This is a genomic window from Caulobacter sp. Root343 (genome assembly GCF_001425745.1).
Lineage (GTDB): Bacteria > Pseudomonadota > Alphaproteobacteria > Caulobacterales > Caulobacteraceae > Caulobacter.
Map to the genome: position 1 here is coordinate 412,176 of NZ_LMDF01000006.1, position 115,343 is coordinate 527,518.

A 115,343-nucleotide genomic window follows, 5' to 3' on the forward strand; every position below is an offset into this window, starting at 1 on the left:
GTGGCGGTGGACGCCCGCAGCCGCGCCTTGAACCAGGCCTTCTGCTCCGCGCCGAGGATCGTCTGCGGCGGCGCGTCCTTCTGCGGGTTGGCGACGCTGGCGCCATTATAGGTCAACTCCGCGGGCGGATGGCCGCCGTTGAAGGCCCGCCCGCCGTCGAGCACCTGCGCCGCCTCCTCCTGGAACATGCCGATGAACTCGGTCGGGGTCAGCTTGTCGAGCTCGGGATGGTCGAACGGGTCCTGGCTTCGGTAACTGTGCTGGTCGGTGATGATCATCTCAAGATGTCGGCCGTAGCGGAACGCGCGGTAGCCGATCAGGCTGTTGATCGCCGCGAGATTGTTCGGCTCGTCGCCGAGGCCGTCCGTGTCCCACCGCTCGATCTTGACGTCCTTCACGACCGGGGGATCGAAGGTTTCCAGGGACGCGCCCCCGGCCTTGCGGCAGCGTGACGGCAGGTATTCCCACCACGCCTGATTGGCGGCGACCTTCAGGGTCTGGCCCGGTCGCCCGCCGTCGCCCGGCTTCAGGATGCTCTGCCATCCCTGCCAGGAGAACTCGTGATTGTCCCAAATGGCCACGAACGGCCAGCGCGCGCGGGCGTCCTTGAGGTCCGGATCGGCCAGATAGCCGCGATAGACAGCGCGATAGCCGTCGAGCGTCAGCGGGTAGTGGAACTTGCCGGTCTTTCCGCCCTCGGGAAGGCGGGTGACCTCATATACCGTGCGATCATAGCGGGTGGCGATTTCCTCGGGATATTCCACCACCTCGTAGATGAAGTCGCCGAGGTGCAGGACAAAGCCGAGTTGGTCCTCCGGCTTGGCGCGCTCGTCCTCGAAGATCATCCGGCGGTACGCGTTGAGCTTGCCCTCGTTGATGCTCTGGCAGCTGACGAAGGCGAAGGCTACCGGATGCTGGTCGTCATCGCGTGGGGCGGTAAGGGTCCGCCCGACGCGGCTGCCGTTCCCCTCGGAGTCGGCGAAACGATACCAATAGACACGCGACGGCTGGAGCCCTCCGACCAGGACCCGCGCCGTCCAGTCCGCCGCCGCCGAGACAGGCGCCTGGGCGCGCGCCACCACGCGGTGAAAGGCCTGGTCCTCGGCGACCTCCACCGACAGCATATGCCGCGCGCCCGCCGCGAAGGGCCTCCGGGTCCACAGGATCACGCTGTGCGAGTCCGGATCACCTGAAGCGACTCCCTCGGGATAGAGGTCCTCGCGTTCGCGCCACGCGAGACGCGAGGCGTGCGCCCGACCGCCCCACGCGAGGACCGCGCCCATCGCCGCCGCCGTTCGCAAGAATTCCCGGCGATCGTTCCTCATAGGCGGCCTCTCTCGCTGATGCGGTCCCGTTCGGGCTTACTCTTCACCCTTTCGGCGCGGGCCGGAATGCCGCGTACGTGACGAGATGTGTGGATCAACTACGCATGCGGCTTGATGCGTCCCTCTGATTGCGAATAGATACTTTTGTCGCAAAGGTTGGCGACGGGGGGCGTCGAGTTGCGTTGGTCGCGGCTTAGGCAGGCTACAAGGCGAGTTCGTGGACCGAACGCCGATCCGATCGCGGAAGGCGTCGAGGACGGCTACGCGGCGATCGACGCTCTTGTGGCGTTGATGATCCTGACATCGACGCTAATCTGCGCTTTGACGGCCGCCCACCAAGCCGCCGAGGTCGCGCGCTTTGCGCTGGAAACCCGGCAGGCCACCGTACTCGGGCGATATCTCATCGAGACCGCGCCTGTTCAGCCCGGGGTCCGCGGCGGGCGGACGGAGAGCTTCTCCTGGAAACAAAGCGTCTCCGAACCCGTGATGGCGGTCGGCGCCAGCGCGATCTGCGTCCAGCGCGCCAACATCGTTGCGGACAAGAGCCACAGAACGTTCGCCTTCGAGTCGAACGTCGTCTGTAGCCGCGCGGCCGCCACATGAGCCAGGACGGCTATACCGCCGCGGAAGCGTTGGCTGCTCTCGCGATCCTGGGCCTGGCCATCGGCGGGCTGACCAGCGGCCTCATGTTGATCGGGCGCCATCAAGGCCAGGCGCAAGCCGCGCTGAACGACGTCGAGCGACGCCGAGCAATGGAAAGTCAGCTGACGTTGGCGCTGTCGACAGGCGGGATCTTCCGCTCCGATGACGCCAACGGCTTGCGCGGAGACTCGCGAACGATGGATTTCCCATGCGCTGGCGGGCGCTGCGCCGCGCGCTTGGAGGGGGCGTCGCTTGTTCTGGAGGACGCCGGCGGCGAGCGAACGACGCGCCTGCCAACAACGGCGGATCTGCGCTTCGAATATCTGACCGCCAGCAACGCATCGGCGATCTGGCCACCCACGCCCCGGCCACCGCCGGCGCCGGCCTGGGAGCCGCTTCGCGCTGTTGTCGTGCGCAAATCCTCCTCATCCAGTGATGAGCCCGTCGCGCTGGCGCGCCTTTGGCTACAGCAGAAGCCGGCGTGCGAATACGACCTCATCAGCCAAGATTGCCGAGGGGCGCCATGAACCTCTCCCTAGGGCTCAGGCTGGTCGATGAGCCGTCTGACGACGCCGGGCCCGCTCCGGCGCAGGACGGGCCGAAGGTCTTTGTCCGCAAATTGGTCGCACCGCCCGGCTGGCCGTGGGAACAAGGTCGTCTGGCCGATCTCGATGCGCGCCTGGGCTCGCCCCTGCCGGCCGGGGACGTCAGCTATCAGCTCAAGCGGCTGGAGCCGTGGCGGCCGGGCGGCCCTGCTCGATTTGCGGCATTCTATGTTCTGGCCGCTGAGGTGACAGGCAGGTTGGAGACCCATGCCCAGGTCGACGGACGCACCATCGTGGTGGTGTTCGAGTCGACCGACGAGACTGCCCGGCGCGCCAGGCAACTGGGCATGGTGGGCCTCTCGGCCGCGCTGACCATCTTCGTCCTGGTCGCGGCCCTGGGCGGGGCGCTTGCCCGACGCGCCCAGCTGGAAGGTCAATTGGCCTCGACCGAGCAAAAGGCCGCGGTAAAACTCAGGGGCGTTTCGGCCAAGGCGCGCCTGAGAGTCCAGGAACAGTCCCTGCGCGCTTGGCCCGATCGCGGCGCGCCGCTCGGCGAAGTGCTGGCCGACATCGCCGCGACCAGCGGGGCGGTCGATGGTCAAGCGCGGATCGAAGCTTTCCACTGGGAGCGCGGGCTGGTTGGCGTCGAGGCGCGTGGGGAGCGACCGCCGCTCATTGTTTTCGCCGATCAGCAACTCAAGCGCTCCGCGCGGCCGATCCGGCGCAATGTCTGGCTATGGGCGATCGAAAACCAGCCGCTTAGAACCGCTGCGCCCGAACCGATCGCGGCCGTGCCTTTGGGCCAGGACGGTTCGCGATGACCGAGCGATTGGGTCCGCTTTGGATGGCGCTCGCGGCGATCGTGGCCGCTGTTTTCGCCTTGGGCGCATCCACTGCGCTGCACGCCATCGCCACGCCCCAGGACTATCAGTCTCGGAGCCAAGCGCTCGAAAATCAGACGCGTCGGATCGAAGCCTTGGCCAAGTCGCCGGGAAATGACGCGGCCTTTCCGAAGGGCGCGGTGTGCGACAGCATCGAAGGCCAGGCTCCCATTCAACTCCGTGACGCGCTGGAGCAGGCGGCAAGCGCTCAGTCCTTGCGCCGTGTGCAGATCAGCCTGGGCGAGGCGACCGAGGCCGGCGGCAAGTTGGCGCCCATTCCGCTGCGGCTCGAGGCCGAGGGCAGTTATGACGGCGTGCTCAACTGGATGGATCAAGCTCGTCGCCTGACCCCGACCATTTTTGTGGACACCACCGATCTGAGCGCGGCTGGGCCGGACACGCATCTGACGATGGTCGGGAGGGTGTTTTGCTGGACGCGCGGATGAGCCTAGCCGGAGCCGCCGCGGCGACCGGTCTGTTGCTGGGTGGCGGATTCTGGGCCGTGACGGGCGGCGCTCAGGGCAAGGCGCTGGGCGACGTCGAAGCGCGGCTTGATGCTGTCTCCACCAAGACCCGGCGCCCGCTGGAGCGGCCCAGCGACGCCTTGGCCAAGGCCTTGGCGCTTCCGCTGCTGGGACATTCGGAGGTCGGCGAACAGGCCGATCTTCCGCTGCGGTTGACGGGAATTGTCCGCACTCCGGCGCGTGCGGCGGCGCTGCTCGCGATCGGCGGGGCGCCGGCCCAGTGGATCAGTGTCGGCGAAGAACAACAGGGCGTCCTCGTCCAGACGGTGTCCACCGCCAGCGTCGTCGTTTCGACCGCCAACGGTGAGCGCGAAATCTTCCTGGGGCCGGCGTCGGAATCGCCGAACGCGTCCGAAACGCCGCCGCCGGGCATGCGCGGCCCGCCGCCGCCGGCGAGCGCGCCGAGCATGAAGTGATGATGCGTATTTCTGTTGCTAGTCTTGGCGTACTCGCCGCCTTCGCCCTGTCGGCAAACGCGTTTGCCGCGCCGCCGGGTCCGCCCGCGGCGAGCGCTGCCCAGGCCAAGGCGCCGGCGGCTGAACGCGAGGCGGCCTATACCTTCGCGTTTCAGGACGCCGATGTGCAGCAGGCCGCCCAGGAGGTGTTCGGCGCGATTGGCGTGCCCTACGTCATCGACCCGTCGGTTACGGGGAAGATTTCGTTTCGCATCGAGCAAAGGCTGACCAGGGTTCAACTGCTTCAGGCGTTCGAAGCGGCGTTGGCGGCCAACGACATCGCGCTCGTCCGTGACGGTGACAGCGTCGTGGTCACCGCCAAGACCAAGGCCCGCGCCTCGGCCGCCTTACGTCCCGTCGGCGAGGGCGCCCGGCGTCTGGGCTATGAGATCGTCGCGGTTCCGCTCTCCTACGCGTCCGCGACCGAGGTGGCCAAGGCGCTGGAGGCGATCTCCGGCCCCGGTTCCGTGGTCTATGCCGACGAGCGCCTTGGCCTGCTGGTGTTGGGTGGCGGCGGCCAGGAACTTCAGGCCGCGCTGGAGGCGATCAAGATCTTCGACCAAAGCGGTCTGCAGGGCTCGCGGATCCGCTGGTTCGACCTTTCCAGCGCCGCCGCCACGACCGTGGCGGACGAGCTGGAGACGATGATCAGCGCGGCCAAGCTCTCCGGGATCACGGTTTTGCCGCTCAAGCGTCTGAACGGCATCCTCGTGCTGGGGCAGACGAGCAAGGCCCTGGACGAAGTGTCGCCGTGGATCTCGCGGCTCGACACGCCAGTGCGCGACGCCGTGGCCGGGTTCTGGGTCTATCATCCCAAAAATACGTCAGCCGAAGCGCTCAGCCGCACACTGGCCGGCCTAGTCGGCGGTCAAGTCTCGGCTGGCGATACCGAAGCTTCGTCGCGAAGCGTCCCGTCTACGGCGGTGGACATTAAAACCGCGGGTGTCACCCCGGCCTCTTCCAGCGGGCCGGCGCCACGCGCGACAGGCGGCGAAGAGAACGTGCGTGTCGCGGTCGACAAGGACACCAACACCCTGATCATCTCGGCTCCGATCTGGCGATGGTTGCCCATCCAGCGGATGTTGGCCGAGCTTGATCGACCGCAGGCTCAGATTCTGATCGAGGCGTCGGTCCTCGAAGTCACCTTGGGAGACAACTTCCGTTTCGGGGTGGACTGGACGGTATTTGGCAACGACCACCACATTCAAGCTAGCAGCATCGGCAATCGGGCCGGCGCGATCACGCCGAGCTATCCAGGCTTTTCACTCACCTTTCTGGACACCGACGTTCAGGCGGCGATCTCGGCGCTGGGATCGCGGACCAGCGTGGAAGTGGTGTCGGCGCCCAAGATCATCACGCTGGATAACCGCACGGCGCGCCTGCAAGTCGGCGATCAGGTGCCGATCGTCACCCAAACCTCGCAAAATACGTCCACGCCCAACGCGCCCGTGATCAACAATGTCGATTACCGCAACAGCGGCGTCATCCTCAATGTGACGCCGCGCGTCGCCGGCGAGAACCGCATTGTTCTGGATATCTCCCAGGAGGTCAGTTCGGTTGTCCAGACCGACACTTCCGGCATCGACTCGCCGACGATCCAGCAGCGCAAGTTCGAGAGCACGCTCACCTTGCGTGACGGCGGCGTCGTGGCTTTGGGGGGGCTCATTAGCCGTACGCGAAATAGCGGCAATACCGGCATTCCGGGACTGAAGGACGTTCCGGGCCTGGGCCGTCTCTTCAGCACCAACAATCACGAGGGCGCGCGAACCGAGCTGATCGTGTTGCTGCGCGCCAGGGTGATGGTCGAACCCGATCAGAGTGATGGGGTCATGCGGTCGCTGTTCGATGACATGCGTGAACTGAAGGCGAGGGGACTGCTCGATGGGCGGCTCTGAGCAGGACGGCTACGCCACGCCGGCTGCGGCCGTGATCTCGATGGCGGTCGCGGCAATGGCGATCGCCTTCATCTCCGTGACCAGCATGCAGGCCCGGCTCGTCCGCGCCGACTGGGCCAGGAGCCAAATCGAGTACCGTTTGGACGGCGCCCAGAACATGGCGACGCTCAGTATCGCCACCAGTTTGCGCGCGCCGCCTTATCGCTGGAAACAATCCGCCCTCACTCACGATTTCATCATCACCGCCGAGCCTGAAGCTCCAAAGCTTGGCCTTGATGCGGCCGACGGGCTTGATGATGCGCTTCTCGCAAGACTGGGCATAAGCGATCCGGCTTCGGTGCGCGCCGCCCTTGCCGCGATGAAGGCGCGCGCAGGGCTGGCCTGGCCGGCCGACGCGGCCTCGGCCACGATCTGGCGCGCCTGCGCCGGCGCGCTGCTTTCGACCTATGGCAGGTCTGTCTCGACGCCAGGCCTGGCCTATGTCGAGCCCGAGGCCGGCAACAACGAGAGCAAGTGGCGCGCCGGAGAGATCTGGCGCGTAAGCATCACCGACACCGACGGATGGCGCGACGAGCGGATAATCCGCTTCACCGGCAACGGCTTGAGCCCCGCGGTCGTCATCGGACGCCGATTCACACGAGGACGGAAGGACCCCCTAGCATGCGACACGCTGATCGCCGGCGCATAGAAGACTCCGAAGAAGGCTCGGAAGGCTACACCCTCACCGAAATGCTGGTGGTGATCAGCATCATTGCGGTGATCGCCGCCTTCCTGACTCCGGCCTTGTTTCAGAGCCTGCAGCGAACGCGCGCCAAGGCCGCCAAGCTGCAGCTCGATACGGTAGCCTCCGCCGTCGAGCTGTTCCGGGCGGACACCGGGCGCTATCCGACCGGCGAAGAGAAGCTGACGGTCCTCGTGAGCAGCGGCTCGCTGATCGAAGGCTGGACGGGTCCCTATCTGAAGGACGCCAAGACCCTCAAGGACCCGTGGGGCCGCGACATTCTCTATACGCTGAACACGGATGGGCAGAGCTTCGCCGTCTCGACGCTGGGCGCCGACAACAAGGAAGGCGGCACGGGCGTCAATCTCGATCTTCAGGCGCCGGCCAACACCACCACCACCACGGTCTCCAACGGGTCCTGATGTTCCTGGCCCTTCCCGTGCTGGGCGGCGCATTGGGATGTGTCGTCGCCAGCTACGTGACGACGATGGCTTTGCGCCAAACCGACGCCGCGGCGCCTGCGGGACCGCGATCGGCTTGCGACGGCTGCCGGCGGCCGCTGCGGTTTAGTGAGATGGCGCCGATTGTATCCTACGTCGCCCTCGCTGGATGTTGTCGAACCTGCGCCGCGCCGATCTCGTTGTTTCATCCCTTGGGTGAGCTGGCGGGGCTGGTGCTCGGCGCGGCGGTCATGACGGCCGCGCCCGATTGGCGGGCCTTGATGCTCGCGCCCATGGCCGCCTGCCTTTTGGCGTCGGCGGTGATCGACGCGCGAACACGTATTCTGCCGACCAAGCTGACGGCGGTCGTGGCGCTGCTGGGCGCGGGCCTTGCGTTCGCGCATGGGCCGATCGCGCTGGTGGAAGGCCTGGTCAGCGCGGGCTTGATTGCGGGACTGATGATCTTGATCCGCAAGGCTTCTCGACGCTGGCGCGGGCATATCGGCGTGGGGCTCGGAGACGTCAGGTTGCTTTGCGCCTTCGCGCTCTGGCTCGGCGTGGCGGCCTGGTGGATGATCTTCGCGGCCTACGCGTTGGCTGTGATCGTCGTCGCTCTCCGCGGGCGCGGCGATGGTCGCATCGCCATGGGGCCGATGATCGCTGCGTCGGGCATGACCATAGGCCTTTTGATGGAGAGCGGCCTTTGGCCACGACTGTTGTAGCCGCGCAAAACTTCGAGCCGCAACAGCGGCGACGCGCCACCCTCCTTGAACGCTTGCGCCAGGATCGCAAGGTCGACGCCGGCGCCGTGGCGCGAGCCGAGCTTGTGGCCGCCAGGACCGGCCAGCCGGTCGAGCAAGTGCTTAATCAGTTAGGCTCATTGGCCGACGACGATCTCGTGGCGCTCTACGCGGCTGTCGCTAATTGTCCCATCTGGGACCCCGATCAAACCCCGGTCGCGCCGGATCTTTCCGAACTGGGCGTCACCGCCGAATACTTGCGCCGCGCCAAGCTTCTCCCGTTGCGCACGACCGGTCGGGCCCTGCTCTTCGCCGCCGGGGATCCGCTCGATGACGAAGCGCTGTCGGGTCTCGTCTTCGCTACGGGCAAGACTATCGCCATTCAAGTCGCGCGGCCGACCGATCTGCGGCGCGGATTTGATCTGGCCTTCGGCGCTTCCGAGGCAGCCCCGGTCATCGCCGACGAAAGGCGGCTGGACCGTGAGGTCGATCTCATTTCCGACAACGCCATCGAAGGCGGTGGGGCAAGGCTCGTCCAAGCCGCCTTTGAGGCCGCGATCGCCGTGGGCGCGTCCGACATCCACTTCGAGCCGCGCCGGCACGATCTGCAGATCCGGCTGCGTGTCGACGGACGCCTGCTTGATCACCAGATCGTCTCCGCCGATTTCGCCGCCCCGGCGGTGTCGCGCGTCAAGGTCCTCGCCAACCTCAATCTTGGCGAACGCCGCCTGCCACAGGATGGTCGCACGACCTTCGTCATCCAGGGCAAGCGGGTCGATGTCCGTGTCGCCACCTCGCCAACGGTGTTTGGCGAAAGCGCCGTGCTGCGGATTCTCGACCGGACGACGGTGCCCCTCGACCTCGACGCGATGGGGCTGTCGCCCCACCTGACCGCATGCCTGCGCCAGGCGGCCCGTTCGCCGCATGGGATCTTCCTGGTGACCGGCCCGACCGGCAGCGGCAAGACCACGACCCTCTACGGCCTGCTCCAGACCTTCGCGCGCTCGGACAAGAAAGTGCTCAGCGTCGAAGATCCGGTGGAATATCACTTCGAACATGTGACCCAGACCCAGGTCGCGCCCGGGCTTGGCTTGACCTTCGCCGCGGCGCTGCGGTCCTTTCTGCGCCAGGATCCGGACGTGATCCTGGTGGGTGAAATTCGCGATCCGGAGACGGCCGCCGTGGCGATCCAGGCGGCGATGACCGGCCACTTCGTCTTGGCCTCGGTTCACGCCAACAGCGCCTTGGCCGTACTGCCGCGCCTGCAGGACATGGGCGTGGAGCCCTATCAGTTGGCGGCGGGCTTTCGCGGCGTCGTGGCTCAGCGGCTCGTCCGCAAACTCTGTCCGCATTGCCGGGTGGAGGCGCGGACCGAGGAGAGCGTGCGCCTGGCGTGCGTCGACGCGAACCTTGTCGTGCCCGCACGCGTCTTCGCGCCCGCCGGTTGCGACCATTGCCAGGGTGTGGGCTTTCGCGGACGCGCGCCGATTGGAGAAGGGTTCTTGGCCAGCGAGCCCCTGCTGCGGGCGATCGCCGAGCGCCGCGGCGTGGCCGAGATCGAGGCCCTGGCGCGACAGGATGGACTGGGGGCGATGCTCGCCGACGGCCTGGAAAAGGTTGCGGCCGGGGTGACCACCTTCGACGAGGTGGTGGCGGCCGTGCATGGCTGACGGCGATCAGATCTTCCGTTACGCAGCGGTCTCCGGCACCGGCAAGCGCGTACGGGGCTCGGTTTCGGCGAGAGACGAGGCCCAAGCCTTCGAGCGCTTGCGACTCGAGGGCTTGTCGCCCCTCAGTCTGCGACGCGACAAGCGTGATCCGCGCAAATATCGCGGCGCGCCGCTGTCAGAACGTGAGACGGCTGAGCTCGTCAGCAATCTCGCCGACCTGTTGAAAGCCGGCGCCGACATGCGCACGGCTCTGTCGATCCTGGGCGCGCGGTCTACTCGGCCAGCCGTGCAGCATCTTTGCCGCAATCTGGCCGGGGATATCGGCGGGGGCGAGGCGCTCGACGTGGCCTTCGGTCGCCACATCGGTAAACGCGCTCCGCTCGTTTCGGCCATGGTCGCGGCGGGAGAGACGTCCGGCGACCTCGCCGGCGGCCTCGCACGCGCCGGCGAGATGATCTTCTCGCGTCTGAAACTCCAGGAAAAGCTCGGTTCGATCCTGGCCTATCCAGCCTTCGTGCTCGTAAGCACCGTGGTGGCTGTCTTCGTGCTTCTACTCTTCGTCATTCCCGTCCTCGCGCCTCTGACCTCCGACACCGGCGTGGAACCGCCCGCGTCGCTGGCGGCGATGATCGCCGTCAGCGACGCGTTGCGCGCCAACCTCCCCGTCCTGGGCGTTCTGGCGTTCGTGGCGCTTGTGGGCCTTGGCCTGATGCAGAGATTGGGTCTGCTGCCACGGGTGATCGACCGGATTCTGCTCGAGGGGCCAGTCCGCCGCACCACTAGCCGTCTCGTCTTTGGCGCCTTCGCCCTTGCGATCGGCGGCATGCTCAGTGCGGGCGCGCCGATGAGCGAGACCTTGCGCTTGGCCATCCGCGCGGTGGGCTCGCCCCTGGCTCGCCGCCGACTCGAACCGGTGTTGCAGGAGGTGCGTCAGGGCGAGGCGCTATCGACCGCCCTGGAGCGGGTTAGAGGATTTCCAGACGCCATCACCCGTTTGGCCGCTGTAGGTGAAACGACGGGATCGCTAGGGCCGATGCTGAGCCGCGCCGGCCGCCTGGAAGAAGAAGAGGCGATCCGAGGCATCGAGCGCATGGGGCAGCTGCTAGGCCCGGCCTTGATCGTCGGACTTGGGGGCTTTATCGGCCTTCTGATGGCCGGCCTGCTGTCCGGCGTCAGCCAGATGGGCGCGGCCGCGCTGCAATAGGCGCGGCTAGTCTATCTGGATTTCGTAGGATCTGGGCGCGCCGGGCGAAGCGGCGGTTTCGAAGGGGCCGCACCGCTCTAAAGCCGCGGCGACGGCGGTCGCACGATCTGGCGTCAAGCCTGAAACGAGGCGCGGCTGGCCCACAAGGCGTCCCTTGGAATCGATGAGCAGCAGCAGGCGCGCGCCGGAAAATCGCTTCGCGCAGCGTATGGCTTGGACTTTCAGGTTGGTGGCCTTGGCTGGATCGTCACCTCGGAACGACACCGAGGCTCGCGCATAGGGATCGTCACTGGAGGCCAGGAGATCCGCGCCCGCCTGCTTGGCGCCGGTGTTGGGCGCGTCGCCGGCGTTTTCGCCAAGCATCTGGGAAAGCGAACCGCTCGGCGGAGACGATGTGGACGCGGGCGGCGGGGCGGCTTGCGTCGTCGCGCTCGTCGACAATCGCCGTTCGAGACTGGCCAGCGACGGCGTCGTCGCCGTGCGGTGGTCAGAGCGTGGACTTGGCGGCCCTGGCGTCAGAGTGACGGCGACCGCGCCACCGAACGTTCCGCTAGCCGGGACGTAGGCGGGCAGGGGGCGAAGCAGGCAGGCCATCAATATGGCCGTGTGGAGAAGCGTGGCGCCGAGGAGCGGAGCGATCCTGCCAGACCCGCGCGGGACGCGGGTCTGGGTAGCGGCGCGCGCTTCGGTGATCACGGCTGGGAGTAGACGGGAATGACGACGGGGGCCGTGGCCGTGCCGCCGTGACCATCGGAGATGGTGTAGTAGACGACCACCACCAAGTGCGAGCCATAGGCGTTGCTCAGGTAGGGCGCGGTGTAGGTGAGGGTGTTGCCGCTGACGCTGAGCGTTCCCAGGCTGAACGGATAGCCGGTGGTGCCGTCATAGTCGACGCCGTTGATCTTGGCGTAGGCGAAGCTCAGCGACCCCACCCAGATAACGTTGAGCGAATGGCCGTCCGCGTCGGTGTCATTGAGCGTGGGCTGGATGGTTACGCTCGTCGATTGGAACAGCGTGGGGGTGTAGATGTCGTCTTCATTGGCGACAGGCGGCGTATTGGGCGGCGGAGGCGCGGTGACGGTGATCGAGGCCAGGGCCATCGTGCCATAGCCGGCGGCGTTGCCGCCGTCATAGTAGAACGAGTCAGGACCGCTGTAGCCGGCGGTGGGCGTATAGTAGATCGTATTGTTGCTGACGGTGGCCGTGCCGTGGCCCACCGAGGATTGCACGCGTACGGTCGTGGGCGTAGCGCCGCTGAAGCTGATGGGGACGACGTTGCTGCTGGAGTTGGCCGCGACGGTCGTGCTGACGGCGTTGGCGTTAGGGACCGCGGCCGGCGCCGTGACCGTGATGTTGCCGGTGGCGACGTTGCTGGTCCCGTAGGTGTTCGTGGCGGTGAAGGTGAATGAGTCCGACCCCGAATAGTTGGTGAAGGGCGTGTAGTACATCTGCGAGCCGACCGCCTGAACGCTGCCGTGCGACGAACCCGTCACGTAGGCGACGCTGTTGTAGGTCCCCGAGATGTTGAGCGGGATGACGTTGCTGGCGGAGTTGTAGGCGACGGTGGCGTAGCTGGTCGAGGCCACGGGCGGGCTGCCGGTCGGGGGCGGGGTGGTTCCGCCCGACCCAAAGACCATGAAGTCGCCGACGCCGACATAGTCGTTGAGCTTGCGCACACGCACGTAGCGGGCCGAGACACCGCCCATGTTGACCGTGGAGTAGGCGCCTTCGACCGCGCCGGAGATCGTGGTCGAGGTTGTCCAGCTGGCGTTGTCGGTCGAGTACTGGACCGTTGCGCCGCTGAGATAGCTGGCTCCCCAGGAGCCGGCGGCGGCGGCGTTGGCCGGCGCGACCTTGATGCTGGTGACGGTCTTGACCGCGCCAAGGTCGGCCTTGATCCAGGCGTCCGCTTCGGAGTTGGTGCCGTGGATCGTGTTGTTGGCCAGGAACTGGCCGTCACGCATGCCGTTGGCCGTGGTCAGGCCGGTATAGCCGAAGCTGGAATAGCTGGAGGAGGCGGTAAACGCCGTCGGGATGATTTCGCTGTCTCCGCCCCCGGGGTTTGAGACGGCCGAGACCGTGACCTTGATGTTGGCCGAGGCCGAGGCGTGGCCGTCGGAGACGGTGTAGTAGATGTAGTAGTCGCCGGCGGCCACGCCGGAGCCGGCCGAGTAGTTGATGCTCTTGCCGTCCGAAGCGAGCGTGGCCGTGCCCTGGGGCACGGTTGGCGTGCCGATCGACAAGGTCAGAGTGTCGCCATCGACATCCGTCAGGCTCGACAGGATCGGGATGTTGACCTGGCTGCCGCCCGCCGTCGCCGAGGCGGTCAGGTTGCTCGCCGTCGGCGGGTGGTTGGCGCCGGACGCCACCAGCTTGTAGCGCGAGCGATTGCCGGCCTTGTCGTAGTTGTATTCGGTCGTGGTTCCGGTGCGGTCCGACCCTACAAGTCTGCCGTGCACGTCGTAGGTGTAGATCGTCTGCACCTGCGCCTGGGCTGAAGCCGACATCGCGACCAAAATTGCGACAGCACTTGCCGCGTGACCGAAGCGCGCCATGCGAAGGTATCCCCCGACCCGAAAAATTGAGGACAGCCTCACATTGTTTTTTTATAAATGCAATGTTGACGAGCAGGTATAAGCTCAGCCAAGCTTCCGCCGATTAGCTGTATCTCGGGGTGGGGTCAATCTATGGTGTCGCGCGTTGATCGTTTCGCGTCTTCGGGCGGCGCAGTGGCCCGCATTCGCGCCCTGCTGCTGGGATCCTTGGCCATGCTCGCCGTGCTGGCGGGGCCGGCCCCCAGCCGAGCCGACGAGATCCCGCCGCCGAAGATCATCGCCACCGATGACAACGGCGTCGATCTGGTCAGCGGCGTTGTTTCGATCACCGAGCTGGCCAACAGCATCGGCCCCAAGGGGCCCGGATCCATCGAGGCGACCAACGTCCTGCGGGGCGGCGCGCCGCTGATCTCCTCGCTGTGGTCGTACGTGAAGATCACCGATGACGGGGTCCAGCGTCACTCGACCCTGGTGCTCAACGGCCAATCGCAGGCGTTCTCCGGGACCGCCGGGCTGGGCGATACGGCGCCAGAAGGCGACTCCGTCGGCAATTTCGTGGGGGTCGCCAATAGCGCCACGGGCATCGTCTACGTCGGGCCCGACGGCACGAAGGCGGTCTTCAACTACGTCGTCTACGATCCGAACCACGGCAATGGGGCGGTCGGCTATCTGAGATCGATCACCTATCCGTCGGGCGAGACGCTGACCTATTCGCGCACCGGCAGCGGCAGCGCTCTGATGCTCAAGGTCGAGAGCAGCCTGGGCTACGCGCTGATCACTCCGATTGATTTCCGCTCTCCGTTCGTCGCCAACCTCACCCAGGGCAACTGCACGGACACCGCCTGCGGCGGCCCGACCTTCGGCAGCGAGGCCAGCCAGGGGCACGCCGTCCAGCAGGTGAACTCAGGGTCCACGACGACCTTCACCAGCGCCTCGGGCGATGATGTGCGCGTCTACAACATCATCGGCGGCGCCGGCATCGAGGGGCAGTCGACCAGTGTCGTCGGCTCGGTCAGCAGGGGCGGGCAAACCTGGACCTATGCGTATAACTACGCTCAGGACAACCCGTCGAACCAGGCTCCCGACGGGATCCTGACCGTGACGATGACCGCACCCGACGGCTATCAGCGGGTGGTGCGTTCGCGGATCGGCAACGGCCATATCCTCAGCGACCAGCAAGGCAAGCTCGGCGCGGATCAGGGGCGTACGACCTACTACTCCTACGGTTCCGGCTCGGTCCCCGGGGCGGCGGGCTCCACCGGCGCCACGGCGGGGTACGGCAGGCTTCACATCGTGACCATGCCCGAGGGCGACTACTTCGAATACACCTATGACGGCTATGCCAACATCATCAGCCGCAAGCACTATCCGAAGGGCTATCCCAGCTCCGCCGAACCGGTGACGGAGGTCAAGGCCAGCTACAGCTGCCGCACGACGACGGCCGCGCCGATCGCCACGATCTGCAACCAGCCGGACTGGATCCAAGACGAAAACAGCAAGCAGACCGACTTCACCTACGACCTTGCCCATGGCGGCGCGGTCGCGACGGTGACCCGGCCGGCCGGGCCGAATGGCGTGCGGCCGCAGACGCGCTATACGTATCAGTCGGTTTCGGCCACCTACATCAAGGACGGCGCCGTGGTCTTCGGCGCGCCGGCCTGGCGCGTCTACACGACCTCCGCCTGCCGCACCCAGTCGAGCTGCGTGGGCACGGCCGACGAGATGGTCACCCAGTACGGCTACGAGTCCGGCACGGGCTACTATCACAACGCCCGCCTGACCTCGGTGACGACGCGAGCCGGCGACAACAGCGTCTCGGCGACGACGACCTACGCCTACAACGCCCGCGGCGACGTGATCGAGACCGATGGTCCGCTGCCGGGCAATGTCGATCTGGTCCAGACGCGCTACAACGACTCGCGCTGGGTGGTGGGGACGGTGGGCCCCGACCCGGACGGCGGCGGACCCTTGCAGTATCGCGCGGCCAAGTCGCTCTACCGCGCCGACGGCCAGGTGCAGACCGCCTATACCGGCGTGGTGGCCGACCGCTCGGACGTGACGTTCGCCAACAGCTTCCAGGTGAAGACGTCGGTCACCAGCGAGTTCGACGGCTACGGACGTGTCGTGGCTCGGGTGTCGGCCACTGGCGGCGGCTCGACGATCGCCCTGACCCAGACCAGCTACGACGCCCTGGGCCGGGTCGATTGCGTGGCCCAGCGCATGAACGCCAGCCAGTTCTCGAGCCGTCCGGCCGCCTGCAGCCCGGGCGTGACGGGCAGCGAGGGTTACGACCGGATCAGCAAGACGCTTTATGACCGCTACGGGCAGGTGAAGTCCCAGCAGTCGGGCGTGGGCGTCGACCTGATCGAACAGCGCCGGGCGGACTACACGCTCAACGGCAAGCTGGCCTCGGAGACCGACGGCGAGAACAACCTCACCACCTATGTCTATGACGGCCTCGACCGGCTGAAGTTCGTCTACTATCCCAGCACGACCAAAGGGGCCAACGCGGTCAACGGCGGCGACTACGAGTTGTTCGGCTATGATCCGGCTGGCAATGTCACCTCGTGGCGCCTGCGGGATGGCCGCTCGATCACCGGCGTCTACGATAACCTCAGTCGCCTGCGGACCAGGACCGTCGACGCCGCCGATGTGGCCGGGGCGACTTACACCTATGGCTATGACAACGCCGACCGTCCCAACTCGATCAGTGATGGAACGCGCACCCTGACGCAGGACTACGACGCGCTGGGGCGAATGAAGTCCGAAAGCGGCGGCGTCGGTACGGTGAGCTACGAATACGACGCGGCTGGCCGGCGCACGAAGCTGACCTGGCCCGATACCAGCTTCTTCGTCACCTACGAGTACGACAACGCCGGCCAGCTGACCTTCATCCGCCGGGCCGGCAGCACCGCCGCGGCCGACAAGATCGCTGGCTTCGCCTATGACGACCTGGGCCGGCGCGTGGGGATCTCACGGGGCGCCACGACGGCCTCGACGACCTATAGCTACGACCCGACGAATCTAATGCTGAGCAGCATCGCCCAGGCGCCGACCAGCGCCGGTGACAGCGTCAACTATGACTTCACCTACAATGCCGCCAGACAGGTCAAGAGCCGCACGATCAGCAACACCGCCTACGTCTGGAACGGCGGCTATGCGGTCGATCGTCCCTACAACACCGATGGCCTCAACCGGGTGGTCAATGCGGGCGCCTCAGGGACCAGCGGCTATACGACCTATGGCTATGATGGACGCGGCAACCTCCTGTGCGTGGCCACGGCCGCGCCGGCCTGCACCAGCACACCCACGACGCAATACAAGTACGACGCCGAGAACCGTCTACGCGGCACGACCGCCGGCGCGAGCCTGGTCTATGACCCGCTGGGCCGGCTCTATTCGTCGACCACAGTTGGCGGCACGGTCACGCGCTATCTCTACGACGGCGTCAACCTGATCGGTGAATACGACGCTTCCTCGTCGACCCCGCTACGCCGCTATGTGTTCGGCGTCGGGATGGACGAGCCGCTGGCCCGCTATGTCGGAACCGGGACCACGCCTGAATGGCTGCTGGCCGACCACCAGGGCTCGATCATCGCCACGCTGAACAGCGCCGGCGCGGTGACCAGCAAGAACACCTACGACGAGTACGGCGTCCCGGGCCTCAGCAACGCCGGCCTCTTCCAGTACACCGGGCAGGTCTATCTCTCGGACCTGTCGCTCTATCACTACAAGGCTCGCGCCTATTCCCCGACCCTGGGTCGCTTCCTACAGACCGACCCCGTAGGCTACTCGGCAGGCATGAACTGGTACGCCTACGTGGGCAACGATCCGCTGAACCGGAACGATCCGACCGGACTAGTGCCGGTTGATCCTGTCGTGATCCAGGGGCGGAGCAACGAAGAATGGGCTCGGATAATGGCCCAACAGGAAGCCATGGCGATGGCTAATCTAGTGCGGGATGTTACCGGCAATGCCGTAGATGCTATTGTCGTGACTGCCAAGAAGACTGCCAAGAAGATAGCGCCGGCTAGTACTTGTCCGGTCGGACCGTTGGCGGATTTCGCGCGAAATGCCAGGGAGTTCGGATCGAGCATGCAATCAGCGGGAGATTGGACGGCAGTCGCGGGAATGGGCGTCGCTGGCCTCGGTGCTGTAACTCTCCAGCCCGAAATTGTCGCGGCCGGCGGTGTCGGCGTGATTGTTGGCAAGGGGGTTTCCGTTGCTGGACTGGGCGTGCAATTGCTCGCCGGCGCTTATCTTTACCAAGCTGGAGATCCCGAACCTCTAACCTCGACTGCCGTGGGGCAGGCGGTAGGCGGATTTCTGCCTCCCGCACTACCGGGGGCGGATCCTGCAGGCGATATTGGCGATGCTGCTGCTCGCCGGATCTACGGCAATCTACCCTCGTGCAAATAGGAGCGCAGATATGGAAAAGCAGACAGCGCGATGGGGGGTTGCATGGGGCATTCTGGCCATTGCGATCATCGCTGTCGTCTCTTTTGGGTCACGTTTTCCGTTTGGCCAATTAGCGTCTGCGATGGTCTTTTTTGTGGCTGCTGCAACGCTAATTCTAGTGCGGCCGATAATAAAACGTTCGCCGCTTAACCGGCGTATCGTCGTCGATCGCAGCAGAAACACGTTCGTACAAAAAATTCTTCTCCCTGTTGGGGTGCTATCTATCTGCGCTGCGTTTATTTGGATTTTGGTTCTCGCTCGTAATGTACCAAACTCGGATGCTGGGGTTGTAATTTTATTTGTCCCAAGCATTACACTTCTTGTAGTGGGTGTCGCGGCCATCGCCTTCCGTGTCTACATTTGGTTTTTTGGTAGCTAGGCTCCTTGCAGCGTGGCGCGCCTGACCAGCGGGCCTTGCGACTCTCCTAGCGCCTTCTCAGCCGCCCTCTTCCTGCGCTGATCAAGATGTATGAAGCCTCATGGCCAGGCCTTTGAAATCTATCCGCGCGCCTTCGTGCGCCGCCAAAACCGCCTCAAGGGCAAGATCGGCTCCGGAGGAAGCCCGTCCGCGTGTGTGGCCGCAAAGCCAAGTGCGTAAGGCGGCCCTATCCAGCCGCCGGCGCCAGCCTGGTCTACGATCCGCGGGGCCGGCTCTATTCGTCGACGACGGTCGGCGGCACGGTCACGCGCTATCTCTACGACGGCGCCAACCTGATCGGTGAATATGACGCCTCCTCGTCGACCCCGCTGCGCCGCTACGTATTTGGTGTCGGGATGGACGAGCCTCTGGCCCGCTATGTCGGAACCGGGACCACGCCTGAATGGCTGCTGGCCGACCATCGGGGCTCGATCATCGCCACGCTGAACAGCGCCGGCGCGGTGACGGCCAAGAACACCTACGAGCACAGCGTCCCCGGCCTCATACATCAATAGTTACAGGCCATTACGGGTGGAAGGCCTCGTTCGCCAACCCGCCGGCGACGCTATTGACTGTTCGGGTTCCCGATGAAAAGTTACCGGTAACTCAGACAATTGAGCGCGCCGCGTCAACGGTTCGCCGGGCGGCGGGAGTTTCGTGGGCCTGCGTCCGCGGCCGGCGTCCCTCGATCCGAGACCGCAAGGGAGCCCGCCCCCAATGACCCTCGCCCTGTTGGCGACTGCTTTGTTGGCCGTGTCTTCGGCCGCCCCGTCCCCTTCGGCGCCAGCCCCCGCGCCACAAGCGACCTGGACGGCGGACAACGGCGACGGGACCTACTCCAACCCGCTGTTCTATGACGAGTTCTCGGATCCGGACGTGATCCGGGTCGGCGACGACTTCTACATGGCTGGCACGACCATGCACGCCATGCCGGGCCTGCCGCTCCTGCGCTCGCGCGACCTCGTCAACTGGACTCTGGTGTCCTACGCCGTCGATAAGCTGGACCTCGGACCCGCCTACCGGCTGGAGGGCGGCAAGGCGATCTACGGCCAGGGCATCTGGGCGCCGTCGCTGCGCCACCACGCCGGCAAGTTCTACATCTTCAGCAACGTCAACGGCGCGACCACCCAGCTGTTCACGGCCAGCGATCCGAAGGGCCCGTGGACGCGCACGCCGATGAAGCGCAGCCTGCACGACCTGTCGGTGCTGTTCGACGACGACGGCAAGGCCTACGTGGTGTGGGGCTATCAGGAGATCCACTTCGCCCAGCTGGACGCCAGCCTGACCGACATCGTGCCGGGCACGGAACGGGTGCTGATCCCCAAGGGCGCTGGCATGGGCGAGGGCGCTCACTTCGTGAAGTTCGGCCAGACCTATTTCATCTTCAGCGCCGAGTGGGATGGCATGCGCATGGCCGCCGCCCGCGCGACCTCGCTGGCGGGCCCGTGGGAGGTCAATCCGGCCATCAGCGTCGGCGAGGATTTCGGCCTGGCCAAGGGCCATCGCACCAACGACCGCAAGCCGCCGTTCAGGATCTCGCCGCCCGACCCGTCGGCGCGCAACTGGGGTTCGCTGCATCAGGGGACCATCGTCCAGACCCCCGCCGGCGAGTGGTGGGGCGTATCGATGTACGACGCCAATTCGATCGGCCGCCTGACTGCCCTGTCGCCGGTGACCTGGAAGGACGGCTGGCCCTATTTCGGCCTGGCCGGCAACCTGGCGCGCACGCCCCGGACCTGGATCAAGCCGAAGACCGACAGGCCCTCGTCGCCGCACGCGCCGTATATACGCAATGACGACTTCGCGGGGCCGAAGCTTGGCGCCGTCTGGCAGTGGAACCACGTCCCGGCCGACGACAAGTGGTCTCTGAAAGCACGCCCGGGCTTCCTGCGCCTGACCAGCCAGCCGGCCACGGACTTCCTGTCCGCGCGCAACAGCCTGACCCAGCGCGCGGTTGGCCCCCACGCCACGGCGACGGCGGCGCTCGACGTGTCGGGCCTGAAGGCCGGCGACGTCGCGGGCCTGGCCCTGCTGAACCGGCCCTATGGCTGGATCGGTGTCGAGCGCACGGCCGAGGGCCAGCGCATCGTCCGCTTCGACGAGCAGGGGGCGATCCGAACCACCGCGCCGCTCGGCAAGGACGTCCGGCGCGTCTGGTTCCGCGTCGGAAGCGACTTCCTGACCGAGCGGCACACACTGTCGTGGTCGACCGACGGCGTCCGCTTCACGCCGCTGGGCGAGGACTTCGTCTCGGTTTTCCAGCTGATCACCTTCCAGGGCGTGCGCTACGCCCTGTTCGCGTTCAACACCGAGGGCCATGAGGGCGGTGTCGCCGACTTCGACGGCTTCACCCTGGACCAGCCCGATCCGCGCGGCGCCAAGCCGATCCCGACCGACGGCGCCGTGTCGCTGCGGCCGGTCGGTCGCGCTGACGGCGCCGATCCGCTGGCGGCGCCGGTGCGCCTGGTCGCCCGAGGTCCGGGGCGTGTCAGCCTGGAGCGCAACGGCCAGGCCCTGACCGTGGGCGACGACGGCCGGGCCGCGTGGGCCGGGCGCGCGGCGGACGAGGCCCAGACCTTCCAGTGGATCGAGAGCTTGGCCGGCGACATCACCCTGATGTCGCTGAAGACCCACCGCTACCTGCGACTGGATCCCGCCGCGAACGCCTTGGTCGCCGACAGTCCCGGCCCAACCGCCGACCGCGAAGACGGCGTCAGCTTCATCTGGCGTCGCGCTCCATGATCCGCTTCCGAGAGTTCCGCATGAGCCGCCTCGTCTGCCTCGGCCTGGCCCTTCTGGTCATGTCCGCGCCCGCCCTGGCGTCGGCCGCGGACACCGGTCCTCGCGAACGGATCCTGATCGACAAGGGCTGGCGGTTCACGCTAGGCGACCCCGCCGACGCGCCGCCGGGCCTGCGCTACGATCTGCGGCCCGAGGTCAAGCAGTCGGCCGACGGCAAGGCCGCCGACGCCCGCCCGGATGAGGCGGAAAAGCTCGAGGCGGGCAAGCGCCCGGTGCTGAAGCCCTGGATCCTGCCGACCGGCGACGCCTTCCTCAAGGATCCCGCCAAGCGTCACGTCCGCCCCGCCGGCGACCCTGGCGGCGAGGTCTCCTACGTCCGCGCCGGGTTCGATGACCGGTCTTGGCAGGCGGTGACCCTGCCGCACGACTGGGCGATCAAGGGGCCGTTCCTGGCGGAGGGGCCCTATGGCGGCGTGGGCCGGCTGCCCAGCTGGGGCGTGGGCTGGTACCGCAAGGCGCTGGACATCCCGGCCGGCGACGCGGGCAAGTCGATCTTCCTCGATATCGACGGCGCGATGTCCTACGCGGCGGTCTGGCTGAACGGCCGGCTCGTGGGCGGCTGGCCCTATGGCTACAATTCCTGGCGCCTGAACCTGACGCCCTATGTCGTGCCCGGTGGCGTCAACCAACTGGCCATTCGCCTTGACAATCCGCCGGAGTCGTCGCGCTGGTATCCAGGCGCGGGTCTCTATCGCGACGTCTGGCTGACCAAGACGTCGCCCGTCCACGTCGGGCACTGGGGCGTGTTCGTCCGCACGCCGGAGGTCTCGGCCCAGGCGGCCAAGGTCGAGATCGACGTCGCCGTCGACAACGCCGCCAAGACAGCCGCCGAGGTCGAGGTCCGCACCGAGCTCTACGCCTTGGACGCGGACGGACGCCGGACCGGTCCGGCCGTGGCCCGGTTGGCGCCGGTCAAGGGTACGGTTCCGGCGGGGGGCAGCGCCACGCTTCCGGCCTCGGTCCGGATCGACAATCCGCGCCTGTGGGGCCCGCCGCCCCGGCAGCAACCGAACCGCTACCTCGCCGTCACCACTGTCGCGAAGGCCGGACGCGTGGTCGATCGCTATGAGACGCCGTTCGGCATTCGCGAGATCCGCACGGCGGGCGACGGCCTCTATGTCAACGGCCAGAGGGTGGCGATCCAGGGCGTCAACAACCACCACGACCTCGGCGCCCTAGGCGCGGCCTTCAACACCCGGGCCGCCGAGCGCCAGCTGGAGATGCTGCGCGAGATGGGCGTCAACGCCCTGCGGATGAGTCACAACCCGCCCGCGCCCGAACTCTTGGACCTGGCTGACCGCATGGGCTTCCTCGTCATCGATGAGGTCTTCGACATGTGGTTCAGCAAGAAGACGCCGCTCGACAACCATCTGATATTCCCCGACTGGCATGAGCAGGATCTGCGGTCGATGATCCGCCGCGACCGCAACCATCCGTCGGTGATGATCTGGAGCGTCGGCAACGAGGTCGGCGAGCAGTACACGGGCGCCGACGGGGCCAAGGTCGCCCGTGAGCTGGTCGCGATCGCCAAGGACGAGGACCCGACCCGGCCCACGACCACCGCCATGAACTTCGCCAAGGCTGATATGCCCCTGCCGGCCGAGGTGGACGTGATCGGGCTGAACTACCAGGCCGCCGGCATCCGCGCCCTGCCGTCCCAGGCGCCGATGTTCCACGCCCGCTTCCCCGACAAGATGATCGTCAGCACCGAGAGCGCTGCGGCGCTCAGCACCCGGGGCGACTTCCAGTTTCCGGTGGTGGGCAGCAACAGCGCCCCGGTGCGGCCCGGGATCGGCGGCGATCCCAAGACCCGCCAGGTCAGCGCCTATGAGCTCTATACCGCGGACTTTGGGTCCTCGGCCGACCGGACCTTCGCGGCCCACGACCAGAACCCATACATCGCCGGCGAGTTCGTCTGGAGCGGCTGGGACTATCTGGGCGAGCCGACGCCCTACTACGAATCCCGCAGCGCCTATTTCGGGATCATCGACCTGGCCGGGTTCAAGAAGGACCGCTTCTACCTCTACCAGGCTCGCTGGCGGCCCGACCTGCCGATGGCCCACATCCTGCCGCACTGGACCTGGCCAGAACGGGTGGGCGAGGTGACCCCGGTCCACGTGTTCTCGTCGGGCGACGAGGCCGAGCTGTTCATCAACGGCCAATCGCAGGGGCGCAAGAAGCGGGGCCCCTACGAGTACCGGTTCCGCTGGGACTACACGACCTACCAGCCCGGTGAGCTGAAGGTGGTGGCCTACAAGGACGGCAAGGTCTGGGCGACCGAGGTGGTCAAGACCGCCGGCGCGGCCGCCGCCCTGGAGGCCGCTCCGGACCGCGCGACGATCAAGGCCGACGGCCGCGACCTGTCGTTCGTCTCGGTGCGGATCGTCGACAAGGACGGCGTCACCGCGCCGCGCGCAGACTCGCGCGTGACCTTCAAGATCGAAGGCCCCGGCGAGATCGTCGCCACCGACAACGGCGACCCGACCGACCTTGAGGCCTTCCCATCTCCGGCCCGCAAGGCCTTCAACGGGCAGGTAATGGCGATTGTGCGGGCCAAGCCGGGCCAGGCCGGCCCGATCGTGGTCACGGCCGACGCGCCCGGCCTGACGCCCAGCCGCGTCGAGGTCCGCACCGCGCGCTGAAGGGCGCTCCTCACCCGGCGGGGCGCAGGACTAGGGTTGCGATCGAGCGCGGCGGCGCGGTGAGGCCGGGGAGGGGCTCGGCGCGTCGGCGGGCGTCGGTGACGATCATCCGTCCCGTCCAGCCGCTGGGCGGCGTCAGCTGGCGCGGCGACAGACCGCCGTTGACGTGGACGAGGACGAGTTCCTTGCCGTCAGGCGACAATGCCCCGACGGTGTCCAGGTCGTCGACCGGGACCAGTCGATAGCCCGGCCGGATGAAGCGGCTGAACTGGGCCATGGCCCAGTACTTGGCCGTCACGTGGATCGCGTGCGGTCCCTCGGGCGCGAACTGGTAGTCGGCCTTGACCAGCCCCCAGTTCGAGCCTTTCGCGCCGTGGCGGGTGCTGAGGTTCTCGACCGCCTGCCAGAACACCCAGGCGCTCGGCTCCAGACGCTTGAGATCCAGGACCACGTGCTCGGCGAAGGCCAACGGCGTGGCCATGCCCTCGAAGTCCTCCGGATCCTTGTCCAGCGGCGTGTCGTTCTCGGACATCCACAGGCGGATGTTGGCGGCGCGGGCCGCGTCGCGGACGCCGGTCTGGTTGACGGTCCCGTAGCTGTGGACGTTGAGCTGGCCGATCGCGGCGCGGGCCTTCGGCGGATAGGCGGCCCAGTCTTCCAGGAACAGGTGCGAGTTGGTCTCGTCCGGCGCGCTGACCGCCGTCTTCAGGCCGCGCGCCTTCAGGGCCGCGTCCGTGGCCAGGATCATCGCCGCCTGGCGCGCGGGGGACCAGTGGGCGCCCTCCTGGGTGTTGGCCGCGTGCCAGTAGTCGGTGTTCGGCTCATTGACCGGCGACAGCGTGCGGAAGGTGATGCCGTGGCGGCGCTGCAGTTCGTCGACGGCGCGGGCCAGATAGGCCGCGAACACCGCTTCCTGGCCGGGTCGGAGGTTATCGTCAGTGGCCTTCTCGGCGCCCGACACCTTGCCGCTGACCGTCATGAACCAGGGCGGCGAGTTGGAGAAAGCCTCGAAGATCGGCTGGCGGACGCGAGCCTTGATGGCGTCCAGCCACCAGCGCTGGTTGGCGTCGGCCGACCAGTCCCACATCGCCTCCTGATCCGGACGCCACCAGTCGGTCCCGGTCGTTCCCTCGGGCTGACGCCAGAAGCCGGGGACCGCCGCTCCGGGGCGCAGGTAGGGCTTGGTGTCCGCCCGATCGCCGCCGCCGATATTGTAGCGGGCGATCGTCCAGCCCAGGCCGCCGGGTCCATAGAACAGGTCTGCGAGGTGGTTTCGCTCGGCGTCCGGCCAGCCGCCGGTGACATTGGCGAACCAGGCCAGGGCCGTGCCCCAGCCCTCGAAGACGGTCGTCGCGCGGGAAAGGTCGGGACGCAGCCGGATCGTCACCGGCGGTTCGCCGCGCCGCGCGGCGACGGGACCGGCGAGCGCCCATCCGGCCGCGGCCGTCAGCAGCGCGCGACGGGACAGGCGGTTCGAGCGGGAGGTGTTCGTCATCGTCATCCTGCCTTTGGTAGCGCTAACAATTGTCTGACAAACCAACGTCATCCGGGAAATGTTCAGTCGCGTTTCCGGACGTCAAGTGCCGGCGATCTCACCTTGGGTTGTTCTCTTGGGGCGAGAAAAACTCCCACATCACCAATGGTTTAGCGAATTTTCCCACATGGTGAAGCTTTTTGCCCCTTCGAGGCGCCTTCCAGCCAAGCTTGCTAATCCTGCGGTTCATCTCCCGCTGTCCCCCGAAATCATACTTGTATGACAAATGACAGCATAATATGTCAGACAAGAAATCGCGTTCTAGAACGAAGCGCGATGGAAAAAACAAAGCGAGGAGGAGGCCCAATGAGGTCGGTGCAAACGGGATTGATGCGGGGCGTTTCGGCGGTGGCGCTGGGACTGGCCATGGTCGGCGGGACGGCTGCCCAAACGACTGCCCAGACGGGGGGCGCGCCGGCGGCTCAGGACGACACCGCGGTGGCCGAGGTGGTCGTCACCGGCGTTCGTGAAAGCCTGCGCTCGGCCCAGGCGATCAAGCGCAACGCCGACCAGATCGTCGACTCGGTCCAGGCGCAGGACATCGGCAAGCTGCCGGACGCCAACACCACCGAGGCGCTGCAGCGCATCACCGGGGTCCAGATCCAGCGCCGCTATGGCGAAGGCGCGACCGATTTCGATCACCGCACTCAGCCCGCCGTCACCGTGCGCGGCCTGACCCAGGTGCAGAACTTCCTGGACGGCCGCGCCGTCTATTCCGCCTCGGGCGGTCGGGCGTTCGACCTGGAAGGCGTGCCGCCGGAGCTGCTGTCGGGCATCGACGTCTACAAGAACGCCCCGGCCAACATCATCGAGGGCGGCGTCGGCGGGGCGGTGAACCTGCGCACCCGCAAGCCGTTCGACGCGGCCGGCCGGGTGCTCAGCGCCACGGCGCGCGGCAACTACTACGACCGGGTCGACAAGAAGGGCGGCTCGATCTCGGGTCTCTACAGCGACCGCTGGGACACCTCGGTCGGCGAGATGGGCTTCCTGGTCAACGCCGTGCTCAGCAAGAGCCGCTATCGCCAGGACGGCCTGTTGGCCGGTCCGTTCGACACCGTTCCGGCCGGCTCGATCGCCAACGCCCCGGCCAACGCCCAGGTGCCGTATGGCTTCGAGATCTATGACGACACCGGCGACCGCAAGCGCCTGGGCATCGCCACGGCCTTCCAATGGAAGCCCAGCGACGACCTGCTGCTGACCGCCCAGTACCAGCGCACCAAGTACTGGTTCAACCGGACCGGCGCCTACTACTACGACTTCAACAACCGCTCGAACGTTCGCAACGCCGCCGGCGTGGTGACCAGCTATGGCACCGACCCGCTGCCGGGCGCCGCCTTCACCTTCAACGACGAAGGCTACGCCACCAAGGGCGCGCTGCAGAACCAGACCTTCGAGACCGGTCGCTACGACCAGCAGCTGTGGAGCCAGAGCCAGAACTTCACCCTGAACGCCGCCTGGCGGGTCAGCGACAAGCTGAAGGCCAATTTCGACGCCCAGTATCTGAAATCGTACTACAACGCCGACCGCAACGGCCACGTCCTGTCGCTGTACACCCAGGCCGGCCAGACGGGCCTGACCACGCCGCACAAGACGATCGTCGACTTCGACCTCACCGGCAAATATCCGCGCTTCGAGGTTCGCGACCCGAGCCTGCTGAACAATCCGGCCAACTACACCACGCCGTACATCGCCGACTCGCTGCAGCGCAACGACGCCGAGACCTTGGCCCTGACCGCTGACTTCGAATACGACTTCGAGGGCGGCTTCTTCGACAAGCTGCGCGGCGGCGCGCGCTATTCCGACAACAGCATCGACCTGCGCGGCACCTGGCACGGGGTCTGCGTGACCTCGCTGGGCGCCGACCCGAACTGCTCGGCCCCGGCCGGCACACCGCTGGTGCCGCTGTCGGCCCATCCGCAGCTGGCGATGAAGGGGCCATCCAAGGACTGGTTCGACGGCAACACCGTCAAGGCCGGCCTGCTGTACCCAGCCTTCCCGGCCGGCGACGGCGTGTGGGCCCAAACCAAGGCGCTCTACGCCCTGCTGGGCGCGACGACCAAGGACAACTTCACGCCGGGTGACCTCAACAGCCAGACCGAGAAGACCTATACGGGCTGGGCGGTGGCCGACTACGACACCGAAATCGGCGGCGTGGCCATCGACGGCGGCATCGGCGTGCGGGTGATCAAGACCGAGGCCACCTCGACGGGCACCCAGTTCAACTCGAACGGCACCACCACCGCGATCGACGTCGACAACAGCTACACGCGGGTCCTGCCCAGCTTCAACCTGCGCGCCAAGCTGACCGACACCCTGCAGGCGCGCCTGGCCTATTCGAAGGGCCTGGCGCGACCGAACTTCGACCAGCTGTCGACCAACCTGACGCTGAACAATCCCAACCAGGTGAACCCGGTGACCGGCCACCCCAGCGCCAGCTCGGGCAACCCGACCCTGCATCCGATCGAGTCGGACAATTACGACCTGACGGCCGAGTGGTACTTCTCCAGCACCGGCTCGCTGACCGCCGGCGCCTTCTACAAGAAGGTCGACGGCTTCCTGGCCGGCGGTACGATCACGGGCACGTACAACGGCGTGGTCTACGACGTCGGCACGGTGGTCAATTCGGGCAAGGGCACGGTCAAGGGCATCGAGCTGGGCTACCAGCAGTTCTTCGACTTCCTGCCGGGCCTGTTCAGCGGCCTGGGCCTGCAAGCCAACTACACCTATGTCGACAGCAGCGTCAGCAACCCGTTCGCGACGGCCGGCTCGAACATCCCGACCCAGGTGCCGCTCGAGAAGCTGTCGAAGAACAGCTACAACATCGTCGGCCTCTACGAGAAGGGCCCGGTCAGCGCCCGCGTCGCCTACAACTGGCGTTCGGCCTATCTGGACCAGACCACGGGCAGCGGCGCCAACGGCATCCCACAATACGCCAAGCCCTACGCCTCGCTGGACGCCTCGATCAGCTACGACGTCAACGACCACGTCGCCGTGTCGTTCGACGCCGTCAACATCAACAACCGCATGAACGTTCTCTACATCGGCACGCCCGCCGCGCCGCTGCAGTACCAACTGAACGATCGACGCTTCGGTCTCGCCGTGCGCGTGACCTACTAGTCCCTCCCCTGAGGCTAGCCGGCGTGGCGCTTGTCGCCACGCCGGCGCTTTTTGTCAGGCGCGCCCGCAAGGCTCATTCATGACCGAGGCTTCCACCCCTTCGATCGCGCCCTCCGACCGGGACGGCGCGATTTCGCGTATCGTGATCGTCGGCGGCGGGGCGGCCGGATGGATGGCGGCCGCGGCGCTCTCCCGCGTGCTGGGGCCGCGCGGTCCGTCGATCACGCTCGTCGAGTCCGAGGAAATCGGCATCGTCGGCGTCGGCGAGGCGACCATCCCGCCGATCCGCACCTTCAACGCCCTGATCGGGCTGGACGAGGCCGCCTTCGTCCGCGAGACGCAAGGCACCTTCAAGCTGGGCATCGAGTTCGTCGACTGGACCCGGCTGGGCGACCGCTATTTCCATCCGTTCGGCGTCTACGGCCACGACTTCGGCGTCGCGCCGTTCGAGGCCGTCTGGCGGCGCCTGCGACGTGGGGGCGAGGCGCAAGGCCTGGACGCCTATTCGGTCTGCGCCCGCGCGGCCGCCGGGGGCCGTTTCGCTCCGTTGCCCCAGGCCAGCGGCGGACCGCCGCCGATGGGCTACGCCTTCCATTTCGACGCGACCCTCTACGCGCGGATGCTGCGAACCCACGCCGAGGCCGCCGGCGTCGTTCGTCGCGAGGGCAAGGTCGTCGACATCGCCCTGCGCGGCGCCGACGGCTTCGTCGAGGCCGTCACCCTGGCCGACGGCGAGCGGATCGCCGGCGACCTGTTCATCGACTGCTCGGGCTTTCGTTCGCTGCTGCTTGGCCAAACCCTGGGGACGCCGTTCGAGGACTGGTCGCGCTGGCTGCCCAACGACCGCGCCCTGGCTGTGCCCTCGGCCAATGTCGGCCCGTCCACGCCGTTCACCCGCTCGACGGCCCGCGAGGCCGGCTGGCAATGGCGCATTCCGCTGCAGCACCGCACCGGCAACGGCTACGTCTTCTCCAGCCAGCATGTGTCGGTCGACGAGGCGACGGCGACCCTGCTGTCGGGCCTCGACGGCGAGCCGTTGGCCGAGCCGCGGCTGCTGACCTTCCAAGCCGGTCGGCGCGAGGCCTGCTGGGCCAAGAACGTCGTGGCCCTGGGCCTGGCCTCCGGTTTCCTGGAGCCGCTGGAATCGACCAGCATCCACCTGATCCAGGCGGGCATAGCGCGCCTTCTGGAAATGCTGCCGACCCGCGCTTTCGAGCCGGCCGACGCGCGGCGCTACAACCGCCTGATGGCGGCCGATTTCGACGATGTCCGCGACTTCCTGGTGCTGCATTTCCACCTCACCCAGCGCGACGACACGCCGTACTGGCGCGAGCTGCGGGCGATGACGCCGCCCGATAGCCTTGTCGAGCGGCTGGCCATCTACCGCGCCACCGGCCGGATCTTCCGCGAAACCGACGCACTGTTCACCAAGACCAGTTGGCTGGCGGTGCTGGAAGGGCAGGGCGCGCAAGCGCTGGGCGACGATCCGCTGGCGCTGGCGGTTCCCCAAGACGCGGCGGCCGCGCGCCTGGCCAAGATCGCCGAGCTGGCGGGCCAGGCGGTCGACCGCATGCCGACGCACGGCGACTTCATCGCCGCGCACTGTCTGGCGCGGACGCCGGCCCCGGTCTAGAGATCAATTGTCTGATAAATGAAACCGGGTTCGCCGGTCGGGAGGGTGCGTATGAAGAAGCTTCTGTTGGCCAGTGTCGCCTGGTTGGGTCTGGCCACGGTCGCGGCCGCCGAGGGGCCCCAGGTCCAGCCGGTTCAGGTGGACGCCTCGCGTCCGGACTGGGAGAACCCGGCGGTGTATGCGCGGGGCAAGCTGGCGGCCAGCGCGACGCACTTCCCGTTCGAGAGCCGCGCGGCGGCCCTGGCCGGCGACCCGACCCAGTCGAGCCGCTACCAGACCCTGGACGGCCCATGGTCGTTCAGCTTCTCGCCCTCGTCGGACGCGGTTCCCGACGGCTTCGAGAAGCCCGACTATGACGTCAGCGGCTGGAAGACCATCAAGGTCCCGGCGATGTGGCAGACCGAAGGCTACGACCAGCCGCGCTACAACAACATCACCTATCCGTTTCCGGCCAACCGCCCGCTGATTCCGCACGCCACCAATCCGGTCGGCTCGTACCGCAAGAGCTTCGAGATCCCGGCGAGCTGGTCGGGCCAGGACGTCATCCTGCACATCGGCGCGGCCGGTTCGGCCTATCGGGTGTGGGTCAACGGCATGGAGGCCGGCTATTCCGAAGACTCCAAGCTGCCCAGCGAGTTCGACGTCACCAAGCTCTTGAAAGCCGGCCAGAAGAACGTGGTGGCTATCCAGATCCNTGGAGGCCGGCTATTCCGAAGACTCCAAGCTGCCCAGCGAGTTCGACGTCACCAAGCTCTTGAAAGCCGGCCAGAAGAACGTGGTGGCTATCCAGATCCATCGCTGGTCAGACGGCTCCTACCTGGAGGACCAGGACTTCTGGCGGGTCTCGGGCATCGAGCGCTCAGTCTATCTGAAGGCCGCGCCCAAGGCTCGGCTGACGGATCTCTTCGTCCACGCCGGCCTCGACAAGGCCTATCGCGACGGGGTGCTGTCGACCGACGTGGCCCTGACGGCGCGCACTCAGCCAGTGACCGTCCGCATGACCCTGCTCGACGGCGACAAGGCGGTGCTGACGAAGGAGGCCNGTGCTGTCGACCGACGTGGCCCTGACGGCGCGCACTCAGCCAGTGACCGTCCGCATGACCCTGCTCGACGGCGACAAGGCGGTGCTGACGAAGGAGGCCAAGGTCGCCGCCGGGGCCGCCAGGACCGAGACCCTGTCGGCGTCCGTTCCCGGCGTGCGCCAGTGGACCGCCGAGACCCCCAACCTCTACGCCCTGCTGGTCGAGGTGCTCGACGCGAAGGGCGGCGTGATCCAGGCCACGCCGCAGCGGATCGGCTTCCGCACCGTCGAGATCAAGGACGGCCGCGTGGCGGTCAACGGCAAGCCCATCGTCATCCGCGGCGTCAATCGCCACGAGCACGACCCGGAGACCTTCCACGTCATCTCCGAAGCCTCGATGCGCCGCGACATCGAGCTGATGAAGCGCNATCGTCATCCGCGGCGTCAATCGCCACGAGCACGACCCGGAGACCTTCCACGTCATCTCCGAAGCCTCGATGCGCCGCGACATCGAGCTGATGAAGCGCAACAACATCAACGCCGTGCGCACCTCGCACTATCCCAACGCCGAGCTCTGGTACGCCCTGGCCGACGAGTACGGCCTCTATGTCATGGACGAGGCCGACATCGAGAGCCANCGCCGTGCGCACCTCGCACTATCCCAACGCCGAGCTCTGGTACGCCCTGGCCGACGAGTACGGCCTCTATGTCATGGACGAGGCCGACATCGAGAGCCATGCGTACATGGACTACGCGAACAAGCATCCGGAGCTGCGGCCCAAGTTGCAGATCGGCTTCGATCCGGCCTGGGAGGGCGCTCACGTCAGCCGCGTCCTGAACATGGTCGAGCGCGACAAGAACCACCCGTCGGTGATCTTCTGGTCACTGGGCAACGAGGCCGGGATCGGACCCAATTTCGAGAAGGCGGCCGGCGAGGCCCGCAAGCGCGATCCGTCGCGCCTGATCTCGTATCTCGGCTGGGGCACCCTGGACTGGGAGCATGCCCCGAACAGCTATGTCGACGTCTACGCGCCGATGTACGACGACGTCGAGAAGATGGTCGACTGGGCGCTGGATCCGACCCGCACCCAGCCGATGATCCAGTGCGAATATTCCCACATGCAGGGTAACTCCGGCGGGAACTTCAAGGAGTACTGGGACACCATCTACAAGTACGACAAGCTGCAGGGCGGCTTCATCTGGGACTGGGTCGACCAGTCGATGTACCGCTACGCCAAGGATGGTCGCCGCTACTGGGGCGACGGCGGCGAGTACGGTCCCAACCCCGGCGGCGACGTCGAGTTCGGCGACGGCCTGAACCAGCCCGACCGCACCCCCAACCCGCACATCTACGAGGTCCAGAAGGTCCTCTCGCCGATCCAGTTCGAGGGCTTCGATCCGGCGACCGGCGCGGTGACGGTGCGCAACCGCCACGACTTCCGCGACCTGTCCGGCTTCGCGTTCGAGTGGGTGCTGCAGGAGAACGGCGTCACCGTCGCGTCGGGCGACCTGCTGGCGCTGGCGACCAAGGCGCGGGCCACGGAGACCGTCACGCTGCCGCTGCCCAAGATCGAGCGCAAGCCGGGGGCGGAGTACTTCGTCACCGTTCGCGCCAAGGCCAAGGCGGGCGCCGTGCCCCTGACGCCAGAGGGCTATGTGGTCGGCTGGGAGCAGTTCGCCCTCGGCCAGCCGGCGGCTCCCGTCTTCCAGGCGGCCAAGGGTGCGGTCGAGCTGAAGGACGCCGCCGACGCGGTCATCCTGTCGGCGGGCGGAACCAGCCTGACCGTGGATCGCAAGACCGGCCTGGTCTCCGGCTACGGCAAGGCCGGCGCGGCCCTGCTGACCGGTGGCCAGCCCAACTTCTTCCGGGCCGAGATCGACAACGACACCCTGACCGGCACCGTCTCGCAGCAGACGCCGTGGAGGGCGATGACCAAGGAACGGCAGGTCCGCGCGATCACCAGCCGCCGCCTGCCGGGCGGCGGGGCCGAGGTCGTCGTCGACCATGAGCTGGGGGCGGGCGCGGCGCGCTTCGTCACCACCTACACGATGAACGGCGACGGGACCGTCGACGTGGCCGGCCTGCTGACGCCGCTGAAGAGCGACCTGCCGCCGCCGGTGCGGGTGGGGATGTGGTTCTCGATGCCAACCAGCCTCAAGACGGTCGAGTGGTACGGCCGAGGCCCGCACGAGAGCTATGTCGATCGCAAGACCAGCGCCCCGATCGGCCTGTGGCGCGGGGCGATCGCCGAGCAGAACCACGACTACATGCGGCCCCAGGACACCGGCAACAAGGTCGACGTGCGCTGGATGGAGGTCTCGGGCGAGGGCAAGGGCCTGCGGGTCCGGGGCGCGAGCCCGCTGATGATGAACGTCCTGGCCTTCCCCTACATGGACCTCTACCGCCGTCCGGAAGGGACCTGGAAGAGCACCGACATCACGCCGCACGGCGAGGTCTCGCTGCTGGTCGACGGCGCCCAATGGGGTGTCGGCGGCGACACGGCCTGGAACCATGTCGGCCAGCCGCACATGCAATACCGCACCAAGCTGGAGCCGACCCGCGTGGCCTTCCGGCTCGAGCCCTTCGACGGTGAAGGCACGACGCCCGACAAGGCCGCGCCGGCCCAGGCGACCATGCCGCAATAGATCGCGAAGGAGGAGACGGCCGTTCGATGGACGACCGTCTCCCGCAGCTCATCGTTGGTGTGACTAAGAGGTATTAAATTGGTCGCATCGATCGTCGAGCGTGGCGATCGTGCTGTTGCCTTTTCAGGCGAAATGAAACCAAAATTCCATCCGCTGGAAAATTCCCGCTTGTGAAGCCCTGCGGCCGCGTTGTCTAAGGATATGGGGCGACACGGCTCCGGGGTTTGTGAGGGGCGTTGGCCTGGTAGGAGCGCCTTCAATAGTCTTCCGCCGTCCAGGGTGACGCGAAGAGGTATTGAAATGGTCTCTACCGGGGCGCTGGTGTGCATGACCGCTTTTGTAAATCGACGTCAGGCGCTGACCGCCGGGCTGGCCGCCGCGCTGGCGGGGCCCGCCTTGGCCGCGAACCCGGCCGGGTCGACCACCGCCGCCAAGGCCAGCCTCACGCGTCTGTTCGGCAAGCGCTTGGCGGGCGTGTCCCTGCGCCTGGCGCCAAGCGACGGGCGCGCCTGGTATTCGGTCAGCGGTCAGGGCGGAAAGCTCTCGATCACCGGCGACAGCCCCGTGGCCCTGGTGCGCGGCGCCTACGCCTATCTGCGCCAGGCCGGCTTGGCCCATGTCAGCTGGGAGGGGGATCGGATCACCCAGGGCGGCGCCTTGCCCGCCGCGACCGGTGGCCGGGTCGAGAGCCCGTTCAAACACCGCGCCTATCTGAACACCTGCACCTACGGATACACGACGCCGTGGTGGGGCTGGGGGCGGTGGAGCCGCGAGATCGACTGGATGGCGGCGCACGGCGTCGACATGCCCCTGGCCATGGAAGGCCAGGAATATGTCTGGCGGGCGCTGTGGCGTGAGTTCGGCCTGACCGAGGTCGAACTGGCCGACTACTTCTCGGGCCCCGCCTTCACGCCCTGGCAGCGCATGGGCAATATCGAAGGCTACCGCGCCCCGCTGCCGACGGCCTGGATCGACAAGAAGAAGGATCTGCAGGTCAAGATCCTGGGCCGTATGCGGTCGCTGGGCATGAGCCCCATCCTGCCGGCCTTCGGCGGCTACGTGCCCAAGGCCTTCGCCCAGAAGCATCCGGAAGCCCGCATCTATCGGATGCGGCCATGGGAGGGCTTCCACGAGACCTACTGGCTGGACCCCGCCGACCCGCTGTTCGCCAGGATCGCCGGCCGGTTCCTGGCGCTGTACGCCCAGACCTACGGGGCGGGGACCTACTACCTGGCCGACTCGTTCAACGAGATGCTGCCGCCGATCAACGCCGATGGCGCGGACGCCCGCGACGCGGCCTATGGCGACGGGGCGGCCAACACCGCCGCGACCAAGACCAAGGTCGAGATCGATCCGGCCCTCAAGGCCAAGCGCCTGGCCGCCTACGGCAAGGCGCTCTACGACTCGATCCGCCAGGGCCAGCCGGACGCCGTCTGGGTGATGCAGGGCTGGCTTTTCGGCGCCGACAGCCACTTCTGGGATCCGCCGGCCATCTCGGCCTATCTGAGCCTGGTTCCCGACGACCGGCTGATGGTCCTGGACATCGGCAACGACCGCTATCCCAACGTCTGGAAGAACGCCAAGGCCTTCGGCGGCAAGCCGTGGATCTATGGCTACGTGCACAACTACGGGGCCAGCAACCCGGTCTACGGCGACCTCGACTACTACCGTCGGGATCTCATGGCGATCGCGGCCAATCCCGACACCGGCAAGTTGGCCGGCTTCGGCATGTTTCCCGAGGGGCTGCACAACAATTCGATCGTCTACGAGGCCGCCTTCGACCAGGCCTGGGGCGCGGGCCAGGAGTCGCTGCCGGCCTGGCTGTCGACCTACGCCCGCTCGCGCTATGGCCGGACCACGCCCGCGCTGGACGCGGCCTTGGGCCAGCTGGTCCAGGCCGCCTATTCGACCCGCTACTGGTCGCCGCGCTGGTGGAAGAGCAAGGCCGGCGCCTATCTGTTCTTCAAGCGCCCGACCGCGACGATCGGCGAGTTTCCGCCCCATCCCGGCGACCGCGTCCAGCTGGACGCCGCCGTCCGCGCCCTGGCGGTCCAGGCCGGCGCCTTCGCCGACCAGCCGCTGTTCGTGCTGGACCTGGTCGACGCCACCCGGCACCTGGCCAGCCTCGAGATCGACGGCCAACTGCAGGCCGCCGTCGCCGCCTATCGCCAGGGGGACGTGGCCGCCGGCGACCGGGCGCGCGGCGAGGTCGAGGCCCTGGCGCGCGCTATCGACGCCCTGCTGGGCGTCCAGCCCGAGACCCTGGCCACCTGGATCGACGATGCTCGCGCCTATGGCGACACCCCGGCGGACGCGGCGGCCTATGTCGCCAACGCCAAGGCCCAGGTCACGATCTGGGGCGGGGAGGGCAACCTCAACGACTACGCCTCCAAGGCCTGGCAAGGTCTCTATCGCGACTTCTACCTGCCGCGCTGGTCGCGGTTCCTCGACGCCCTGAAGGCGGCGGGGGCCGGACCGTTCGACGAGGCGGCCGTCACCCGTGACGGCGTCGCCTGGGAGCGCGCCTGGGTCGCCGCCGATGTCACCTATCGCCGCGAGCGGCCGGCCGATCCGGTCGGCGGCGTGAAGGCCCTGATCGCTCGCCTGGACCAGGCCCGAGGGAAAACCGCATGACCAAGCCCGCCACGCGTTTCCTGTCCCTGGACGTCTTCCGGGGTCTGACGGTCTGCCTGATGATCGTCGTCAACACCAATGGTCCCGGCGCGAAGGCCTATACACAGCTGGTCCATGCCCCGTGGTTCGGGTTCACGGCGGCGGACGCGGTGTTCCCGTCGTTCCTGTTCGCCGTCGGCTGCTCGATGGCCTTCGCCTTCTCGCGGCCGATCCCGACGGGCGAGTTCATGGCCAAGGTGCTGCGGCGCACGGCCCTGATCTTCCTGCTGGGCTTCCTGATGTACTGGTTCCCGTTCGTCCACAAGGTCGACGGGCACTGGGCGCTGAGCCCGTTTTCCAACACGCGGGTGATGGGCGTGCTGCAGCGCATCGCCCTCTGCTACATGCTGGCCGCGTTCGCCGTGCGCTGGCTGTCGCCGCGTCTGATCGTCGTGCTGTCGGTCGCGCTGCTGCTGGGCTACTGGGCGATCCTGATGGCCTTCGGCGATCCGGGCGATCCGCTGTCCAAGCTGGGCAACGCCGGCACTCATCTGGACCTGTGGCTGATCGGCCAGAACCACCTCTATCGCAAGGACGGCGGGTTCGACCCCGAAGGCTTGCTGGGAACCCTGCCGGCGACGGTCAACGTGCTGGCCGGCTACCTGGCCGCGCGCTTCCTGAAGGAAGCGCCCGCCGCCCGCCGCGCCACCCTGCGCATGGCCCTGGCCGGTGTCGTCCTGATCGTGGCCGCGCTGGCCTGGAGCCTGGCCTTCCCGATTGCCAAGAAGCTGTGGACCAGCAGTTTCGTCCTGCTGACCGTGGGCCTGGACCTGATGGTGCTGGCCGCCCTGACCGCGCTGCTGGAAGGCAAGGCGCCCAATCCGGCGACGCGCTTCTTCCAGGTGTTCGGCCTCAATCCGCTGGTGATCTACCTGTTCTCCGAGCTGTTCGTGACGGTGCTGGGCATGATCGAGGTCGAGCCTGGCGTCGGGCTCTACGCGTGGGTCGGGGTCCACGTGTTCCAGGCGCTCACGCCGGGCGCGTTGGGCTCGCTGCTGTGCGCGATCGCCTACATGCTGGTGTGCTGGCTGCTCGGCTATGTCATGGATCGCCGCGGGATCGTCGTGAAGCTGTAGGAGCCCTATGCGCCTGTCCGTTCGTATCGCCGCCGTCGCGGTCGCCCTGCTGTCGGCGACGTCGGCTTGGGGCGACCAGCTCGAGAAGGTCATCATCCTCAGCCGCCACGGCGTGCGGGCCGCGATGTCGACGCCGGAGCGGCTGGAGGAGGCCTCGGCCCGCCCGTGGCCGCGCTTCGACGTCCCGCCCGGCCACCTGACCGCGCGCGGCGGCCAGCTGGTCGAGCTGATGGGCGGCTATTATCGCCAGCTCTACGCCGCCGAGGGGCTGTTGAAGCCCGGCGACTGTGGCGCGGTCTACTACTGGGCCAACGTCACCCAGCGCACCATCGCCACCGCCGGCGCCTATGCTCGGGCCCTGTCACCCGGCTGCGCGGTCCCCGTCAACACGGTGGGCGAGGGGCGGTTCGATCCGATGTTCGAGCCGGTCAAGGCCGGCGTCGCCACGCCCGACCCGGCTCTAGCGCGCGCCGCGGTGGCCGGCCGGGTCGGCGGCGACCTCTCCGCCTGGAGCGCCAGCCATCGACAAGAGGCCGAACAGCTCGACGCCTTCCTGATGCAATGCACCCAGGGGCCTTGCCCGCCGATCCCCGGCAAGCGCCGGATCCTGGACGCCAAGCCCGGCTTCGTCGACGGCGAGGAGCTGGCCAGCCTGTCCGGTCCGGAGGCCTTCGCGTCGGGCGTCACCGAGAGCCTGCTGATGGCCTGGGCCGACGGGCGCGACTTCGCCGGTCTCGGCTGGAAAGGCGTCGACGAGCCGACGCTGACCCGCACCTTCTTCCTGCACCAGGCCGAGTTCGATCTGCGCCTGCGCACGCCCTACATCGCCAAGGCCCTGTCCAGTCAGATCGCGGGGCGCCTGCTGGCCACTCTAAAGCCGAGCGTCTCGCCGGCGATGATCGGTCCCGGCGACGCGCGAGTGGTGGTGATCGCCGGCCATGACGGAACCCTGGCGTTGCTGGGCGGCCTGCTGCGCCTGGAATGGACGCTGCCGAGCTACCAGCCCAATCAGATCCAGCCCGGCGCGGCCTTGGTATTCGAGCGCTGGCGGCGCGCCGATGGCGTTCGGGTGATCCGGGCTCGCTTCACCGGCCAAAGCCTGGGTCAGCTGCGCGCCGCCACGCCGCTGAGCTTGGCCGCTCCGCCGTCGAGCGCGCCGGTGTTCATCCCTGGCTGCAGCACCGCGACACCGGCCTTCGACTGTCCGCTCGACAAGTTCGACGCTGTCGTGGGCCAGGCGATACGCTTCTAGGACCGCGCCGCGCCCGGCGCGGCCGTGGAAGCGCGCGGAACCAGGGTCAGCCCGGCGTTGACGTGGCGGCGCTCGTCCTCGCCGTCCTGGCGGATGAGGGCGGCGGCCATGGACACGGCGGTCGCCGCCATCTCGGCGATCGGCTGACGGATGGTGGTCAGTTCGGGCCAGACGGTCGAGGCCACCGGCGTGTCGTCGAAGCCGCCGATGCTGAGTTCGCTGGGCACGTCCAGGCCCAGACCATGGGCCACGGCGCTGACGGCGGCGGCCATGTCGTCATTGGCCGCGAAGATCGCCGACGGACGTTTGCCCGTCGCCAGCAGTTGGCGGGCGGCGTCCAGGCCCGAGCGATAGGTGAAGTCGCCGTCGGCGACACGGGCGTCGGGGACGGCCAGGCCGGCGGCGGCCATGGTCTCGCGGAAACCTTCCTCGCGCCGACGGGCGGTGGAGTGCTTCGGATCGCCCCGAATGAAGGCGATGTCGACGTGGCCAAGGTCGATCAGGTGCCGGGTCATCATCCGCGCGCCGGCATAGTCGTCGACGAAGACCGCCGCCTTCTCGGGACGCGGCGTGGCGGTGGCGAAGCTGACCGAGGGCACGCGCTCGCGTTCCAGATAGGCGAACACCTCCGGGTCATCGCACAGCGGCGGCGGCAGGACGATGGCGCGGACGCCGGCCTCGACCAGCTTGCGCACGGCGGCCAGCGGCGTCGGATGGGCCGGCGTCGGCTCGATCAGCAGCTGGTTGCCGCTGGCGCTGGCCTCCTTGAACGCGCCCATCAGGAAGTTGCTGAGGTTGGACGAGTTCGGGTTCGAATAGAGCAGGCCGATCTGGGCGATGCCGGTGCGGGTGGCGCGGGCCTGGGTGTTGGGGCGGTAGCCGAGTGTCTGGATCGCCGCGTTGACCCGCTCGCGGACCGGGGCGCTGACGTGCGGATAGTCGTTGACCACCCGCGAGGCCGTCATGGACGAGACCCCCGCGTGGCGCGCCACGTCGTGGATGGTGGGCGTCTGCCGCCGCTGTCCGCTCAAGACTCGCCCTCATACGCTGGCGCGACTCTCTGTCGGAGTCCGCGCTCACGGACACTCTACCGAAGTCCCGGGGGCGATGTCCAAGCGCACGCGCTACGACCTTGGTCCCGTATCGGCGACGGCTTGCCAAGGGCGGCGTCCTCAGGTTTGATATCGTTATCATAAGCGGTGACGCAAAAAGAGTTGGGGTGGAGCGTGTCGGGAGAAGAACGGTCGGAAGACGTGGGCGGACCGGCGCGACGCGCGGTTCTGGCGGGCGCGGGCGCGGCGCTGCTCGCGGGGCCCGCCTGGGCGGCCAAGGGCCAGGGGCTCGAGGTCGTTTCGCCGGACGGCCGGGTTCGGCTGCGATTGAGCGTCGGCGCGAGCGAGCTCACCTGGACTGTGACGCGCGCGGGACGGGCGGTGCTGGCCCCCAGCCCGCTAGGCCTAGTCCTGGCGGACGGCCGGCGGCTGGGATCCGGCGCGCGCCTGACCGGCGTGACGCACCGGCGGGAGCAAGGCGCCTGGACGCCGCCCTACGGGATCCGCGCCCGCTATGACCAGGCCTGTTCCGAGTTGACCGCCGAATTCGAGCAACCCGACACGGGCATCCGCTTCGCGGTGGTCGCTCGCGCCTACGACCACGGCTGCGCGGTGCGCTACGTCCTGCGTGGCGCGCCCGGCGGCGCCGTGAAGCTGGCGGGGGAGGCGACCGGGTTCGTCCTGCCGCCGGAGACCGTCCTCTACGCCAGCCGTGACGAGGGCGAGTACCAGCGCACCGCGCCGGCCGGCCTGGCGCCGGTGGTCCATCCGGCTCTGACCGCCAGCGCCGACAAAGGTCCGTTCGCGGATCTGCCGGTGACGGCGATGATCCCGGGCGCGGCGGTGCTGATCGCCGAGTCCGACCGCCTGGACTATCCGCGCGCCATGCTGAAGGCCGACGGCGCTAAGCTGGACGTCCACCTGATGCGTTTCCCGGGACGCGCCGACGGCTGGTCCGGGCCAGGCGATACGCCGGCGGAGGAGAGCTTCGACTTCGCGATCGGCCAGGCCAGCCCGTGGCGCGTGCTGCTGGTCGCCGAGACCGAGGCGGGCCTGATCGAGCACGCCGACCTGATCACGACCTTGGCCTCGCCGAACCGGCTGGGCGACGTGCGCTGGATCAAGCCGGGCCGGGCGGTGCGGGTTCGCAAGTCATACTCGATGGCCGGAACGATGGAGGTCATCGCCTTCGCCGCCGCGCACAAGCTGGACTACATCGAGTTCGACGCCCACTGGTACGGCGACGGCACGGACCCCAGCGACGCCACCCGCGCTATACCGGCCCTGGACATGCCCGCCATCGTCGCGGCGGCGCGCGCGAAGGACCTGGGCGTCATCCTCTATGTCGACCGCGTGCCGGCTATGCGCCAGCGCGACGCGATCCTTTCGACCTACAAGGCCTGGGGCGTGGCGGGGATCAAGTTCGGCTTCGTCTGGGAGGGCCGCCAGTCGGACAACCGGTTCATTGTCGACCTGATCCGCGCGTGCGGCGAGCACGGCCTGCTGGTGAACCTGCACGACAACCTGCGCCCGGCGGGGCTGGAGCGGACCTATCCGAACTATGTCGCCCTGGAGGGCGTGCGCGGAAACGAGCAGTTCCCGACCGCCCGCCACAACGTCACCCTGCCGTTCACCCGGGCCGTGGCGGGGCCGATCGACTACACGATCTGCTACGCCCACGAGCGCAACCAGACGACCAACGCCCACCAGCTGGCGATGGCCGCCGTCTACTACAATCCGCTGACCTTCCTCTACTGGTACGACACGCCGGCCAAGTACGCCGGCAAGCCGTGGCCGGAGCTGGCCTGGTTCGACGAGTGTCCCACCGTCTGGGACGAGACCCGCGCCCTGGCCGGACGCATCGGCGAGTACGTGGTGGTGGCGCGTCGGCATGGCGACCGCTGGTTCCTCGGGGCCATGACCAACGAGACGCCGCGCGTGCTGAAGCTCCCGCTGAGCTTCCTGGGCAAGGGCGTCCGCCGAGCGCGGGTGTTCGCCGATGGCCCGGCCGGCGCCAAGGCCAACCAGACGCCGGTGGTGCTGTCCGAGATCCGGGTCGGCCCAGGCGACGTCCTCATCCTTGACCTCAAGCCGAGCGGCGGCCAAGCGGTCTTGTTCGAAGCCTCGGAGGTCAAGGCGTGAGCAAGCGGTCGATCCTTCTCGCCCTGGCCCTGCTGGCCGCCTCGCCGACGTTCGCGGCGGAGCAGAAGGCGTGGCTGCCGGATCAAGGCGACGGGACCTATCGCAACCCCGTGTTGGCGGGGGACTATTCCGATCCGGACGTGATGCGGGTCGGCCAATTCTACTACCTGACCGCCTCGTCGTTCACGAACACGCCGGGCCTGCCGATTCTGCGCTCGACCGATCTGGTGAACTGGACGCTGATCGGCCACGCCCTCACCGACATCCCGCCCGTGGCCCATCACATGACCCCGCGCCGCGGCGGCGGGGTCTGGGCGCCCGCCATCCGCCATCACGGCGGCAAGTTCATGATCTACTATCCGGATCCGGACTTCGGGGTGTTTCTGGTCACCGCCAAGGATCCGGCCGGGCCGTGGAGCAAGCCGGTGCTGGTCGACGACGCCAAGGGCATGATCGATCCCGCGCCGTTCTGGGATGACGACGGCCAAGGCTGGCTGGTCCACGGCTGGGCGCGCAGCCGCGCGGGCATCGCCAACGTCATCAGCCTGCGAAGGCTGAACGCGGCGGGCGACAAGGCCGTGGGCGAGCGGATCAAGATCATCGATGGCGAAACCCAGCTCAAGGTCATGACCTCGCGCGGGCCGTTCCCGTGGATGACCACCGAGGGCCCCAAGCTCTACAAGCGCGACGGCTGGTACTATGTGTTCGCGCCCAGTGGCAGCGTGAAGGGCGGCTGGCAGGGCGTGTTCCGCTCGCGCAAGCTGACCGGGCCCTATGAGGGCCGCGACGTGCTGGATCAGGGCAAGACCGAGGTCAACGGCCCGCACCAGGGCGCCTGGGTGACCACGCCCACGGGTGAGGATTGGTTCCTGCACTTCCAGGACTTCGACTCCTACGGCCGCCGGGTCTGGCTGCAGCCGATGGCCTGGAAGGACGGCTGGCCGGTGATCGGGACCGACCCCGATGGCGACGGCATCGGCGAACCGGTGCTCACGTATCGCAAACCCAAGAGCGCCGTGGCCTCGGCGATCGCCGCCCCGCCGGACAGTGACCGCTTCGACGGCAAGCTGTCGCCGGCCTGGCAGTGGAACGCCAATGCGCAGGCCGACTGGGCGGACCTGAAGGCCGCGCCCGGCAAGCTGCGCCTGAAGTCGATCTCGGGTTCGGAGAACCTCTGGGAAGTCGGGGCGCTTCTGACCCAGAAGCTGCCGGCCGAGCGATTCACCGTTACCACCAAGCTGACCTTCGCGCCGCGCGCGGTGGGGGAGCGGACGGGCCTTGTGATGTTCGGCTCGGACTATGCCTGGCTCGGCCTGCGCAACGGCAAGGACGGGCTGTCCCTGGTCCGTGTGGACCGCGCGGGCGCCGACGCCTTCAAGCCTGAGCAGGTCACGAAGGTGCTGGAAACCGCGCCCGCCACCGTGTGGTTGCGGCTGTCGGCAGAGCCGGTGACCGTGGCCGATCCGCCGCCGGGCTTCTCGCCTTATTGGCCGTCGATGCTGCGCTCGACCCACGCCAAGGTGACGTTCAGCTACAGTCTCGACGGCGTGACCTATAGGCCCGCGGGCGAGCCGTTCGTCAGCAAGCCTGGCCGCTGGGTCGGCGCCCAGATGGGCCTGTTCGCCCAGGCGCCCAGCGGCACGCCGTCCAATACCTCGACCCGTATCGGCTGGTCGGACGTCGAAGAGTTTCTCGTCGGTCCTTGATCGCGGACACCGACGCGTTTGATCGCGCGCCGGCGCCTGCTAAGGACTGTGTTTGTTATCGTCACCAATCGCGAGGCCGCTTGACCGAAACGCGTGAGAGCAAGGCCCGGAAACGTCGAGAGCCCGCCAAGGCCGACGACCCCTCGCGGCCCATCACCATCCACGACGTGGCGCGCCACGCCGGGGTCGGCTCGATGACGGTGTCGCGGGTGATCCGGGGCGCGGCCAATGTCAGTCCGGCCATGCGCGAGCGGGTCGAGGCCTCGGTGCGCGCTCTGAACTACCAGGTCAATGTCGCGGCGCGGGCGACGCGTTCCCGGACCACGGCGGCGCGGATCGGCATCCTCTACAGCAACCCCAGCGCCTCGTATCTCAGCGAGATCATGGTCGGCGGGCTGGAGCAGAGCTCCAAGCTGGCCAGCCACCTGCTGCTGGAGCGCTGCGAGGGTCTGGCTGGCCAGCAGGCGGCCGTGAAGCGGCTGCTGGCGGCGGGCGTGGACGGGGTGATCCTGCCGCCGCCGCTGTGCGACTCCCGGCCGACCATCAACCGTTTGCGCGCCGCCGGGGTGACTGTCCTGGCCCTGGCGACGGCGCGGCCGATGCCGGACGTTTCCTGCGTACGGATCGACGACTTCCAGGGAGCCTTGGCCATGACGCGGCGGCTGGTGGCCTTGGGTCATCGCGACATCGCGTTCATCAAGGGCGATCCGCTGCACACCCCCACCGAGGTGCGCTTCGAAGGCTTCGCGGCGGGCATGGCCGAGGCAGGGATCACGGTCCGGCAGGAATGGATCGCCGAGGGCCTGTTCACCTATCGCTCGGGCCTGGCGGCGGCCGAGCAGTTGCTGGACGGACCGATGCGACCCACCGCGATCTTCGCCAGCAACGACGACATGGCCGCCGCGGCCCTGGCCGTCGCCCATGGCCGCCAGATTGCCGTACCCCAGGACCTGACCGTCTGCGGCTTCGACGACACCGCGGTGGCGACCACGGTCTGGCCCGAGCTGACCACCATCCACCAGCCCATCGCCGCCATGGGGCGGACGGCCGTGGCGCTGATCGCCGACCAGATCCGCGCCGAAAAAGCCGGCGGCGACCCCGCGCCCGACCATCATCTGATGAAGTTCACCCTGATCGAGCGCGGCTCGTCGGGACCGGCGCCGGGCGTCTAGGCGGTCACTGCCGCCAGCGCCCGGACCTCGTCCAGCGACCACAGCCGCGCGGCGCCCCGCACGCCCGAGGCGTCGCCCCAGACGGCGGGCGCGATCCTGGCGCGCCATGGGTCGGCGAAAACGCGTGGCGCGATCAGGGCCGGCAGGCGGGCGTAGATTTCCGAGACGTTCGACAGCCCGCCGCCCAGCACGATCACGTCGGGATCGACGATGTTACACAGCACGGCGACGGCCCGGCCCAGGCGATCCAGATAGCGGTCGAAGGCGGCGGTCGCCTCGGCTTCGCCGGCGCGAAAGCGGCCGATGATCGCCTCGCCCGGCAGGTCCAGCCCGGTGGCGCGGCGGAAGTCGTGGCGCAGGCCGGTGCCGGAGATCCACATCTCCAGGCACCCGCGCTGGCCGCACCAGCATTGGGGTCCGTCCTGCTCCTCGTCCGTTGGCCAGGGCAGCGGCATGTGGCCCCATTCGCCGGCGATGCCGTTGGGACCCTCGATCAGCTTGCCGTCGATGGTCAGGCCGCCGCCGCAGCCGGTGCCCAGGATGATGGCGAAGGCGAGCTTGGCGCCGGCCGCCGCGCCGTCTACGGCCTCGGACAGCGCCAGGCAATTGGCGTCGTTGGCTAGCCGCACAGGACGGCCCAGGGCCTCGGACAGATCCTCGCGGAAGCGGCGGCCGTTCAGATACAGCGAGTTGGCGTTGCGCATCACGCCGGACGCCGGCGAGATCGAGCCGGGCGCGCCGACGCCCAGCGTCCCGCGCTGGCCAACCTGCTGCTCAAGCTTGGCCACCAGATCGCGCACCACCGTCAGCGCCGCGTCGTAGCCGCCGGGGTTCGGAACGCGTGCTCGGGCCAGCACCTGGCCGGCCGCGTCCAGGGCGGCGGCCTCGACCTTGGTGCCGCCGAAATCCACGCCGATCTGGATCACCAATAGGGCTCCCAGACGCGCGTCAGGCGCACCAGCGCCTCGAGGAAGAAGTAGTCGCCCCAGATGCAGGCCTCGTCGACGCCGACGCCGTTTGGCATGTGGTAGACGGCATGGGCCAGGACGCCGGTCCCGGCCGGCCCTAAGGGCAACAGGTAGCGCTCGCCCAGCACGTCGACCATGGCCAGGGCGGCGGCCGCATAGGTCTCGCGGTCGGGATCATCCAGCGGCAGGGCGCGGGTCAGCTCCAGCAGGCCGCAGGCGGCAATGGCGGCGGCCGAGCTGTCGCGCGGCTGCGTGTCGTCGGTGAAGACGAGGTCCCAGCAGCAGATCAGGTCTTCCGGCAGGCGATTGAGGAAGTAGTTGGCCAGCCGCGCGGCGACTTCGATCAGCGCCGGGTCGGCGTGGTGGCGGTGAACCAGCGGGAAGCCCGACACACCCCAGGCCTGGCCGCGGGCCCAGCACGAGCTGTCGCTGAAACCCTGGTGGGTGGTCCCGCGCAGGGGCGCGCCGGAGCGCGGGTCCATGAAGAAGGTATGGAAGGTCGAGGCGTCGGGTCGGACGATGTAACGCGCCGCCTGGGCGATGTGGCGGTTGGCGGCCTGAGCGAAGGCGGGCTCGCCGGTCTCTTCCCCGGCCCAGTAGAGCAGGGGGAGGTTCAGGTTGCAGTCGATGATCATCCGGCCAGCCTGGCTGGGGTCGGAGAGGTCGCCCCAGGCCTGGATCACGCCGGCCACGGGCAGATAGCGGTCCAGCAGCTTCCGCGCGGCGGCCAGGGCCGCGTCACGCGCGACGGTGTCGCCCGTCAGCTTCCAGGCGGGGACGCAGGACAGCGAATAGAGAAATCCCAGGTCGTGGTGGTCGACGGCGATCGCGTTGTCGATCCGGTCGCGGAAGCTCAGCACCTGGCGCTCGGCCGCCTCGCGATAGCGGTGCTCGCCGGTGGCTTCCCAAGCCAGCCACAGCATTCCGGTCCAGAAGCCGTTGGTCCATTCGGTGTTGTCGATCGCCGGGTACACGCCGCCCTGGCTGGAGGGGGCGGGGAAGGCGTCGGTGAAAACCTCGAGATTCCGATCGATCCGCTGCAGCACCGCGGCCAGGATCGCGTCGAGACGGGCGCGGTCGGGCCGCGGGCGGCGGAGGATCTCGCCGGCCCGCGCGATGGGGGCGCGCTGGGCGGACTCGCGGGCGGCGGGCGGCCAGGGGGTGGAATGGATCATGTTCAATTGACCTTGGCGAGGTCCGGACCGAGGTCGGCCCGGGCCAGCGGCGGCAGCGGCTCGGCCTCGGCGACGGTCCGGGGCGTGGGGGACAGGCTGAACAGCGAGGCCAGCCAGAAGGCGGCTGCGCCCAGGGCGATCAGCAGGTAGGTGTGGGGGAAGCCGATCAGGTCGTAGCTCTTGCCGACGATCGGCGACAGGATGGCCAGGCCCAGCGAGTGGCCGAAGCTGACGCCCACCAGATAGAGGGTCGAGGCCAGGCGGGTCTCGAAGTGGAAGGCGATGTAGCGGAAGATCGACACCGCCAGGATCGGCAGCTCGATCGCGTGCAGCATCTTCATGGCCGAGATGGCCCACGGACCGGCGACCAACCCCGAGCCGGCGATGCGGACGATCATGATCGACGCCGCCAGCAGCAGGCCTCGCTTGGCGCCGATGCGATTGACGATGAACGGCGCCACAAACAGCATCCCGGCCTCGACGAAGATCTGCGCCGAGTTCAGGTAACCGAACATCGCCGCGCCCTGCTTCGGGTCCGCGAACTGGGAGGCGTAGTAGGCCGGGAACTGCTGGTCGTAGACCTGGTAGAGATTGGTCACGCCCAGGATCAGCACCATGAAACCCCAGAACTTGGGCAGCTTCAGGATGGCCAGCGCGTCCAGCGGCTTCAAGCTGTCGGAGCGCTGACGTTCGTCGTCGGTGGTCTCGACCTTGGTCAAGGCCAGCAGCGGCAGCAGCAGCAGGCCCGCGACCGAGGCCAGGGCGAAGTTGATCATCGGGTCGATGTTGAACAGCCGGCCCGAGAAGAACGCCGCGAAGGCGAAGCCCAGCGAACCCCAAAGGCGCGCGCGGCTGTACTCGAAGCCGTATTTGCGGCCCACGCGGTCGACATAGGACTCGATCGCGTAGCTGCCGGCGATGAAGGTCACGCCCAGATAGGCCCCACCGATCGCCGCGCCCAGCAGCAGGTTGGTCTTCAGCAGCGGCCCGTAGACGAAGGCGAAGAAGGCGCCGGAGAGCAGGACGAGGATACCCACGGTCCAGAGGATGGTCTTGCGCAGCCCCGCCTTGTCCGAGACGAAGCCGTAGATCGGCTGCGAGGCCATGGCGAAGACGAAGTTGGCGGCGAACACCACACCGGTCTGGGCGCCGGTCAGGCCGAGGGTGCGCTTGAGCCACAGGGCCAGCAGCGAGATGCTCATGGCCTGGGCGAAGAAGTACAGGAACAGGAAGGCGCTGAGCAGCGCGTAGTTCTTCTTCTTCAAGTTCATGGCCGGCGCCTCCCTTGTCCGGAGGGGGCCCGCTGCTTCGGCGGACTGACCGGACCTTTCGGTCATAGAACATGCTGATAACGATACCAACTAATTTTCGTCAGCGATCCGCGGTTTTCCGAATGGCTTGCGCAAAGTAACTGATATCGATATCAATTGCACGTCCTTCGGGACCTCCCTCTGCATGGCGGCCTTCGGGCCGATGGGGCGTCGGCGGGTCCGACGCCCCTCCTTTTCGACCGCGGGCGCAGCGTGTCGGGATGGTCCTTCGAGGGCGAGGCGATACAAGAACAAGCTGGACAGCGCCGTCCGAAGGGAGACCGTCCATGATCCGATCCGCCGTCCTGTTGGGCGCTTCCTTGGCGGCCTTGGCGTTGCTGGCGCCCGTGTCCCACGCCTGGTCGCAGGAAACCTCGGAGGCGGGGCTCTACACCTACGCCGCGCCGCCGCCGAAGCTGCTCTACGCTCTGCACAATGACGACTTCACCGTGCGCGTGCGCCGGCCCGGCGGGCCGTGGCGGGACCTCTACGAATATACCGCCAAGATCGACCAGGACGGCCCCAGCGACGTCTCGATGGTGCAGTTCGATTTCGCGGGCGGAACGGTCGAGATCGGGATCGAGAAGAACAACGGCGACTTCCGGCGCGTCGAGGTGCGGCCCGTCGCCAACGCCATCAAGCCCAGGATCGAGAACGGCCGCGTGGTCTTCACGATCGACAAGCCTCAGAACCTGTCCGTCGAGTTCGACGGCGACCGGCTGCACAACCTGCATATCTTCGCTGGCGCGCCGATCCCTCGGCCAGCGCCGGGGCCGGACGTCGTGGTGTTCGAGCCGGGCATCCACGCGCCGCCCGAGGGCGGGGCTTTCTTTCCGGTCAAGTCGGGCCAGACGATCTATGTCGCCGGCGGCGCGCTGCTGCAGGGCACGTTCAGGCCGGAAAAGGTCGAGAACGTCCGGATCATCGGCCACGGCATCGTCGTCCGCCCGGCCGACCAGTTGACGGTCCAGGATTCGCGCAACGTGACGGTCGAGGGCCTGACCTTCCTGACGCCGGCGCACGGCACGATCGCCTGCTCGTCGTCGCGCCAGGTGGCGTTCAAGGACATCAAGACGATCAGCAACGGCCAATGGTCCGACGGCATCAACGTGTTCGCCTGCCAGGACTTCGAGGTCGAACGCGCCTTCGTGCGAACCTCGGACGACAGCATCGCGATCTACGCCACGCGCAAGGACGGCATAGGCGACACCCGCCACGTGCGCGTGAGCCATTCGGTGTTCTGGCCCGACGTCGCCCACGCGATCTTCATCGGCCTGCATGGCGACAGCAAGACGCCCAATACCTTGGACGACATCGCCTTCGACGACATCGACGTGCTGGACCTGGACGAGGACGATCCAGAATATCAAGGCGTGATGGCGATCAGCGCGGGCGACACCAACACGGTGCGGAACGTCGCCTTCAGCCACGTGCGCGTCGAGCACATCCAGGAAGGCAAGCTGTTCAACCTGCGCACCGTCTACAACGGCAAGTACAACACCAGCCCGGGGCTTCTGGTCGAGGGGATCCATTTCCGCGACATCACCTATTCGGGCGCCGGTTGGGCCAGCCCCTCGACGATCGCCGGCCTCGCCCCCGACCGCCCGGTGCGCGACATCACGTTCGAGAACGTGATGATCGCCGGCCGCAAGCTGACCGCCAAGGACCATGATGTGATCGAGATCGGTCCGAACGTGGAGGGTGTCCGGTTCAAGTAGGCCAACCTCGGGACGAGCCAGTTCTCACAAACGTGTGATATCGATATCATATGTGGCCATTTGTCCGACTAATGGCCTTGCCAAGTCTCCATTGATAACGATATCAATAATTACGGCCATAGAGCCGAAGACATCAGAACGGCCCCGGCGCACGATGCGTCCAAGGCCGTCAGGGAGTGAAACCGGGCGCGTCGCGCCCCATGAGTTCGGACAAACATCCGCCGACAGGCGAAACGCATTCGGGGAACTCGACGCCGGCCACAGAGTCCAGCGCGGGTCCACGGGAGGGGACACCATGAAGACGCAACACCAACACCGCCGCCTCTTGCTGACGGCATCGGCCGTGGCCCTGCTGGCCGCCGGCGCCGCTCGCGCTCAGACGACTCCGGCCAGCGACACCGCCGTCCAGGAGGTGGTCGTCACCGGCATCCGCCAGAGCCTGCAATCGGCCGTGCAGATGAAGAAGAACACCATGGAGGTGGTCGACTCCATCCGCGCCGAGGACATCGGCAAGCTGCCTGATCCGAACGTCGCCGAGACGCTGACGCGGATCCCGGGCGTGCAGGGCTACCGCTACGGCGGCGAAGGCGCTTCGCCGGTCGGCGTCGGCTCGGGCCTCACCATTCGCGGCCTTTCGGGCCAGACCGCCTCGCAGGTCGATGGCCGTTCCTACTTCACCGCCGGCGGCAGCGAGTTCAACATCGAAGGCGCCATCCCGGGCATGGTCGCGGGTCTGGACGTCTACAAGAACCCCTCGGCCGAGCACATCGAGGGCGGCATCGGCGGCCTGATCGACATCCGCACCCGCAAGCCGCTGGACATGCCCGACTTCTCGGGCAGCGCGGCGATCTCGGGCCGCTACAACGACATGGTCAAGCAGTGGCAGCCCGAATACTTCGCCCTGCTCTCGCACCGCTGGAATGTGGGCGACGGCGAGATGGGTCTGCTGCTGGCCGCCAACTACCAGAAGAGCTGGAACCGCTCGGACAACGCGCCTGGTCCCGGCGGCGCCAACCTGCGCCGCGTGGTCCGCGCCGACAGCGCCGAATACATTGGCAACGCCGCCTACAACCAGGCCTATGCCGGCCGTAGTGACGTGGCGTTCCTGGCCGACGTGGCCGATCCGCTGGCCCTGACCGCCGCCCAGCGCTCGGGCCTGGTCAACATGGCCGGCGTGCAGATCAACGTGAACGAAGAGGACATCCAGCGCACCCGCAAGGGCGTGTCGGGGGCCTTCCAGTGGAAGCCGCGTCCGGGCCTCGAGTTCTATGTCGACGGCAACTACAACTCCTACCTCTATCACCAGGGCTACCGGTTCCTGAACGGCGCCGACAGCCGCTACGTCCAGGGCCTGCAGACCACGGCCTTCAACACCAGCGAGGGCCTGACCCAGCGCAATCGCAACGGGGGCGAGGACGTCTCGCTGGCCGGCCAGCGCTTCGGCAGCGGCACGTTCCTGGGATCCACCTTCTCCTCGACCGGCGGCGACGAGCACCGCCTCTACGAGACCTACATCCTGGCCGGCGGCGCCAAGTGGTCGCCGACCGACGACCTGGATCTGCGGGCCGACCTCTCGTACGTGAAGGCCGACCAGGAGCAGGACAACCGCTCGGTCGCCATGCAGCCGCGCGCCGGTTTGACCTGGAACACGACCCGGACCGTCGGCCTGCCGCAGCAGGTGGCGATCAGCGGCCCCGGCTTGGACAATCCCGCAAACTGGGTGCTCCAGAACTACGCCAACGGCACCGAGAACATCTATGACGACGTCGGCTACGCCGCCCAGTTCGACGGCAAGCTGCGGGTCCACGACAGCTTCATCGAGGCCGTGAAGTTCGGCGCGCGCTACTACCGGAAGAAGTCACGCTTCTACAACTATTCCTATAGCGGCAAGAACCTGACGACGGACGGCCTGGCGCTGACCGCCAACCAGTCGAACGGCATCCTGGCCAGCAGCGTCCAGGACCTGGTCGCCGGCTCGCACACCAACTGGTTCGACGGCGAGGGCGGTTATTCCGGCGGCTACCTCACCTTCAACCCGGACTCGCTGCTGGGCGACAATGTCCGCAACCGCTTTCCGCTGGCCGGCATCCCGGCGGAGGACTCGATCCCCGAAGTGCTGCTGTCGCGCCGTAAGGCCGTCGAGCAGACCTACGCCGGCTATGGCGTTGTCGACTTCGCGTTCCTGAACGACCGCATCCGCGGCAACGCCGGCGTCCGCGTCGTGCGCACCGAGCTGAACGCCCAGGCGATGATCACCGACACCACCAGCGCCACGCCGGTGATCGTGCCCAACAGCAAGAGCAACAGCTACACCGACGTCCTGCCGACCCTGAACGTCACCGGTTATCTTCAGGACGATCTGCTGCTGCGTTTCGGCTTCGGCAAGGGCCTGACCCGTCCTAGCGTCGGCGACATCAACCCGACGGTCTCGGTCAACATCACCAACGGCACCGGCTCGCAGGGCAACCCCAACCTGGCCCCGCTGCGCGCCAAGAGCTACGACCTGTCGCTGGAGAAGTACTTCAGCAAGTCGGCCTATGCGTCGGTGGCCGCATTCTACAAGGACATCAACGGCTTCGCCCTTGGCGTCGAGAGCTGTCAGACGGTGGCCACGGCGCCGGCCTATACCGGGGCGACGCCGAACAATTGCGCGACAGGCCAATACCGGATCACTCAGTCGGTCAACGCCGATCCCGGCTACGCCAAGGGCGTCGAGGTCGCGGGCCAGACCTTCTTCGACTACGACTTCGTGCCGGGCTTCCTGCACAATTTCGGCGTCCAGGGGTCCTACACCTGGGTGAAGACCGAGCTGCCGCTGTTGCTGGCGGGCGCGAAGGTCAATGTTCGCCAGCCGTTCCAGTCGGACAAGAACTGGAGCCTGGCCGGCCTCTACGAGAACAAGCTGATCTCGGCTCGCCTCGTCTACACCTACCGCTCCGACTACGTGCTGTTCGGGATCTCGGCCAATCCGATCGATGGCCGTTACCTGAAGGGCTACGGCCTGCTGGACGCCTCGGTGAACGTCAATCTGCGCAAGGACCTGTCGCTGTCGTTCACGGCGTCGAACCTGACCAACAAGGCCCCGACCCGCTACGTCGGCGAGCCGGGCAACGGCTACGACACCGACATCCTGCGCCAGTCCTTCATGAATGGCCGGATCTACGGCGTCAGCCTTCGGTACAAGTTCGGCGGCTGATCAATCCTCGCGATCCCCCGCTCCCCCTGGGCGCTGTCTTCGGACAGCGCCCATTTTTTGTGTTGCCGCGCGCTGTCTTCGGACAGCGCTCTTTTTTATGATCGGCGCAGGAAGCGGCCGGACCGCTCGGCCGTCGGACCATTCTCGGTCCAGGCCAGGACGCCGTTGACGAACACATGGGCGATCCCCGCCGCCGGCTGGGTCGGAGCCTCGTAGGTGGCGCGGTCCAGGATGGTGTCGGCGTCGAAGACGGTGACGTCGGCCTTCATGCCCACGGCGACCCGGCCGCGATCCTTGAGGCCAAAGGTCTCGGCGGCCAGGCCGGTCATCTTGCGCACGGCGGCCTCCAGGGTCAGCAGCCGCAGGTCGCGAGCATAGTGGCCCAGCACGCGCGGGAAGGCCCCCCACAGGCGCGGGTGGGGCAGGGTGTCGTGCGGCAGGCCATCCGAGCCGACCATGCAGCAGGCGTGGCCAAGGATGGCCCGCATATCGCTCTCGGCCATCTGGAAGTAGCTAGCCCCGCCCGGCTGCAGGCGCTCGGCCGCCTCCGCCTGGGTGACGCCCCAGTCGTCGGCGATCGACTTCAGAGTGCGGCCGCCCAGCTCGGGATGCGGCTCGGACCAGTTGATCAGAATCTCGACCTCGCCGTCGGCCAGGTCGGGGCGGATGATCGTCGAGCCGGCCGTGTAGGGATAGCAGTCCAGATGGACCGGCTGGCGCTGGCGGGCCTGATCGATCAGGCCCAGCGTCTCGGCCGCGCGGCCCCAATTGCGAAGCCCGGCGCACTTGTGGTGCGACAGGATCAGCGACGCCGGGCCGCTGTCGGCGCTGGCCTCCATTCGCCCTTGGGCCACCGCGAAGGCCTCTTGCAGCGCCTCGATGATGCCTTCGCGCTCGTCGCGGATGTGGGCGGTATAGACACCGCCGGCCGCCGCCACGGTCGCGGCCAGGCCGCGCAGCTCCTCGACATCGGCGGCCCAGGCGGGGGCGTAGAAGACGCCGGAGCTGAGGCCCAGCGCCCCTTCGTCCAGCGCGTCCTGGAGCAGGGCGTCCATGCGCGCGCGCTCGGTGGCGGTGGCGGGGCGGTCCAGGTTTTCCAGGCACAGCACGCGCAGGGCCGAGTGACCGACCAGGGCCGCGACATTGACGCGGGGAACGGCCGTCTCGACCGCCCGCCGGTAGTCGGCGAAGGTGTCGTAGGCGAAGTCCTCGCGCGCGCCCAGCAGGTTGAACGGCTCGGCGACGGCGTCGTCGAAGCGCAGCAGCGGCGCGGAGATCCCGCAATTACCGGCCACCACCGTGGTCACGCCCTGGCTGATCTTCGGGACCATGTCGGGCTGGGTGATGCAGATCAGGTCGTCGTGGGTGTGCACGTCGATGAAGCCGGGCGCCACGATCAGGCCGGTGACGTCGACGACGCGGGCGCCGGGGGCGTCCAGTGCCTGGCCCACCGCGACGATGGTGTCGCCGGCGATCGCCACGTCGGCCGCGAAGGCCGGGCCGCCGCCGCCGTCGATGATCCGGCCCCCCTTCAGGACGAGGTCGGCGGAGAGGATGTCTTTGGCCATGATACGCGTCAGAAGAATGTCTTGAGGCCGCCCAGGACGGCGTAGTCGTCGTCGACCTCGAGCAGCAGCGACCACTTGTCGAAGGTCGTGCAGGGATGGGAGATCTCGAAGCCCAGCAGGTCGCCGACCTTCAGATCGGTACCGGCGGAAAGCGACAGGAAGCCGTGCTGGTCGGCCAGTTTCTCGATGGTGGCCTCGGGCGCCGCCTGGGGCGTCGTGTGCAAGCCCTCGCGGAACCAGCGGCGGACCATGGGCAGATGGATGTCGAACGACACGTCGCGCTTGCCCATCATGACGATAGCCAAGTCGGGCTGCGGGCGCGAGATCACCCGGGTCCAGACCTCGAGCGCCGGCTTCAGGCGCGGCGGTTCGCCAATGACGCTCCGACCGTCCATGCGGGCCAGCAGTTCGCGATAGAAGCCGCTGTCGTGGGTGACATAGCAGCCGCTGCGCAGCACCGGGACCACACCGGGCGCGCGGCCGGACAAGGCGTGGGCGACGAGGTCGTAGTAGGCCGAGCCGCCGGCGGTCAGGATCACCTGGTCTGGATCGGCGAACAGCGCCTCGGCGCGCAGCGCTTCGTAGAAGCCGAGCACGCCGCCGAGATAGGCGTCGACCTCGGTGGCGTCGCGGACGGCGTGATCGCTGAAGATCAGGCCCTCATAGCCCTCGACGCCGTGAAGATCGACGCGCGGCAGGTCGCGGACCCGCCGGGCCAGGGCCAGGCCTTCGTCGATCGAGCGCACGCCGCAGCGGCCGTCGGCCATGCCAAGCTCGATCAGCAGGCGGGCGGGCGGGGCGTCAGACAAGCGGCTGAAGACATCCGAGATCGCCTCGGCGCCGGCGGCGCTGTCGATCAGGACGTAGCAGGGGCGGTCGGGCGCGGCGGCGGTCAGGCGCGCCAGGACCTCGATCTCGGCCCGGCCGACCAACTGGTTGGCCAGGATCAGGCGCGGCGCGCCCATGTCGTGGCACAGCTTCAGCTGGGTCATCGTCGCGACCGTCAGCCCCCAGGCGCCGGCGTCCAGCTGGCGGACCAGCAGTTGCGGGCACATCGTGGTCTTGGCGTGCGGGGCTAGCTTAGCGCCGGCCCGGTCGACATAGGCCTGCATGACCGCCAGGTTGTTCTCCAGCGCCGAGCGCTTGAGCACCGCCGCCGGCATCGGCAGGTCGCCGGTCAGCAAGTTCAGGCCGGCCTTGGCCAGGTCGCCCACCGTCCGGATCGAGCCATCCAGCGGGATCGCCTTGGTCCCCGGCGCCAGCGTCAGGTCGTCTATGTCGCCGAGGCGCACGCTGTTCTCCGGCCTAGGCTTGCGGCTTCAGGGCGATGACCTCGATCTCGACCTTGGCGTCGATCATCAGCGGCGACTGCACACAGGCGCGGGCCGGCATGGCGTCGCCGAAATAGCTGGCGTAGACGCGATTGAAGGCGTGGAAGTCGCGGGCGTCGTCCAGCCAGACATTGGCCTTCACGACGTCCCTCAGGGTGCAGCCGGCCTTTTCCAGGATGGCGATCAGGTTCTGGATGGTCTTGTGGGTCTGCGGAACGACGCCGCCCTCGACCACGAAACCGTTCTCGTCCATCGCCACCTGGCCCGACACGTACACGAAGCCGTTGGCGATCGTGGCCTGGCAAAAGGGCAGGGACTGGCCACCCGTTCCGGTGGCCGCGGCCCCGATGCGTTCAATCGACAAGATGACCTCCTGGAGCGCTATTGAAGCCGAAAAGGCCATCGCTGATGTAGTGGTGTCAACGAAAATGTAGTGAAACATTCATTTTGGCTATCATTCCGGCCGTCAAACGCGATTGCGGGCCGACATCGTTGTCACTATCTGTTGCGGCGCGACGGGAAACGGGCCGAAGATAAGCCTTGCTGCGTCGGGATCAGGACGCTTGCGAGAGGGGACCACGGGATGAGCCAGCCTGGCGCGCAGATCGACGGCGGCGACATCCTTCCACGCCTGAAGGGCATGATGGAGTCGATGACTCGATCGGACCTGAAGATCGCCAAGCTGATCCTGAAATCGCCCAACGAATTCGTCCGCTCCAGCGTCCGCTCGGTGGCCGCCGACCTCGGCCTCAGCGAGCCGACCGTGCTGCGCTTTTGCCGGACCGTCGGCTGCGAGGGTTTCAAGGACCTGAAGTTCCGGCTGATCCAGGAACTGGCCCTGGCCCAGGCCATGACCGACCAACGCGAACGCGCCGCGCGACCGGTTCATGCGCCGGTCCGTGAGGTTCAGGCGATGCGCAGCCTGGCGGAAGGCGACGGCGAGGTTGGCGACCGCGTGTTCGACACCATCATCGAGGCCCTGAACCGCACCCGCGACACCCTGGTCGAGGACGATCTGCAGGCCGCCGCCGCCGCCATCGCCCGGGCCGGCCGCGTGGTGATCTACGGCATCGGCGGCAGCTCGGCGGCCTTGGCCACCGAGATCCACAACCGCCTGTTCCGCCTGGACGTGCCGGCCATGGTCTTCACCGACGGCTACGCCCAGCGCATGTCGGCGGCGATCCTGTCCGAGGGCGACGTGGCGATCTTCCTCTCCTCGACGGGCCGGCCGCGCGAACTGCAGGAGAGCCTGGAGCTGGCCAAGTACTACAAGGCCTCGTGCATCGCGATCACCGACGCCGAGTCGCCGCTGGGCCGCGATGCTGACATCTGCCTGCACGTGGGCCTGGCCGCCTCGGGGATCGAGGAGTTCCAGCCCAATCCGATGCGCTTCGCGCAGCTGTTCGTCATCGACCGCCTGGCCTACGCCGTGGCCGTGACGATGGGCGAGCGCGCCCACCTGATGCTGCGCCGGGCGCGCGGCAGCGTGGCGTGGCTGCACGGCATCGCGCCGCGGCAGCCGATCGGGGATTGAGGAAAACATCCTCAACCCGTGTCATCCCGGCCGAAGCGTAGCGAAGAGCCGGGACCGCCACAGGCTCGGAGTTTCCGGCGGTCCCGGATCGGCGCGCTGCGCGCTTGTCCGGGATGACAGTGGAGTTGAGCTCTACCGTCCTGGCTCCAACGTCACCGCGTCCAGCGCCCACAGCGTCTCCTGCTTCGGCCGATTGAACGTCAGGCACACTTCCTTGACGCCCTCGGTCGGCGGAATCCGCGCCGTCACCTCCGACAGTCCCGCCTTGCCCGCGGCCGCCGCGTCGATCGGGATCACGGCCAGGGTCTGGCCCTCGCACAGCGCCCCATTCGTCTCGCGCTTGCGGACCACCAGCTCGCCATAGGGGCTGGTCTTGGGGGTGTCGAAGCTCACGATCCGCCGCCCACCAGCCAGTTGGAAGTTGAACGGGGCCTGGCCGATCCGCGCCGTCAGGGTCGCGCCCTTGACCAGGTCGGCGCCTTCCCAGATCCAGCAGGGCCGGTAGATGCCGATCATGAACACCGGCCGCTGTCCCTCGCGCGGGAAATCGGCCTCGAGCCGCAGCGGCACGGTCTCGCCACAGAACTTCAGCTGGCTGCTGACCCGGGTGTTCAGGGCTCGCGTCGAGACGTCGATATCCCGTGCGCCGCCTAGCGGCTGGCCGTTCAGGAAGCTGCGGGCTTTCAGTTTCGTCCCGTCCGCCAAGGCCAACGGCGCGGCGTACAGCGGCGAGGCGGTGGTCGGGATCGCGCCGCCGGTGGCGTAGCGGATCTCGCCCACGCCCAGCGAGGAGGCGAGGGTGACGCCGATCTTGCCGTCCTGCCTGGACAGCGTCGCCTCGGGCTCGAACGGCACGTCGTCATGCGCGATGTCCAACGCCTTCAGCTGGTCGAGGATCACCGGCAGGCCGTTGCTGTAGCGGGGCCAGTCGCGACGCTCCGGCGCCGTCCAGCCCAGCTCGGCCACGGCCGTCAGGCGCGGAAAGGCCATGGCCTCGACCCGCCGCGCGGTGCGCTGGTGCTCGGTGAAGCTGTTGGCCTGCACGCCGATCACGTGGCGGGCTTGCTCCTCGGAGAGCCTCTCGGTGCGGGCGTCGAACGTGTAGAGGCTCTTCAGCGTCGAGAGCTCGCTGCGGCCCGGCGGTTCGTTCGCCGACAGGCTCTGGCGGCTGTCCATGTAGAACTGAGGATGCGCCGTCAGGATGGTGTCGTGGCCCAGGCGGGCCGCCTCGGCCGCGCGATCGACGCCGCGCCAGGCCATGACGATCGAGCTTTGGTCGGCGCCGCCCTCGAGGATCTCGTCCCAGCCGATGATGCGGCGACCCTTCTTGGCCAGATGGGCGGCGATGCGGTTGATGAACCAGCTCTGCAGCTTGTCCTCGTTCTCGATCCCCAGCGCCTTCATCTGGGCCTGGATCTTGGGGCTGGCCTGCCACTGGTTCTTGATCGCCTCGTCGCCGCCGATGTGCAGGTAGGGGCCGGGGAACAGGGTCACGACCTCGTCCAGCACCGTCTCCAGGAAGGCGAAGGTCGTGTCGTCGATGTTGTAGAGGTTGGCGAACACGCCCCAGTCCGACATGCCCGAGGTCGGGACCTCGCCGGTGACGCCCAACTCGGGATAGGCGGTGATCGCCGCCGTGGCGTGGCCGGGCAGCTCGATCTCGGGCACGACCATGATGTTGCGGGCGGCGGCGTAGGCGACGATCTCGCGGGCCTGCGCCTGGGTGTAGAAGCCACCGTAGGGCTCGTACTTGGCGGGCGCGGGGCGATAGGCGTCGGCGCCCTTGGGCTGGCGCCAGGCGCCGACCTCGGTGAGTTTCGGATAGGCCTTGATCTCCAGCCGCCAGCCCTGGTCGTCGTTCAGGTGCCAGTGCAGCACGTTCAGCTTGTAGGCGGCCATGGCGTCGATCAGGCGTTTGACCTCATCGACGCTCTGGAAGTGGCGGGCGCTGTCCAGCATGAAGCCGCGCCAGGCGTAGCGCGGCGCGTCCTTGATGGTCATGGCGGGCAGGGCGGGGCCGTTGGTCGCCAGCTGCCAGACGGTCACGGCCCCGTAGAACAACCCCTTGCGGTCGCCGGCGGCGATCTCGACGCCGGTCGGCGCGATCTTCAGGCCATAGGCCTCGCCCGCGCTGTCTGAACGCTTCAGGACGATTGCGCCCGCCGGTATCGGGCCGCCGTCGATGACCTCCAGTCGGGGTTTGCCCGCGCGGACCAGCATGTCGCGCAGCTGCAGCGCCACCGCCTTGGCTTCGGCGTCGCCGGCGGGGACGTGGATACGGGTCTTGGCGGTCAGCCGGAAGTCGCCGGCCCGGGGCGCGATCTCCGCCGGCCAGGGCACGAGCGCCGGACTCGTGGCCGCGGGGGCCGGGGAGGTGAGGTTGGCCGCGGCCGCCAAGGCTAGAAACAGGGCGCGCGAGGGGCTTGAAGCCATCATGTCGGAGGTCCTCCCGGCGGTTTCGCGATCATGTTTGATAGTGTGACTACATCGCACCGTTCGTCAGGTCGAGAGGGTGTCGGACATTTACAGTTGATCCCGGCGTAGCTGCTACCTGAAGGAAATTGCTGGGAAATATTGGAGATGAATAGCGCGACCCGTCGGCGCCGGTAGCCGGCGGATAAGGGAGGGCGCCTGTCAATCGCCGTCGGCGCCGCTTTTCTAGGCGTCGTGTTTTCTTATTGAAAAATATGGAAAATTACTCTGACTGTGGTGTGTGGCTGAGCAGGGCTTTTATGAACGCTACATAAATGAATGTTTTATGATTGACGTTCTCTGAGCGCCATGCCTATCCTCGTTATGTTCCGCCCAGGGCGTCAGAAGCAGATGATCAAGGCGTAGTTTAAGTACGTCGAGATACTGCCTCGATCATCTTGAGTGGAATTAAGAAACAGCGCGCCAGCGCTGCAAATAAAAAAGAAACCAATGCATGCGGTCGGCGCTCCCAGCCGGGGGCCAGGGGATAGTCTTCTCAGCACGGGGGCAGGAATTTTGTTCAAGATAAATCGCCGTATCTATGCCGGCTCGGCCTCGGCTCTGGCGCTGTTGTCCTGGGGGGTGATGGCCAACGCACAGCAGGTCGCCACGCCGGCGGCCGACGACGGGACGACCATCACCGAGGTGGTCGTCACCGGTTCGCGGATCAATTCCCGCGGCTTCACCCAGCCGACGCCGACCACGACGGTCACGGCCGAGGACCTGGAGAAGGCCTCGCAGCCCAACATCTTCCAGGCCATCACCCAGATGCCGGCCCTGCAGGGCAGCACGGGCAAGACGGTGGCGGCCAACGGCACCAGCTCGGGCGCCCAGGGTCTCAGCGCGTTCAGCCTGCGGGGCCTCGGCGCCATCCGCACCCTGACTCTGCTGGACGGCCAGCGCGTCACCCCGGCCAACATCACCGGCGTCACCGACGTCAGCCAGTTCCCGCAACTGCTGATCAAGCGCGTCGACGTGGTGACCGGCGGCGCCTCGGCCTCGTACGGTTCCGACGCGGTCGGCGGCGTGATCAACTTCGTGACCGACAAGACCTTCGAGGGCTTCAAGGCGCGTCTGGAAGGCGGCGAGAGCAAGTACCACGACAACGACACGGTCGTGGCCCAATTCGCCGGCGGCAAGTCGTTCTTCGACGGTCGCCTGCGCGTGATCGGCAGCGTCGAATATAACCGCGAGGCCGGCGTCCTGGCCGGCGACTTCGGCCTGAACCAGGCCGGCGGCCGCGACTGGTTCAACTCGCCCGCCATCCAGGTGCGCCCGCTGGGTTCGACCACGGACGGCCTGCCGCAGTACCGCGTCATCCAGGGCGCCCAGCAGCTCCAGTACGCCAAGTACGGCCTGATCACGAACGGGCCGCTGCAGGGCATCGCCTTCGGAGCCAACGGCGCGCCGCGTCAGTTCCAGTACGGCTCGAACGGCGTCGCCACCGGCACGGGCGCGGTGACCAACTGCTTCAGCCCGTTCTGCGTGGGCGGCGACCTGTCGGGCATCATCGGCGCCTCGCCGACCCTGGCCGCGCGCCTCAAGCGCAAGGTCGCCTACGGCCGGGTCAGCCTCAAGGCCACCGAGAACGACGAGGTCTACTTCACGGCCAACCTCGCCGACGCCTATTCGCTGAACCAGCCCAACACCGGTGAAGAGAAGACCGGCCTGACCATCCAATGCGAGAACCCGTTCGTTCCCGCCGCGATCAAGGCCTCGTGCGCCACCGCCGGCATCACCAGCTTCGCCTTCGGCACCAGCAACGGCGGATTCGGCCCGATCGCCGTCAACATCAAGCGCGAACAGGCCCGCTTCGTCCTGGGCGCGACTGGCAATCACCAGCTGTTCGGCACGGACTGGACGTACGACGCCTACTACGCGTTCGGCACGAACCGCATCAAGCTGGACGTCGACAACATCTCGGTGACCTCGCGCTACAACGCGGCGATAGACGCCATCGCCGGCCCGAACGGCATCGCGATCTGCCGCGATCCGGTCGCTCGCGCCAATGGCTGCGTGCCGCTGAACGTCATCGGTCAGGTCACCCTGGACCCGGCCGCCCTGGCCTATGTCCTGCCGGCCAACGGTCCGTTCCAGCGTTCCAAGCAGATCGAGTCCGTCGCCAGCTTCAACGTCAGCGGCGAGCCCTTTTCGACCTGGGCCGGCCCGGTGGCCATCGCCACCGGCGTCGAGTGGCGTGAAGAGGACTACCGCACGATCACCGACCCGTACGGCGACGGCCTGACGGCCACCGCCCAGTACAACGCCGACTATCCGGCCGACCCGCTGGTCCGCACGACCGGCAACAACTGGTACGCCGGCAACTACCACAGCGGCCACGGCTACTATCACGTGGTCGAAGGCTATCTCGAAGCCAACGTGCCGATCCTGAAGTCGGACGCGCTGGGCGAGGCCAACATCAACGGCGCGGTTCGCCAGACCAAGTACAGCACCTCGGGCAATGTCACGGCCTGGAAGCTGGGCGGCGCCTGGAAGACCCCGATCGAGGGCCTGCGCTTCCGCGCCGTGACCTCGCGCGACATCCGCGCCCCGAACCTCTCGGAGCTGTTCGCGCCGCCGGTCGTGACCAACGCCACCGTCCTCTACAAGGGCGTGGCGACCAACGTCCTGCTGCAGACGATCGGCAACGCCAACCTGCGTCCGGAAACGGCCCGCAACACCGAGGTCGGCGTCGTGCTGGCCGAGCCGAAGTTCCTGCCGGGCTTCAGCCTGTCGGTCGACTATTTCGACATCAAGGTGAAGGGCGCCATCAGCACCCTGGCCGCCCAGGACCTGGTCGACCTCTGCGTCGCCGGCAACCAGGAAATCTGCTCGGCCATGCTGCTGACCAGCACCACGCCAAACACCAACTTCGTCCGCGTCCAGGCCTTCAACGTCGCGTCGCTGCGCAACAAGGGCTTCGACATCGAGGCGGTGTATCGCAAGAACCTCGAGGACTGGGGCCTGCCGGGACAGGTGCAACTGCGGGCCCTGGCCACGCACACCATCAGCTTCCTGACAAACTCGGGCGTCCTGGGCACCATCCCGGTGCAGAGCGCGGGCGTGAACGTCGGCAATACGCCCGACTGGAAGGCCACGTTCACCCAGACCTGGACCAAGGACAAGCTCAGCCTCTCGGTCTACGAGCGCTGGATCAGCGACGGCGTCTACAGCAACGAGTTCATCGAGTGCCGGACCGGCTGCCCGGTCTCGACGGTGGCTCACCACACCATCGACAACAACCAGATGAAGGGCGCGACCTATGTCGACGTCGGCGGCTCGTACGAGGTCACCGCCAACGCGACCGCCTACTTCAAGATCGACAACCTGTTCGACAAGGATCCGGTCGCCTCGCCGACGACCAATGTCAGCCCTGGCGTGAACCCGTTCCTCTACGACGTCATCGGCCGGATGTACCGCGCCGGCGTGCGTCTGCGGTTCTAGGATCTAACCTCTCCTGGGCGCGCCCTTCCCCCGGCGCGCCCCGCCGTCCGCGAAGCCACCTCCCCGGTGAAGCGGTCGGCAGAGCCCCTCCGACGGTCTCCCCGCCGCGAGGGGGCCGGTTCCCCGGTGTCGTACGTCGAACGCCACGACGCCGGGGAATCGCTCTCTAGTTTCTCCGGTCGCGGAGCTTCCCGCGCGTTCAAGGGTGGCCTTCCCGATGGTGTTCACGGCCTTCGCGCTGATCGCCCTGCTGGTCGTGCTGATCGGATGGGGCAAGGTTCCGCCCTTCGTCGCCTTTCTGTTGACCGCCCTGGCCGCCGCCTTCTGCTTCGGCATGCCGCTGGACCACGTGGCCAAGTCGATGGAGAAGGGCGTCGGCGACATGCTGGGCGGCCTGACCGCCATCATCTGCCTGGGCGCGATGTTCGGCCGGGCGATCGCCGACAGCGGCGCGGCCCAGAGCATCGCCCGGACCCTGATCGGGGCCGTCGGCCTGCGCTTCATCCTGCTGGCCATGGCTATGACCGGCCTGATCGTCGGCATCCCGCTGTTCTACAGCGTCGGCTTCGTGGTCATGGTCCCGCTGATCCTGACCATCGCCAAGCGCGCCGACCTGTCGCCGGTCTATGTCGGCCTGCCGCTGCTGTGCGGCCTGTCGGTGGCCCACGGCTTCCTGCCGCCGCATCCGTCGCCCGTGGCCTTGATCGCCCTGTTCGGGGCCGACACCGGCCTGACCCTGGGCTACGGGCTGGCCGTCGCGATCGTGGCGCTGATGACCGGCGGGCCGCTGCTGATCCTGGTCCTCAAGCGTCTCAACGCCGTGCCCCAGGCCGAACCGGGCGCCGAGGCCACGTTCGTCGTCGCCGAGACCGGCGACGCGGCGACGCCAGGCGCGCTCAACAGCTTCACGACCGCCCTGCTGCCGGTGGTGATGATCGCGGCGACCACCGCCCTGGTCTTCGCGATGAAGGCGCCGTCCGAGACCAAGACGATCGTCACCTTCGTCGGCCAGCCGGTCGTGGTGCTGACCCTGTCGCTGGTCTACGCCACCTTCAGCCTGGGCGTGCTGCGCGGCTTGCCGTTCACCGGCCAGATGGGCCGCTACGGCGACGCGTTGAAGGACGTGGCCGGTATCCTGCTGATCCTCGCCGGGGCCGGGGCGCTGAAGCAGGTGTTCGTCGACAGCGGGATCAGCAACGAGCTGGGCGGCTGGCTGCGATCCGTGCCGCTGCATCCGCTGGTGCTGGGCTGGCTGATCGCCATGGTCATCCGCGTGGCCCTGGGCTCGGCCACCATCGCGGGCCTGACGGCGGCCGGCCTGCTGCAGCCGGTGGTGGCCGCCTCGCACGTCGACCCGAACTTGATGGTGTTGGCCGTGGGGGCGGGCAGCCTGATGTTCTCCCACGTCAACGACCCCGGCTTCTGGATGTTCAAGGAATATTTCGGCCTCAGCCTGAAGGGCACCTTCCTGTCATGGACGGTGATGGAGAGCCTTGTCGGGGTGGTGGGACTACTGGGCGTGCTGGCGTTGAGCGTGATCCTGCCGGGCTGAGCCGTCCGTCGACATCCGACCGAATACTCGCGTTTAAGGCGATCGTTGCGGCGCGAATCGTAGCCCTATGGGACGGCAGGCTTCCCTTACGAAATAGGGCTCGGCGGGACCCGAATGTTGAAGAGGCCGACGGACGTCACCCAGCTCGACGGGCTGGTGCGCTACTCGCGTGGCGTGGCCTTGTCGCGCCTGGGCCTCGTCGCCTGCTTCGTCCTGCTGCTGCTGAAATTCACCCCCTGGCGGATCGCGGCCCTGGGTCTCCTGGAACTCGGGCTCTACTTCGGCCTGTTCCTGGCCACTGAGCTGGCGTTGCGCGACCCCGATCCGGTCAAGGCGCACCGGCGGCTTGCCCTGCAGTCCGACGTCCTGATGTTCCTGCTGGCCTCGAACGCCTGCTGGATGGCGGTGCAGATCCGCCTCTACGACCAGCCGCAGATGCGGGTCGAAGCGGCGCTGCTGGCGATCTGCGTCCTGCTGTTCGTGGCGCTGCGGGCGCATCTGACCCGGGTCAGCTACGTAGTCGGCGTGGTCCCACCGGCCCTGACCCTGATCTGGATCGCGATCGACTGGAGCGATCCGTTCAAGGCTCACCACTACACCCTGGCCATGGCGCTGTTCGTGGCGGCGGTGCTGGTGGTCACCGGACGTCAGCAGGTGACGGACCGGGCCTTGGCCGGGGCCATGCGTGACCTGACCCGCAACAACGTCGCCCTGACCCAGGCGGTGCACGAGACCCGCGCGGCCAACCGCGTCAAGAGCGACCTGCTGGCCGTGGCCAGTCACGAGATCCGCACCCCGCTGAACGCCGTCCTGGGCTTCGCTCGGGCCCTGAAGGGCGAGCCGCTGTCGCCGCGCCAGGCCGAGCTCGCGGACGGCGTGGTCGAGGGCGGCGAGCAGCTGGCGCGCCTGCTGGGCGGCATCCTGGATCTGGCACGGGCCGATACGCGGGACGCGCGCCTGGAGCTGTCGCCGGTCGACCTGCGGGCCCTGGCGCGCTCGGTGATCCGGGTCTGGAGCGGCCATGCCCGCGCGATTGGCGTCGATCTGACCCTGGAGGAGGCCGACCCGACCGTGTCCTTCCTGGTGCGGACCGACCTGGTCAGGGTCGAGCAGACCCTGGTCAACCTGGTCTCCAACGCCCTGGGCGCCGTCTCCGAAGGCGGCAAGGTCAGGCTGCGTCTGGCTGGCGTCGTCGAAGGCGAGGCGCTGCGGGTCCTGGTCGAGGTGGTCGATACGGGGCCTCCGATCTCGCCCGAGGAGCGCTGCAAGGTGTTCGAGGCCTGGGACCAGACCGAACGCGGGCGGATCCAGGGCGGCACCGGCCTGGCCTTGCGGATCTGCGCCCAGAACCTGGCCCTGATGGGCGGCGAGATCGGCGTCGACGCGGCGGCCGGGCAGGGTGGGGCGGTGTTCTGGTTCGCCTTCGCGGCGCGGGTCCATCGGCCGCTCCCGCCGGCGGTCGAGCGGGAAGAGGCGGCGCGCGACCAGATCCGCGTGCTGGCGGCCGAGGACAACGCCGCCAACCGCCGGGTCCTGGCCCTGGCGCTGGAGAGCGCCCCGGTCGAGTTGACCTTCGCCGAGGACGGGGCGCGGGCGCTGGACCTCTGGCGCACGGCGGCCTTCGACCTGATCCTGATGGACGTGAACATGCCGGTGCTGGGCGGTCGGGAAACCGTGCGGGCGATCCGCGCGGCCGAGCCGGCCGACGCGCGGATCCCGATCTGGATGCTGACCGCCAACGTCTTCCCGGACGACGTCGCCCGTTATCGCGAGGACGGCGCCGACGGGGCCCTGCGCAAGCCTCTGGACGTGGCCGCCCTATACGCCGTGCTGGCCGATGTGGCCCAGGCGCGTTTGGCCCAGACTGACGGCGACTTGCAATAATTGTACGACAAATGATAGTCGCGAAGAGCGACGTTCGCTTGTCCTACTCTAAGGCTCCTTCCCGATGGTCCAGATCAACCGGCGCCAGGCTCTGGCCGTCACCGCTGGCGCGGCGCTGCTGGCGCGGATTTCGGGCGCGAGCGCCCAGGCCGCCGCGACCGACCTGGGCCCGCGTGAGCGTGTCTCGCTGGATTTCGACTGGCGCTTCGCCCTGGGCCATGCGTCCGACCCGGCCAAGGACTTCGGCTTCGGCGCCAACCAGCGCACCTACGCCAAGGCCGGGGCCAGCAGCCCGTCCTGGCAGGTCGCCGCCGCCGCCCAGAAGGACTTCGACGACAGCGCCTGGAAGCCGGTGACCCTACCGCACGACTGGGCCGTCGAACTGCCGTTCGTCCCCAATCCCGACTACAAGCCCTCGGGCAAGCCCGACGACGAGGACTTGCGCGCCGCCCACGGCTACAAGCCCCTGGGCCGCGAATTCCCGGAGACCAGCGTCGGCTGGTACCGCAAGACCTTCGCCCTGCCGGCCGCCGACGCCGGCAAGCGGCTGTCGATCGAATTCGACGGCGCGTTCCGCGACGCCCTGGTGATGGTCAACGGCTACATCCTAGAGCGCGGGGACAGCGGCTACAGCCCGTTCCGCGTCGACATCACCGACATCGCCAAGCTGGGCGGCGACAACCTCCTGACCGTGCGCGTCGACGCCAGCCTGGGCGAGGGCTGGTTCTACGAGGGGGCGGGGCTCTATCGCCACGTCTGGCTGGTCAAGACCGCGGCGGTTCACGTGCCGCGATGGGGCGTCTTCGTGCGCGCCAAGCTCGACGGCGCGCTGCGGATCGACACCGACCTGGTCAACGAGTCCGACACGGCGCAGGCCTTCGAGGTCTCGCACGTGGTGCTGGACGCCGCCGGCAAGCCGGCCCTGACCGTGGCTCCCGCCACTGACAGGATCCCGGCGTGGGAACGCCAGAGCCTGTCGCAGACCGTGACCCTGGCCAATCCGGTCCCGTGGTCGCTGGAGAACCCGCACCTCTACGCGCTGGTCACCGAGACCAAGGTCGACGGGGCGGTGGTCGACCGGTTCGTCACCCGCTTCGGCGTGCGGTCGATCCGCTTCGATCCGACCAACGGCTTCTTCCTCAACGACAAGCCCGTCAAGCTGAAGGGGACCTGCAACCACCAGGACCACGCCGGCGTCGGCGCGGCGATCCCGGACGCCTTGCAGGTCTGGCGGCTGGAGCAGCTGAAGTCGATGGGTTGCAACGCCTATCGCGCCTCGCACAATCCGCCGACGCCGGAGCTGCTCGACGCCTGCGACCGCCTGGGCATGCTGGTCATCGACGAGACCCGCCGGATGTCCAGCGACCCGACGTCCATGGACGAGCTGGAGCGCCTGGTCCGCCGCGATCGCAATCACCCGTCGGTGATCCTGTGGTCGATCGGCAATGAGGAGCCGCAGCAGGGCACGGCCCGCGGCGCCCAGGTGGCGCGCACCCTGAAGCGACTGGTCAATCGCTTGGACGACACCCGCCTGGTCACCGCCGCCATGGACAATGGTTTCGGCGAGGGGATCAGCGCCGTCATCGACGTCCAGGGCTTCAACTACCGTCACGAGAAGATGGACGAATTCCACGCCCGCTTCCCGAACGTGCCGATCATCGGCACCGAGAGCGCCAGCACCGTGGCCACGCGCGGCGAGTACGCCCGCGACGACGCCAAGTCCTACGTCCCCGCCTACGACACCGAGCATCCCTGGTGGGCGACGACCGCCGAGAAGTGGTGGAGCCACGCGGCCGAGCGGCCGTGGATGGCGGGCGGCTTCATCTGGACCGGCTTCGACTATCGCGGCGAACCGACCCCGTTCAACCGCTGGCCCAGCATCAGCTCGCACTTCGGGGCCTTGGACACCTGCGGCTTCCCGAAGGACAACTATTTCTACTACCGCGCCTGGTGGCGGGCCGAGCCGCTGCTGCACCTGCTGCCGCACTGGAACTGGGAAGGCCGCGAGGGCCAACCGATCGCGGTCTGGGCGCATAGCAACTGCGACAAGGTCGAGCTGTTCCTGAACGGCAAGAGCCAGGGCGTCCGCGACGTGAAGCCGAACCACCACGTCGAATGGTCCGTGCCCTATGCGCCTGGCGTCCTCGAGGCGCATGGCTACAAGGCCGGCAAGGTCGTGCTGCGCGCGCGCCGCGAGACCGCCGGCCCGGCCGCCGCCCTGCGCCTCACCGCCGACCGCGCGCGGCTGAACGCCGACGGCCAGGACGTGGCGATCCTCAAGGTCGAGGTGCTGGACGCCAAGGGCCGCGCGGTTCCGCGCGCCGACACCCTGGTGCGCTTCGAGCTCTCGGGCGCCGTCGACGTGATCGGCGTGGGCAATGGCGACCCGACCAGCCACGAGCCGGACGTCGCCCGCCAGCGGAAAGTGTTCAATGGCCTGGCCCAGGCGATCGTCCGCACGCGGCGCGGTGAGTCGGGGCGGGCCAGGGTGACGGCGACCGCCGAAGGCCTGAAGAGCGCCGGCGTCGATCTTATTCTCGGCTGACGCGCCGCACTCTTCCGCGAATTTTCATGCACGCATGAGAGGCGGCATTCGGCGATAAGCCGGCTGCTCGCGCACGCTGCGACGCGTGGACACCGGTTTCCCTTGCGAAATATAACGCAACCTCGGCGCGATAGCGGGAATGCGGCGCCTTTGCGGCAGTGCGATAAACAGCAAAATCAGCGCTCATTTATCATAAAAATCAGCCAAAAAAGGCCTTGAAAAAAGATTGCTAGCGCTGTCAATTTGCCGTTGCGGCAGTCAGTGACCGATGTTACCGCTAACTCATCTCTCGTGCATTGGTTGTTCGCCAGGCGCGGGAGCGGGAAGAGCGGTCGGGAAATGCTTCCGGCTCGTAACAAAAACAGCGCCCCACAGGGGGCTAAATTAGGGGGAACGGCTATGAAGCGACTTCGTCGTTTGCACGCGTCTGCCTCTTGCGTCGCCATCACGGCGGCCATGTTCGCCAGCCCAGTGCTGGCCCAGCAGACCCAAGATAACGCCGTCGACGAGATCGTCGTCACCGGCATCCGCGCTTCGCTCGAGCGATCGATCGCGATCAAGCGCAACAACAGCGGCGTCGTCGACGCCATCTCCGCCGAAGACATCGGCAAGTTCCCGGACACCAACCTCGCCGAATCCCTGCAGCGGATCACCGGCGTGTCGATTGACCGGACCAACGGCGAAGGCTCCCAGGTCACCGTCCGCGGCTTCGGCGGCGGCTTCAACCTGGTGACCCTGAACGGCCGCACCATGCCGACGGCCAATGTCGCCACGGTCGGTGGCGACCAGGCGGTCGACTTCGCGGCGGGCACCAGCCGCTCGTTCGACTTCTCGAACCTCGCCTCGGAAGGCGTGACCACGCTGGAGGTCTACAAGACCGGCCGCGCGGGTATTCCCTCGGGCGGCATCGGCGCGACGATCAACGTCAAGACCCGCCATCCGCTGGATGCGCATGAGAGCGGCCTCAGCGGCAGCATCGGCGTCAAGGGCGTCTACGACACCAGCATGGACAAGAAGGTCGACGACTTCGGCCACAAGATCACGCCGGAAGTCTCGGGCCTGCTGAACTGGCTGGACGACAGCGAAAAGTTCGGCGTCACCCTGTTCGGCAGCTATCAGAAGCGCGACTTCACCAGCCGCAGCGTCACGTCCAACGACTGGAACATCCGCACCTACGCCGACTTCATCAATCCGGCGAACGGCTTCGTCCGCAACGGCGGCGCGACCCAGATCACCAACGCGCCGTCCAGCGGCTCGACCCTGGTCGCGATCCCCAACGACAGCCGCTATCACTTCTCGCAAGGCGAGCGTGAGCGGATCAACGGCCAGCTGACCGCGCAATTCCGCCCGGTCGAAGGCCTGACGATCACGGCGGACGCCCTCTATGCGCAGAACAAGTCGTTCGAGCGCCGCAACGACAGCACCAACTGGTTCAACCGCCCGTTCGACAAGGTCACGTTCGACAACAACCCCGTCGTGGCCACCGCCGTCCTGCTGTCGGAAACGCTCAGCGGCACCAAGGACATGGGCTTCGAGCAGCAATATCGCAGCAACGAAGACACCCTGAAGTCCTTTGGCCTGAACGCGGCCTGGGACCTGTCGGAACGTTTCCACGTCAATGTGGACGGCCATATCTCCAAGGCCGACTCCAAGCCGAACTCGCCGAACGGCACGACCTCGACCTCGGTGTCGATCGGCGCGCCGATCGTGTCGTCCCACTCGGTCGACTACAGCGGCAAGGTCCCGGTCCAGACGATCACGATCAACGACGCCGCCCCGCGCGGCAACGCCAACGGCGTGCTGGATGTCGGCGACCTGGGCAGCCAGGTGGCCCGCACCTCGGCCCAGCGCCAGCAGCACGAGATCAAGGAATTCCGGGCCGACGCGACCTGGGACCTGGACGACAACGGCAGCCGCTTCGACTTCGGTGTCGACTACCGCACCTCGAAAATGGTCCAGTCCACGCTGAACACGCAGCAGGACCTGGGCAGCTGGGGTATCTCCAACCCTCGTGACGTGCAGCAGTACGCCGGCAGCCTGGTGAAAGCCTTCTGCCTGGCTTGCCAGTTCGACGAGCTCGAGCTCAAGCAGAGCGGGGCCGGCCTGGTGTCGTTCCGCGCGAACGCGATCGATCTCTTCAACGCCATGTCGGCGCCTTACGTCGCCAAGGGCAACCCCGTCGGGGTCACGGGTCAAGCCAACAACCGCGTCGACGAAGACATCCTGGCCGGTTACGCCCAGGTGACGTGGAAGTCCGAACTGGCGGGCCACCAGGCGACCCTGGTCACCGGTGTCCGCTACGAAGAGACCAAGGTGACCTCGACGTCGCTGGTGCGCACGCCCAGCGGCATCGTCTGGACCGCCGACAACGACTTCCGTCTCGACACGGCCAGCACCTACTCGCCGATCTCGGGCAAGGGCAAATACAGCAGCCTGCTGCCGGCCCTGGATTTCCAAGTCGAGGTTCGTGACGACCTGGTCGGCCGCTTCTCGTTCAGCCGGACGATCGCCCGTCCGGACTACGGCAACCTGTTCGCCGCCCAGACGGCTGGCGCGCCGAACCGTCCGATCGCCAACGGGGCCATCCCGCTCGGCACCAGCGGCAACCCCGACCTGGAACCGCTGATCTCGGACAACTTCGACGTCTCGCTCGAGTGGTACTACAAGCCCAGCAGCTTCATCACGGCCGGCTTCTTCGAGAAGCGCGTGAACAACTTCGTGGGCACCGGCACGGTGATGCAGAACCTGTTCGGTCTGCGTGATCCCAGCTCCGGCGCGGCAGGCACCCGTTCGGGCACGGCCAAGTCGATCCTGACGGCCATCGGCGCCGATCAGACCGACGTGAACCTGTTCACGATGACGGCGCTGCTGCAGACCACCGGTTCGTCGGCGGCGGCTCAGGCTCAATTCCAGGCCAATCGCGGCGCTGGCGGCGACCTGAACCAGGCGTTCGTGGACTCCATCCTGGCGGCCGTCGATATCTCGGCCAACAGCACCGATCCGCTGTTCAACTTCCAGGTCGCCCAGCCGATCAACAACAAGACCGGCAAGATCCACGGCTTCGAAATCGCGGCGCAGCACTTCTTCGGCGACACCGGCTTCGGTGTCTCGGGGGCCTATACGATGGTGCGCGGCGACGTCGGGTTCAACAACGGCTCCAACCCGGCCGAGGACCAGTTCGCTCTGCTGGGCCTGTCGGACACGGCCAACGCCACCCTGATCTACGACAAGAACGGGATCTCGGCGCGGGTCGCGTACAACTGGCGTGACAAGTTCCTGCAAGCCACCAACCGCGGCGGCTCGCGTAACCCGGTCTACGTCGCGCCGTTCGGCCAGCTGGACTTCAACATCAGCTACGACGTCACGCCCAAGCTGGCGGTGTCGCTGGAAGGCATCAACCTGACCAAGGAGAGCCTGCGCACCTACGCTCGCGACCCGAACCAACTCTGGTTCGCCCAAGAACTGGATCGGCGCTTCCTCCTCGGCGCCCGCTACCGCTTCTAGGATCGGAAGTCTCTAGAAGTGGATGGAGGGGTCGTCGCGCTTGCGGCGGCCCCTTTCTTCCTTTGAAGTGCGTGAATGCGACGAGCGTGAGTAGGGCGGACATGAACCGGGTGCTTTTGAACAATGTCGACCACGCCGACCTGCGCGTGATCGCCGGTCATGGCGCGGCGTTCGGCGACGCGATCAACCAGGTTCTGGTGCTACCGACCGAGTTCGAGGCCGTGCAGCGCGAATATCCGATCCTGATCCGCAAGGACGCCAGCGGCGCCTATCAGGCCGTGGCCTTGCTGGGCCTGGACCGCGACGAGAACCTGTTCTTGGACGAGACCGGCTGGAACGCTCGCTACGTGCCGGCGGTCCAGCGGCGCGGGCCGTTCTCGATCGCCTTGCAACGCGACGAGCCCGGCGGCGAGCCGCGCCCGATGATCCACGTCGACCTCGACCATCCGCGGATCAGCCGCGTTGAAGGCGAGCCCCTGTTCCTGCCGGCCGGCGGCAACGCGCCTTACCTCCAGGGCGTCAGCCGGGCCCTGGGCCAGATCCATGACGGCCTGGACGTCGCCGGACCGATGTTCGCCTTCTTCGACGAGCTAGGCCTGATCGAACCGATCGACGTCGAGATCAAGCTCGACGACAACACCCGCTACGACCTGCCGGACGTCTTCACCCTGGCGCCGGATCGACTGGCGGCGGTGACGGGCGAGCCCTTGGAGCGCCTGCACCAGTCGGGCCTGCTGCGCGCCGCCCACTGGATCATCTCGTCGATGGGCAACATCGAAGAGCTGATCGCCCGTAAGGCCTCGCGTCGAGCCGCCCAGGAAGCCAGCGCGGCATGAGCGCCCTGGTCGCCCGCCGGACGTTGGAGACCACGGTCGCGACCCCGGGCGACATCCCGTTCGACGCGGTGCTGGCCGGCCAAACGCCGATGATCTTCAAGGGCTTGGCGCTGGACTGGCCGTTGGTCCAGGCGGGACTCCGGTCCGGCCAGGCGGCCCGCGACTATATCCGCGGCCACGACCAGGGCGGACGCGTGGTCGGCTACACGGGCGATCCGACCATCAAGGGCCGCTTCTTCTATGACGAGACCCGCACGGGCATGAACTTCAAGGCCGAGCGCGCGCCGCTCGAGACCTTTCTGCGACGCCTCGAGGAGGTTGAGGGCCGGAACGACGCCTCGTCGGTCTATGTCGGATCCACCGATCTCGACGCCTATTTCCCCAGCCTGAAGGCAGCCAATGACCTGGGCCTCGGCCCGGAGATGTTCGGCCCCGAACCGCCGATGGCCGGGATATGGCTGGGCAACCGCACCGTGGCGGCGGCGCACTACGACATGTCCAACAACATCGCCGTCTGCGCGGTCGGCCGGCGGCGTTTCACGCTATTTCCGCCGGACCAGGTCGCCAACCTCTATCCCGGCCCGCTGGAGCCGACACCCGGCGGCCAGGTGGTCAGCATGGTCGACTTCGAGACGCCCGATTTCGACCGCCATCCGCTGTTCCGCGAGGCCCAGGCCGCCGCCCAGGTGGCCGAGCTCGAGCCTGGCGACGTGCTGGTCTATCCGGCGTTGTGGTGGCACCAGGTCGAGGCGCTCGACGCCTTCAACGTGCTGGTGAACTACTGGTGGAACGCCTCGCCAGCCTATGTCGATACGCCGATGAGCACCTTGCTGCACGGCCTGCTCAGCCTGCGCGACCGGCCCGATTTCGAGAAGCAAGGCTGGAAGGCCCTGTTCGACTACTACGTGTTCGGCCCCGCCGAGCGCGCCGGCGCGCACCTGCCGGAGGCCGCGCGCGGACCGCTGGGCCCCATGGACGAGCTGAAGGCCCGCCGCTTGCGCGCCTATCTGCTCGACCGCCTCAACCGATAAGAACCCTGGGAGGGACGCGATGGATCAGCAGACGATCCGCAAGGTGGTGATCGCGGGCGGGGGCACCGCCGGCTGGATGGCCGCCGCCGCCTTGGCCCGGCAACTGGGCCCGCTGCTCGACATCACCCTGGTCGAGTCCGAGGACATCGGCACGGTCGGGGTCGGGGAATCGACGATCCCCACCGCCCGCACCTTCAACGCCCTGCTCGGCATCGACGAGCCGGAGTTCATGCGCGCCACCCAGGCGACCTTCAAGCTCGGCATCCTGTTCGAGAACTGGGGCGAGGTCGGCGACCGCTACATCCACTCGTTCGGCCAGGTCGGCAAATCCACCTGGATGGGCGGCTTCCATCACTTCTGGATGCAGGCCAAGGCGCAGGGCTTCGGCGGCGAGCTGGGCGACTATTGCTTCGAGCTGAAGGCCGCAGAGCAGAACAAGTTCTTCACCGGCGAAGAGAGCCCGCTGAACTACGCCTACCACCTGGACGCGGGACTCTACGGCCGTTTCCTGCGCGGCATGGCCGAGCGCGATGGCGTGCGGCGCGTCGAGGGCAAGATCGCCAGCGTTCGCCAGCGATCGACCGATGGCTATGTCGAGGCCCTGGTCATGGAATCGGGCGACGTCGTCGAGGGCGATCTGTTCGTCGACTGCACCGGCTTCCGGGGCCTGTTGATCGAGCAGACCCTGAAAGCCGGGTTCGAGGATTGGGGCCAATGGCTGCCGACCAACAGCGCCCTGGCCGTCCAGACCCGCTCGACCGAGCCGGCCGTGCCCTATACCCGCGCCATCGCCCACAAGGCCGGCTGGCGCTGGAAGATCCCGCTGCAGCATCGCGTCGGCAATGGCCTCGTCTACAGCAACGCGCATATGTCCGACGACGAGGCCAAGGATCTGCTGATGGGCGAGATCGAGGGCGAGACCCTGATCGAGCCGCGCCTGATCCGCTACCGCACGGGCCGCCGGCGCAAGACCTGGGACAAGAACGTGGTGGCGCTGGGCCTGGCCAGCGGCTTCGTCGAGCCCCTGGAGTCGACCTCGATCCACCTGATCATGATCGGCGTGACGCGGTTGATGCAGCTGTTCCCGTTCGCCGGCGTCAGCCAGGCGGTGGTCGATCGCTACAACCGCCAGGCCGACGACGAGCTGGAGAAGATCCGCGACTTCATCATCCTGCACTACAAGGCGACCGAGCGGACCGACAGTCCGTTCTGGGACCAAGTGCGCGAGATGGACATCCCCGACAGCCTGGCCCAGCGGATCGAACTGTTCCGCCAGAGCGCCCAGGTCTACCAGGCGCCCGGCGAGCTGTTCCAGGTCGATTCCTGGCTGCAGGTCTTGCTGGGCCAGCGCGTGACGCCCCAGGCCTATCACCAGATGGGTCGGCTGATGCCGCCGCAGCAGCTGAAGCAGGCTCTCGACGACCTGAAGCGCAATATCGCCGGCGCGGTGACGCGCCTGCCGCAGCACCAGGCCTTCCTCGACGGCTATTGCGCGCCGCCGGTCAGCCGCAGCGCTTAAGCGTCCAGGGGCGCGAACAGCTTCTGTAGCGTGTCGCCGATCCTGGTCGTGGCCGGATCGGCGTCGGCCAGGCCCATGGCCTTCAGCTCGGCGCCCAGGCGGCGGCCCACGGCCAACAGTGGCCGGCCGGTGACCTGGGTCCGGGCCAGGGCCTCGACCGCCGCGGCGTAGCGCTCGGCGTTCAGGGTTTCCAGCGCCCAGGCGCGGGCGGCGACACCGGTCTCGCGGCGCAGGACCGGGTCGGCGACCAGGCGCTCCAGCACCGCGCGAAGTTCCTCGACCACGATCTCGCCATCGATCTTGAACACCAGGTCGTCCGGCAATTCGCCGTAGAAGCCGGCTTTGGCGACCACGGTCGGGCGGCCGCTCAGCATGGCCTCGCACGCCGAGCCCGACGCGCCCTCCAGCACCGGCTTGCGCAGGCAGACCATGATGTCGGCCTCGGCCAGGCGCTGGTCTAGGGTGTCGTCGTCAACGGCGCCGTCGATGATCAGGTTCTTGAAGCCGACCTCGGCCGCGATCGCCGTCAGGCGCGCGCGCTCCTCGTCGGAGATCGGGCCGACCAGGCGATAGGCGCAGGCCTTCAGGGCTTCCGAGCCGCCGATCGCGCGGATCACGTCGGCGACACGCTTGTTGGCGTTCATCACGCCGACGGTGGTGACGACGAGCTGATCCTTGGCCTGGGGCGGACCGGCCGGCGTCGCGCGATCCGGGCAGCATAGCGGCGTCACGGCCACGGGCCCGGGGCAGACGGCCTCCAGCTTTGGCGCGTAAAAACGGGCATGGGCCAGGGCGGCCTCGCAGCGGCCGGCCAGCCATTCGGTCATCGGCAGCTTGGCGGCGATCTCGCCCATGTCCAGCATCTGGCCCGAGCGGACGGCCACGGCGTCGGCCTCGGCCGCCGCGCCGTAGGTGTGGACGATCTCGGCGTCGTGCCGGCGATAGTCCAAACCGTTGTAGTGCAGCCAACCCGAGAACAGGTTGTAGATATAGAAGTCGTGGAAGATCCCCAGGCACGGCGCGGCGTCCAGGATCGCGAACACGCCGGCATGGAAGGGATAGTTGTCGCCGATATTGACGATAACGACGTCGAACTCGGTCCGCAGGCTGGCCAGGTCATAGAACCGCCAGTGCCGGACGCGCAACGCCGTTGGGTGCAGCGTTTCCGCCGGATTGTCCTCGTCCTCGCAGCGCAGGATCTCGACCTGGTGGCCGCGGGCGGCCAGGGCGCGCGTGACCTCGGCGCTGACCCGGCCGATCGACGAGCGGAGGGCGAACGGCGTGACCCAGCAGATCTTCACGGGCGGCGTCCTAGCGCTGCAGCAGGCGGCGTTCGGCGTCGCCGCCGGCGCGCACGAAGGCGATGTTGGCCGAAACCACCTTGGCGGCGGCCTTGGCGCTGGTCGGCGCGCAGGCGCTGGTCGCCTCGTCGATGACGTAGGCCTTGAAGCCCGCGTCGGCGAAGGCCTTGAACCACTGGGCGGGGGTCTGGCCGACCCGCTTCAGATGCTCGGGACCGAACTCGGCGACGATGGCCAGGTCGGGGTTCTTGGCGATCACGCCGCTCATGCCGGCCAACACGTCCAGCTCGGCGCCCTCGACGTCGATCTTGACCACGTCCATGCGCTTGGCCGGCGCGACATCGTCGAGGCGCACGACCTCGACCTCGACCGTACGGGCCTCCTCGGCCTCGGGCAGGGCGTAGAGCGAGCTGTGGCCGATGATGTCGCTGACGTGGAAGGTCAGGCGGCCGGCTTTCTCGCCGACGGCCTGGTCGCGGACCTCGACCCAGGATAGGCCGTTGAGATGCTTCATCTTTTCGAGATTCGAACGCGGGATGGCCTCGGGTTCGAAGGCGACGACCTTACCCTCCGGACCGGTCGCCCAGGCCATCAGCAGGGTCAAGAGGCCGATATTGGCGCCGACGTCGGCGACGGTCATGCCGGGCTGGACCAGGCGGCGCAGCACGTCGCCGGTGCCGGGCTCCAGGCCTTTGCTGGTGGCGTTGGCCAGCATGGTCACAAAGGTCGGCAGGGCCCGCGGAGCCAGGACGTAGCCGTCGCGCATGCGGATCGCCATCGACTCGTCGTCATAGGCGATCAGCGGCCGCTGCTTGATTTCCAGCTCGTCGAAGCGGGGGCCGAACAGGGCGGGCAGACGGGCCAGGTCGTCGCCGATCCGCGCGAGCGGCGGCTCCAGGCGTGACAGATGGGCCGAAAGGGCCCGAGCCGTGGTGTCGTTCTGCTTCAACGCCACGTGCAACAGGGCTTGGGTCTGGTCCAGTCGCGCATGCACCGCGTGCAACTCGGCCGAGAGGACGTTGAGGTGGCTGCGCGCCTCACGCAGTTCATGCTCGACGCTGGCCTGCAGATAGCGGCGGACATAGTTGGCGACCGGCGACAGGACGGGCCCCAGCAGGCGGCGCGCCAAACCGAAACGGCGACGAGGCGGCGCGCCGGGCGGAGTCGGATCCGTCGAAGCGTTCGGTGTCTCGGCGACGGGAGTGCGCATGGCGGAGCTCATCGCCAGGTCCAGGCGTACAGGCCTCAAGTCAATCCTTCCCGAGCGGCGGCCATGGGGCGCCGTCTCCGATCTCGCGAAACTCCGGAGCGGCGCGCGCTCCGCGTCCCGTCTAGACCAGAATCCCGCCAACCAGGAAGGACGAATGATCGCCCACGAGGCTGATGGAGCTGCCGTCGATAAAGTCGAAGGTCATGCTGTCGAGATGGACGATCAAACCGACGTCGTGCAGGACGCGCGCGTCGAACATGACGATCTCGGCGCCCTTCATCATCACTTCGACGCTGCCGGTATGGGCTATGAAGTAGTCGATGAACTGCTTGACGATGTCCGGCGAAGCGTAAGTGTGCGGCTCGACAGGCGTCGGCGTGGGATCGGGGTGCGACGGCGTGGGCGTCTCGACGTTTTCGGTCGGCGTCGCCGGCGCGGGATCCTTGGGGATCGGGGACGTGTCGAGCGAAGGGGACGGTGTGAGCGGGGGCGTCACATTATAGTGGTCGCTCTTGGCGATCAGGTCGGCCAGGACGTCCGGAAGTTTGTTGACCTCGACCACCGAGATCTTCTGGGCGCCGGCTTCTCCCGCCAGCCCGCGGATCAGCTGAACAGCCTCCACCGACGGCAAGCCGCTCAGATTCGCGCTGAGGCGCACGTCCAGGGCCCAGTTGGCGGCTTCGGCCGACGCGGGCGGCAGCGACAGCGGCTGATTATGGCGGCTGGATTCCGTGGCCACGCTCAAGAGCCCTTGGGTCGGCGCGGGCGCTTCGGTCGTGTGCGGCATCGTCGCGAGGATCGCCACGAGAGACAGGACCGACGACACGGTCTGAACGGGCGTGTTGTCGACAGCCGCCACATGGGTCGCCGAGATCTTGACGGCGCCGTCTTCCGAGCCAAACGCCGAGGCGGTCGGGGCGGGGCCGAAGTCCAGAGCGGCGGCGGCGGCCGAGATCGCCGCGCGGGCGGCCGGGTCCAGGCTGGTCGTGTCGACGCCGTAGTCCGAGGCGAACATCGCCGCGGCCAGGATCAGCACCGCCTGGTTGGCCGGCAGCTGGATCGAATCCTGGGCGGGCGCGGCGGCGGCCGGCGCGCCGTTGGTCAGGCCGGTGTTCGAGCTCGAAGAGAGCAGGGCGGGGCGGCTGTGGCTGGCGTGACCGGTCGTGGCGCCGGTTTCGGCCGCGCGCGCCTCGCCCGTCTTGAAGAAGGCGGTGCCGACCACGGCCACCAGCAGGGCGGCGGGGTGGATCGAAAGGTTGCCGCCGCTTTCCGACCGGCGGATCAGCGGATGACGCGCCACCAGATTGCGGACCAGGGCGGTGAAGTCGAAGCCGCGGGCGATCTCTTCATAGGCCGGGCCGGCGATCAGATATTCGCCGTCGATCCGCGCGAAATGGATCACCACCTCGCCATCGTCGGAACGATAGAAGACGAACCAGGGCTCGTTCTCGTCGCTGAGGCCGCGGTCGGTGCCCACGCGGATGCCGGCGCGGATCAGCGCGCCTTCGACACGATAGAACTCGGCGAGCTCCTGCTGGCTCCAATCGGTCTGAGCCGGAGCCTGACGCGGCGAGCGCTGAAAGAACGAAAGGACCTGTGCGGCCATACGGTGGAAGCTTCCCCACGCCTAAGACGACGGCCGGCGAACCGGCGGCGGCAATCTAGCCGATCTACTCTTCGCTGAACAGGATTTCGTAGGTGATCGGATCGTAGAAGCGGAGCAGTTCCCGGACGAAAGTCTTCTCCGGAACCTCGAACGCATGCGCCCAGTCGCGATAACGATCGGGCGGAATGCGGCCCCGGCCTGTCTCGAGCTGGGAAATGAAAGTGTAGTAGTCCGCGCCGACCTTGGCCGCGAGCTGGCGTTGCGACAGGCCGACGGCCTCGCGCATTTCCTTCAGCCAGCGACCGCCCTCGCGGCGGAGGTCTTGGACCTCTGAGGCGCTGCGTCGTTGTGGATTGCCATACATAACAAAGACCTCGCGCTTCGGCCGGTGCGAGGGGCGCGCGCTCGCGCTCGCTCATCCACCCGACGAAATCGCATTATATGTAGCGCGTTTCGAGGGGGGGTTCAAGGAACGCTATATAGGAATTTGCTGTACCGGTTACGAAAATGCTGTACGGCGCGATTTCAGGTATTGTGGACGTATGACGTTTGCTCTATAGCCATCGCTGCTCCCATGCGCGCCACTCGGTCGCAGGGGGTGTGGGATTTTTTTGGGAGACATTCCTCATGGCCTATACCACGGCCCAATTGGTGGACGCTTATACCAAGGCTAACCTTGGCAAAGCTCCGGACCTTGCCACGTCGCTGACGCTCGACGCGTATGCGACCCAGACCCTGCCGGGCGGCGGCCTGACCGAGCCTCAAGCGCTCGCCAACACGCTGAAGCTGGTCAACAGCACGACGGCCGTCGCCGTCGAGACCTACCAGTTCTTCACCAACCGCGCTCCGTCGGCGGCTGGTCTGGCCTACCTGGTCAACTCGGCCACCAACACCACCGACCTGAACGACGCTTACTATGCGAAGTTCGGTCAAGAAAACCGCTTCATCAACTTCTCGATCAACCTCGCCACGGGCGCGGGTGAAGGCGCCACCGCTTTCGCCGCGTCTTACGGCACGGGCGTTTCGTACGCTCAAGTCGTGGCCTCGGCCTATGACAAGATCATCGGCAACGCCGCCGCGACCGCCGCTGGCGTCGACGTCGCCGCCGCCGTGACCTTCCTGAGCCGTCAAGCCAACATCGACTACCTGACCGCTTTCGTGAAGGCCAACACCGGCTTCACCGCGGCCGCCGACATCGACCTGGCCGTCAAGGCCGCCCTGATCGGTGAAATCCTGAACGCCGCTACGGTTTCGGGCATTGGCCTCTACGCCAACGCCACGAACGCCCTGCTGGTCGACCTGTCGGACGGCACGCTGAGCACCGATAGCAACGCCGGCGTCAACATCCTGACGGCCTATCCGTCGGCTGGCACCGTCGGCTCGTCGCTGACGCTGACGGTCGGTGTGGACACCCCGGTGGCCACCGCCAACAACGACACGTTCAACGGCTCGGACACGACCTTCACCAACCTCGACACGATCGACGGTGGCGCGGGCAACGACACGCTGGTGATCGCTGACGTCACCGGCGCCTTCAACACCGCTAGCGTCGTCGGCGCGACCGTGAAGAACGTTGAAAACGTGACCTTCAAGTCGATCACCACCGGCACGGTTGACACCAGCGGCTGGGCTGGCGTCCAAGCGCTGAGCACCACGACGATCGGTGGCGTCACCGCCACGGCCGCCGGCACCACCGCCATCACCGCGGTCGACGCGGCTCTGGCGGGCGGCGCTGTCAGCGTTCAAGGCGGCAGCACCGTCAACGTGACCACGGTCACGACCGGCACCGGCACCATCGCCGTCGGCAACACCACCGCTCCGACCGGCGCCGTGACCGTGAAGGCCTCGGTCGCCGGCACGGGTAACCTCACCCAAGGCGTCATCGGCGTCACCGGCGGCACCACCGTCTCCGTGACGACCGCCGCGACCCAGGCGACCAACAACACCACCACGACGCAAGCCGCCGTGACGGTGACGGGCACCTCGGCCACCACGGCCGTGACGGTGAACCAAACGGCCGCCGTGACCGCCGGCGCTTCGGTGAAGGGTATCGGCGCTGGCGCCGTGACCATCAACGACGCCAACGGCGCTCACGCGACCAAGGCTGGCACCATCGGCACCGTGACGCTCGCCAACGCCGGCGCCGTCGCGATCACCGACAACTCGCTGGCCACCCTGAACGTCTCGGGCAAGGTCGGCACCATCGGCGTCACCACCGGCGCTGGCGCCACGGTCAGCGCCCTGGCGCTGAACCTGGGTGCTGGTACGACGGGCGCTGTCACGCTCGCCACCAGCTACAAGACCCTGAACGTCGCCGTCTCGGGCGCCAACACCGTTGCTGACGTGTCGGCCACCGCCGCCACCACGCTGAACGTGTCGGGCACCGCCGCCGTGACCTTCACTGCCAACGCCGGCCTGACCGCCGTCACCACGGCTAACGTCACGGGTTCGGCTGGCCTGGTCGCCAACCTGACCACGGCGACGGCTCTGACCAAGGTCGACACCACCGCCACCACCGGCACCTCGTCGGTGACCATCGACGCCACCAAGGTCGCCTTCGCCGGCGGCGCTGGTTCGGACACGGTCACCCTGTCGGGCGCCCTGGCTTCGGGCGGTTCGATCGTGCTGGGCGCTGGTAACGACCGCCTGGTCGGCACCACCGCCGTGGCCGCTTCGGCCACCACGGTCATCGACGGTGGCCTGGGCAGCGATACGGTCGCTTCGAGCCTGATCAACGCCGGCAACGGCGCGCTGTTCAAGGGCTTCGAAGTGCTGGGTCTGGGCGCCAACACGCTGGACGCCGGTCTGCTGACGGGTTCGACCATCTCGGGCCTGGAGCTGTACGCCGGCGGCGGCAATGGCACGTTCACGAACGTGGTCAAGGCCCAATCGCTGAGCGTCACGGGTTCGGCCGCTGGCGGCACCACCACGCTGACCTTCAGCGACGTGGCTGGCACCGCCGACGCGTACACGATCGGCTTCAACGCCTCGACCACTGGCACCACCTCGTCGCCGACCACGGTCGCCGCGGGTACGCTGGCGATCGCCGGCATTGAGACGGTCAACATCGCTTCGGGTTCGGCTGCTGGCGTGAACAGCAACACGATCACGCTGCTGGACACCTCGGCCAAGTCGCTGGTGGTCACGGGCTCGCAAGCCCTGACCGTTGGCTTCGACGCTGGTGGTTTCGGCACCGCCGGCGCCAACGGCCTGGCCACGATCGACGCTTCGGCGGCGACCGGCGCCATCACCCTGAACACCACGAACGCTGGTGTCGCCACTGGCGGCCTGACGATCGTTACGGGTTCGGGCGCTGATGTCGTGACCCTGGCTCAAGGCGCCACCGTCCTGCTGGGCGCTGGCAACGACACGATCACGACGGCCGCCGGCGCTTCGACCATCACCCTGGGTGGTGGCAACGATGCGGTCGACGCCCATCTGACCACGGTCGCGTCGCTGGTTACGCCGGTGTTCACGACCATCACCGACACGTTCGCCACCGGTGACTCGCTGATCTTCGCTAACGTCGGCACCGAAGTGTTCAACGCTACGGCCGCCTCGGTCGGCGCCGCGACCACGCTGGCCAACGCTCTGGACATCGCGATCACCGCTGCTGGTGACACGAACGCCCAGATCTACTGGTTCCAGTACGCCGGCAACACCTACGTCGTCGAGCACACCGGCGCTTCGACCAACCTCGACACCACCGACGTCGTGGTGAAGCTGGCTGGCAACGTTGACCTGACGACCGCTTCGTACACGGCCGCCACCAACACGCTGTTGGCCGTCTAATCGACTTGGGAACTGGCCGGAGTTCGCTCCGGCCGGCAACCTGGCCAAGATGCGCCGCCCTGGTTCTCCAGGGCGGCGTTTTCTTTTTCCGATCGGATGAATGCGCATCGGGCGCGAGACGGCTTGCGGACGCCAAGCCCTGTGTTTAAGGCGAACCGGAGTGAGTGCTCCTTTTCCGCCACAATTTCGTGGTCGAGACGCGACCTAAGTTGTTACTGTATACGGCCCCGCTCGCTGGCGTGGCGTCCTGAAGGCTCGAGATGATCGTCAACCGCACCGGCGCCAAGCCGACCATTCTTGACCAGGCCGTCTTGGTCGCGAAGCCGGCGGTGGTCACCGCCATGGTCTTCAGTTTCTTCATCAACATCCTGGCGCTGGTCAGCCCGATGTACATGCTGCAGGTCTATGACCGGGTGCTGTCGAGCCGCAGCGTCTCGACCCTGGTGGTCCTGACCATTATCTGCGTCTTCCTGTTCATCATCTACGGGTTGCTGGAGGCGCTCCGCACCCAGGTGCTGGTGCGCGGCGGCCTGAAGTTCGACAGCGTCGCGCGCGATCCGATCTTCAAGGCGGTGCTGGATTCGACGCTTAGCCGGCGCGGCGGCAGCGGCCAGGCGTTTCGCGACATGGACCAAGTCCGCGAATTCATGACCGGCGGCCTGATCGCTTTTTGCGACGCGCCCTGGACGCCCGTCTTCATCATCGTCTCGTGGTCGCTGCATCCCTATTTCGGCATCCTGGCGATCATCAGCTGCTTCGTCATCTTCGGCCTTGCCATGATGAACGACCGCAGCACCAAGAACCCGATCCAGATGGCCACCATGGCCTCGATCGCGGCCCAGAACGACGCCAGCTCGACCCTTCGCAACGCCGAGGTCATGAAGGCGATGGGCATGTGGGGCGGCCTGCAAGCGCGTTGGCGCGTGCGTCGCGATGAGCAGGTGGCTTGGCAAGCCGCCGCCAGCGACGCTGGCGGCGCGGTGATGTCGGGCATCAAGGTGTTCCGTCAGGTGGTCCAGACCTTGATCCTGGGCGGTGGCGCCTATCTGGCCATCGAAGGCAAGATCACGGCCGGTTCGATGATCGCCGGTTCGATCCTGGTCGGTCGCGCCCTGGCGCCGATCGAAGGGGCCGTCGGCCAGTGGAAGGGTCTGCTGGGGGCCCGCAGCGCCTGGGACCGTCTCCAGGTGATGCTGCGCGAGGAGAAATCCGCCGAGGATCACATGCCGCTGCCCGAACCGCGCGGCGTGCTGTCGGCCGAGGCCGCCTCGATCCTGCCGCCCGGCGCCCAGGTCCCGACCATGCGTCAGGCCAGTTTCCGTATCGAGGCCGGCACGGCCGTGGCGCTGGTCGGCCCCAGCGCGGCCGGCAAGTCGTCGCTGCTGCGCGGCATCGTCGGCGTCTGGCCCTGCGCGGCGGGGGTGATCCGGCTCGACGGCTACGACATCAAGCAGTGGGACCCCGAGAAGCTGGGCCGCCATATCGGCTACCTGCCGCAGGACATCGAACTGTTCTCGGGGACGGTCGCCCAGAACATCGCTCGCTTCACCGAGTACGAAGCCCAGGAAGTCATCGAGGCGGCCACCCTGGCCGGCGTGCACGAGATGATCCAAGGCTTGGCCATGGGTTACGACACGCCAATCGGCGAGGGCGGCGCCTCGCTCTCGGGCGGCCAGCGCCAGCGCCTGGCCCTGGCGCGCGCCATCTTCCGGATGCCGGCCCTGCTGGTTCTGGACGAACCGAACGCCAGCCTGGACCAGGTCGGCGAGATCGCGCTGATGGAGGCCATGAACAAGCTGAAGGCCGCCCAGCGCACCGTGGTCTTCGCCACCCACAAGGTGAACCTGCTGACCCAGGCCGACTACATCATGGTCATCAATCAGGGCGTCATCGCCGATTTCGGTCCGCGCGACACCATGCTGGCGAAGCTGACCGGCGCGGCGCCTCCGCCCCAGCCGACCGCGCCCACGCCCATCCAGAGCGCCCACTAGTCGTCCGTTCGCTCCCTTTTCGTAAGGCCGTCCCCGGGACGCGCCCATCAGGCTGAAGACAAGATGAAGCCCCCCAAGATCCAGCGTCCGACGGACAACTACCAAGGCGTGGCCCGGATGGGCTACGCCGTGATCGCCGTCCTGTTCCTAGGCCTATTCGCGGCGGGGTTCACGAGCCTGAGCAGCTCCGTGAGGGCCGGCGGCGTCATCACCGCCGAGGGCAATCGCAAGACCATCCAGCATCTGGAAGGCGGCATGCTCCGCAAGATCCTCGTGCATGAGGGCCAGAAGGTGAAGGCCGGCCAGATCCTGTTCGAGCTGGACCCGACCCAGGCCAACGCCGCCGCGGGAATCACCAAGAACCAATATGTGGCTCTGATGGCCATGGAGGCGCGCCTGGTGGCCGAGCGCGACCAACGCCCGACGATCACCTTCCCGGCCGAGTTGCTCAGCCAGCGGAGCGATCCGATGGTCGCGCGCGCCATCGTCGACGAGCAATCGCAGTTCCTCGAACGCCGCCAGACGATCCAGGGCCAGACCGACCTGATGAACGCCCAGCGCGAGCAGTATCAGAGCGAGATCGAGGGCATCGATCGTCAGACTCAAGGTCTGAAGGACCAGCTGGGCTTCATCGAGGACGAGCTGAACGATCTGCGCAAGATCTACGACAAGGGCCTGGTGCCGCGCCCGCGCCTGCTGGCGCTGGAGCGCGAGCAGGCGTCGCTGTCTGGCTCGATCGGCCGCCTGACCGCCGACCGTTCCAAGGCGGTGCAGGGCGCGGGCGAGACCCAGCTGAAGATCCGTCAGATCAAGCAGCAGTTTTTCGAGCAAGTCAGCCAGAGCATCAGCGAGACTCGCGTGAAGTTGGCCGAGGTGACCGAACGAGAGGTGGTGGCTTCCGACGCCCAGCGGCGGATCAACATCGTCTCGCCGGTCAACGGCACCGCTCAGAACCTGCGGTTCTACACGGAGGGCGCCGTCGTCCGCGCGGCCGAGCCGCTGGTCGACATCGCGCCCGACGACGAGTCATTCGTGATTCAGGCCCATTTCGCGCCGACCGATGTCGACAACATCTACCCCGGCATGGTGACCGAGGTGCGTCTTCCGTCTTTCCATTCCCGCGAAATTCCGATCCTGAATGGCAAGATTATGTCGATCTCGCGTGACCGGCTGAACGATCCAGAGGGCAAGACGGTCTATTTCCTCGCGATCGTCCAGGTCGACGTGAAGCAACTGCCGAGGGAGTTCCGCGCCAAGGTCACCGCGGGCATGCCGGCCGAAGTGGTGGTGCCGACCGGCAAACGCACCGTGCTGCAGTACCTGTTCTCGCCCCTGCGCGATGCGATGCGCACCGCCATGCGCGAGGAGTAGTCGGCGATTCCAAGAGCCTGATTTCCAACGCCTTTCGGAAAGCGGTGCGTGACGATGGAAATGTCGTCGCCGCTGCTTTCCAATCGGCTCCAATAGTGTAGTCAGGACCCTTCGTTGTTACTGGAGTCGACGGGAGCGTATGGCGAAGACGGCTTTGATCACCGGCGTGACCGGTCAGGACGGCGCCTATCTCGCCAAGCTGTTGCTGGAGAAGGGTTATACCGTCCACGGCATGCTGCGCCGCTCGGCCTCGGCCGACGTGATCGGCGACCGTCTGCGCTGGGTCGGCGTCTATGACGACATCCGTTTCGAACTGGGCGACCTGCTGGACGAGGGCGGCCTGTCGCGGCTGATGCGTCGGCTGCAGCCGGACGAGGTCTACAACCTCGCGGCCCAGAGCTTCGTCGGCGCCTCGTGGGACCAGCCGCACCTGACCGGTTCGGTCACGGGGCTGGGGACCACCAACATGCTGGAGGCCGTGCGGCTGGAATGCCCGCAGGCGCGCTTCTATCAGGCCTCGTCGTCGGAAATGTACGGCCTGGTGCAGCATCCGATCCAGTCGGAGACCACCCCGTTCTACCCGCGCTCGCCCTACGCCGTGGCCAAGCTCTACGCCCACTGGATGACGGTGAACTATCGCGAGAGCTTCGGGCTGCACGCCTCGGCGGGCATTCTGTTCAACCACGAAAGCCCGCTGCGCGGCATCGAGTTCGTGACCCGCAAGGTCACCGACGCGGTGGCGGCGATCAAGCTGGGTCAGCAGAAGACGGTCGAGCTCGGCAATCTCGACGCCAAGCGCGACTGGGGCCACGCCCGCGACTATGTCGAGGCCATGTGGCTGATGCTGCAGCAGGAAATCCCGGACGACTACGTGGTCGCGACCGGTAAGACCTGGACCGTCCGCGAGATGTGCGAGGTGGCCTTCGCCACGGTCGGCCTGAACTACCAGGATCACATCACGATCAATCCGAAGTTCCTGCGCCCGGCCGAGGTGGACCTGCTGCTGGGCGATCCGGCCAAGGCCAAGGCCAAGCTAGGCTGGGAACCCACCACGACCATGCAGGACATGATCGCCGAGATGGTCGAGGCCGACCTCAAGCGGCGCGGGGGAAAATGACCCGCGCCGTCGTCATCGGCGGCGTCGTCATCATCGGCGGCGGCGGCCATGCCAAGGTGATCATCGAGAGCCTGCGGGCCTCGGGTGAGATGGTCACGGCGATCATCGACGCCGATCCTACGCCGCGCGCGGTGCTGGGCGTTCCGGTGGTCGGCGACGACCTGGTCCTGCCCGGTCTGCGGGAGCAGGGTTTTTCGAAGCTGTTCGTCGCGATCGGCGAGAACCGGCTGCGCGAGAAACTGGGTCGGAAGGGCCGTGAGCTGGGCTTCACCCTCGTCAACGCCATCCATCCTTCGGCCATCGTCTCGCCAACCGCACGCCTCGGCGAAGGGATCGCGGTAATGGCCGGGGTGGCGATCAACGCCGACACCCAGGTCGGCGATCTGGCCATCATCAATACTGGCGCGGTCGTGGATCACGACTGCCAACTGGGCGCGGCCTGCCACCTGGGCCCCGCCTCGGCTCTGGCGGGCGGCGTGACCGTCGGCGAGCGCGCCTTCCTTGGCGTCGGCGCGCGGGTGATCCCGGGCGTGACCATCGGCGCGGATGCGATCGTCGGCGCCGGCGGCGTCGTCGTTCGTAACCTTCCGGACGGGGTCCTTGCGATCGGCGTTCCGGCGAAAATCAAAGGAGACCGGCCATGACCAGCCCGGCGAACACCCTGCCCAGGATTTCCGTCGCCGCTCCGCGCCTGGACGGCAAGGAGCGCGAATACGTTCTCGAATGCATGGACACGACCTGGATCTCGTCGGTCGGTCGCTTCATCTCCGAGTTCGAGAAGGCCTTCGCCGACTATTGCGGCGTGCGCAACGCCATCGCCTGCAACAACGGCACGACGGCCCTGCACCTGGCCCTGGTGGCCCTGGACATCGGTCCGGGCGACGAAGTCATCGTGCCCAGCCTGACCTACATCGCCTCGGCCAACGCCGTGACCTATTGCGGCGCGACGCCGGTGCTGATCGACAACGATCCGCGCACCTTCAACCTCGATCCGGCCAAGCTGGAGGCGCTGATCACGCCGCGCACCAAGGCGATCATGCCGGTGCACTTGTACGGCCAGATCTGCGACATGGACCCGATCCTGGAGGTCGCGCGCAAGCGCGGCCTGAAGGTGGTCGAGGACGCGGCCGAGGCCGTCGGCGCGACCTACAACGGCAAGAAGTCCGGCTCGCTGGGAACGTGCGCCACGTTCAGCTTCTTCGGCAACAAGATCATCACCACCGGCGAAGGCGGGATGATCACCACCGACGACGACGAACTGGCCGCCAAGATGCGCCTGCTGCGTGGCCAGGGCATGGATCCGAGCCGCCGCTACTGGTTCCCGATCGTCGGCTACAACTACCGCATGACCAACATCCAGGCCGCCATCGGCCTGGCGCAGCTGGAGCGCGTCGACGTTCACCTGGACGCCCGCGAGCAGGTGATCGGCTGGTACGACGAAAAGCTGACGCGCCTGGGCAACCGCGTGATCAAGCCCTATGTCGCGCCGACCGGCCGTCACGTATTCTGGATGTACACGGTGCGCCTGGGCGAGGGCCTGTCGACCTCGCGCGACCAGGTGATCAAGGATCTGGACGCCTTGGGGATCGAGAGCCGCCCGGTGTTCTATCCGATGCATGTCATGCCGCCTTACGCTCACCTGGCCAATGGCGACCTCGCCACCGCCGAGGCCTGCGGCGCCGACGGCCTGAACCTGCCGACCCATGCGGGCCTGAGCGAGGCGGACATCGACCGCATCGTCGCGGCGCTGGACCAGGTGCTGGTCTAGCCGATGCGGATCGTCCTGCTGTCCTCGATCGTGCCGTTCATCAACGGCGGGGCGCGCTTCATCGTCGAGTGGCTCGAGGAGAAGCTCGTCGAGGCCGGCCACGAGGTGGAGCGGTTCTATCTTCCGTTCACAGACGATCCGAACGAGCTCCTGCACCAGATCGCCGCTTGGCGGCTGATCGACCTGACCCAGTGGTGCGATCGGGTGATCTGCTTCCGGCCGCCAGCCTATGTGGTGGACCATCCCAACAAGGTGCTGTGGTTCATCCACCACATCCGCACCTTCTACGACCTGTGGGACACGCCCTATCGCGGCATGCCGGACGACGCCAACACCCGGGCGATCCGCGACAACCTGCGGGCCCTGGACACCCGCGCCATCGCCGAGTCCCGGGCGGTGTTCACCAATTCCCAGGTGGTCGCCGACCGCCTGAAGACGTTCAACGGCCTGGACGCCACGCCGCTGTATCCGCCAGTCTATCAGCCCGAGCGTTTCACCCATACGGGCTATGGCGACGAGATCGTCGCGATCTCGCGTCTGGAGCCTCACAAACGCCAGGCCCTGATGATCGAGGCCATGCAGCACGTGAAGACCGGCGTGAAGCTGCGCCTGGCCGGCACGGCGTCCAGTCCCGAATATGGCCGTCAGCTGGTCCAGATGACCCGCGACCTGGGCGTCGCCGACCGGGTGATCCTCGAGGACCGGTGGATCAGCGAGGATGAGAAGGCGCAGATGCTAAAAGAAGCGCTGGCCGTCGCCTACCTGCCCAAGGACGAGGACAGCTACGGCTACCCGTCGCTGGAAGGCGCCCACGCGCGCAAGGCCATCGTCACCACCACCGACTCCGGCGGCGTGCTGGAGCTGGTCGAGCACGGCCGCAACGGCCTGATCAGCGAACCCGACCCCAAAGCCCTGGCCGAACAGTTCGATCGTCTGCACGCCGACAAGCAAGGCGTGGCCAGGATGGGAACCGCGTCGCTGAACCGCCTCGCCGAGATGAAGATCGACTGGAGCACCGTCGTGGAGCGGCTGACCGCATGAAGGTTCTGGTCGTCAACAACGCCGCCCCGTTCCAGCGCGGGGGCGCGGAAGAGCTGGCCGACCATCTGGTCCGCCGCCTGAACGCCACGCCCGGCGTCCAGTCGGAGCTTGTCCGCGTGCCGTTCACGTGGGAGCCGGCCGAGCGGCTGATCGAGGAGATGCTGATCTCCAAGGGCATGCGGCTCTACAATGTCGACCGCGTGATTGGCCTGAAGTTTCCGGCCTATCTGATCCCCCACCACGACAAGGTGCTGTGGCTGCTGCATCAGTTCCGCCAGGCCTATGACCTGTCGGAAGCCGGCCAGAGCCATCTCGATTTCGACGAAACGGGCAGGGCGGTGAAGGCGGCGATCCGCGCGGCCGACAACGACTGTTTCGCCCAGTGCCGCAAGATCTTCTGCAATTCGCCCGTCACCCAGAACCGGCTGATGAAGTTCAACGGCGTGCAGAGCGAGGTCCTGTATCCGCCGCTGAACGACGGTGAGCTGTTCACCGGCGGCGACTATGGCGACTACGTGTTCGCCGGCGGTCGTGTTGCGGCAGGCAAGCGTCAGCACCTGCTGGTCGAGGCCCTGGCCCTGCTGCCGAACGGCCCGCGACTGGTCGTCGCCGGGCCGCCGGAGAACCAGGCCTATGCCGACCGGCTGCGCAAGCTGGTCGAGGACCTGGACCTGAAGGATCGGGTCGACCTGCGCTTCGGCTTCCACCCGCGCGAGGACATCGCCCGCTGGGCCAACGGCGCCCTGGTCTGCGCCTATCTGCCGTTCGACGAGGACAGCGTCGGCTATGTGACCATGGAGGCCTTCGCCTCGGGCAAGGCCGTGCTGACCGTCACCGACTCCGGCGGCCTGCTGGAAATTGTCAGTCAGGACACTGGCGCGGTGGCCGAACCTTCGCCTCAGGCGTTAGCTCAAGCGTTGCATAGTTTGACGTCCGATAAGGCGCGGGCGATATCCCTGGGGGGCGTCGCGCGTGAACTCTGGCGCGACAAGAATGTCACATGGGAGGAGACGGTCCGCCGTCTTCTTGATTAAGCCATAAATTTTGGGTTGAAGGCCGGGTTAAGCTGAGATCCGCCCAAGTCTAGGAAGTGCGAGTGTTGTTGAAAGCCTTGTCCGTTCGGTCATCTGTCATCGCCATGGCGGTCGCCATGGTCGTGGTCGGTCGCGCCGAACTCGCTCACGCCGAGACTTTGTCCGACGCGATCGCCGCCGCCTATCAGAGCAACCCCAACATCCAGGCGCAGCGCGCCGCCATGCGCGGTCTGGACGAGAACTATACCCAGACCCGCGCGGCCTACGGCCTGCAGGCCAGCGCGTCGGTGGCGGAGAACTACGGCTGGCAGAAGGGTGCTCTGCAAGATAACGGGATCGAGGCCGCCAGCCAGACGACCCAGCTCTCGCTCAGCCAGGCGCTGTATACCAACGGCCGCTACGCTGCGCGGCTCGCCGGCGTCGAGGCCCAGATCAAGGCCGCGCGCGAGAACCTGCGTCGCATCGAGATGGACCTGCTGGTGCGGGTCACCAACGCCTATGTCTCCGTGCGCCGCGATCGCGAAGTGCTGCGCATCAGCCAGGGTGGCGAAGCCTGGCTGCGCAAGCAGCTGCAGGACACCGAGGACAAGTATTCGGTTCGCCAGGTGACGCTCACGGACGTGCAGCAGGCGAAGGCCCGTCTGGCCTCCGCCACCACCCAGGTCGCCAACGCTCAGGCGCAACTGAATGTCAGCGCCGCCTTCTACGCCTCGCTGATCGGCCACATGCCCGACACGCTCGAACCGGAGCCGGACATCGACGGCCTGCCGACTAGCCTGGACGAGGCCTTCAATCAGGGGGAACAGTCGAATCCGAGCCTGCTGGCCGCAGGTTATACGGAAAAGTCGTCGCGCGAGGGCGTCGCCGAGGCTCGCGCCCAGCGCCTGTTTTCGGTCAGCGCCAATGCGGCCTATCGCAATGGGTCGAGCTCGCCCTACTACGGGCGGGGCAATTTGCGCGAAGACACGGTCAATGCCGGCATCACCTTGAGCCAGCCGCTGTTCTCGGGCGGTCAGTTGAGTTCCGCCGTCCGCCAGTCGGTCGAGGAGAACAATCGCGACAAGCTGCTGATCGACGACGCGCGCCGCAACATGGTGCTGAGCGTCTCGCAGTACTGGGACCAACTGGTCGCCGCCCGCAAGTCGCTGGTCTCCCTCGAAGAGGAAATGAAGGCCGACACCATCGCCTTCTACGGCGTGCGCGAGGAAGAGCGCTTCGCCCTGCGCAGCACGATCGAGGTGCTGAACGCCCAGGCCGAACTGCAGAACGCCCAAATCGGCTTCGTGCGCGGTCGGGCCAACGAATATGTCGGCCGCGTGCAGCTGCTGGCCCAGGTCGGCACGCTGGAAGTCGGCAATCTGGCGCCGGGCGTCCAGTCCTATGATCCCGAGCGGCACTTCAAGAAGGTCCGCTACAAGGGCATGTTGCCGACGGACCTGATCGTCCAGACCTTCGACAAGATCGCCCTGCCGCTCGAGCCGAAGAAACCCGAGGCCGGCGACACCACGCCGATCCGCCCCCCGTCCACCGACCTTCCGGCCAAGCCGGTGTCGGCCGACAAGGTGACGCCGCCGCAGTCGATCAACGATCTGCCAAGTCTGAACGACTCGCCGGTCGCCACAGCGCCGAAGGGCTAGGCGAGGGGCAGCAGCTCGCGGATCATCCGCAGCCAGGTTTCGCGATCGAACGAGACGTGGCCGTTGTGCGCGGTCGCGGCGGCCAGCTCGGCGCGCCAGGCGTCGTCGGCGATCATCCGCGCCAGCTTGCCGGCCGCGTCCTCGACGCTGGCGTCGGCCCAGCGGCCCGCGCGGTAGATGGCGCCGTCGCCTTCGACCGGGATCAGGTTGAAATCGACCAACCGGCTCGAGGCGGGATCCATGAATTCGACGTTCGAAGACCAGCCCGTCGCCAGGGTCGGCTTGCCCAGCCAGATGGCCTCGGCCAGCAACAGACCGTAGCCCTCGGAGCGGTGCAGGGACAGGACGATGTCGCTGCTGGCGGTCAGTACCGCCATGTCGTCAGTCGACAGGCTTTCGGTCATCAGGCGGATCGACGGGTCGTCCGCGACCTGGCTCCGCAGCGCTTCGAACGTTTCGGGATAGAGATCCGCGCCGACCACCTTGCACAGCAGCAGAGCGGGCTTGGACGCCGTCGCCTGAGCGCGCTGAAAAGCGCGCAGGGCGGCGTAGGGGTTCTTCCGTTGCGCGGTGGAGCGCAAATCGAAGGCCATCAGCACGACCACCGCGCGCTCCGGGAAACCGAAGCGGGCGCGATCGGGCGCGGGGCGTGGATTGAGGTACAGCGGATAGGGGACCGGCGAGACCTTCACGCGCGGCGGAGCGATCTTGCGGATGGCGTCGGCGGCGAAGGCCGAGGGGGTCCAGACCTCGTCGACGAGGGCGAAGGCGGCGTTCCACTCGGATGGAACGTCTTCCAGCTCCCAGGCCCAGTAACCGATATGGCGGTTGCCCTCCAACGGTCGGCCCTCGGTCTCGCGGACCCAGCGCAGCAGCTCCGGTGGATTGATGTGCGAGATCACCACGCCGCGCTCGTCGGTCGCGGGCGGCGGGAAAACGGCCGGCAGATCGACAGGGAAGCCGACCTGAGCGGACAGATCGACGGCGCGCGTGGCCAGGCCCGCGTCGGCGAAGCCCCGCGCCAGCATGCGCGCGCCCTCTCCGAGACCGTGCACCGCGCCGTGGAAGCCGACGATGGTGACGGGCAGGGTCGGTGGCAGGTTCCGGCGCTTGGCGCGACGACCGGCGCGGGCCTGGGCCGTGCGTTCCGCGCGCGCCTTGGCCGCCGCATCATAGGCGTCGCACGCCGCTCTGAACGTCGCGCCGGGCGCCCCGGCCGTCAAGTGCGCGGCGCGACGCACCGGGACCGGCAAATTTCGCCAGAGCGCGAGAAGGCGAGCTTTCATGAATGATGCGTGCGGAATCGATCGCCGGGAGGGCTGGATCACAGACCTATAGCGGCTCGTCACGCAAGGGCGCCACGCGAAAGGGCGGCCGTACGCCCAGAGAGCGCACCGCGAACTTGTCAGGGGCAATATTTCAATGCAGCAATTGACGGTAAGCAACCGTAAGGAGATCGCGTGTCGACCGAATGGAATGCTGGCTACGTCACGGACGTAAACTACACCTTTGGCTACTATGCGGAGCTGAACCCGCTTCGTTGCCGTCTTCCGCTTCTGATGGTGGGCCGCCACGCGCCGAAGATCGAGAACGCCTGTGAACTAGGCTTTGGGCAAGGGCTTTCGGTTTCGATTCACGCCGCCGCCCAACCGGGGATCAACTGGTACGGCACCGACTTCAACCCGTCCCAGGCTGCGTTCGCCTCCGAAATGGTCCGGCTGGCCGGGGCCGACGCCAAGCTCTACGACGAAGCGTTCGCCGAGTTCTGCAATCGCAAGGACCTACCGGATTTCGATTTTATCGGCCTGCATGGCATCTGGACTTGGATCTCGGATGAGAACCGCGGCGTGCTGGTCGATTTCATCCGTCGCAAGCTGCGGCCGGGCGGCGTGCTCTATATTTCCTACAACACTCTACCAGGCTGGTCGGCCTCGGCGCCGATCCGACACCTGATGAAGCGCCACGCGGACGTGATGGGCGCGCCGGGGCAGGGGGTCGTTGGCCAAACCGACGCCGCCCTGGGCTTCATCGATCAATTCCTGGCGCTGGAACCCCTCTACGCCAAGGCCAATCCCGGCGCGGTCGAGCGGCTAAAGCAGGTCAAGGGCCAGGATCGAAACTACCTGGCGCACGAGTACATGAACCGGGACTGGCACCCGATGTACTTCGCCGACCTGGAAAACTGGCTGGGGGACGCCAAGGTCGGGTTCGCCAGCTCGGCCCACACCCTCGACAATCTGTACGACCTGAACATGACGTCGGCGCAGGCCGATTTCATGCGGGGGATCCCTGACGTGTCGTTGCGAGAGACCATCAGGGATTATTGCGTGAACCAGCAATTCCGACGCGACTATTGGGTGCGCGGCGTGCGGGCCTTGGTGGGGCACGAGCAGATCGCGGCCCTGCGCGAGGAACGCATCGTCCTGACCATGGCCAAGGAGGATCTGCCGTCGAAGGTGAGAGGGGCGATCGGCGAGGCGGATCTGATCGATCAGATCTATCAGCCGATCTACGAACTCCTTCTGGACCACAAGCCCCATTCGATCCTGGACCTGGAAGCGCATGTCGGCCGCAAGAACGTCAACTTCGCGCAGCTGAACTCGGCCCTGACGATCTTGCTTGGCCTCGGTGTCGTCCAAGCCGCCGCCCCCGGCCAGGATCTCGCCAAGGCGAAGACGCGGACCCAGGCGCTGAACAAGGCGATTTCCCGCCGCGCCCTGTCGGTCGGCGACGTCGCCTACTTCGCGTCTCCGGTCACCGGTGGCGGCGTGCTGGCGCCGCGCTTCAGCCAGCTGTTCTGGATCAGCAAGCAGACCGGCGGCAAAACGCCCAACGACTGGGCGACTTCCGCCTGGCAGCTGCTGCAGGCGCAGAACCAGGCGATCATCAAGGACGGCGTGACCCTGCAGGGCGAGGACAATCTGGCCGAATTGAAGACGCAGGCCGAGCAGTGGAACGCGAAAATTCTGCCGGTCTGGACGGCCCTAGGCATCTAGCCGCGGTCCCAGCACACGCGCTTTACGAGAGTGGATCTGCGGTGAAGCCGAGCGACGCTGCTCGGGCCTCAGCGTCGCGCGACGCGAATCTCGCCTGGTTGGCGTGCAATTGTTAAATTTTGAAACGATCGCGGGCGCGGCTGAGCCCCGCTAAAATGTAGTTTGCTTGGTTGCGGAAGATATCGGTCAACTTTCAGTGTTGGGATCTCGATGTTGGCTTGGAGCATCGGAAAGTTAATCTTACTTGGAGAGCTTTATAGAGTGTCGACATTTTGACGCCCTGCTGCTCTGCCGTGGGCGTCGATCGATATTATGACTATCGATGCTGGAATCTGAGCGGAGCTTTGCAATAGCGGAAGTTGCAAGGCGAATTCACGACGAAATGTCGGATTCTCGTAACGGAGCGGTTGCGAGACCCAGTCGGTTAAGGTATAAAGAATAGGTCTACCCACAAGACTTCCCATTAGCCCCGCCGGTGACCACTTTCGCCGGCGGGGCTTATTGCATTCGGGAAGCAGGTGTTCACGGCGGGAAAAACGCCGCGCCGGGGGACGTTCCCAGCGATCCGAGATCTAGATCCGGTCTTCCGGCGGCGGGGGCTCGAGCCGCGTCAGGTGCGGACCGTGGGTCACCGGCTGGCGTTCCAGGATCTGACGGACCTTGCGCACGGCGTTCGAGGCGCGGCTGCGGCGCTGACGCCAGAGCAGCAGGGTCATGGCGCCCAGCGTGGCGCACAGGAAGGGCATGGGGCCCAGCAGCCATACCGCCGCCGCCAGGGCGAAATAGTACGCGCGGACGCCGGCGTTGAAGGCCGACAGGGCTGGATTGAGAATTTCGCCCGCGGCTTCGGCGTATTCCGCCAGGATCTGCGGTGGGGCCCACATCGGCGCGGCGCCGATCGCGGCCAGGCAGTAGTTCATCTGGCGGATCGACCAGATGAAGTCGAGCAAGCCCCGCGCCAGGGCCACCAGCACCAGGCCCAGCTTGACCTGGAACATCAGCGGCGTGGTCTTGGCCAGCACGGCCAGGCCTTCGACGCTCTTCCAGGCGCTGTCGCCGCCGAACAGCACCCCGGCCGCCGCGGCGATCAGGATCAGGTTGGACGAGGCGAAGAAGCTGGCCGAATTGATCGCGTGGCCCAGCAGTTGGCCGTCCAGCAGCGCGATTTCGCGCACCGCCATCTCCTGCATCCAGCGACGACGGATCACCGTCATGTCGGTGTTGAGCACGCCGCCGCCTTCGCCCAGCCGCTTGAGCATGGGCTCGTACAGCAGCCAGCAGCCGGCGAAGATGGTCAGGACGATGGTGTCGAGCAGGTGCATGGGCGAAATCTAGCTGGACGCGGAGAGTCGGAAAACCATGCTCAGTCTTCAATGATCAGACTATTTCGCCCGGTGTCCTTCAGGACGATCGAGCAGATCAAGCCCAGGGTCATCACCCCGGCGACGTAGAGATAGAAGGTGCTCTCCATCTTCTGGTGCTTGAAGGCCAGGGCGACCATCTCGGCCGTGCCGCCAAACAGCACGTTAGCCAGGGCGTAGGGCAAGGCCACGCCCAGGGCGCGGACATGGGCGGGGAACAGCTCGGCCTTCACCACCGCGCTGATCGCGGTGTAGCAGGACTGGAAGGCGACCCCGACCAGGATCAGGGCCAAGGCGGTGGTCACCGAGGTCGCGTGGCTGATGCCGGTCATGATCGGCCAGATGGTCAGGGCGCCGCCGCCGAACGCCACGATCAGCATCGGCTTGCGGCCGACCTTGTCCGACAGCCAGCCGGCCAGGGGCTGCATCAGCATGAAGGCGATCAGGCTGAGCGCGCTGACCTCCGAGGCCTGGCCCTTGCTGAACCCGGCGGTGTTGACCAGGAACTTCTGCATGTAGGTCGTGTAGACGTAGAAGGTCAGCGAGCCGCCGGCCGTCAGGCCCATGATCAGCAGGCTCTCGCGCGGATGGCGGCGGATCAGCGGCACGATCAGCGAGACGAAGAACAGGGCCAGGAACACCGCGGCCAGGATCTGGCCAGGACGGGCCAGCGGACCGGTGGTGACGCCGGTTACGCCGGCGGCCACGGTCAGCAACAGAAGGACGCTGGCGGCCACGACTTGGCCGCGTGACAGGGTCTCGCGCTGGGCGGGGGCCTTGAAGGCGATGCTCTCGTCGAGGCCCCGGCGGATCCAGAACACCACCACGGCCAGCAGGGCCCCGATGGCGAACGGCACACGCCAGCCCCAGGCCTTCAGATCGGCCTCGGGCAGGCAGCGCTGCAGCACGATCAGCACGCCCAGGGCCAGCAGCTGGCCGGCGATCAGGGTCACGTAGTGGAAGCTGGACCAGAAGCCGCGCCGGGCCTTGCCGGCCATCTCGCTCATATAGGTGGCGCTGGCTCCGTACTCGCCACCGACCGACAGGCCCTGCAGCACGCGGGCGAACAGGAGAATGGCCGGGGCCCACAGGCCGATGGCCTTGTAGCCGGGGGTGAGGGCGATGATCAGAGCGCCGCCGCACATCAGGGCCACCGAGGCCGACAGGGCCGCGCGGCGTCCGGCGTGGTCGGCGTACATACCCATCAGCCAGGCCCCGATCGGCCGGGCGACGAACCCCAGGAAGAACACCGCCGCGGCCTGCAGGAGCTGCACGGTCTGGTCGCCCTTGGGGAAGAAGGCGGGGGCGAAATAGAGGGTGAAGGCGGCGTAGGCGAACCAGTCGTACCATTCGACCAGGTTGCCGGCCGAGCCGCCCAGGATGGCCTTGGCCCGGGCCAGCGGCGACAGGCGCGCGGCCCCGTTGTCGGATGCCGCTTCGGCGGTCGCCGTCATGATGGTCTCCCCTCCCGGTTCGGAGGGGAGCTTAGGCGAACCCCGGTCTAGGGCAAGCGCCCGAACGCGGCGCTAGATCCTGCCGAGCAAGACCAGGATGATGATGATCACCAGGATCAGGCCGAGACCGCCGCTGGGAAAGTAGCCCCACGAACGGCTGTGACCCCAGGTGGGCAGCGCGCCGATCAGGGCCAGGATCAGAATGATGATGAGGATCGTGCCGAGCATGGTCCGAAGTTCCCTCCAATCCCACGTCCGCCACCATGGCGACGCTGGGGTCAGGTCTTCGGAATACTCAGCGGCGCCTGTCGGTTCCGCGCCTTTTGGTTCCCGCTAGATGGGCGTGTCTTCGGCTTTTCTCAGGCGGAAGGCCCACAGCGCGCCAATCACGCCGCCCTTGACGCGCGGCAGCAGCAGCAGGGTCAGGACCGCCAGCGGGATCAAGGTCAGCGGCGCGACCAGGAGCGGCGAGGCCTGCCAGATCCACGGCAAGAACAGCAGCGGCGCCACGAACAGGTGGCCGACCAACAGGATGGTGAAATAGGCCGGGCCGTCATCGGCAGGATAGCCGGCCAGCTCGTGGCCGCAGGCTTCGCACTCGGGATCGACCTTCAGATAGCGCATGTACAGCCGGCCGTCGCCGCAGTTGGGGCAGCGGTGCAACAGGCCGCGCTTGAGGCCGGTAAGCAGCGGTGACGCGGGTTGGGACACGGACTGGGTCTCTGGCATGGCGCTCATATGCGCCTCCCGGCGCGGCGAGAAAAGGGCGACCAGCCGTCGCACGGGCGACGTTTTGTCCATGTCGAAGGTAAGTAACGGTGAACCGTTTCCCGGATTTGACCTGGATCAAACCGTGCAAACGATGTCTCGACTGCTTTCTGAGGCAGTCCTGGTTAATGAAGGCTGTATTTCACGGGGTTGCCTCGAAATAGAAGCCCCTCAATCCGGGTTCGGAACCGCCGTGATGTCATGGCGTTGATCGCGTGTGCTGAAAAGCGAGGCGAAACATGACGTCCGACCGCAATACGTCGTCCAGTAAGACCTCGAAACCGCCCCGCGAAGGCGAGGCGGTTTCCAAGGCCGAGCACGCCGTCCGCCAGGCTCCGGAAGGCGCCGTCGCCCCGCACGAGAAGCGGACGATCGGCGCGGAGACCTCGCGGGAGGAGGACGCCTAGTTCTTGGCGTCGCGGGCGGCGCCGGCGACGGCCTTGCCGGCCGCCGAGACGTCGCGTCCCGCGCCTTCGATGGTGTTGCAGGCCGAGACCAGCAGGGCGGCCGCGGCGGCGGCGAGGACGACGATCTTGCGCATTCGAATAGGCTCCTGAGCTTCACCACGTGAAGGCGGCGGGACCTTAGCCGCGCGCCGCGCCAGGCTTCAAGAGGCCCGGCGCGGCTTGGCGCTCGTTAGCGTCAGCGAACCCGGCGGACCGAGCTGTAGCGGTCGTTCTGCTTCTTGGGCAGGCTCGCCATATCGTAGTCGTAGCGCCAGCACTTTCCCTCATAGTAGGCGTGCTCGCAGAACTCCCAGGCCCCGCGCGAGATGCGCATGGACGAGACGCGGTCGTTGAAGCCGAGACGCGACAGGTCCGGCGTGTCGCCGCGCAGAGGACGGGCCTCGCCTCGGAAGCCGTCGTGTTCGAACAGGACGACCTCGCCGCCACCGCCCCAGCGGTCGCCGCGCCGGTCGTCACGCCGGTCATCGCGACGGTCGTAGCGGCCGTCGCGGCGGTCCCAGTCGCGGTCCTGGGCGACAACCGCGTTGGCGGTCAGCAAGGCGACGGCGCCGCAGGTGATCATGAAAGCGATCTTGCGCATGTGGCGGTCTCCTAGCGAACGCGACGGATCGAGCTGATCCCGTCGTTCCACTCGCGGGGCAGGATGGCCTGGTCGGCGTCGAGCCGGCTGCAGCGGCCCTGGTAGTTGGCGTGCTCGCAGATCTCCCAGCGGCCGCCGGCGCGGCCGACCTTGATCGACGAGGCCTTGTCGTTGAACTTGACGGCCCCGAGATCGGGCATGTCGCCGATCACTTCATAGGCCCGGCCCTGGTAGTTGGGGTCTTCGAACATCACGATGTCCGCGCGATAGCCGCCGCCACCGTAGCCGCCGCCGCCCCCGCCATTGTAACCGCCGCCGCCGTTGTAGCCGCCGCCACCGCCGTTCCAGCCGCCGCCGCCACCGTTGAAGCCGGCGCATTCCAGGCGGCCGTCGCGATTCTCCAGACCCTGGCTGCCGCAGTCGCGAACGCGGGCGCTGCTCCATTCCCAGCCGCCGCGACCGCTTTGGCAGCGGGCCCAGACCTGGCCGTTGAAGGCGGTGATATCGCGGCACGAGCGCGTGTACGAGCCGCGCGGCGGATCATCGTACTGGCCGTTCCAGCTCGGCGCCTGGGCCGAAGCGGCGCCGGCGAGAGCGAGCGCGGTCAGAGAGAGGGCGGTCTGGGCCGCCAGGGCGAAGGTCTTGTGCATGTCGTTTCCCCACCAGAAAGCTTCGTTGTGAAGCCAGCTAGCCGCTCCTCAACTGAACGGCGGCTGAACGGCCCAGCTTAACCTTCAGCGGTCGCCGGGGCGATAGTCCACCTTGGCGTGTCCCTTCAGCTGCGCCTCGGTGAACAGCACCGGCTTGGTCTTCATGGCCACGAACAGCGGCGTCTGGTCGGCATAGTGCGGCGAAGTCTTGTCCAGGGTCGCCGAGCCGAACTGGTGGATGCTTTCCGAATGGAGCTGTCCGGCTTTGTCCCAGGTGACGAACATGATGAAGGTGTCGCCGCCGTCGGCGGTGGTCGTGCCGTCCTTCTGCGGGATGCCCCAGACCGAGCGGTAGGTGTCGGCGGCGCCGTCGATCGGCAGGTCGACGCTCCCGCGCCGGATCCGGTTGACCTGCCCCCACTCGGGATCCAGGCGGCCGAAGTGGGTCTTCAGGGTCGTGATCGCCGCGCGCAGGCTGTCGATCGGCGCGGGGGCCGGGTCGTCGTTCACATGGGCGAACAGGATCGGCTGGGTCATCAGGGCCGCCAGGGCCGCGCCGCGATCGTGGACGTCGGCCTTCCTGTCCCAGGCGCGCAGGATGGCCTGGGCCTTGGCGAGATCGGCGTCGCCCTTGGGATCGATCGCCGTCACTTCGCGAACCATCTCCATGACGCTGGAACGGTCGCTGAACCCCACGTCGAACTTGTGGGCCCGGAAGCTGGCGTCGGTGATGGCGTGGTCGGTCCCGAAGGTCTCTAGCGCCCGCCAGGCGCGGTTGGTCATGTTGGTCTGCAGGCCCATCGAGGCGGGGAAGTCGGCGGGCTTGAGGTTGTCGGCGTCCTCGCTGGCCCGAAAGGGGCTGTTGTTGGAGTTGAACACCAGGCCCGATTTCGGATTCCACAGCTGCGGGCTCTGGTCGACGGGGCGATAGCCTTGCCAGACCAGGTCCGAGCGGTCGCCGGGCAGGATCCCGGCCCAGTCGGCGGCGACGGTGCGGTTCGGATACTGGCCGTTGTGCACGAAGCCGATGTTCCCCGCCGCGTCGGCATAGATGTAGTTGAGGCTGGGGATGGCGTGGGTGGCGATGGCGGCGCGCCATTCGTCCATGGTCCGCGCGTGGTTCAGCCGCCAGTACTGCAACGGCTGGCGCCATTCCCCCATGCCGGCGTAGCGGATCGCGAAGACGCCTTGCTTGGTCTCCAGCACCGGGCCGTGCACCGAGCGCAGCACCGCCTTGCGCACCGGCAGGACGATGGGGCCCAGCAGCTTCACGCGCAGGGTGACGTATCGCTTTTCGAAGTCCTTCCACTGGCCGTCCAGGCGATACTGGTTCTTGTTCTTGGGGTTGATCGTCAGGCGGTAGACGTCGACCAGGTCGGGCTTGGAGACCGTGTTGGCCCAGCCGAGCGTGGCGTTGTGGCCATGCAGCATGAACGGCGCGCCGGGGAAGAAGCCGCCGGCCACGTGCCAGCCCTGGCCGCTCTCGACCACGGCCTCGTACCAGGCGACGGGGCCGGTATAGGGCTGGTGCGAATTGACCAGCAGGCGGGTGGCGCCATCGGCGCTGCGGGCGGGCGCGGTCGCCAGGCCGTTGGAACCCTTCGGCGGAGCGCTCTCGGTCGCGGGTGAAGTCAGGCGCTTCAGCTCGCCGTCCAGGCCGTAGAAGAACGGCTGCTTGAACACGAAGCCGGCCTCGACGTCCTTGCCGGTCAGGGGCAGGAAGCCCGGCTTGAGCTTTTCCGGATGCTTGGCGGCATAGACGCTGACCCCGTCGGCATAGGCTTCCATCAGCTTGCGCAGGTCGGCGGGGAGCTCGTCGTAGTGGCGGTCGACGGTCGGCCAGACGTCGAGCAGGGCCGCGACATAGTCGGTCGGGGCTGCGCTCGCGCCCTTGCTGCGGGCCAGCACGCCGCGCGTCGCCAGCGCCACGTCCTGCAGGGTTTCGAAGTCGTCCTCGCTCTGGGCGTAGGCCAGGCCGAAGGCCGCGTCGGCGTCGGTGCGTCCCAGCACGTGCGGCACGCCCCATTCGTCGCGGCGGATGCGGACGTCGTAGAGCTTGGCCTTGGCCAGGATGGCTTGCCGGTCCGGGGCCTTGGGCAGGCTGGCTCGATCGATCACGACCAAGGCCGCCGCCGCCAGCACGATCAGCGCCAATAGCGCGCCCACGCCGCGCAGGATCCACTTCATCATGCTTGTTTCCCCCGGGCCTCTCCGGCCGTTCTATTTATTATCGGCGATCATGCGGGGCGGGCTTCGTCGAGGAAAGAGCCGGTTTCGACGAATCCTTGCTGAAACTTCATGATAACGCCGTTCGCCGGAGCGCTCGGGCCTGCTACGACAAGCGCCACAGCAAGGGAGGCGCGCAATGGCTCGCAAGCATTTGGTCTCGGTTATGGCCCTTCTGGCGCTCAGCGTCAGCGGCGCCGCGTTCGCCCAGGTCCCCGCCAACATCGCCAAAGCTCTGGCCGATCCGTCGCGCCCGGCCGCCGACAGCGCCCGCGACGCGGCGCGCCATCCGGGCGAGATCCTGGCCCTGGCCGAGATCAAGCCGGGCGCCACCGTCGTCGACTACGTGATGGGCGGCGGCTACTTCACCCGCATCCTGTCGGGCGCGGTGGGGCCGAAGGGCACGGTCTACGCGTTCCAGCCCACCGAGTTCATCAAGTTCAAGGCCCAGTACGGCGAGGACCAGAAGACCACCGTGGCGGCTCTGCCCAACGCCAAGGCCCTGACCGGTCCGATGACGGCGCTGGACCTTCCCGACAATGTCGACGCGGTGATCACCGTCCAGAACTATCACGACATGCACCTGAAGCCCTTCCCGGTCGACACGGCCGCCAAGGCCAACGCCGAGATCTTCAAGTCGCTGAAGCCGGGCGGGGTGTTCCTGGTCGTCGACCACGCCGCCGTCGCCGGCTCGGGCATCGGCGCGGCCGACAGCCTGCACCGCATCGACGTCGCCGCCGTGAAGAGTGAAGTCGAGGCCGCCGGTTTCAAGCTGGAAGCCGAGAGCCCGCTGCTGGCCAGCGCCGCCGATCCGCATACGGCCAGCGTGTTCGATCCCAGCATCCGCGGGAAGACGGATCAGTTCATCCTGAAGTTCCGCAAGCCGAAGTGACAGCGAAGCTGTCATCCCGGACGGCCCGTCAGGGCCGATCCGGGATCCAGCGGCTAGACTCTTCTACGACGCCCGCGCCTCCGCGCCCATGAACACCACCTTGGCGCCCTTGTTGACGGCCGAGCCTAGTTCGGCCGCGTCCCAGTTGGTCAGGCGCACGCAGCCGTGCGAGGCGCGCTTGTTGACCAGTCTCGGGTCGGGCGTGCCGTGGATGCCGTAGGTGTCCTTGGTCAGGTCGATCCAGGTGGAGCCGACCGGATTGTTCGGACCAGCCTTGATGGTCAGCTTGGCCTTGGGCTTGCCGAAGGTCAGGCGCGAGGGGTCATAGGTGTAGGTCGGCCGGGGCGCCAGGGTGCGCACCGCCCACTCGCCGGACGGGGCCGGGCGCTCGGTGCTGCCGACCGTGGCCGGATAGACCGCCAGCTCGACGCCCTCCTTGTCGAAGGCGCGGACCTGACCAAGGGCCTTATCGATCTCGATGCGGTCGACCTTGCGGTCCAGCGTGTCGGCGCCGGGCGCCGTCACCATGATCGTCGTTCCGGCCACGGCGAAGTCGGCGCCCGGATTGAGGGCTTGCAGTAGGGCCTCGTCCACGTGGAAGCGCTCGGCCAGCATCTCCAGCGGGCTGTGGTAGTTCATGGCCGGCAGGGCGGCCATGGCCTCATAGTCTTCCTTGGCGACGGGCGGCGAGAACGGCCCGGCCACGTCTTGCGGCGTGATCGTATAGTCGACGAGCACCGGGCCGCTGTCGCCGGCGGCCAGGGTCTCGACCAGCTTGGCGTCGATCTCGCCGTTGGCGGGCAGGTTGCGTGAGGTCTGGAAGGCCTGGATGGCCAGCTTCAGATTGGTCCCGTCGCGGCCGTCGATGACGCCGGGCGAGACATGGGCACGGTCCAGCAGGGTCTGGACCCGGACCAGCAGGTCGCGATGGGCGTTCGGATCGGTCGCGGCCGGATCGAAGGTCGCGTCGTTGATCGCCTGGGCGATCGGGGAGGCGGCGGTCACGGCCGGCGGCGCGGGAACCAACGGGGTCTGGACGGGGGCCTTCTGGACGGTCTTGCCAGTGGGGACGGGTTTGGCCGGCGGCTTGTCGTCACAGGCGCAAAGGGCCAGGACGGCGATCAGGGCGAAACGGGAAACCAGGCCGGTCATGCAATCTCCAAACGGGGCCAAATGGCGGGCCAAGGGGCGGGAACGCTCTCCCGTCTCAAGCCTTGAGCCATGGCGAAGTTCCACGGACCTGAGGGATCGGATTGAAGGCGTTGCGCCGTTTGCTGTGGGGCCTGGGGCTGCTGGCGTTGGCCGTCGGCGGCTTCTGGTTGTGGGTGATCTGGCCGCCGTGGGGGCAAGCTGGCTCGCCGTCACCAGCCCCCGCCCAGCCGCGTGACGTGGCCGCCTATGCGCCGCCGCAGCACGTACCCTCGATCGACCCGCCCTCGGCCCTGACTGCTCTTTCCGGCGCGCCGGAGTCTTGCGACGGTGGCGACGCGCCCGAGACCGCCGCCGCCGTCAACGCCGCCTCGCTGACGACCCTGGCCTGGTCGCCGTTCGGCAAGCCCGAGACGGGGTGGGAGATCTACGCCCCGCGCATCGCCGCCGAGATCGGCACGACCTGCGCCCCGGGCTCGAACGGCTTCGCCTCGGCCCTGGCCCGCTGGCAAGGCGCGCATGGCCTGCAGCGCACGGGGGTCGTCGATCCCGCCGTCTTCGCCGCCATGCTGGTGCGCTGGCACCTGGCCCGGCCGTTCGTGCGGGTGAACCGCGAGGGGACCTGTCCCGGCGCGCCGCCTGACGCCAACCTGGCCCAGGCGGATCCCAAGGAGAGCTACGGCGGCAAGGCCATCCGCCTGCGGCCCGGCGCGCTGGACGCCTATCGTCGGATGGTCTCCGAGGCGAGGGCGGCGGGCGTGCTGCGCCGGCCCGAGAGCCTGATGATCTATTCCGGCTTCCGCAGCCCCGACGCCGACGCACAGCGCTGCGCGCGGGACAACAACTGCCAGGGCCTGATCCGCACCATCTGCTCGGCCCACCGCACGGGCCTGGCCATGGACGTGTTCATCGATGCGGCCCCGGGCTTTGGCCCCGACTCCTCGGCCGACGCCAATCGCCTCGTGATGAGCCGCTCGCCGCTCTATCGCTGGATGGTGGTGAACGCGCCGCGGTTCGGCTTCGTCAACTACGTCTACGAGCCCTGGCACTGGGAGTGGACCGGCGAGCCGCTGCTGCCCGGCGTGCCGATCGCCAGCCTGCCCCAGGCGGGCTCGGAGTCCGTTACGGAACTTCCGGAAGACTCCACTTCGCGAACGCCGGCCGCTGCTTCAGGCGCGCGTAATAGGCGTTGAGCGCCGGCCATTCCTCGCGCGCGATCGGGCTGTGCAGCCAGCGATGGACCGACAGGCCCAGCACGATGTCGGCGATGGTGAAGTGCTCGCCGGCCACGTAGGCGCCGGTGTCGACCAGCCGCGCGTCCAGGAGGCCCATGGCCGTGTTCCAGGCCACGACGCTGGCCTCGATCTGCTTGGGATCGTCGAAGCCGGGGAACTTGCGTACGAGGCCCGCGAAGGCGTAGCGCCAGGCCGTGTTCAGCTCGGTCGCCTGCCAGTCCATCCACTGGTCGACCAGGGCCCGCGCCCGGCGGCCGTCCGGAAACAGCGGCGTGCCGGCCGCCACATAGCGGCAGATGGCGTTGCTCTCCCACAGCGGACCGTCCTCGTCGATCAGCACCGGCACGAGGGCGTTGGGGTTCCATTGCAGGAACTTTGGATCGTTGGTGGGCGAATAGCCCGCGCCCCAGTCCTCGCGCTCATAGGCCCGGTCCAGCTCGTCCAGGGTCCAGAGCACCTTGCGGACGTTGATGGAAGAGGTGCGTCCGAGGACCTTGGGGATCGTCACCGGGTCATCCAGGGCTTGGACTTGCCGGTGGGCGCGGCGACGCTGGCGCGCTCGATCTTGCCGCTGGAGGCCTTGGCCCCGTGGCCGTGCTTGCCTTGGGCGGCCTTCTTCAGGCGCAGGGCGCGTTGCATCGGCGTCTCGTCGTTCGACGCTTCGGGGGCCGGAACTTCGGGTTTATCGGTCATAGGGGCGATGTAGGCCTCGAAAGACGCCTTGAGAAGGCCGCGCTTGAAGGTCAGTCTGGAAAGATGTCGCGCCGCCGTTCGGTTCCCGTCCTGATCGCCCTCGCCGCCCTTTCGGCGTCGGTCGCCAACGCTCAAAGCAAGGCCCCGCCGAAGGACGAGCCCAACGCCGTCTCGCCGGTGCTGATCATGCCGCCGACCCTGCCGCCCAAGCTGGTCTCGACCTATCCGGCCGAGGGCGAGACGGTCGCCCCGGGCGTGCTGATCCTGAAGGTCTCGTTCGACCAGCAGATGACGCCCAGCGCCTGGAACTACGCGCCCGCCCCGGGCGCCGAGCCGATGGACTGCGTGAAGACGCCGCGCCTGCTCGGCGACCAGAGGACCTTCGTGCTGCTGTGCCGGGTGCTGGCCGACAAAACCTATGGCGTGACGTTCAACGCCCAGCGGCCGGGCGGCTTCGCCAATCTCGGCGAGAACCCGGCCCTGACGGCGGCCCTGACGTTCAAGGTCGACTCCGACACGCCGATCACCACCGTGCGCCGGGCGATGGAGGCGGCCAAGCTGCAGCCGGACCAGATGCCGGTTCAAGACGCGCCGATGGCCGTGGCGGCGAGCGCCTCGGGTCGCTAGTCGTCGAGCGTGACGCCGGTGATCGGAGCGCCGGGCGGCAGATCCTTGACCTGCTGATGCAGTTGGGCGGCGAGGTCGGCCTTTACGACGAACAGGGTCTTGGTGACGGTTTCCACCGAGCACTGGCCGCCGAGGACAGGCGGCAGGGTCCAATCGAAGCACTCCCGAGGATCCAGGCTCAGTCCGCGTCGCGCGGCGGCCTGGACCCAGACGTCGCCCAACAGCATGTCCCGGTACTCATTGTCGCCGATCGCCTGGACGAAGGCCTCGCGGTCTTGGGCCACGACGCGGAGCGCGCCCTCCATCATGTCCAGCGTCACGACGCCGTCCGGCGTTTCGAAGAACATGTCGCCGAACGGGCCGACCAAGGCGACGCCCGTGCTGGGCGGATCCAGCCACCCCCATGCCGACAAGGCGTGCGTGACGTCCGGCGTGGGAATGTCCAGCACCAGAGAGGGATAGAGACCACGCACGGCCTCGGACAACGGGGTGGTCTGGCTTGGCGGCGTCCGCCGTCCGAACAGTCCCTTGAACATGACTCGGCTCCCGGGAAGAAGGCGCGCAGCGAACCATGGTTCGGGGATCTGAATCCACCGAAAGTTGAGGGGTGGACGGTCCTGGTCGGGATCGACACGGCGCCCCCGCCATCCAAGCTTGTGGCGCGCGGGCCAACCTTGCCCCATCATCTTCCGATGACGGGGGAATCGGGCGGGCGCGACTGGACGGGGGCGGACCTCGCGGTGGTGGTGGGTGACTATGTCGCCCAGCTGGAGAAGACGCTCGCCGGCAAGCCGGTCGACCGCGCCAGCCATGACCGCACCGTCCGCTTCGTCACCGGCAAGTCGGACATGCCGATCACCTGGAAGCAGGGCGAGATCTCGGCGGTGCTGTCGCTGATCGGCCTGCCGATCCTGAGGGACCAGCCGCCGCGCTGGTCGTATGACGAAGCCCTGCTGGAAGCGGTCGAGGAGCAGCTGGCCGCCAAGCCGGCCCTGCTGGTCGCCGCCGTCCGGCCCGCCGCCCTGTTCTACGCCCCGTCGGCTATCGCCCTGATCGAGACCGCGCCGCCTCGGCCGATGCCGATGGACGAGCGGCTGATCCGGATCATCCAGCGCTTCGACATGTCGGCCCGCGAGGCCGACGATCGCTTCCTGAAGGGCCTGGGCGTGGCCAGCATCGTCGCCCACGAGGCTCGCCGCCTCTCGGACCGGGGCCGTCCCGACCTGGCTGGCCAGATCCGCCCGGCCCGCGCCGGCGACCCCGACGGCTGCGATGTGGTCAGCTTCGGCCTCGACGAGATCCCGCGCCTGATCGTCGTCAAGACCACCCTGGCCGGCGAGGTCGCGCCATTCGGCCTCAGCCACGCCGAGTTCGCCCTGGCCGAGGCCCAGCCCCACGCCTTCCGCATCCGCCGCGTCTACGATCTGCTGGGCGAGGGCCGGTTCTACAGGCTGAAGCCGCCGTTCGGGTGAAGGTTGGTTCCAGGCGCGGCCCCCACCTGACCGCTTCGCGGTCGTCCGCCCCCAGAGGGGGCGGAAGGGGCGCGCATCCCTTCTTCCCCCTCTGGGGGAGGAGCGCCGTAGGCGCGGAGGGGGCAAGTATGGGTCGTTAGGGGACCTCTTCCGGACTCCCGCCAACCTCCGCCCCATCGAGGAACGCCAGCGCCGCCTCGACCAGCCCCGGCGCGTCGGACATCTCGTAGTGGGTGACGCCCGGCAGGATGGCCAGCCGATGGCGGACCATCCCGGCTCCATCCCAGCCCGCGTCGCGCAGGCCGCCACCGAGCAGCTGATAGAACCGGACGATGTGTTCCATCTCGAACATGTCGCTGTCGCCATAGACCAGCAGCGTGGTCGGCTTCAGGGTCTTGGCGTCCTCCGACCAGTCGTAGGGCGTGCGAATAGCCTCGCCCATGCGCGCGACGAATTCGGGGAAGTCCTCGACGCGCGGGGCCACGGCTTCGTAGCTGGCGTAGAATGGCGCGTGCATCATCATCGGCGCGCTCTCGCGGGTGATGGCCTTCTGCTGCTCGCGGATGTCTTCGTAGAAGCCCGTGTGGGCGTAGGGCACGGACGCCAGCACCAGCCGATTCACCACCTCGGGGTGCTGGACCGCCAGGCGGAAGGCGACCATGCCGCCGAACGAGAAGCCCAGGACGTCCACCCGCTCGAAGCCGAGGGCGCGCACCACGGTCGCCAGGTCGTCGCCCATGGCGACGGCGTCGATCGGCCGATCGGTCAGCGCGGTGCGGCCGTGGCCGTAGAGGTCGACGGCGATCACCCGGTGGCGGGCTGCGAGGTCGTCGAGCACCGAACCGAACATCTCCATCGTGCCGAACCCGCCGTGCAGCAGAAGCAGGGGCGGCCCGTCGCCGTGGATCTCGTAGCCATAGCGGACGCCGCCGGCCTCGACATGGCCCTTCTGGATCTGGTTCATCGTCGGTCCCTCGCTGTTCGCCTCCCGAGGACGCGCGAGCGTGGCGCGATCCGACAGCCGCCTCAAAGAAAAAGGCGCCGGCCTTTCAGCCGGCGCCAGTCAGCCTTTGGAGGAGATCGAAGGATTAGAAAGTGTACGAGGCGCCCAGGAAGAACTGGCGGCCGGTGGTGCTGAACACCCGCTGTGAGCGGCGCTGCTTGCCGCTCCACTGGTCGGCTTCCTGATTGGTGATGTTCAGGGCGTCGAAGGTCAGCTTCAGATTGTTGGTCAGCTTGTACGAGGCCGAGGCGTCGATGTTGGTCGTCGCATAGCTGCCGTTGGCGTCCGGCACTTCCGACTTGAAGGGCAGGGCGGTCAGGTACTCGTCGCGATAGGCCACCGACACCCGGGCCGAGAACTTGGTGTCCTCGTAGTATAGGGTGGCGTTCACCGAGTGCGGCGAGACGTTCAGGAACTGATCGTGGATCTGGGTGGCCGGGGTCGTGGCCGTACCGCTCGACAGGTAGTAGAGCACCGAGCTGTCGACATAGGTGTAGTTGACCATCGTCCCCATGTTGTCGAACGGCGCGGGCAGGAACTTGAACGGCTGCTGCCAGTTCAGCTCGATCCCGCGGATGTAGCCGCCTTGCGTGTTGCGCGAGCGGGTCACCAGGTACGGGGTGCTGGCGTCCTGGCCGGCGGGCAGCAGGCCCAGCGGCAGGCCGGTATTGCCATAGGGTTCGGTGGTGGCGATCGTCTGGATCGAGCTGGCGATCTCCTTGTCGAACACCGTGGCGCTGAGGATCACGCCCTCGCTGGGATACCATTCCAGGCTGAAGTCGTAGTTCTTGGCGCGGTACGGATCCAGGAACGGGTTGCCGATCGAGGCCGACTGGGCGCCGAAGTTGGTGTTGACCGAGCCACCCGGCGTCAGGTTGCCGAAGCTGGGGCGCGCCATCACCTTGGCCGCGGCGAAGCGGGCGACCAGGTTGGGCATCACGTCCAGGGCCAGGTTCACCGACGGCAGCCAGTCGCTGTACTTGTTGTTGACCGTGATCTGCGAGGTCAGCGAGGTGTAGCCCGTGGCGTCCAGGTCGGTCTTGACGTAGCGCACCCCGGCGTTGCCGCGCAGGCGGCGGCCGTTCAGCACGTCGGCGTCGAAGTCGACCTGCACATAGGCCGAGCTGTCCTTTTCCTCGACCTGGCGGTTGTTGCCGAGGGCCGAGTTGATGGCCAGGGTGAAGTCGCCGTACTTGTTCGAGCAGTTGCAGAGCAAACCGAGCTTGTTGATGTAGGCCGAGACGTCCGGCACCACCCAGCTGGTCACCGAATTGGCCGGCAGGTTCAGCTGCTTGCCGAAGCCCGTGATCGTCTCGCTCAGCGGGGCCGAGCCGGGGAAGTCGGCGGCGAACTGGGCGAAGTTGAACGGGATGGTGCCCGTCGCGGTGACCGCCGTCGGGCCGTTGTTGCCATAGAGGCGTTGGACCTGCTTGGTCTGGAAGTCGAACGACTTCAGCGCCACCCCGGCCTTGACCGTGAAGACGTCGTTCAGGCGGTACTTGGCGTTGGCCTCGGCCGTGGTCAGGGTGTTGAACACCGCCGCCTTGACGACGCGGATGTCGGGGGTCAGGCCGGTGCCGGCATTGGTGAAGGTGACGTTGGCCGGGTTGGCGACGTCGTAGCCGTAGTTGATGAACGGCCGGCGCGCGTCCTCGCGGGCGTCCCAGACATAGCCGGGCTTGTTGAAGCCGTCATAGGACATCAGCACGTCCCAGGGCTGCTTGAAGTCCGAACCCGAGTGGCCGAGCTTCACATTGCCGCTGAGCCGGTCGTTGAAGCGGTGCTCCAGGTTCAGGCCGATCTGGTGGGTCTTGGTGGTGGTCTGGCTCTTTTCCTCGATGTGCTTGATGTCGACATTGTTGATCTTCATGTAGTCGACCTGGCCGGTCGGCAGCACATGAACGTCCATGATCTGGGCGTCGACCCGGCCGGCGAACAGCGGGAAGGCCGCGCTGGCGCCGTTGACGTTGCGGTTCAGCGAAGCGTTCGACAGAGCGTAGTCGGTGCGGTCCTGGTCGAACTGCGAATAGACCAGGTCCAGGGTCACGTCGGTCTTGTCGGTCGGCCGCCATTGCAGGCCGCCGGTCATGCCCAGGCGCTTCTGATCCAGCTGGAAGCGCCCAAGGCCCGGATTGCGGGGCAGGAAGACGTTGGGCTGGTTGATCGCCGCGTAGGCGGTCGGATCCGACGGCAGGCCCGAGAAGCACTGGTTGGCGGGACGGTTGCCCGCGCCCGACAGCGGGTTCACGTACGGGATGGCGGTGTTGACCACCTGGCTGCCGGGCTGCGACGCGATGTCGACCGCCACGCCGCAGAAGCCGTTGTTGGCGTCCGAATAGTCCGACTGCGAGGTGTCGCTGTAGCCTTCTTCCTGTTGCTTGCGCTCGTTATAGGCCAGCGAGAACAGGGCGCCGAAATTGCCCCAGGTGTCGCTGATCAGGCCGGCGAAGCGCGGGGCCTTGGACTTGTTGTTGTCGTAATAGGCGCCCTGCAGCGAGGCGGCGGCGCGGAAGCCCTTCTTGTCGAACGGCCGGCCGGTTTGCAGGTCGACGGTCGCGGCCAGCGAGCCCTCGTCCATCTCGGCCGACTGCGATTTGCTGACGGTGACGCTGTTGAACAGCTCCGAGGCGAAGGTCGAGAAGTCGAAGCCGCGCGAGCGGTTGATGCCGGCGACCACGCCCAGGGTCGAACCGGTCGTCGCCGAATAGGCCTCGATGCCGTTCAGGGTGGTGCGGACGAAGTCGCCGCCCAGGCCGCGCACGGTGATGTTGCGGCCCTCGCCGCCGTCGCGGGTGATCGAGACGCCCGGGATGCGCTGGATCGACTCGGCCAAGTTCGCGTCCGGGAAGCTGGCCATGTCGTCGGCCTTGATGACGTCGACGATGTTGTTCGAGATGCGCTTGGTGTTGATGGCGCTGGTCAGGCTGGCCCGGAAGCCGGTGACCACCACCTCCTCGACCGCCGTGTCGTCCGGCTTGGCCGAGGCCGCCGGGGCCGCCGCCGTCTGCGCCGATGCGGCGAAGGCGGTCAGCAGGGATGCGCCCAGCGACAGCGCCAATATCGAGCATCCCGTACGCAGGACGCCATTGTTCTTGGACTGCGAGCCCATGGTTTTCCTCTCCCTGTTCGGTCACCCGTGCCGGTGGCCGTGTTGATCGATGGGGCCGCCTTGATGGCGACTCTCCGTTGGGAGGGCGGGGCTGTGATAGGCGTGGAACAGGGTAGTTCGAGCGGCCCGCTATTCTCATATATTGAGATTGTATCCCAACTTGTAGGCTACAATACGCTTCGCCACCGGTTCCGCCAGTCCCCTTCGGTGTTCAACGCGGCCATATTGCGGATATGCAACAATGCGTCCCGCATGCTGGGATGGG

The 115,343-nt window shown here is 67.4% G+C and carries 86 protein-coding genes (1 of these 86 only partly in view); 55 read left to right on the forward strand and 31 right to left on the reverse strand.

Translation table 11 applies throughout. The features are described 5' to 3' along the window. A protein-coding gene (locus ASC70_RS09575; protein WP_200939207.1) for an alkaline phosphatase crosses the window boundary here: on the reverse strand, positions 1-1,283 show its 5' portion. The gene continues 736 nt to the left of window position 1, outside the view; 1,283 of the gene's 2,019 nt are visible here — the first part of the coding sequence; its start codon is at positions 1,281-1,283; the stop codon falls past the left edge of the window. A 219-nt stretch (positions 1,284-1,502) separates the two neighbouring features. Here ASC70_RS09575 and ASC70_RS09580 point away from each other — a divergent pair, with 219 nt between their 5' ends. From ASC70_RS09580 to ASC70_RS09630, 11 genes are read left to right on the forward strand one after another with little or no spacing between them, the layout of a single operon-like run. After that, positions 1,503-1,928: a hypothetical protein gene (locus ASC70_RS09580; protein ID WP_156396172.1), complete on the forward strand. Its 426-nt coding sequence runs from the start codon at positions 1,503-1,505 to the stop codon at positions 1,926-1,928. After that, positions 1,925-2,494, forward strand: a complete 570-nt coding sequence (locus tag ASC70_RS09585; RefSeq protein WP_056049385.1) for a hypothetical protein — start codon at positions 1,925-1,927, stop codon at positions 2,492-2,494. The genes ASC70_RS09580 and ASC70_RS09585 overlap by 4 nt, the downstream gene beginning before the upstream one ends. Then, complete coding sequence (locus ASC70_RS09590) at positions 2,491-3,333, forward strand: hypothetical protein (protein WP_056049388.1); 843 nt, start codon at positions 2,491-2,493, stop codon at positions 3,331-3,333. The genes ASC70_RS09585 and ASC70_RS09590 overlap by 4 nt, the downstream gene beginning before the upstream one ends. Then, positions 3,330-3,839: a hypothetical protein gene (locus ASC70_RS09595; protein ID WP_056049389.1), complete on the forward strand. Its 510-nt coding sequence runs from the start codon at positions 3,330-3,332 to the stop codon at positions 3,837-3,839. Before ASC70_RS09590 ends, ASC70_RS09595 begins: the two co-directional genes overlap by 4 nt. Continuing rightward, on the forward strand, positions 3,836-4,333 hold the full coding sequence (locus ASC70_RS09600) for a hypothetical protein (RefSeq protein WP_156396173.1): 498 nt from the start codon (positions 3,836-3,838) through the stop codon (positions 4,331-4,333). The genes ASC70_RS09595 and ASC70_RS09600 overlap by 4 nt, the downstream gene beginning before the upstream one ends. A gap of 2 nt (positions 4,334-4,335) precedes the next feature. Continuing rightward, positions 4,336-6,267: a type II secretion system secretin GspD gene (gene gspD, locus ASC70_RS09605; protein ID WP_162247201.1), complete on the forward strand. Its 1,932-nt coding sequence runs from the start codon at positions 4,336-4,338 to the stop codon at positions 6,265-6,267. Further along, positions 6,254-6,955 (forward strand): hypothetical protein, encoded by a 702-nt coding sequence (locus tag ASC70_RS09610; RefSeq protein ID WP_056049398.1) that lies wholly within the window; start codon positions 6,254-6,256, stop codon positions 6,953-6,955. The genes gspD and ASC70_RS09610 overlap by 14 nt, the downstream gene beginning before the upstream one ends. Further along, on the forward strand, positions 6,928-7,410 hold the full coding sequence (gene gspG / locus ASC70_RS09615; protein WP_056049399.1) for a type II secretion system major pseudopilin GspG: 483 nt from the start codon (positions 6,928-6,930) through the stop codon (positions 7,408-7,410). The genes ASC70_RS09610 and gspG overlap by 28 nt, the downstream gene beginning before the upstream one ends. Continuing rightward, positions 7,410-8,150 carry an A24 family peptidase gene (locus tag ASC70_RS09620; protein ID WP_056049402.1) on the forward strand — a complete coding sequence of 247 codons (741 nt, stop codon included), beginning with the start codon at positions 7,410-7,412 and terminating at the stop codon, positions 8,148-8,150. Before gspG ends, ASC70_RS09620 begins: the two co-directional genes overlap by 1 nt. Then, positions 8,132-9,838 (forward strand): GspE/PulE family protein, encoded by a 1,707-nt coding sequence (locus tag ASC70_RS09625; RefSeq protein ID WP_056049405.1) that lies wholly within the window; start codon positions 8,132-8,134, stop codon positions 9,836-9,838. Before ASC70_RS09620 ends, ASC70_RS09625 begins: the two co-directional genes overlap by 19 nt. Beyond that, positions 9,831-11,042 (forward strand): type II secretion system F family protein, encoded by a 1,212-nt coding sequence (locus ASC70_RS09630; RefSeq protein ID WP_056049407.1) that lies wholly within the window; start codon positions 9,831-9,833, stop codon positions 11,040-11,042. Before ASC70_RS09625 ends, ASC70_RS09630 begins: the two co-directional genes overlap by 8 nt. A 6-nt stretch (positions 11,043-11,048) precedes the next feature. Here ASC70_RS09630 and ASC70_RS09635 read toward each other — a convergent pair whose 3' ends face one another. Next, on the reverse strand, positions 11,049-11,405 hold the full coding sequence (locus ASC70_RS09635; protein WP_056049408.1) for a hypothetical protein: 357 nt from the start codon (positions 11,403-11,405) through the stop codon (positions 11,049-11,051). Positions 11,406-11,734: 329 nt separating this feature from the next. After that, entirely contained in the window at positions 11,735-13,549 is a 1,815-nt protein-coding gene (locus tag ASC70_RS09640; protein ID WP_056049411.1) for an Ig-like domain-containing protein, read from the reverse strand. A 222-nt stretch (positions 13,550-13,771) separates the two neighbouring features. Here ASC70_RS09640 and ASC70_RS09645 point away from each other — a divergent pair, with 222 nt between their 5' ends. The 5 genes from ASC70_RS09645 to galB all read left to right on the forward strand — a co-directional run bounded on the left by ASC70_RS09645 (position 13,772) and on the right by galB (position 23,917). Next, positions 13,772-18,016 (forward strand): RHS repeat domain-containing protein, encoded by a 4,245-nt coding sequence (locus ASC70_RS09645; protein WP_162247202.1) that lies wholly within the window; start codon positions 13,772-13,774, stop codon positions 18,014-18,016. Between the two features lie 10 nt (positions 18,017-18,026). Beyond that, positions 18,027-18,434 (forward strand): hypothetical protein, encoded by a 408-nt coding sequence (locus ASC70_RS24910; RefSeq protein ID WP_156396174.1) that lies wholly within the window; start codon positions 18,027-18,029, stop codon positions 18,432-18,434. A 191-nt stretch (positions 18,435-18,625) separates the two neighbouring features. Beyond that, positions 18,626-18,988: an RHS repeat domain-containing protein gene (locus ASC70_RS09650; protein WP_056049417.1), complete on the forward strand. Its 363-nt coding sequence runs from the start codon at positions 18,626-18,628 to the stop codon at positions 18,986-18,988. Positions 18,989-19,190: 202 nt separating this feature from the next. Continuing rightward, entirely contained in the window at positions 19,191-21,215 is a 2,025-nt protein-coding gene (locus ASC70_RS09655) for a glycoside hydrolase 43 family protein (RefSeq protein ID WP_056049420.1), read from the forward strand. Between the two features lie 20 nt (positions 21,216-21,235). Further along, a complete protein-coding gene (gene galB / locus ASC70_RS09660) occupies positions 21,236-23,917 on the forward strand; it encodes a beta-galactosidase GalB (RefSeq protein ID WP_056050552.1) in 2,682 nt (893 codons plus the stop codon). A 10-nt stretch (positions 23,918-23,927) separates the two neighbouring features. Here the strand turns inward: galB and ASC70_RS09665 are convergent, their stop codons facing one another. Then, entirely contained in the window at positions 23,928-25,412 is a 1,485-nt protein-coding gene (locus ASC70_RS09665; protein WP_056050554.1) for a glycoside hydrolase, read from the reverse strand. A 345-nt stretch (positions 25,413-25,757) separates the two neighbouring features. Between ASC70_RS09665 and ASC70_RS09670 the strand changes: the two genes are divergently transcribed. The 10 genes from ASC70_RS09670 (at position 25,758) to ASC70_RS09695 (ending at position 38,869) form a co-directional block, all read left to right on the forward strand. Further along, complete coding sequence (locus tag ASC70_RS09670) at positions 25,758-28,568, forward strand: TonB-dependent receptor (RefSeq protein ID WP_200939206.1); 2,811 nt, start codon at positions 25,758-25,760, stop codon at positions 28,566-28,568. Positions 28,569-28,647: 79 nt separating this feature from the next. Beyond that, entirely contained in the window at positions 28,648-30,201 is a 1,554-nt protein-coding gene (locus ASC70_RS09675) for a tryptophan halogenase family protein (RefSeq protein WP_056049424.1), read from the forward strand. A 51-nt stretch (positions 30,202-30,252) separates the two neighbouring features. Then, positions 30,253-30,895, forward strand: a 643-nt coding sequence (locus ASC70_RS25580) for a sugar-binding domain-containing protein (protein ID WP_369815460.1), incomplete at its 3' end; no start/stop codon positions are given. A 60-nt stretch (positions 30,896-30,955) separates the two neighbouring features. After that, positions 30,956-31,243 (forward strand): sugar-binding domain-containing protein (locus ASC70_RS25585; RefSeq protein ID WP_255355025.1); only part of this gene is annotated, 288 nt, incomplete at its 3' end. 55 nt (positions 31,244-31,298) lie between these two features. Then, on the forward strand, positions 31,299-31,649 hold a 351-nt coding region (locus ASC70_RS25590), incomplete at its 3' end, for a glycoside hydrolase family 2 TIM barrel-domain containing protein (protein WP_304439755.1). 7 nt (positions 31,650-31,656) lie between these two features. Next, on the forward strand, positions 31,657-31,859 hold a 203-nt coding region (locus ASC70_RS25970), incomplete at its 3' end, for a glycoside hydrolase family 2 TIM barrel-domain containing protein (RefSeq protein ID WP_369815461.1). A gap of 5 nt (positions 31,860-31,864) precedes the next feature. Continuing rightward, on the forward strand, positions 31,865-33,868 hold the full coding sequence (locus ASC70_RS25600) for a glycoside hydrolase family 2 TIM barrel-domain containing protein (RefSeq protein WP_255355026.1): 2,004 nt from the start codon (positions 31,865-31,867) through the stop codon (positions 33,866-33,868). 327 nt (positions 33,869-34,195) lie between these two features. Next, positions 34,196-36,502 (forward strand): alpha-N-acetylglucosaminidase, encoded by a 2,307-nt coding sequence (locus ASC70_RS09685; RefSeq protein WP_369815080.1) that lies wholly within the window; start codon positions 34,196-34,198, stop codon positions 36,500-36,502. Beyond that, entirely contained in the window at positions 36,499-37,617 is a 1,119-nt protein-coding gene (locus ASC70_RS09690; RefSeq protein ID WP_056049427.1) for an acyltransferase family protein, read from the forward strand. Before ASC70_RS09685 ends, ASC70_RS09690 begins: the two co-directional genes overlap by 4 nt. Positions 37,618-37,624: 7 nt before the next feature. Then, entirely contained in the window at positions 37,625-38,869 is a 1,245-nt protein-coding gene (locus ASC70_RS09695) for a histidine-type phosphatase (RefSeq protein ID WP_056049430.1), read from the forward strand. On the opposite strand, the gene ASC70_RS09700 is transcribed toward ASC70_RS09695, so the two are convergent. Then, positions 38,866-39,900, reverse strand: a complete 1,035-nt coding sequence (locus tag ASC70_RS09700; protein ID WP_056049433.1) for a LacI family DNA-binding transcriptional regulator — start codon at positions 39,898-39,900, stop codon at positions 38,866-38,868. The two genes, ASC70_RS09695 and ASC70_RS09700, sit on opposite strands and share 4 nt — an antisense overlap. 195 nt (positions 39,901-40,095) lie before the next feature. On the opposite strand from ASC70_RS09700, the gene ASC70_RS09705 reads away from it, so the two are divergent. The 3 genes from ASC70_RS09705 (at position 40,096) to ASC70_RS09715 (ending at position 44,941) form a co-directional block, all read left to right on the forward strand. After that, positions 40,096-42,063, forward strand: coding sequence for a glycoside hydrolase family 97 protein (locus ASC70_RS09705; RefSeq protein ID WP_162247203.1), 1,968 nt, complete (start codon positions 40,096-40,098; stop codon positions 42,061-42,063). After that, the gene (locus ASC70_RS09710) at positions 42,060-43,769 is read left to right on the forward strand and encodes a glycoside hydrolase 43 family protein (RefSeq protein WP_056049438.1); all 1,710 of its coding nucleotides are present in this window, start codon (positions 42,060-42,062) and stop codon (positions 43,767-43,769) included. Before ASC70_RS09705 ends, ASC70_RS09710 begins: the two co-directional genes overlap by 4 nt. Before the next feature lie 80 nt (positions 43,770-43,849). Next, a complete protein-coding gene (locus tag ASC70_RS09715) occupies positions 43,850-44,941 on the forward strand; it encodes a LacI family DNA-binding transcriptional regulator (RefSeq protein ID WP_235519321.1) in 1,092 nt (363 codons plus the stop codon). On the opposite strand, the gene ASC70_RS09720 is transcribed toward ASC70_RS09715, so the two are convergent. From ASC70_RS09720 to ASC70_RS09730, 3 genes are read right to left on the reverse strand one after another with little or no spacing between them, the layout of a single operon-like run. Further along, on the reverse strand, positions 44,938-45,867 hold the full coding sequence (locus ASC70_RS09720) for an ROK family protein (protein WP_056049443.1): 930 nt from the start codon (positions 45,865-45,867) through the stop codon (positions 44,938-44,940). The genes ASC70_RS09715 and ASC70_RS09720 overlap by 4 nt on opposite strands. Then, entirely contained in the window at positions 45,864-47,084 is a 1,221-nt protein-coding gene (locus ASC70_RS09725) for a glycoside hydrolase family 88 protein (RefSeq protein ID WP_082539616.1), read from the reverse strand. Before ASC70_RS09725 ends, ASC70_RS09720 begins: the two co-directional genes overlap by 4 nt. A gap of 2 nt (positions 47,085-47,086) precedes the next feature. Continuing rightward, positions 47,087-48,355, reverse strand: coding sequence for an oligosaccharide MFS transporter (locus ASC70_RS09730; protein WP_056049446.1), 1,269 nt, complete (start codon positions 48,353-48,355; stop codon positions 47,087-47,089). 326 nt (positions 48,356-48,681) lie between these two features. On the opposite strand from ASC70_RS09730, the gene ASC70_RS09735 reads away from it, so the two are divergent. Then, on the forward strand, positions 48,682-50,112 hold the full coding sequence (locus tag ASC70_RS09735; protein ID WP_056049448.1) for a glycosyl hydrolase family 28 protein: 1,431 nt from the start codon (positions 48,682-48,684) through the stop codon (positions 50,110-50,112). A 295-nt stretch (positions 50,113-50,407) separates the two neighbouring features. After that, positions 50,408-53,308, forward strand: a complete 2,901-nt coding sequence (locus ASC70_RS09740; protein ID WP_056049450.1) for a TonB-dependent receptor — start codon at positions 50,408-50,410, stop codon at positions 53,306-53,308. A 95-nt stretch (positions 53,309-53,403) separates the two neighbouring features. On the opposite strand, the gene ASC70_RS09745 is transcribed toward ASC70_RS09740, so the two are convergent. Genes ASC70_RS09745 through ASC70_RS09755 form a run of 3 tightly spaced genes read right to left on the reverse strand, consistent with a single transcriptional unit; the run spans position 53,404 to position 56,571 of the window. Further along, complete coding sequence (locus tag ASC70_RS09745) at positions 53,404-54,876, reverse strand: amidohydrolase family protein (protein ID WP_056049453.1); 1,473 nt, start codon at positions 54,874-54,876, stop codon at positions 53,404-53,406. Between the two features lie 8 nt (positions 54,877-54,884). Beyond that, a complete protein-coding gene (locus ASC70_RS09750; RefSeq protein ID WP_056049456.1) occupies positions 54,885-56,168 on the reverse strand; it encodes an alanine racemase in 1,284 nt (427 codons plus the stop codon). 13 nt (positions 56,169-56,181) lie between these two features. After that, complete coding sequence (locus tag ASC70_RS09755; protein WP_056049459.1) at positions 56,182-56,571, reverse strand: RidA family protein; 390 nt, start codon at positions 56,569-56,571, stop codon at positions 56,182-56,184. A gap of 219 nt (positions 56,572-56,790) precedes the next feature. Between ASC70_RS09755 and ASC70_RS09760 the strand changes: the two genes are divergently transcribed. Further along, positions 56,791-57,741, forward strand: coding sequence for a MurR/RpiR family transcriptional regulator (locus ASC70_RS09760; RefSeq protein ID WP_056049462.1), 951 nt, complete (start codon positions 56,791-56,793; stop codon positions 57,739-57,741). 132 nt (positions 57,742-57,873) lie between these two features. Here ASC70_RS09760 and ASC70_RS09765 read toward each other — a convergent pair whose 3' ends face one another. Beyond that, entirely contained in the window at positions 57,874-60,177 is a 2,304-nt protein-coding gene (locus tag ASC70_RS09765) for a beta-N-acetylhexosaminidase (protein ID WP_082539614.1), read from the reverse strand. A gap of 552 nt (positions 60,178-60,729) precedes the next feature. Here ASC70_RS09765 and ASC70_RS09770 point away from each other — a divergent pair. The 8 genes from ASC70_RS09770 to ASC70_RS09805 all read left to right on the forward strand — a co-directional run bounded on the left by ASC70_RS09770 (position 60,730) and on the right by ASC70_RS09805 (position 76,528). Beyond that, a complete protein-coding gene (locus ASC70_RS09770) occupies positions 60,730-63,657 on the forward strand; it encodes a TonB-dependent receptor domain-containing protein (protein WP_235519322.1) in 2,928 nt (975 codons plus the stop codon). A 205-nt stretch (positions 63,658-63,862) separates the two neighbouring features. Continuing rightward, complete coding sequence (locus ASC70_RS09775; RefSeq protein ID WP_235519326.1) at positions 63,863-65,209, forward strand: GntP family permease; 1,347 nt, start codon at positions 63,863-63,865, stop codon at positions 65,207-65,209. A 114-nt stretch (positions 65,210-65,323) separates the two neighbouring features. Next, on the forward strand, positions 65,324-67,093 hold the full coding sequence (locus ASC70_RS09780; RefSeq protein ID WP_056049468.1) for a response regulator: 1,770 nt from the start codon (positions 65,324-65,326) through the stop codon (positions 67,091-67,093). Positions 67,094-67,157: 64 nt separating this feature from the next. Beyond that, the gene (gene galA, locus ASC70_RS09785; RefSeq protein WP_056049471.1) at positions 67,158-69,638 is read left to right on the forward strand and encodes a beta-galactosidase GalA; all 2,481 of its coding nucleotides are present in this window, start codon (positions 67,158-67,160) and stop codon (positions 69,636-69,638) included. 339 nt (positions 69,639-69,977) lie between these two features. After that, the gene (locus tag ASC70_RS09790; RefSeq protein ID WP_082539612.1) at positions 69,978-73,142 is read left to right on the forward strand and encodes a TonB-dependent receptor; all 3,165 of its coding nucleotides are present in this window, start codon (positions 69,978-69,980) and stop codon (positions 73,140-73,142) included. A 101-nt stretch (positions 73,143-73,243) separates the two neighbouring features. Next, positions 73,244-73,978 (forward strand): SapC family protein, encoded by a 735-nt coding sequence (locus ASC70_RS09795; RefSeq protein ID WP_056049476.1) that lies wholly within the window; start codon positions 73,244-73,246, stop codon positions 73,976-73,978. Beyond that, entirely contained in the window at positions 73,975-75,009 is a 1,035-nt protein-coding gene (locus tag ASC70_RS09800) for a cupin-like domain-containing protein (RefSeq protein ID WP_056049478.1), read from the forward strand. The genes ASC70_RS09795 and ASC70_RS09800 overlap by 4 nt, the downstream gene beginning before the upstream one ends. Before the next feature lie 19 nt (positions 75,010-75,028). Then, positions 75,029-76,528, forward strand: coding sequence for a tryptophan halogenase family protein (locus ASC70_RS09805; RefSeq protein WP_056049481.1), 1,500 nt, complete (start codon positions 75,029-75,031; stop codon positions 76,526-76,528). Here the strand turns inward: ASC70_RS09805 and ASC70_RS09810 are convergent. From ASC70_RS09810 to ASC70_RS09825, 4 genes are all read right to left on the reverse strand, one after another. Next, positions 76,525-77,829, reverse strand: a complete 1,305-nt coding sequence (locus tag ASC70_RS09810) for a glycosyltransferase family 4 protein (RefSeq protein WP_056049484.1) — start codon at positions 77,827-77,829, stop codon at positions 76,525-76,527. The genes ASC70_RS09805 and ASC70_RS09810 overlap by 4 nt on opposite strands. A gap of 10 nt (positions 77,830-77,839) precedes the next feature. Then, a complete protein-coding gene (locus ASC70_RS09815; protein ID WP_162247204.1) occupies positions 77,840-79,078 on the reverse strand; it encodes an FkbM family methyltransferase in 1,239 nt (412 codons plus the stop codon). Positions 79,079-79,160: 82 nt separating this feature from the next. Further along, entirely contained in the window at positions 79,161-80,645 is a 1,485-nt protein-coding gene (locus ASC70_RS09820; RefSeq protein WP_056049487.1) for a hypothetical protein, read from the reverse strand. A 64-nt stretch (positions 80,646-80,709) separates the two neighbouring features. Then, on the reverse strand, positions 80,710-81,009 hold the full coding sequence (locus ASC70_RS09825; protein WP_047409707.1) for a helix-turn-helix transcriptional regulator: 300 nt from the start codon (positions 81,007-81,009) through the stop codon (positions 80,710-80,712). A 263-nt stretch (positions 81,010-81,272) separates the two neighbouring features. Between ASC70_RS09825 and ASC70_RS09830 the strand changes: the two genes are divergently transcribed. The 9 genes from ASC70_RS09830 (at position 81,273) to ASC70_RS09870 (ending at position 94,396) form a co-directional block, all read left to right on the forward strand. Next, entirely contained in the window at positions 81,273-84,437 is a 3,165-nt protein-coding gene (locus ASC70_RS09830; RefSeq protein WP_162247205.1) for an S-layer protein, read from the forward strand. A 263-nt stretch (positions 84,438-84,700) separates the two neighbouring features. After that, positions 84,701-86,428 carry a type I secretion system permease/ATPase gene (locus tag ASC70_RS09835; RefSeq protein WP_156396197.1) on the forward strand — a complete coding sequence of 576 codons (1,728 nt, stop codon included), beginning with the start codon at positions 84,701-84,703 and terminating at the stop codon, positions 86,426-86,428. 63 nt (positions 86,429-86,491) lie between these two features. Further along, positions 86,492-87,799 (forward strand): HlyD family type I secretion periplasmic adaptor subunit, encoded by a 1,308-nt coding sequence (locus tag ASC70_RS09840; protein WP_056049493.1) that lies wholly within the window; start codon positions 86,492-86,494, stop codon positions 87,797-87,799. 139 nt (positions 87,800-87,938) lie between these two features. After that, positions 87,939-88,916: a GDP-mannose 4,6-dehydratase gene (gene gmd / locus ASC70_RS09845; protein ID WP_056049495.1), complete on the forward strand. Its 978-nt coding sequence runs from the start codon at positions 87,939-87,941 to the stop codon at positions 88,914-88,916. After that, complete coding sequence (locus ASC70_RS09850; RefSeq protein WP_056049497.1) at positions 88,913-89,560, forward strand: acetyltransferase; 648 nt, start codon at positions 88,913-88,915, stop codon at positions 89,558-89,560. Before gmd ends, ASC70_RS09850 begins: the two co-directional genes overlap by 4 nt. Beyond that, a complete protein-coding gene (locus tag ASC70_RS09855) occupies positions 89,557-90,684 on the forward strand; it encodes a DegT/DnrJ/EryC1/StrS aminotransferase family protein (RefSeq protein WP_056049499.1) in 1,128 nt (375 codons plus the stop codon). Before ASC70_RS09850 ends, ASC70_RS09855 begins: the two co-directional genes overlap by 4 nt. A 3-nt stretch (positions 90,685-90,687) precedes the next feature. Continuing rightward, positions 90,688-91,725: a glycosyltransferase family 4 protein gene (locus ASC70_RS09860; RefSeq protein WP_056049502.1), complete on the forward strand. Its 1,038-nt coding sequence runs from the start codon at positions 90,688-90,690 to the stop codon at positions 91,723-91,725. Beyond that, positions 91,722-92,759 (forward strand): glycosyltransferase family 4 protein, encoded by a 1,038-nt coding sequence (locus tag ASC70_RS09865; protein ID WP_056049506.1) that lies wholly within the window; start codon positions 91,722-91,724, stop codon positions 92,757-92,759. The genes ASC70_RS09860 and ASC70_RS09865 overlap by 4 nt, the downstream gene beginning before the upstream one ends. Positions 92,760-92,815: 56 nt before the next feature. Further along, complete coding sequence (locus ASC70_RS09870; protein WP_056049508.1) at positions 92,816-94,396, forward strand: TolC family outer membrane protein; 1,581 nt, start codon at positions 92,816-92,818, stop codon at positions 94,394-94,396. Here the strand turns inward: ASC70_RS09870 and ASC70_RS09875 are convergent. Next, positions 94,393-95,637: a glycosyltransferase gene (locus ASC70_RS09875; protein ID WP_235519328.1), complete on the reverse strand. Its 1,245-nt coding sequence runs from the start codon at positions 95,635-95,637 to the stop codon at positions 94,393-94,395. The genes ASC70_RS09870 and ASC70_RS09875 overlap by 4 nt on opposite strands. A 219-nt stretch (positions 95,638-95,856) precedes the next feature. On the opposite strand from ASC70_RS09875, the gene ASC70_RS09880 reads away from it, so the two are divergent. Next, positions 95,857-97,392: a class I SAM-dependent methyltransferase gene (locus tag ASC70_RS09880; protein ID WP_056049516.1), complete on the forward strand. Its 1,536-nt coding sequence runs from the start codon at positions 95,857-95,859 to the stop codon at positions 97,390-97,392. A 572-nt stretch (positions 97,393-97,964) separates the two neighbouring features. Here the strand turns inward: ASC70_RS09880 and ASC70_RS09885 are convergent. The 4 genes from ASC70_RS09885 to ASC70_RS09895 form a co-directional block, all read right to left on the reverse strand. After that, positions 97,965-98,714, reverse strand: a complete 750-nt coding sequence (locus ASC70_RS09885) for a DUF599 domain-containing protein (protein WP_047409683.1) — start codon at positions 98,712-98,714, stop codon at positions 97,965-97,967. Positions 98,715-98,755: 41 nt separating this feature from the next. Further along, a complete protein-coding gene (locus ASC70_RS09890; protein ID WP_056049520.1) occupies positions 98,756-100,207 on the reverse strand; it encodes an MFS transporter in 1,452 nt (483 codons plus the stop codon). A gap of 72 nt (positions 100,208-100,279) precedes the next feature. Further along, positions 100,280-100,435, reverse strand: coding sequence for a DUF3309 family protein (locus ASC70_RS24470; RefSeq protein ID WP_081916837.1), 156 nt, complete (start codon positions 100,433-100,435; stop codon positions 100,280-100,282). Between the two features lie 105 nt (positions 100,436-100,540). After that, positions 100,541-100,936, reverse strand: a complete 396-nt coding sequence (locus ASC70_RS09895) for a DUF983 domain-containing protein (RefSeq protein ID WP_156136822.1) — start codon at positions 100,934-100,936, stop codon at positions 100,541-100,543. 278 nt (positions 100,937-101,214) lie between these two features. Here ASC70_RS09895 and ASC70_RS24915 point away from each other — a divergent pair, with 278 nt between their 5' ends. Further along, entirely contained in the window at positions 101,215-101,382 is a 168-nt protein-coding gene (locus tag ASC70_RS24915; protein ID WP_156396175.1) for a hypothetical protein, read from the forward strand. Here ASC70_RS24915 and ASC70_RS09900 read toward each other — a convergent pair. The 4 genes from ASC70_RS09900 to ASC70_RS09915 all read right to left on the reverse strand — a co-directional run bounded on the left by ASC70_RS09900 (position 101,379) and on the right by ASC70_RS09915 (position 104,859). Then, positions 101,379-101,516 (reverse strand): entericidin A/B family lipoprotein, encoded by a 138-nt coding sequence (locus tag ASC70_RS09900; RefSeq protein ID WP_047409677.1) that lies wholly within the window; start codon positions 101,514-101,516, stop codon positions 101,379-101,381. The genes ASC70_RS24915 and ASC70_RS09900 overlap by 4 nt on opposite strands. Positions 101,517-101,617: 101 nt before the next feature. Continuing rightward, positions 101,618-102,022, reverse strand: coding sequence for a beta/gamma crystallin-related protein (locus tag ASC70_RS09905; RefSeq protein WP_047409674.1), 405 nt, complete (start codon positions 102,020-102,022; stop codon positions 101,618-101,620). Positions 102,023-102,033: 11 nt separating this feature from the next. Further along, on the reverse strand, positions 102,034-102,672 hold the full coding sequence (locus tag ASC70_RS25835; RefSeq protein WP_056049523.1) for a beta/gamma crystallin-related protein: 639 nt from the start codon (positions 102,670-102,672) through the stop codon (positions 102,034-102,036). A gap of 84 nt (positions 102,673-102,756) precedes the next feature. Further along, positions 102,757-104,859 (reverse strand): acylase, encoded by a 2,103-nt coding sequence (locus tag ASC70_RS09915; RefSeq protein WP_056050569.1) that lies wholly within the window; start codon positions 104,857-104,859, stop codon positions 102,757-102,759. Between the two features lie 178 nt (positions 104,860-105,037). Between ASC70_RS09915 and ASC70_RS09920 the strand changes: the two genes are divergently transcribed. Further along, a complete protein-coding gene (locus ASC70_RS09920; RefSeq protein ID WP_056049526.1) occupies positions 105,038-105,790 on the forward strand; it encodes a class I SAM-dependent methyltransferase in 753 nt (250 codons plus the stop codon). 63 nt (positions 105,791-105,853) lie between these two features. Here the strand turns inward: ASC70_RS09920 and ASC70_RS09925 are convergent, their stop codons facing one another. Then, a complete protein-coding gene (locus tag ASC70_RS09925; RefSeq protein WP_056049529.1) occupies positions 105,854-106,942 on the reverse strand; it encodes a L,D-transpeptidase in 1,089 nt (362 codons plus the stop codon). 110 nt (positions 106,943-107,052) lie between these two features. Between ASC70_RS09925 and ASC70_RS09930 the strand changes: the two genes are divergently transcribed. Then, positions 107,053-108,132 carry a M15 family metallopeptidase gene (locus ASC70_RS09930; protein WP_235519331.1) on the forward strand — a complete coding sequence of 360 codons (1,080 nt, stop codon included), beginning with the start codon at positions 107,053-107,055 and terminating at the stop codon, positions 108,130-108,132. Here the strand turns inward: ASC70_RS09930 and ASC70_RS09935 are convergent. After that, positions 108,062-108,682 carry a glutathione S-transferase family protein gene (locus ASC70_RS09935; protein ID WP_082539610.1) on the reverse strand — a complete coding sequence of 207 codons (621 nt, stop codon included), beginning with the start codon at positions 108,680-108,682 and terminating at the stop codon, positions 108,062-108,064. The genes ASC70_RS09930 and ASC70_RS09935 overlap by 71 nt on opposite strands. Then, positions 108,679-108,867 carry a hypothetical protein gene (locus ASC70_RS09940; RefSeq protein ID WP_056049536.1) on the reverse strand — a complete coding sequence of 63 codons (189 nt, stop codon included), beginning with the start codon at positions 108,865-108,867 and terminating at the stop codon, positions 108,679-108,681. The genes ASC70_RS09935 and ASC70_RS09940 overlap by 4 nt, the downstream gene beginning before the upstream one ends. Before the next feature lie 63 nt (positions 108,868-108,930). Between ASC70_RS09940 and ASC70_RS09945 the strand changes: the two genes are divergently transcribed. Further along, a complete protein-coding gene (locus ASC70_RS09945) occupies positions 108,931-109,494 on the forward strand; it encodes a hypothetical protein (RefSeq protein ID WP_056049537.1) in 564 nt (187 codons plus the stop codon). Here ASC70_RS09945 and ASC70_RS09950 read toward each other — a convergent pair. Beyond that, positions 109,491-110,030 (reverse strand): T6SS immunity protein Tdi1 domain-containing protein, encoded by a 540-nt coding sequence (locus ASC70_RS09950; protein ID WP_056049540.1) that lies wholly within the window; start codon positions 110,028-110,030, stop codon positions 109,491-109,493. The genes ASC70_RS09945 and ASC70_RS09950 overlap by 4 nt on opposite strands. Positions 110,031-110,186: 156 nt before the next feature. On the opposite strand from ASC70_RS09950, the gene ASC70_RS09955 reads away from it, so the two are divergent. Next, positions 110,187-110,966: a protein NO VEIN domain-containing protein gene (locus tag ASC70_RS09955; RefSeq protein WP_047409855.1), complete on the forward strand. Its 780-nt coding sequence runs from the start codon at positions 110,187-110,189 to the stop codon at positions 110,964-110,966. Between the two features lie 136 nt (positions 110,967-111,102). Here ASC70_RS09955 and ASC70_RS09960 read toward each other — a convergent pair whose 3' ends face one another. Together ASC70_RS09960 and ASC70_RS09965 are read right to left on the reverse strand one after the other, a co-directional pair. Further along, positions 111,103-111,930 carry an alpha/beta fold hydrolase gene (locus tag ASC70_RS09960; protein WP_056049543.1) on the reverse strand — a complete coding sequence of 276 codons (828 nt, stop codon included), beginning with the start codon at positions 111,928-111,930 and terminating at the stop codon, positions 111,103-111,105. A gap of 124 nt (positions 111,931-112,054) precedes the next feature. Continuing rightward, positions 112,055-115,078, reverse strand: coding sequence for a TonB-dependent receptor (locus ASC70_RS09965; RefSeq protein WP_056049546.1), 3,024 nt, complete (start codon positions 115,076-115,078; stop codon positions 112,055-112,057). Positions 115,079-115,343 lie beyond the last annotated feature (265 nt).

Excerpts from the sequence above, each read along its gene's own strand:
- ASC70_RS09585 (WP_056049385.1), top strand. The coding sequence starts at position 1,925 with ATGAGCCAGGACGGCTATACCGCCGCGGAAGCGTTGGCTGCTCTCGCG.
- ASC70_RS09590 (WP_056049388.1), top strand. The coding sequence starts at position 2,491 with ATGAACCTCTCCCTAGGGCTCAGGCTGGTCGATGAGCCGTCTGACGAC.
- ASC70_RS09595 (WP_056049389.1), top strand. The coding sequence starts at position 3,330 with ATGACCGAGCGATTGGGTCCGCTTTGGATGGCGCTCGCGGCGATCGTG.
- ASC70_RS09600 (WP_156396173.1), top strand. The coding sequence starts at position 3,836 with ATGAGCCTAGCCGGAGCCGCCGCGGCGACCGGTCTGTTGCTGGGTGGC.
- gspD (WP_162247201.1), top strand. The coding sequence starts at position 4,336 with ATGCGTATTTCTGTTGCTAGTCTTGGCGTACTCGCCGCCTTCGCCCTG.
- ASC70_RS09610 (WP_056049398.1), top strand. The coding sequence starts at position 6,254 with ATGGGCGGCTCTGAGCAGGACGGCTACGCCACGCCGGCTGCGGCCGTG.
- gspG (WP_056049399.1), top strand. The coding sequence starts at position 6,928 with ATGCGACACGCTGATCGCCGGCGCATAGAAGACTCCGAAGAAGGCTCG.
- ASC70_RS09620 (WP_056049402.1), top strand. The coding sequence starts at position 7,410 with ATGTTCCTGGCCCTTCCCGTGCTGGGCGGCGCATTGGGATGTGTCGTC.
- ASC70_RS09630 (WP_056049407.1), top strand. The coding sequence starts at position 9,831 with ATGGCTGACGGCGATCAGATCTTCCGTTACGCAGCGGTCTCCGGCACC.
- ASC70_RS09635 (WP_056049408.1), bottom strand. The coding sequence starts at position 11,405 with ATGCTTGGCGAAAACGCCGGCGACGCGCCCAACACCGGCGCCAAGCAG.
- ASC70_RS09640 (WP_056049411.1), bottom strand. The coding sequence starts at position 13,549 with ATGTCGGCTTCAGCCCAGGCGCAGGTGCAGACGATCTACACCTACGAC.
- ASC70_RS24910 (WP_156396174.1), top strand. The coding sequence starts at position 18,027 with ATGGAAAAGCAGACAGCGCGATGGGGGGTTGCATGGGGCATTCTGGCC.
- ASC70_RS09655 (WP_056049420.1), top strand. The coding sequence starts at position 19,191 with ATGACCCTCGCCCTGTTGGCGACTGCTTTGTTGGCCGTGTCTTCGGCC.
- galB (WP_056050552.1), top strand. The coding sequence starts at position 21,236 with ATGAGCCGCCTCGTCTGCCTCGGCCTGGCCCTTCTGGTCATGTCCGCG.
- ASC70_RS09665 (WP_056050554.1), bottom strand. The coding sequence starts at position 25,412 with ATGACGAACACCTCCCGCTCGAACCGCCTGTCCCGTCGCGCGCTGCTG.
- ASC70_RS09670 (WP_200939206.1), top strand. The coding sequence starts at position 25,758 with ATGAGGTCGGTGCAAACGGGATTGATGCGGGGCGTTTCGGCGGTGGCG.
- ASC70_RS09675 (WP_056049424.1), top strand. The coding sequence starts at position 28,648 with ATGACCGAGGCTTCCACCCCTTCGATCGCGCCCTCCGACCGGGACGGC.
- ASC70_RS09685 (WP_369815080.1), top strand. The coding sequence starts at position 34,196 with ATGACCGCTTTTGTAAATCGACGTCAGGCGCTGACCGCCGGGCTGGCC.
- ASC70_RS09690 (WP_056049427.1), top strand. The coding sequence starts at position 36,499 with ATGACCAAGCCCGCCACGCGTTTCCTGTCCCTGGACGTCTTCCGGGGT.
- ASC70_RS09695 (WP_056049430.1), top strand. The coding sequence starts at position 37,625 with ATGCGCCTGTCCGTTCGTATCGCCGCCGTCGCGGTCGCCCTGCTGTCG.
- ASC70_RS09725 (WP_082539616.1), bottom strand. The coding sequence starts at position 47,084 with ATGATCCATTCCACCCCCTGGCCGCCCGCCGCCCGCGAGTCCGCCCAG.
- ASC70_RS09730 (WP_056049446.1), bottom strand. The coding sequence starts at position 48,355 with ATGAACTTGAAGAAGAAGAACTACGCGCTGCTCAGCGCCTTCCTGTTC.
- ASC70_RS09735 (WP_056049448.1), top strand. The coding sequence starts at position 48,682 with ATGATCCGATCCGCCGTCCTGTTGGGCGCTTCCTTGGCGGCCTTGGCG.
- ASC70_RS09740 (WP_056049450.1), top strand. The coding sequence starts at position 50,408 with ATGAAGACGCAACACCAACACCGCCGCCTCTTGCTGACGGCATCGGCC.
- ASC70_RS09745 (WP_056049453.1), bottom strand. The coding sequence starts at position 54,876 with ATGGCCAAAGACATCCTCTCCGCCGACCTCGTCCTGAAGGGGGGCCGG.
- ASC70_RS09760 (WP_056049462.1), top strand. The coding sequence starts at position 56,791 with ATGAGCCAGCCTGGCGCGCAGATCGACGGCGGCGACATCCTTCCACGC.
- ASC70_RS09765 (WP_082539614.1), bottom strand. The coding sequence starts at position 60,177 with ATGATGGCTTCAAGCCCCTCGCGCGCCCTGTTTCTAGCCTTGGCGGCC.
- ASC70_RS09780 (WP_056049468.1), top strand. The coding sequence starts at position 65,324 with ATGTTGAAGAGGCCGACGGACGTCACCCAGCTCGACGGGCTGGTGCGC.
- galA (WP_056049471.1), top strand. The coding sequence starts at position 67,158 with ATGGTCCAGATCAACCGGCGCCAGGCTCTGGCCGTCACCGCTGGCGCG.
- ASC70_RS09790 (WP_082539612.1), top strand. The coding sequence starts at position 69,978 with ATGCTTCCGGCTCGTAACAAAAACAGCGCCCCACAGGGGGCTAAATTA.
- ASC70_RS09795 (WP_056049476.1), top strand. The coding sequence starts at position 73,244 with ATGAACCGGGTGCTTTTGAACAATGTCGACCACGCCGACCTGCGCGTG.
- ASC70_RS09800 (WP_056049478.1), top strand. The coding sequence starts at position 73,975 with ATGAGCGCCCTGGTCGCCCGCCGGACGTTGGAGACCACGGTCGCGACC.
- ASC70_RS09805 (WP_056049481.1), top strand. The coding sequence starts at position 75,029 with ATGGATCAGCAGACGATCCGCAAGGTGGTGATCGCGGGCGGGGGCACC.
- ASC70_RS09820 (WP_056049487.1), bottom strand. The coding sequence starts at position 80,645 with ATGGCCGCACAGGTCCTTTCGTTCTTTCAGCGCTCGCCGCGTCAGGCT.
- ASC70_RS09825 (WP_047409707.1), bottom strand. The coding sequence starts at position 81,009 with ATGTATGGCAATCCACAACGACGCAGCGCCTCAGAGGTCCAAGACCTC.
- ASC70_RS09830 (WP_162247205.1), top strand. The coding sequence starts at position 81,273 with ATGGCCTATACCACGGCCCAATTGGTGGACGCTTATACCAAGGCTAAC.
- ASC70_RS09840 (WP_056049493.1), top strand. The coding sequence starts at position 86,492 with ATGAAGCCCCCCAAGATCCAGCGTCCGACGGACAACTACCAAGGCGTG.
- gmd (WP_056049495.1), top strand. The coding sequence starts at position 87,939 with ATGGCGAAGACGGCTTTGATCACCGGCGTGACCGGTCAGGACGGCGCC.
- ASC70_RS09850 (WP_056049497.1), top strand. The coding sequence starts at position 88,913 with ATGACCCGCGCCGTCGTCATCGGCGGCGTCGTCATCATCGGCGGCGGC.
- ASC70_RS09855 (WP_056049499.1), top strand. The coding sequence starts at position 89,557 with ATGACCAGCCCGGCGAACACCCTGCCCAGGATTTCCGTCGCCGCTCCG.
- ASC70_RS09860 (WP_056049502.1), top strand. The coding sequence starts at position 90,688 with ATGCGGATCGTCCTGCTGTCCTCGATCGTGCCGTTCATCAACGGCGGG.
- ASC70_RS09865 (WP_056049506.1), top strand. The coding sequence starts at position 91,722 with ATGAAGGTTCTGGTCGTCAACAACGCCGCCCCGTTCCAGCGCGGGGGC.
- ASC70_RS09885 (WP_047409683.1), bottom strand. The coding sequence starts at position 98,714 with ATGCACCTGCTCGACACCATCGTCCTGACCATCTTCGCCGGCTGCTGG.
- ASC70_RS09890 (WP_056049520.1), bottom strand. The coding sequence starts at position 100,207 with ATGACGGCGACCGCCGAAGCGGCATCCGACAACGGGGCCGCGCGCCTG.
- ASC70_RS24470 (WP_081916837.1), bottom strand. The coding sequence starts at position 100,435 with ATGCTCGGCACGATCCTCATCATCATTCTGATCCTGGCCCTGATCGGC.
- ASC70_RS09895 (WP_156136822.1), bottom strand. The coding sequence starts at position 100,936 with ATGCCAGAGACCCAGTCCGTGTCCCAACCCGCGTCACCGCTGCTTACC.
- ASC70_RS24915 (WP_156396175.1), top strand. The coding sequence starts at position 101,215 with ATGACGTCCGACCGCAATACGTCGTCCAGTAAGACCTCGAAACCGCCC.
- ASC70_RS09900 (WP_047409677.1), bottom strand. The coding sequence starts at position 101,516 with ATGCGCAAGATCGTCGTCCTCGCCGCCGCCGCGGCCGCCCTGCTGGTC.
- ASC70_RS09905 (WP_047409674.1), bottom strand. The coding sequence starts at position 102,022 with ATGCGCAAGATCGCTTTCATGATCACCTGCGGCGCCGTCGCCTTGCTG.
- ASC70_RS25835 (WP_056049523.1), bottom strand. The coding sequence starts at position 102,672 with ATGCACAAGACCTTCGCCCTGGCGGCCCAGACCGCCCTCTCTCTGACC.
- ASC70_RS09915 (WP_056050569.1), bottom strand. The coding sequence starts at position 104,859 with ATGAAGTGGATCCTGCGCGGCGTGGGCGCGCTATTGGCGCTGATCGTG.
- ASC70_RS09920 (WP_056049526.1), top strand. The coding sequence starts at position 105,038 with ATGGCTCGCAAGCATTTGGTCTCGGTTATGGCCCTTCTGGCGCTCAGC.
- ASC70_RS09925 (WP_056049529.1), bottom strand. The coding sequence starts at position 106,942 with ATGACCGGCCTGGTTTCCCGTTTCGCCCTGATCGCCGTCCTGGCCCTT.
- ASC70_RS09940 (WP_056049536.1), bottom strand. The coding sequence starts at position 108,867 with ATGACCGATAAACCCGAAGTTCCGGCCCCCGAAGCGTCGAACGACGAG.
- ASC70_RS09945 (WP_056049537.1), top strand. The coding sequence starts at position 108,931 with ATGTCGCGCCGCCGTTCGGTTCCCGTCCTGATCGCCCTCGCCGCCCTT.
- ASC70_RS09950 (WP_056049540.1), bottom strand. The coding sequence starts at position 110,030 with ATGTTCAAGGGACTGTTCGGACGGCGGACGCCGCCAAGCCAGACCACC.
- ASC70_RS09955 (WP_047409855.1), top strand. The coding sequence starts at position 110,187 with ATGACGGGGGAATCGGGCGGGCGCGACTGGACGGGGGCGGACCTCGCG.
- ASC70_RS09960 (WP_056049543.1), bottom strand. The coding sequence starts at position 111,930 with ATGAACCAGATCCAGAAGGGCCATGTCGAGGCCGGCGGCGTCCGCTAT.
- ASC70_RS09965 (WP_056049546.1), bottom strand. The coding sequence starts at position 115,078 with ATGGGCTCGCAGTCCAAGAACAATGGCGTCCTGCGTACGGGATGCTCG.